The following is a 115,343-nucleotide window of genomic DNA, read 5'->3' on the forward strand; positions in this document are numbered from 1 at the left end:
CAGGAAGGTTCTGCTTATGATCTGAACATCAATATGTTCAACGTCCTGCAGCATACCATCACAGGATGGCCGGGCGGAAAACCCAATACAGACGATTCACATCGTCCCGAAAGAGCCAATCCTGCAAAAAAACGAGTGATCCTTTTTAGTCCGCATCCTGATGATGATGTGATTTCTATGGGAGGAACTTTTTCAAAATTGATAAAACAGGGCCATGATGTACACGTTGTATATCAAACCTCCGGAAATATAGCCGTTACAGACGACGAAGCCTTGAAATTTGCTGAGGTAGCCAAGGATTTTGTGGGCGATACGGCAACACAAATCAACTTTCAGTCGGTAATAGATTTTTTAAATAATAAATCAGAAAACCAGATTGATTCGCTGGAAGTGAGAAAACTAAAAGGACTTATCCGAAGAAGGGAATCTTATGCCGCGACAAGATACATTGGTTTAAAAGATGAGAATACCCACTTTTTGGATCTTCCGTTTTATGAAACCGGACAGGTTAAGAAAAACCCGTTAGGACCAGAAGATATTGCCATTGTAAAGGATATTATTGCCAAAATAAAACCACATCAGGTTTTTGCAGCGGGAGATTTGGCAGATCCGCACGGAACGCATGAAGTTTGTCTGAATGCTATTTTTGCTGCCATGAAACAATTAAAACCGGAGAAATACATGGATGATTGCTGGTTGTGGTTGTACAGAGGTGCGTGGCACGAATGGGACATTCACGAAATTGATATGGCCGTTCCGCTTTCGCCATCAGAAGTATTATTGAAACGTCACGCAATTTTGTACCACCAGTCCCAAAAAGACAGGGTTATGTTTCAGGGAAATGATTCCAGGGAGTTCTGGGTGAGAGCCGAAGACCGTAACAAAAACACCGCCATTTTATACGATGATTTAGGATTGGCAGAATATGAAGCAATCGAAGCCTTTAAACGTTTTGAATATTAGCAGATAAATATTTTTACAATAAAAAAATCTAAAAAAACTTACTTTTACAACAAATTAAAACAGCAAATTCTTGTCAATAAACTTGTTTTTAATAATGATATTGATAGTTTTGCGCTTTCACAAACAAACCCCAAATTTCACTTACAAACCTATGAAAAAAATCCTTTCTTATGTATTCCCTTTTGTTATTCTCGCCAGCGTAATTGTTGGCTGCAGTGATGACGACTCAAAAGGAGACGGTTACAAACCCAATTATCTGGCTATTATTGATGCTACGAATTTACCGGCAGAAAATAAACCAATGACGATGTTTCAGGACGATGAAAGTCCCTCAAGAATGTATGACAATAAAGATCGCTGGTTTCGCGTAAACCAACCCATGCAAATCCTTCAGAAAGGAAAAGATTCCGTACAGGTTTCTCTTTATTCGCCTGTTGGGCTAAGCGACGTAAAAGTCTATGCAAAATTAGCCAACTACGACAAGCGTTTTTTGATTTATGAGTTTTCTAAAGTTCCTGCTTTTCATCGTTCTTTTCATCAGCTTCCTTTAGTAGAAGGAAAACATGATTATATGCTAGAAAACGGAAAAACAGTTACTATCGATAAAATCGACGGTTTTTCAACCGGAGCGATTGAATTTTCTGTAGAATCAGCAGATCCTTTATTTGCTAAATTCAAAAAAATCAAATCGGCAAGATTGGTTCAGTTTAGCGATCAGTACCATAAAAACGAATATGGTAAATATTTGCCTATGAACCCTGTTTTGGCTAAAGAAGCGATTACCATGATTATCAATTTCTCTTATGCTATAAGTCATCCTATATATTATGATACTTTCATGAATTTTGACCTGTACAAACGAGAGCAGGCTGCGGCAGCAGGAACTGCAGTAAACGGTGCCTTAAACTGGCACGGGAACGCTGATGATAAAGACGGGGTTTATGATTATTTTACTAAAGTGCAAATCGATCAGGCTTATAATACTTATATCGACAGCCGAAATTTGAATATGGCAATGGTTGGCGGAGATTCTGCCTGGGGAGGCGGTCCGCTGGCATCTCAATGGGAATCCAGCTATGTAACCGCGCACTGGGTGGGAGAAATGTCGATTTGGTCACACGAATATTCACATCATAGTGGTTATAATCATAGCAGTAATTTAGCCAATAGCGGCGAAGGCGGTGGTCAGCAGGAAATGTTAACCAACTTTTATAAATACCTGATTCATTTAAATGATCTTCCTTTTACGGATCCTGATATATTAAAAGGATACTCAAAAACGGGATATTTAACAGGCACGTATAAAAAACCTGTATTTACGATCAACCCCAAAAATCCATTTTTAGTAAAATATAAAGAAGAAGGAAAATGGAAATAACCTACAAAACTATCATGAACAAAATACCGTTTTTATTACTATTACTTTGTCTGTTTACGAATTGCAGCAAAGACTCTTCGGATGGAAATCCTACAACTTACGATTATTTATATCCAACAGATGAAGCATCGATAACGGCTGCGCAAATTGGCAATGGAACCGGAACTTTAGATCCTAAGGGAATCACGATCGCGAACGAAAAATTATATGTGGCAAATGGCAATGTGCTGGAAGTTTTTAATGCTGTGACCCTGGCTCATATCAAAACAATTACCGAATATAAAAAAGGAACCACTACAATTGCTTTAAGCGAAATTACTTCGGTTGCTGTTGATAATGGCAGGATTTATATAGGAAGTCGTGAATCAAGACTTTTTGTGATAGACGAAAATACAAATGCGGGAATTAGTACGGTAGGTAACGGACAATGGTGGCAAACTTTTGTACACGTTTTTGGGGTTGTAGTTAAAGACGGATTGGTATTCGTGAAAGAAAAAGAAACGTCTATAAAAGTTTTTGAAACTTCTCAAATTACCGAAACCAGCGAATGGAATTTAAAACCTATTGCGAAACTAAATACTTTAAACGGTTTTGATCAGGTTTATGCCCTGGATGTAGAAGCCGGGAATCTGGTTGTTGCAGGACGTGATGCAAAAAGCTATTTGTATTATGATATTGCAGGTATTAAGGCAAATGCGGCAGCTTCTCTTACTGAACCATTAAAACCGGTTGTATCTGCTTTTGATGCAAAACCTATTGCGGTTTCTTTTAGTAAGGATTGGGCAGTTACGTCAGAAAATGTGGGAAATGTCAATTATTTACGCATATATCCTAAAGCTCAGTTTATGGCGCGCAACTTTACGGCAAGTTTAAATGTTTCTGACGTTTTGGGAGTAAATCCTTTTGGAAGCATTGTAAGTGTTGCACAACTTAACGACCGCTTATTTTTATCTGATAACACAAATAAAAAGATAAGGGTTCTTAAACTTAATAAAGCTACAATTGCTGAGCAGGATTAATCAAATTAATTCTGGTGATTCAATAATAAAGGGAATAGTCTAACAGCTATTCCCTTTATTATTTAAAGTCATTCCTATCTAATTCAGCTTATTATATTTTAAAACCTGAGTTATTTTAAATTCAGAATTTAAAATAAGTGGTAACTTTTCATGCTTTTTTCAGACCAATATCAAAAAAATCCATGACAACAGATATCATAGAGTTAAATGATTTTATTGTTTTAATCGAACAATCGAATACCTATAAAACATTTGTGCAGCAATGTGAAATCGATGGTGATGCAGTTGGATTTGCCTTTTATGGTTCCGGAAATGTCGAACTGGAAATCAAGCACAATCAGCAAACCAAGTATTTAGTAAATACGACAGGATTGGCGATTTGTTTCTTCGGAAATCAAAAAGTAGCATTCTCACATAAAATAGAACCGGACAAACCGTTGCAATCTATTAGTGTTTTTACGAAATTAAAATACCTCAACAATTTGCCCGAAGCTGAAAAAGAGATCTTCGAAAATTATCTTCCGGAGTTATTGAATCCTAAAGAACATTTTGTAAAAGGTCCTTCTTTTTATATGACTTTAGACATGCAATTAGCCGTTCAGAAAATCTTTAATACCACGTATACCGGCAATACGAGATTGTTGTTTTTAAAAAGTCAGGTCAACGAACTTCTGGCACATTTTTATGCACTTTTAGCAACTGGTTCCAAAATTGATTTTTCAGAAACAGATAAAAACAAATTGTATAAAGCGAAAGAAATTGTCACAAACAGTTATTCTAAACCGCCATCGATTACGCAATTATCTCAAATGGTTGGCTTAAACAGTAATAAACTAAAAAAGAATTTCAAGGAACTTTTTGGTATTCCGGTTTTTAAATATGTACAGGAAGAACGCTTGCACAAAGCATATGAATTACTGCGTGACAGGGAAAAAACCGTACAAGAGTCGGCATGGGAAGTTGGTTACGAAAGTTTGAGTTCTTTCTCGAATGCCTTTTATAAAAAATTCGGAATGCGCCCAAACGATGTTCGGCAACAATTCTTTTCAGACAAATCTTAATTCTTTTGCGACAAATGATTCTTTTTTAATCTAAACATCTTTGTATCAATAACCATTTAAAAAATATTGATATGAAAAAAACTAAAATTTTAGTCTTGGGTTCAAACGGTAAAACAGGACGCAGAGTTGTTGAAAGATTAGAAAAAACTGAAAATATTGAAATTCGTTTGGGTTCCCGAAACGAGAAAATTCCATTTGATTGGGAAAAACCCGAAACCTGGCAAAAAGTTTTGGAAGATATCGAAATGGTTTACATTACTTTTCAACCGGATCTCGCTATTCCTTCTGCAGCAGATTCTATCGAAAAATTCACCAAACTGGCTACAGAATCAGGAGTTCAAAAAATGGTTTTATTATCGGGAAGAGGCGAAAAAGAAGCGCAGATTTGTGAGGGAATTGTAAAGACAAATGCTAAAAACTGGACGATTGTACGAGCAAGCTGGTTCAATCAAAACTTTAGCGAAAGCATATTTTTAGATCCTGTTTTAGTCGGAATTGTTGCATTGCCAAGAGCCGAAGCACTTGAACCTTTTATAGATGCTGATGATATTGCTGAGGTGGTTACAGTTTCGCTTTTAGAAGAAAAACACAACAAACAAACGTATGAATTAACGGGTCCGAGATTATTATCTTTTGAACAAGCGGTAAACGAAATTGCCAATGCTTCTGGCAGAAATATCACTTTTCAGGGGTTATCCTTAGCAGAATATATTAAAATATTAAGAGAATATCAGGTTCCTGAAGACCAGATTTGGTTGGTGAATTATCTTTTTGAACAGGTATTAGATGGCAGAAATTCAAGTATAACATCTGATGTAGAAAAAGTGCTGGGCAGGAAAGCGAAAGATTTTTCTGCGTACGCGACAGAAACAGCCAAGACTGGAATCTGGAATGTTTGAGACTATTTGACGCTGATAATACGAATTCGCTAAAGCGAAAACGCAGATTTTTATTGAACGAAAAAACTAACATAAAAACCTTGGTATTCATTTTAAATTTCTAATTTTAGAAAGTATCTTTCAATACATTTTAGAAACCATATGCTAAAAAAATACAGCGCTTTAATTATTTTTACTGCAATTGAAATCGCAATCGCATTAGTCAGTTTTAATACTCATATCCAAAACAATTCGACTTTATTATCGGTCTTCACGGCTCTATTTTTGATTGTGACACCGGCATTATATTATCTCACAAACAAAAAACAAACTGAATTTACTTTTTGGTTTGTTTTTTATTCTGTTTTCAAGATTACGCCTTATATATTCGAAATGGAAAATAACTTGTTTCAGGTTGTTTTTCAATGGAAAATCTTTTTAAACATTGCGTTCCTGATTTTCTTAGTATGGAAAGCTTTTCAATTTATACGAAACTTTAGAAAAGCCGTAAAACAAAAAGATAATACGGAGCAGGATGACTATTCTATTATTTCAGATTCTTTAAAAAAATCTATTCCGTTTAAAAAACTGGGAAAAATGATCTCGTTTGAGGTTTGTTCTTTCTATTACTGTTTTATAAAATGGAAAGGGAATAAAAGCTCTGAAAATAATTTTTCAGGTTATCGCGAAAGTGGCGTTAGTGCGCTTTATATCGGTTTAATGTTAGCTTCGGTTTTTGAGGCGATTGCGTTGCATGCGTATCTAATTTCAAGAAACAAAATTGTTGCAATCGTTATTCTGGTGCTTCATGTTTATTTGCTCATTAATTTGATAGGGCATTTAAAAGCGATTTTTTTTAGAAGCCATCTTCTTTTGTCACAAAAAATTGTAATTCGTTATGGCCTTTTCGATACTCTCGAAATACCTCTTGATTCAATAAATACCATACAAAAGTTCGAAGGTGATTATGAAAAAAGCAATGAACTCGTAAAATTTGCCTTGCTGGGTAAATTAGAACCGCATAATATTTCGATTGAATTAAAAGAGAAGATTCAGCTTAGTTTACCTTTTGGTATTAAAAAGGAACCTAAACTAATATTACTTTACATAGATAATGCTGCTGATTTTCTTAAAACTGTTACTGGCAGAATCGAAGAATTACAAAACTTTGATCCTATATCCCCAGAACTAAATAAAAGTAATCCTGTTTTTGTTGTTTAAGAATTATAAATCTAGCCAAATAAACCGATAATCTTATTTTTTTGTCATATTATGAATAATTTATAATAACAAAAAAAGACTGCCTTTTCAGACAGTCTTTTATATTCTTAAAATAAGAATGTATTATAACTTTATTTCTTTTGCAGCAAGTTCTCTCTTTTTTGCCAACTGATTTACTCTCCATATCAAAAACACAGTAAAAGCCGTAATCACAGCAATTACATATCCTAGTATATCATAGTTTTCTAAAGGAGAAGATTTCGTTTTTTGGTGCACGATAAATCCGGCACAAACTGCTGCGATTCCGCCTGCAATTTGCTGTAAAGATGAAGATATCGACATATAAGCGCCACGATCTTCTAATCCTGGAATTGCTGTATTTAGCGTAGTTGCCGGAATCATACGACTCATGATTCCCATAAATAAAATCATATTGATGACTACGATTTCCCATAACGGAATAGGATTTAAGTTCGTATAAATTAAAATCATAATCACAGAAATTAAAGATCCTGCGGCAAACAATTTAAACTTACTGACTTTATCACTTAATTTCCCAATTAAAGGCATAATAAAAAGTACTGAAAGTCCGGTAAAGAAAAACACCATTGGTAATTCTAACTGGCTTATTTTAATATTATTGACTAAAAAAGCACTCCCAAAAGGCTGTAACATAAAACCTCCTACAGACAGAAATGCAATCGAAGCAAAACCTATCTGATATTGTTTGTTGCTTATGGTGTGCCAAAGATGCAAAAACGGACTTTTATCTGATTGTACTTCTAAATGTTTGGTAATAGGCTGCATTTGGGTGATGATCGCGATAAGAATTAATACTCCCAGAGCGGCAATCATGATAAAAGCGGAATGCCAGCCCCAGTGATTGGCAAAGTATAAACCAACGGGAATTCCTAAAATCTGACTTGTTGCAAAGGCCATTTGTATGAATCCCATCACGCGGCCTCTTTGATGAATGACAAATAAATCAGTCACGATTGCCAATGAAACAGAACCAATTACGCCACCAAAAAGTCCGGTAACGATTCTGGCAGTCAGCAACATAATATAACTGGATGAAAGTGCACAGAAAACTGTTCCTATAATAAATCCTGTATAAAAGAAGATGAGCAACTTTTTTCGGTCAAACCTGTCTGCAAAACCTGCTGCCAGCAATCCTGAAATTCCGGCACTAAAAGCATAAGCAGAAACAGCAAACCCAAAGTTTGACGTTGTCATGTCAAGTGTTTTCATTAAGATATCTCCTAACGGAGAAATTACCATAAAATCAAGTATTACTGTAAACTGTAAAAGTGCCAGGATGGCAATAATGATTTTTTGGTGAGATGTAAAAGCGGGGCTTTCCCCTATTGTTTTTTCCATATAAACTGGTTATTTTTTATTAATTTAATTCCTGGCATTCGTGACCAAATTCGTTGATCATACCAATAATTGTTTCGGGTTTCAAGACATCCGAAACGACACGAAGTACACAATCAACATCTTCATGATCGATACTCCAGTGTTTTATATCAGAATGGTCGTCCAGCGTTTTTCGCAATTCGCAAGCCGGATCAATATTCTTAATATTTGTTTTAAAAACGTGTATTGAGTTTAATTCTGTTTCCATAATTTTTCATGGTGTTAAAGCTTTTATGGTTCGGCTAAAAGCTTCTTTCATAATTTCTTTGGTAAGTTTAAATGGCTTCCCTCCCATACTCTTACCCTCAGTATGCAAGTTCAACAGCGTGTACAAAGGCCCGTAGGCAACAGCCCAAAAAGCTTCAAATGTCATAGGGACCAGTTCTTTATTACGCAGTCCGTTATCAATAAACTCCTTCATAATCTTTCTAAAATCTGCAAACTCCTGAATAGAATCAAGAATGATCTCTGAATGGGGCGAATGTTTGACGATTTCAAAAAAAGCAACTTCCTTCGGGTATTTCATGGTAAACGCCGCGCGGTTTTCCCATTGCTTCCATAATCCTTCTTCAAACGACATTTCGGGCGAAAAATCTTTTACTGTACCGGTAAAAAACTTAAGGGCAATCACTGCGCCTATTTTTTGTATTAAATCATCTTTGTCTTTGTAGTATATATATAATGTTCCAACAGAAATTGAGCAGGCTTTTGCCAGTTTGTTCATGCTGAAACCCTGAAATCCGTCGCGTACGATTTGATCAATTGCAGTGGTAATAACCAGCTTCTCTTTATCTACATCACGTATTCTCATGGTATTTTTTTTACAAAGATAAAATAATAAATGAATGAACATTCTTTTATTAATTATTTTTTTCAGATAAATAATCAATGAATTGGAGTTGGAATTATTTTGCCACTCCCGATAGCTATCGGGATAAAAGGATTAAAATGATTCTCGTTTTTGTGTGAATTATTCTATAGCGGCGTGAATTATTTTTCGCCACATAAATAGAAATCTTTTTAATCCTTTTAATCTGTGGCTATAAAACGCAAGAAATTTTATTCCATAAAAAAACTCCTGCTCAAAATGAACAGGAGTTTTAAAACAAATCTAATTTCTATTTCTAATCTACTTCTACTATTTAATTTATGCTAATCCGCGTGTCAACCAGCCTCTTTTGTTGGCAGTAACGATGGCATAAGGTGTAATCCAGAATAAGCTAAAGGTGTAAAAAACACTGTATGAATATGCCCAAAGCGAATCAGACAAATTATATCTTTTAGCGTAAAATAAAACCGGAAAACTGGATACGATTAAGATTCCTAAAAGTGTTGAACTTAAAAACAATAACGGATGCATGATGATAAAAAAGAACATAAAAAGCATGAACGGATACGCCATAACAATTTTTGTAGCCTGGTTTAACCATAAAAGTCGGGCACCAAATTTAGATTCTTTTCTAAAATCTGTAAAAACATATTTCGCCATTGCAATGTTTTCACGTACGTTACTTCTACTCCATCTTATAAACATTTTGTACAATCCGGTATATTCTTCCGGAACGTTTGTCAATACATAAGCATTTCTTTGAAACAATACATGCTGACCTTGTTTCAGGATCATATTCGTCATCGCACGATCTTCGCCAATATCTGACGGTTGTCCCATAAAAGTCTGGTTAATCCATTCGTCAAGACAAGCAAAAACGGCTGTTTTACGATATGCTGCTGCTGCTCCCGGAGTACATAGAACTGAACCTAATTTACTTTCTGCCGAACGCATGAATTCAAAACTCATTACAAAACTTACATTCAGCATTTTTGGCAAGATTGCTTTTTTACTGTTCAAAACATGAACGTTTCCTGCAACTGCTCCACATTTTTCGTCAACCACAAACGGACTCACTAAATTACGTAACGTATCTTTTTTGACGATCGAATCACTATCTACCGTTACAAAGATTTCTCCTTTTCCTAATTCGAATCCACGGTATAAAGCGTGACGTTTTCCTGCGTTTGCCGGTTGTTGAAAAATCGTTAAACGATCTCCTAATTTTATTTTGGCCTGTTGCATCCAGTACCAGGTATCATCTTTACTTCCGTCATCTACTGCTAATATTTCTAATTTATGTGCCGGGAAATCACTCTCGGCCAAACTCAATAAAGTATCCCAAACCAGTTTCCCTTCATTATACGCAGGAACTATTACGGTAACAGTTGGCAACATTTCATCAGAAACGGATTCGATTGGTTTGTATTTTATATATAAATAGGCATTATACAGGAAAACTCCTGTCTGGAAGAAAAACAAAATTCCTGCAACTATCAAAAACGGTAATCCCCATGAAGAGTTCATTCTGTCTATCTGAAACTGATCAAAATCGTCCTGTAAATAATATACAGAATAAGCACCAACAAACATTAAGATAAAAGTACTTACAAGTACAAATAATCCAAACTTACTTTTGGTTCGCTCGCTTACTTTTTTTGATGTTACATTGTCATTGCTAATACGAAAAATGGAACTGTTTAAGGCTTGTTCGTTACTAAGATCTGATTTCGACGTATAAAATTGTTCTGTTGTTAAGGTTTCACTTTTCATATGACACTACTTTTGATTGCTTTGTATGGCTTTTATTTAATTTGTTTCCCTCCCGATGCGTAATTTTCATTTATCTAAAAGGAATTTACATTATCCCATTTTGCAAGCGTTGTGCCATTATCAGTTTTTACTGGTTTTGAGTTGTTTAGGTATTTTAAGTGTTTTTAATGTGTGTAATTATTATACGTTTTTAGGATACAGTATACAGTTTTTGTTGGGGTTTTGGGAGTTTTTGGGTTGAGATTTGTTGTCTTTGAGTATGACGAAGTTTAGTAAAAACGGTTTTTGGAGTTTATTATTGTTATACTGAATAAAGTTGAAAAGATTTTGGGATTTTGGATTTCAGGATTGGAATTTCTTTTTATGTAGCTATTTCCCGCTGTCCTTTTCAATCTTTTATGCCGAACACTAGCACAAAAGGATTTCCACTTCCATCGGGAATAGGAAAAACTAAATTATTATCAGTTAAATATGAATCTATTTACATGCTTTATGGTTTTCCTTCCTCTTCTTAATTAAATATTCGATACTTTAGCAATCCGATTATTTTTTGTAGTAATTATATAAATCTTTTCATGGCTTTCAACGAAGATTCTCGTGTTAAAATACCTACCATTTTGCATTTAATGCGATTAGGTTATTCCTATTTATCATTATCAAATCAAAAATGGGACGAATCAACTAATATCTTCACTGATATCTTTAATAAAAACGTTAAAAGATTAAATCCTGAGTTATCATCAGGTGATATCGATCGAACTTATAGCGAAGTAGCTTTATGTTTGGAAAATGAAGATTTAGGAAAAGTTTTCTATGAAAAATTGGTAGATCAATCGAATGTAAGGTTAGTTGACTTTGAAAACTTCAATAATAACTCATTTCATGTAGTTACTGAGTTAACTTACAAAAAAGATGACGAAGAATTTAGACCTGACATTACTTTATTAATAAATGGTTTGCCTTTGGTTTTTATAGAAGTAAAAAAGCCAAACAATCAAGATGGTGTCATTGCTGAACATAAGCGTATACAAACTCGTTTTCAAAACAAAAAGTTTCGACAATTTGTCAACATTACGCAGCTAATGGTTTTCTCAAATAATATGGAATATGATGATAGCTCACCTTTAGCTCTTGAAGGTGCTTTTTATGCTACTCCATCCTATTACAAACCTATCTTCAACTATTTTAGAGAAGAAGACAAATTTGATTTTGATAATTTATTTAAAAATATAGATGAAGAAAATGAAAACTTTGTACTAAAAGACACCAACTTATTAAGTATCAAAAACTCACCCGAATTCCTTACCAATAAACATTATAATACTCCAACGAATCGAATTTGCACTTCTATATTCCAAAGAGACCGTCTTGCTTTTGTATTGCAATTTGGAATAGCTTATGTAAAAGAAAGTTCCGGCTTACAAAAACACATTATGCGTTACCCTCAGTTGTTTGCTACCAAAGCAATTGAACAAAAACTGGAAGAAGGAGGAAAAAAAGGTATCATTTGGCATACACAAGGAAGCGGAAAAACAGCTTTAACTTTTTATAATGTCAAGTATTTGACTCATTATTTTCAAAAGAAAAGTATTATTCCTAAATTCTATTTTATTGTTGATCGATTAGATTTATTGGTTCAGGCAGGAAAAGAATTTAAAAGTCGAGGATTAATTGTTCATAATATTAATTCCAGAGAAGAATTTTCCAGAGATATCAAATCTACTTCTGTAATTCATAATAATTTAGGTAAAGCCGAAATTACAGTTGTAAACATTCAAAAATTTCAGGATGATCCTGATGTAATTAGAAATACAGATTACAACCTAAACATACAACGAGTGTATTTCTTAGATGAAGTACATCGCAGTTATAACCCAAAAGGCAGCTTTTTAGCGAACTTAAATGAATCTGACAGTAATGCCATAAAAATTGGATTAACCGGAACACCTTTATTAGGAACTGACTATAATTCTAAAGCATTATTTGGAAGTTACATTCATAAATATTATTACAATTCTTCTATTGCAGATGGTTATACTTTGAGATTGATTCGAGAAGAAATTGAAACCAATTATAAACTTACTTTAAAACAAGCACTGGAAGAAATTGAAATTCTAAAAGGCAATACAGATAAAAAAGTGGTGTATGCGCACCCGACATTTGTAGAGCCAATGTTAGATTATATTGTTCAGGATTTCGAAAAAGCACGCATAGCATCAAATGACAATTCGATTGGAGGAATGGTTGTTTGTGATTCTTCAGAACAGGCAAAAATGTTATTCGAGATATTCGAATCTAAATATGCCACAGAAAAAACAGATTTGAACTTTTATCAAATGGTTGCTGAACCACGTGCAAGTTATGGTTCTCAAAAAAAGAACAAAAGTAAAGTTTCTACAGCCGCTATAATTCTACATGACGTTGGAACTAAAAAAGAAAGAGAGGCAAAAGTTGAGGAATTTAAGGATGGCAAAATAGATTTTCTCTTCGTTTATAATATGTTACTTACTGGTTTTGATGCACCACGATTAAAGAAATTATATATCGGACGTGTCATTAAAGCTCATAATCTGTTACAAACCCTTACCAGGGTTAATAGAACCTACAAAGATTTCAGATACGGATACGTAGTTGATTTTGCTGATATTCAAAAAGAGTTTTACAAAACCAACCAGGATTACTTTAACGAGCTACAGTCAGAGCTAGGAGATGAAATGGAACATTACTCTAACATCTTCAAATCAGCAGCAGAAATTAAGGAAGAAATCAATGAGATCAAGGAAATTTTATTCCCGTTTGATACTTTAAATGCTGAGATCTTTTCGCAGCAAATTTCGCAAATTCAGGATCGAAGCGAAATGCTGAAAATTAATAGAGTATTGAATAATGCAAAAAGCTTGTACAATCTTATTCGATTATCTGGAAATTATGAGTTATTAGAACGCCTTGATTTTCATAAATTAACAATATTATCCCGTGAAGCTAACAATCACTTGGCTTTAATAAATACTAAGGAAGCACTAGAAAAAAATGTTGATACTACCAATTTATTGAATATAGCTTTAGAAGATGTCATTTTTGCATTTGTAAAGATTGGAGAGGAGGAAATGGTTTTGGCAGATACTTTGAAAACAACTTTACAAAAAACCCGTGAAATACTCGGTGGTAATTTTGACCCCAAAGACCCTGTTTTTATATCTTTGCGAGAAGAATTGGAACGTTTATTTAAAAAGAAAAATTTAACTGAAGTTAACAAAGAAGAAATGGAAGACAACATTAAACAGTTGGAATACATTTATGGTAAAGCCAAAGAATTAGAAAGAAAAAACCAATTACTTAGAGCCAAATATGATAATGATGAGAAATACGCTCGTTTGCATAAAAGATTGATGGAAAAAGATCCGTTAACCGATAGTGAAAACAAACTTTTTGATGCTTTAAAAGGATTAAAAAAAGAAATTGATGATCAGCTTTTACAAAATTCAAAAGTGTTAGAAAACGAGAATTATGTTGAGAAAATGATCATGCGATTTGTAATTAATCAATTTAAGAATAAAAACGAAATTCCTTTAAATCCTGAAACTTCCAAGCGCATTAACAGTCTAGTGGTAAAAGAATATATGAATGAGTTTTATGGACGAACAGCTTAATATGAACAAAAATTATTGTCGTACTCATGAAAAATTACTTATCAAATGGCTTTAGACAAGTCTACAAAAGAATTTGAAAAATTTAAAGAAAGCAGAAAAACAATAGAGATCGAACAAAGCCTGAAAGAAATTGAAGCAGATATTAAAAAATTGAAAAAATAACATAAAAATACAATGATTACCACAATACAGTTTGAAAAACAAACCAAAGCACTTATAGACGATCTTAAAAGTGTTTGTGCCAACTATGGTTTGGGAAATGATGGAAATGAGTTTAAGATTATCACCCAAGTATTTTTATATAAATTCCTTAACGATAAATTCGTTCATGAAGTAAAACAACTCGATGAAAAAATAGCAGCATCAGATAATTGGGAAGAAACTTTAAGAAGTTATTCAACAGCTGATTATGAAATGTTGACGATGCAAATGAGCGAAAGTACCGCTAACATTCATCCAGATCAATTGATTTCAAGCTTATTTGAACGCCAAAACGAAAAAAAGTTTGCCGATATATTCGACAATACTTTACTAGATATTGCCAAAGAAAACAGTGCGATTTTTTCGGTTGTTACCGAAAGTGGAGAAAAAATAGTATTATTCGAAAATATAAGCAAATATGTCACTGACAAACGTGATGATTTTTGCAGAGCAATTATAAACAAACTAATCAATTTTAGTTTTGAGAATATCTTTCATGAAAAATTCGATTTCTACGCTACTATTTTCGAATATTTAATAAGCGATTATAATACCAATAGCGGAGGAAAATATGCCGAATATTTCACACCTCATGCTGTTGCTAAAATCATGGCGCGTTGTTTAGTAAATGAAACCGTAAGTAATGTAACCTGTTATGACCCGAGTGCGGGATCAGGAACGCTTTTGATGAATTTAGCACACCAGATTGGTGAAGAAAAATGTACGGTTTACTCTCAGGATATCTCCCAAAAATCATCTAATTTATTGCGTTTGAATTTAATTTTGAACGATTTGGTGCATTCGATTCCTAATATTGTAAAAGGAAATACTATTCTCGAACCGTATCATAAAGAACAAAACGGACGCTTGAAACAATTTGATTATATTGTTTCAAATCCTCCATTTAAATTAGATTTCTCTGATTATGTAAATGATTTAAATACAAAAGAAAACCACGAACGCTTTTTTGCAGGAATGCCTAATATTCCGAAAGCCAAAAAAGACAGTATGGCCATTTATCCTTTATTTGTACAGCACATTATGTATTCGCTTACCGCAAAAGGAAAAGCCGCAATTGTGGTACCAACAGGATTTATCACAGCACAAAGTGGCATCGAACGCAAAATACGCGAGCAAATGGTCGAACGTAAAATGTTGCGAGGTGTGGTTAGTATGCCCTCAAACATTTTTGCCACAACAGGAACCAACGTTTCTATTTTGTTTCTGGATAGAGAAAATACCAAAGGCGATATTGTTTTAATGGATGCTTCTAAACTGGGAACAACGGTAAAAGAAGGTAAAAACCAAAAAACACTTTTATCGCATCAGGAAGAAGATTATATCATTGATACTTTTAATAAACACGAAGCCAAAGAAGATTTCTCGGTAGTAGTTTCGTATGAAGATATAAAAGCTAAAAATTATTCATTAAGCGCCGGACAATATTTTGAAGTAAAAATTGAATATACTGATATTACACCTGAAGAGTTTGCAACTAAAATAAAAACTTTTGAAACTAATTTAAGTGAACTTTTTAGTAAAAGTAAAACTTTGGAATTAGAAATTCAGAATAATTTGAAAGGATTGAAATATGAGTAAACTAAAAACATATAAATTCAGTGATTTATATGAAATGAGTTCTGGTATTTCATCAAAACCTGAACAAGCTGGACATGGATCACAATTTGTTTCTTTCAAAACAGTTTTCAATAACTTTTTTTTACCCGATGCTCTATCGGAGTATATGGACATCTCTGAAAAAGAAAAAGAGATCTATTCGATAAAAAAAGGAGATATTTTTCTAACTAGAACTAGTGAAACATTAGATGAATTAGGAATGAGTTGTGTTGCTGTAAAAGATTATCCAGCATCATCTTTTAGCGGTTTTTTAAAAAGATTACGACCTACTCAAGATGACATAACTTACGATAAATTTATGGCATTTTATTTAAGAAGTGATTTGTTTAGAAAAACAATGACAAATAACTCTATAATGACTTTGAGAGCTAGTTTAAATGAACAAATTTTTTCATATTTAGAATTAATTCTACCTGATTTTAAGGAACAAAAAAAAGCAGGAGATTTTCTTTATTCTCTTAATGCTAAAATCGAACTCAACAATAAAATCAATACAGAGCTTGAAGCAATGGCAAAAACGCTTTATGATTATTGGTTTGTACAGTTTGACTTTCCAGATGCCAACGGAAAACCTTATAAATCTTCTGGTGGAAAAATGGTTTGGGATGAGAAATTGAAGAGGGAGATTCCTGAAAAATGGGAAGTAAAAAGAATTGATCAATATGCAGTAGTTCAAAAAGGTGATTTAATAACAGCAAAAAAATCAAAAGAAGGTAATATAAAAGTTATTTCAGCTGGCATAAGTTATGCATATACTCATTCTGTTTCAAATAGAGAGAAAAATACAATTACTATAAGTGGCTCAGGAGCAAATGCAGGTTATATTAATTTTTGGAGAGAACCGATTTTTGCATGTGACTGTATAACTGTAAGGGGGAAAAATGATACAATAACATTAATGATTCTATATCACTTAAAATTATTGCAAAATTATATTTTAAGTCAAGCCACCGGGTCTGCACAACCACATGTATATCCAAGTGATATTAAAATATTGAATTACATAGTACCTTCGAACGATTTAATTAAACTATTTGGTAAAATGGTTATCCAGTCAAATGAGAAAATAGCAAATAATTTAAAAGAAAATCAAGAACTCGCTTCACTTCGAGATTGGTTGTTACCTATGTTAATGAATGGGCAAATTACAGTTAGCGAAATTCAGAAAGAAATTATAGAACCGAAATAAATTATTTTATAAACTTTACTTAACATAGTAAGTAAATTATAATTATTGAAAAAGATATGGAAAAGTTAGAATTCAAAGGTGTTGAATGCCTTAAAATCAATATAGCCAAAATCCTGAAATTTATAAAGATGAAATTGACAAAGTGCCAGTTATACCAGGAGATTGTCTACGCAATAGTTATAAAATTGCAGAAAATATAACTGATATTACCATTGCCGAGGGATTTCTTATAACCTATTTTGAAGACGAAAGCGATATTGAAAGTGTAGGTCATGTTTGGAATGAATATAAAGGTGCCTATTTCGATAAAAGTATTGAGTTAATACAACACAATAGAAATATCAAAGAAAATAAGTATTTTTTAAGAAAAACATACGATGTTAGTGAGGCCTCAATAAAAAAAGGTTATTTTCCTACAACAAATATGTATGATTTACATCCAAAAGAAGACCCAACAAAATTTGAAATTTTTTTTTAAACAGACGTAAAAAAATTAGAAAAAGAATTAAAAGATTTTTTGAATAATAAAGAAGAAAAAGATATTTAAACTTATGTTGAAAGAAAGAATAGAGCTATATATAGAAAATGAATTTGCTCAACGTATCAGTAGTGAGCAGAATTTCTTTTATCAAAAAGGTCAGGATGCTTTGAATAAATGGATAAATATGGAACTAACCAGTGAACAAGCTGATTCCATAATTTCATTAAGTTTAGATTATAATGAATTTAAAAAAATAGATACTTCAAATCGAGAACTCTTTCCCATAACTCAATTACTTTTCGAGATAATTTCCTATTGCGATAATAAAGCAAATGGCAAAAAACATCATAATCAATATGACGATAGCAGAACTTTTGCAAATGCAGGTGTTCGTATGGGAGCGTGGATTAGGAATTTAGTAGAATATAAATTTAACTCTCAGAATGTAAGTGGTTCAATAAAAAATGCTTTCAATTATCTTCTTGACCCAACCAATAACACCACCATTTTAAGTGAAAACCATAGAAAATTTATTGTTGAGTACTTTTTAAAAAAAGATTACAATTCAGCTGACTTTACCGATGATTGTAAAAGTATATTTAAAAACTATAGCTTATCCGTTTTAAATGATGAAAATTATACTTTTTATATTTCTTCATTAATATACAGTGTTGCAAATGAATGGAAACCAAAAGTCAGCTTAAAATTTAAAGATTTAGTTAAAAAACTCGAAAGCCACTTCATTTCCGAAAAAATAGAGTTTTCGTTTGATAAGTTAACTTCTAGATCAAGGTTTATTTGGATCTCTGATGGATCGAAAATTATTGGAAATCATATTGCACATTATGAAATTGGTTTTAGGAGCATTTCAGCAAACAAAAATGAAATATATGTTGATATTCATTTTGAAGGCAATACAAAAACTGAAAAAGATATCTTCTACAATACAATAAAAAATTTACCCGAAAATCTAGAATGGTTTGATTGGCAGAATTCAAAAAGTATTGGTTTTAAGGAAGCATATAAATTAGATGATGAGGATATAATTGACAATATTACTTCTGCTCTTGAATATATTGAGGATAATATAGGAGATTCTATAAGAGAAATAATTAGTGAATTGTCAATAACAAACGCAAATATTATAGAAAATAAGCTTGAATCTATGAAACAACCTTTAAATCAAATTCTTTATGGTCCACCTGGAACAGGAAAAACATACAATAGTATTGATAGCGCTCTTAAAATAATAAATGAAGAGGAAGAGCAACAATTAAACTGGGATGACAGAAATGCTGTCAAGAATCTTTTTGACAAAAGGGTAACTGAAGGCAGAATTGTATTTACTACTTTTCATCAAAGTATGAATTATGAAGATTTTATTGAAGGAATAAAACCTGAAGAACCAGAAAAAGAAGGAGATCCTGTAATCTATAAAATTAAGTATGGGATTTTACGAAATCTATGTATTGAAGCTTCTTTCGAAATAGCCCAATTACGAGAAGATGATATCACTGACGAAGTGTTAGACTTCTCATTTCTCTATGATAGTTTAGTTGAAAATATAGAAGAAGAACTAATTGCAGGAAATTCAGTTGAGTTAGAAATTAAAACCGGTGCAAAAGTATTAGTGGATAGCATTTCTCAAAACGGGAACTTTATTATCAAACATATTAACGGAAAAAAAACATATACTGTTTCGAAAAACAGATTAACAAAATTAAATTCAGTAATTAAAGATCTTGACAAAGTTACTAATATTGCTGATGAATTTAAATCTGTCATTGGTGGTAGTAATTCTTCAGCCTACTGGTCTGTTCTCAATGCTATTCAAAAAGAAAAACATAATATTCCCAGAAATACGGAAAAAAGGAAATACACATTTGAAGAAAAAAAAGAAGTAGTATCTTCTCTTTCAAAAAAAGATTTTATCGGCAAAAAAGGAAAACCTTTTGTCTTAATTATTGATGAAATAAACCGAGGAAATGTTTCGCAAATCTTTGGTGAATTAATTACACTGATTGAAGAAGATAAACGTTTAGGAAAAAAAGAAGCGCTGGAAGTTACCTTACCCTACAGCAAAGATAAATTTGGAGTTCCTGCCAATCTCTATATGATTGGTACAATGAATACAGCCGACAGAAGCGTTGAAGCGTTGGACGCTGCTCTAAGAAGACGTTTTTGTTTTGAGGAAATGCCTCCATCATATGATTTAAAAGAATTGCAAAATGAAATTTTTGGACATAAAGCTTCTAAAGTACTTGAAAAAATCAATTTAAGGATTGAAAAATTGTTAGACAAAGATCATAAAATAGGTCACTCCTACTTACTAAACAAAAATGAAAATTCAATAATAGATTCTTTTTATAAAAATATTATCCCCTTGCTTCAAGAATATTTCTTTGGAGATTATAGTAAAATTGGTTTGGTATTAGGAAAAGGGTTTGTGCATTTGAAAGAATCGGAGGGATCGGATATTTTTGCCGAATTTTATGACGTTGCCGAAGATTTTGACAATAGAAATGTCTATGAAATTATTGATTACAGAAAAGATAAGCTTAACGGCAAAATTAATTTCGGCCAAGCTATTCAAGTTTTAATGAAAAAGTAATTTGAGTAAAATAAAAGAAAATATTGTTGCTTTTGAACATGAAATTCTTCGTTTTGATAGAGGTGAAAAGAAAATCACTAAAAATCAATTCGAAGCTTTAGAACGCTATTATGGTAACGGAAAACCTTTCTATAAATTAGTTTACAATGGAGTTCAATTTAACGAACATGTTGGTGTTATACAAGTTGGTAATACTTTAATCGAAGTATTACCAAAGGCAGATAAAGTTCCTCATTCGGCAGGAGAAGATCAAAAATGGCGTGACCTATTAATTGGAATGTTACGAGCTGTAGGAAGCTTTGATATAAAATCTACAAGCTCCAGTAATTTAAAAATAAAACCTAATACTATTCTTGATTTATATTTTGAGTTATTCATTAAAGAAATAGAATATTTACTTCATAATGGTTTAGTAAAAAAATATCGAAAAAAAGAAGGAAATGTTACTGCATTAAAAGGCAGTTTACAATTCAGTAAACATATCCAGCAAAATTTAATTCATCAGGAGCGATTTTATGTTCGACATTCTACTTATGATGTTGAACATACCTTGCATTTCATTCTTTATAAAGCTCTAAAATTATTAAAACAGATCAATACCAATAATGATTTGCATAGCCGAATTGGGACTTTGCTTTTGCATTTTCCTGAAATGCCAGAAATAAAAGTTTCAGATGCTACTTTTGAGAAATTGGTTTACAATAGAAAAAATCAACATTATCAAAAAGCTATAGAAATCGCTAAACTATTATTATTGAAATACCATCCTGATGTAAGCAAAGGAAGAAACCACGTTTTGGCTCTGATGTTTGATATGAATATGCTTTGGGAACAATTTATATTTGTGAGTTTAAAGAAAAATAAAACTGATTTCACTAAAATAAAAGCACAAACCTCTAAGTTTTTTTGGAAACCTGAAAACGGCAGAAGAACAGCAATGAAGCCCGATATTTATATTGAAACAAATAATGGCAACATCGTATTAGACACTAAATGGAAAAATCTAAACGGCTTTAATCCATCTCCAGATGATTTACGACAAATGTATGTATACCATGAATATTTTGACGCTACAAAAGTAGCGTTGGTTTATCCTGGAAACAATAAAGATAGTAAAGCAGGAATTTATTTAAAAAAGGATGGAAATCATCATGATGATAAAATATGTAGCGTTGTTTTAATCAATGTAGAAAATGAAATAAAAGAATGGCAAAAAACAATTGGAAAAGTTATTAATCGATTTATTGATAAAACATCCCTTCATACAAAAGGCTCCTGATTTTGGCTAGCAATTTCTCTTTCTAAACAGGTTTGCTAATTTCAAATATCAGAAAATCAATTAACAAATATCATGAGATTAGCCTAATTCTTAAGACCTCGGCTTAGCTAAATTCCTATCATACATAATAATAGTTCCTGCTACTGCCACATTTAAACTTTTTTCTGATTTAAATTTTACTAAATGATGGCATTTAGCCATTACTTTATGAGATAAGCCATGATCTTCTGCTCCCAAGAGATAAACACAACGTCTTGGATGTTCAAAAGTCTCTAAATCGACAGCTTTATCATCTAATTCAACCCCAACCAATCGCGCTCCTTTAGGCAGGTTTTCAAAAAAAGCTTCAAAAGTATCATAATGAAAATACGGAATTGCTTTTACCGCATCATGCGTATCACAGGCTTGTTTGGCATATCGATTGCCTATGGTAAAGATAAAAGTAGCACCTAAATTTTGAGCAGATCGCCACAAAACACCGAGATTTTCAGGTGTTTTACCATTTTGAATTCCTATTCCAAAATATTCATTTATAAAGTTATCATTCATACCGCAAAAGTACAAACTGTAAGTACATAAGTCAATTTTTTATTCCTCATACATCTCCATCCACAACCTGGTTTCTTCCAAATCCAGTTCTTTTTCAATCTTTCTGAAAATCTCTTCATTTACAGAACCTGATTTATGCATCGCTTCTACAACACTCGTTTGTAGGTTTGCGTTATTGCAGGCTAGTTTTCATTTTCAGGGTTATTGTTGAGGTCAAAAAATTCTTTTTCAATATCTTCAATACTAGGTAAACTCGATTTAAGATCGTCTGGCAGTAATTGTGTGAATTCGTATTCAGAAACACCAATGGGTTTGTTTAGGTCACGCAAAGCATATTCGGCAAAAATTTTGTCCTTGCCTTTGCATAATATCAGTCCTATAGTAGGTTTATCGGTTTCATGTTTTAATAAATCATCGACTGCCGAGCAATAAAAATTCATTTTGCCTGCATATTCAGGCATAAAATCGCCTTTTTTTAAATCGATAACAACGAAGCAACGCATTTTGAGATGGTAAAAAAGCAGGTCGAGTTGAAAATCTTTGTCGCTGATTTCTAATTTGTATTGTCGGCCTACAAAGGCAAAACCAGCACCCAATTCGAGCAGAAATTTTTCAACGTGTTTTACGAGTTCCAACTCTAATTCTCTTTCAGAAAACTCAGTTGCGAGCGTAATAAAATCAAAAATATAAGGATCTTTAAAGGTTTGCTTTGCCCAAAGTGAGTGAGAATTGGTAAGCGTAGTGTCGAAATTATGAACCAATGCACCTTGCCGTTCGTGAGCCTTGTTTTGGATTTGCGCGACCAAAGTATCACGGCTCCAGCCATGTTCTAAAATTTGTTGCATATACCAATAGCGTATGGGCAGGTCTTTTATTTTTTGTAAAAGAATAGTGTGTTGTGTCCAACCTATTAAAGCAATCAATTGAGCTTGATTTTTAGTATCTTCTAATTGCGCAACTGTCAGTTGCGTAATTACAGTATTTTCTAAATGCGCAACGGGTAGTGGCGTAATTGATTGACTGTCTAATTTAGGAACTGGTTGTTGCCCAATTGAAGTTAACATCGGATATTCATTAAAAAATTGAACCATCATCTGAAGATTTCTCACAGAAAATCCTTTTACTTCAGCAAGTTCATTCTTTAAATCATTCGCCAATTTTGGGATAACACCTTTTCCCCAACCTTTTTGTTGTTGCTGGTTGTGAATCATTCGACCAATATCCCAATAGGTGGCCAACATTTCGGCATTGGCCGCGAGATTGACTTTTAGTTGTCCCTGACGAACCCTATTTTTAATATTGGTTAGTAAACCTTTGTATATCTCTATTTCGGTATTCATTTCTGTACAGTTTATAATCTTGAATTAGCCCTTCTTGATCATTGTGATTTTTCAACAATAATTTTCAGTTTTCTAATCAAAATAATTTTTATTCATCATGGTTGTCACATTTCTTCCATAAAAAGAATTCTTTATTTATTTTAGAAGAATGTTTCTAATCTTAAAGATTTACGCCATATCGCAATATACGATATTAAACTACGACACTCTAATTTCCCTACTCCTCATACATCTCCATCCATAGCCTGGTTTCTTCCAAATCCAGTTCCTTCTCAATCTTCCTGAAAATCTCCTCATTTACAGAACCGGATTTATGCATCGATTCCAGCTTATTACGTTCTACATTCAAAAGATCAATTTGTATTTTAGTAAAATCGTTGAAGATTTCGCCCCCCATTAATTTCCCTTTTCCGAAGAAATTGGCTGGGAGTTCGGTTTTTTGAAGGCGGTTGAATTTTACTTCATATTTGCTTTTTATGTTGTGCAGCAAGTCATCGTTAAGTAATGAGAAATTATCTTCGATGTGTGTAATGGTTTGCGACACGATAATATTTCGGATCTCGTATTCTTCAGCAAGAATCGAATATTTTTCAATTTTTAGTTTTTTAATTAGCCACGGCAAAGTAAGTCCCTGAATCACCAAAGTGGAAAGTATCACACAAAATACCAGATAAATGATGAGGTTTCGGAGTGGAAATGCTTCCGTTTCGTTCATCATTAGCGGAAGCGCCAATGCGGCTGCCATCGAAACCACGCCACGCATTCCGGACCAACCGAAAACAATCATGTTCCGGAAATCAAACTCTTCCTGCAGTCGGATTTTTTTACTGATTACTCTTGGTAATAATGTCGCCGGAATCACCCATAAAAAGCGCACCAAAATCACAACCAGACTTACCGAAGCGCCCCAAATAAACAATGACCAACCGGAATAATCCCCTATTCCCAACATAATTTGGCGCAACTGCAATCCGATTAAGATAAAGATTAAGCCGTTTAGGATATTCGTTAAAACACTCCAAATTGTTCCTGTCATGATTCGGCTTTCGTGAGTGAAAATCGTTCCTGATCTTGCCGAAAGAAAAAGTCCCGTTGCCACTACCGCCAAAACTCCCGAAGATTCAAAATGCTCTGCAATTAAGTAAGAAGCAAAAGGTGTTAATAAAGTTAATGTCGCTTCGATAACTTCATCGCAAACAAACTTTTTATGAATAAAACTCATGATATAACCAACGCCCAATCCTATCGCTATTCCTAAAACCGACATAATAACAAAGTTCAGTCCGGCTTGCCACAGTACAAAATTCCCTGCCGTAATAGCGGTCAAAGCATATTTGTACGCTACCAGACCGCTGGCATCGTTTACCAGACTTTCGCCTTCGAGAATGGCAATTAATCGTGGGTGTAAACCTAAACCTTTTGTTATAGAAGTAGCTGAAACTGCATCAGGAGGCGAAACGATCGCACCCAATAAAAAAGCTAACGGCCAGGAGATATCATCTATCAGCATATGTGCTGCAAAAGCTACGGCAACAGTAGTAAAAAGTACTAAACCTACAGCCGCCAAAGTAATAGGACGAATAGTTTGCTTAAAATCAGACCAGCTTGTGTACCACGCAGCGTGATATAAAAGTGGCGGTAAAAACACAATAAAAACAACTTCAGGACTTAGGGCAATCACCGGAAGTCCCGGAATAATACTAATAACTACTCCGCAAAGCACCAGCACAATAGGGATTGGAAAATTGTATTTTTTACTGATAAGACTCAAAAATGCTACTCCAAACAGTAGCATGATAATAACGGTAATATTTTCCATTTTCTGATTATTTGGTAATTCTGGTATTAGTGTACGAATATAATATTTTTAAATCTTTGTTGTGACTTTGATTCTATGGGTTCTTTTTTTGCCATGCAATTACTCAAACGATCAAAATCTCTTTTAACCAAATTTTATCATACTTTCCATCATAAATATGCTAAAAAAAATTACATTTGAGCCTTAAATTTATGCCCCGTATTATGATTCAGAAAAGAAATTTTATTGGTTTACTTACTTTGTTGGCCGTCTTTTTTTACGCGCCGTTAACCTACTCTCAAACTTCAACGGAGAAAACAGAAGTTACTCCGGAAAAAACTGAAACTACACCTGCCAAAACCGAAAACAAATCAAAACTTTTTGAGGAAACTGTTACTGACAGTGATTATTTGATGGCAATCGAAAAAGCCGGAGAAGTTTTGGAATCTGCTCATAATGACACTGAGTTTGATGGAAACAGCCATCGTTTATTTGGAGAAATCAAAAGAACACAAGGCAAACTTGATCTTATTCTGGCGAGTTTAAAAGGAGCAAATCCTAATGTGCGCAACCAGCAAATGTACCGTATCGTTCTAAAAGAAATCGAACAGGAACTTAACGAACAAAATACAGCCATTAATTCCCGAAATCTTGCACTTGAAAAAATCAAAGGCCGTGTAATTGATTTACGCAAGGACAAAACCCTAATGGGACTTTTGAAAGATACTATTAAACGTAAGCAATTTAAAAAAGAATTTGCCAATCTTAAAAACCGATACCTGAGCACAGACAGTTTAATGACCAAAAATCAGAATATTTTAAACAAAAATAAAAGGCTGACTGTAGAAAGAAAAATAGCGGTATCGAATGCTTTAATTACTGTAGAAAGCAAACTTGAACAGTCCGGAATAAGCATGCTTAAAAAAGAATATCCAGTTTTATGGAGTACAAGCGATTCTACAGCTAAGAAAATAGTAGGCAAAAATATTAAAGCCAAAATCATTATCGAAGAAAACGTTGCTGCTTATTATTTAAGTTACAGGGCAGGCGGATTAATTTTTCTGACTTTATTAATGTGTTTATTGGGCTGGTATATTTCACGCAATTTAAAATACCTGAAAAATAACGGACATCAGGGTCACTTGTCTGATTTTAACTTTAAATATCTAAATCGTGGTGTAATTATTCCCGTTGCTGTCATTGGTCTTAATATTGCCGTAGTAAGCAATTTATATGCGCCGGCAATGTTTATAGAATTGATTCAGCTGGTTCTTTTGGGACTTATTACTTTTCTGTTTAAAGATAACTGGTCAAAAGTTGCGATGCGCAATTGGCTGCTTCTTTTAGTTTTATTTTTAATACTGTGTTTCCTTGACTTATTTATTGCAGTTGGATTTATACAACGCTGCGCTTTTATTGTAATCAATATTTTGGGTGTTCGTTATGGATTTGTTCAAATCAAAACACTAAAAGATCAGCTTTACTACAAAGGTTTTTTTAAATGGGCGACAATTATTTTTATAGGCCTGAATGTGCTGGCGATATTAAATAACATTTTCGGGAGAGTTTCTCTTGCCAATATGTTAAGCATAACTGCTTTTATATCGCTTACTCAAATTGTTGCCTTAAGCGTATTCTTGAAAATAATTTTAGAAATTATTCTTTTACAAATTTATACCACCAGAATTAAACGTGGAATCGAAAAGATTTTTGATTTCGAAAGTTTATCTGAAACACTCAAAAAACCATTTATCATCGTAATTAGTTATATGTGGATTGTGGTAATCGCCGCTAACCTGAATATTTGGGAATCTTTGCGCGCTGGTTTAACCTCACTGTTAATCCACCCAAATACCATTGGCAGCATCACTTTTACCTTAGGAAACATCGTATTGTTTTTTATCATTATCTGGGTTGCGCATTTATTACAGAATTATGTGGCGTACTTTTTTGGTGAAGTTGACGATGAAAACGAAGAAAATATCAACAAAAAACAACATTCTAAATTACTGATTACAAGACTTGTTGTTTTAATTTGTGGTTATCTTCTGGCTGTTGCCGCCTCAGGAATGCCATTAGACAAATTAAGTATTTTGTTGGGAGCGTTGGGTGTTGGTGTTGGACTTGGACTTCAGAGTGTGGTTAACAATTTTGTTTCGGGTATTATCCTGATTTTTGATAAACCAATACAAATTGGGGACGTTATCAATATAAGTTCAGAATCCGGCCGGGTAAAATCGATGGGATTGCGTACTACAAAAATCAACTCGGCAAACGGTGCCGAAATCATTATACCAAATGGTAATTTATTGTCGCAAAACATTACCAACTGGACGTATACAGACAATTTTAAACTGGTAGAAATCGCTGCAGAAGTCGATGGAGACATTATGCCCGAGGAAATTAATGCCTTAATATTAGAATCTCTTGAGAGCATGGATTTAGTCAATAATGCTAAACCACCACAGATTTATTATACTGCTATTGCCGACGGGAAATTCAAACTGCAAATAAAATTCTGGTGCAGTATTTACCGTACCGAAGAAACCATAAGCACTGCGCGTCAGGTACTTTTTAGTAATTTTAAAGCGAAAGGTTTAACCTTATCAACATAAAATCAAATTAGATTACATCTTAGAATCCGTTAAATTAAGTTTTAACGGATTTTTTTTTGAAATTCACTTCAGAAATAAACATCGCAGAAACAATCAGTATTATTTGAGACTCAGAGCAAAGGTTTTAATACATTAACAATTGTTCTATTTCCTTAAATGGATTTTTATTTTTTAAAATTCACTTAAAAACCACTTTAAAAAAACTCTTAACCTGCTAATTTTAAAAACAATACACAAAAAATAAAAAAATTTTTATTTACATCTAAAAGCGTAAAATTTATCGGTATATTACTGATTAATAGTAATTAAATTAGTCCTATCTTAGCAGAATTAAATCGATTTTGAATTAAACAGCCTCTATTCTGCAAAGAAAGAAATGTAAGAACAGATCGAATTACAGAATTAGAAAGCGAATTAATTTTCGGAAAAAATAAAAAATTTACAATACTACAAATGATTAAACAGAATTACAATTTATTGCTGGCAGATGATGATGAAGATGATTGCGCTTTTTTTAAAGAAGCACTGGATGAACTATCAATTCCTGTATCTCTTGTAACTGTTAATGATGGTGTACAACTTATGGATTTTCTAACGGATCATTCGTTAGAAAATTTGCCTGACCTGCTTTTTCTAGATCTTAATATGCCTCGAAAAAATGGCTCTGAATGTCTGAAAGAAATTAAGGAAAAAGAAGCCTTGAAAAATCTTCCTGTTATTATTTTTTCTACTTCGCTGGACAATAACATTGTAGATTTAATGTATGAAAAAGGGGCAACTTATTATATTCGTAAACCAGCCGAATTTTCTAAATTAAAAAAAGTAATCGAAAATGCTCTTACTACAGCATCCCAAAATAACTTTAAGCAACCTGTAAGAGAGCAATTTATCCTTCAACCTTAATTCGTTTCCAGAATGAGCTTAACAGATAATAAACATTATTTTCTATCCAATGGTGGCGAAATGGGTGATTTGATGCGCGCCAAAAACTGGAATGAAACCTCGTTAGGCGATCCTGAAAACTGGCCTCAAAGCCTTAAAACCATGGTTGCTGTAATGCTCAACAATCCTTTTGGAATGTATATTGTATGGGGTGACGATCTAACTCAATTATACAACGATACCTACAGCCAGATTCTGGGATCAAAACATCCTAAAGCTTTAGGAATTAGTTCGCACATTACATTTGCCGAAGTTTGGGATACTATATACCCAATGTTTAATGATGTAATGCAAGGAAAACCTGTTAGTTACTCTGATTTAAAACTGGTATTAAATAGAAATGGATTTGATGAAGAATGCTATTTTAATTTTTCATACAGCCCCATTAAAAAGGAAAATGGCGAAGTTGGCGGTATTTTGGTTACCGTTATCGAAACAACAGATAAAGTAAGAGCAACTGAAGCTCTTACAGAAAGCAATGCCAGATTTAGAAATAACATTATGCAAGCTCCTGTTGCTATGTGTGTTATGCGCGGTGAAAATCATGTTGTAGAAATTGCAAACGATAAAATGATTCAGTTATGGGGAGTAGAACCCAGTGAAATCCTCAATAAACCTGTTTTTGAAGCTTTGCCCGAAACAAGAAATCAATACCTTGAAGATGTACTCAATAATGTTTACAGAACGGGCGAAAAATTTATTGCCAATGAACAATTGGTTAAACTGCCTCGTGACGGTAAAATAGAAGATACTTATTTAAATTTTGTTTACGAAGCGCTGAAAGAAACTGACGGAACAATCTCTGGCGTTGTAGGAATTGCAATAGAAGTTACGCCACAAGTACTTTCGCGTTCAAAAATCGAAGAAAGTGAACAAAAAGTAAGAGAGTTGGTTGAAAACGCCCCTTTCCCGATTGCTTTATACGCAGGAAAAGATATGATGGTAGAATTGGCAAACGATTCTATTATAAAAATATGGGGAAAAGGAAATGACGTTATCGGAAAATCATTTAAAGATGTTGTTCCGGAACTCGATAATCAGTTGGTTTTTGAACAAATTAGTGAAGTCTTAACCAGCGGAAAATCTTTTCATACACAAAATACACCTCTTGATCTTACTGTTGATGGAAAATTAGGTACTTATTATTTCAATTACAGTTTAACGCCAATATATGACGTAAACGGTACTGTATATGGCGTAATGAATACTGGTGTCGATTTGACGGATTTGAATTTAGCCAAGAAAAAAATTGAAGAAAGCGAACAAAATTTGCGTAGTATGGTCTCGCAATCGCCAATTGGTATTTGCGTATTAGATGCAGAAACTTTGGTAAGCGAAATTGTAAACGACAGTTTTATTGAAGTCGCAGGAAAAAAATATGAAGAAATTGCGGGAAAACATTATTGGGAAGCTTTTGCTGAGGTAAAATCTGCTTATGAAACCGAGCTTCAAAAAGTAATTGATGAAGGGAATCCGTTTTATGCAAATGAGGTACAAATGAACCTGATCAGGCACGGAAAAGAAGAAACTATATATGTGACTTTTGTATATGCGCCACTAAAAAATATTGATGGCAAAGTAACCAAAATTGCTATTTGGGTACTCGATAATACCCCACAGGTTATCGCCAGACAAAAAATTGAAGAAGCTGATAAGCGTTTTAGAAATACTGTTAAACAGGCACCTGTAGGAATCACAATTTTACGCGGTCCGGAACATGTGGTAGAAATGGCCAATGAAGCTTACTTAAAGCTAGTAGACAGAGAAGAAAAAACTTTTATTGGCAGACCATTATTCGATTCCTTGCCGGAAGTAAAACAAGCCGTTAGTTCCCTACTTGATACTGTTTTGCAAACCGGAATTCCTTTTCATGGAAATGAATTACCAATTCCGTTAAACCGACATGGGAAACAGGAAATTTTTTATTTTGATTTTCTATATCATCCTTTAAAAGAACAAAATGGAGAAATTTCAGGTATCATCGTTACTGTAACTGAAGTTACTGAAAAAGTTGAATCCAGAAAAAAAACAGAAATAAACGAAGAAAGACTGAATATTATAGTCGAAGCCAGCGAATTAGGAACCTGGGAATTGTATGTAAAAACAAAATATCTTCAATACTCTAACCGCTATCTGGAAATCGTTACCGGTTACAAAGAAGAAGAATATTTAACTCACGCCCAACTCCTTAGCCATGTTCATCCGGATGATATGCACATACGCGAAAAAGCTTTTAAAGATGCCATTTCCTTAGGCAATATTCATTATGAAGCCAGAGTAATCTGGGACGATCAATCGATTCATTGGGTCGAAGCCAAAGGAAAAGTGTTTTATGACTCAGACAATAGTCCTGAAAAATTATTAGGCACTGTACGAGATATTACCGATGAAAAAAATCATCAGCAGGAACTTGAAGCCAGCGAAAAAAGATTCCGAAAACTAGTAATGGAATCTCCCGTACCAAAAGCAATCCTAAAAGGCCAGGACATGGTAATCGAAATGGCCAATGCGGCACTTTTGAAAACGATCTGGAGAAAAAAAGAAAGCGATGTTCAGGGTAAAAATATATTAGACGTTTTCCCGGAACTCAAAAAACAAAAATATGCCAAACTTTTAAATGAAGTTTACACAACCGGAAATGTACATTCAGAATCAGAATCATTGTTTTATGTAAATCATGATAACATAGAACATAAAATGTATATTGATTTTGAATATGCACCGCAACGAGAATTAGACGATACCATTTCAGGAATAAAAATAACATTGATTGATGTAACTGAAAAAGTAGAAGCACGAAAAAAAATCGAAGAAAGCGAAAAAAGATTCCGTTCACTAACAGAAAGTATCCCGCAGCTTATTTGGGAAACAGATGAAAAAGGAAATGCCTTGTTTACCTCAGGCAAATGGATGGATTATACCGGAATAATACCAAATGGAGAAGCAGAATGGAAAGCTATGATTCATCCGGCTGATTTTGAAGAAAATGCCAGAGTTTGGAAACACAGCCTGGAAACCGGAGAATTATATAAAACAGACGTTAGGGTCCTGAAAAAAGATGGCACTTATAGATGGCACACCGTTATTGGTGAACCGGTTTTAAATAAAGACAATAAAATTATTAAATGGGTTGGTGCATTTACTGATATCCAGACAGAAAAAGCATTTACGCAGGAACTGGAAAAGCAAGTTACCGAACGTACAAAAGAGCTCGAGCAAAAAAATGTAGAATTGGAGCAAATGAACAAAGAACTTCAGTCGTTTGCTTATATATCAAGTCACGATTTGCAGGAACCTTTGCGAAAAATTCAAACTTTTGCAACGCAAATTATCGAGAAAGAATCTGAGAATCTATCAGATTCAGGAAAAGATAAATTCCTGCGAATGCAAAATGCTGCACAGCGAATGCAAACTCTTATCAATGATTTACTCTCGTACTCGAGAACCAATATTCAGGAAAGAAAATACGAAAAAGTAAATCTTTCTGAAATTATCGATGCCGTAAAAGAAGACCTGAAAGAAGAACTGGAGCAAAAAGAAGCCATAATCGAAAGTAAGCAAACGTGCGAACTAAGTATAATTCCGTTTCAGTTCAGGCAATTATTGTATAATCTTGCCAGTAATTCGCTTAAGTTTTCGAATCCGGATATTCGTACCGTAATAAAAATAAATTGTGAATTTGCCAAAGGCGAAGATTTAAACCATGAACTTTTATCTAAAGAACTTGAATATTGCCATATTAGTATTGCAGATAACGGAATAGGTTTTGAACCACAATACAACAAAAAAATATTCGAAGTTTTTCAGCGTTTACACGGAAAACTAGAATATACCGGAACAGGAATTGGACTGGCAATCGTAAAAAAAATTGTAGAAAACCATAATGGAGTTATCACCGCAACGGGAGAAAAAAATAAAGGAGCTACATTCGACATTTATATTCCTGTAGTTCAAAATCTAAACTAAAAAAAAACGGAAATAACTTTAAAAAAGTCATTTCCGTTTTTATTTTTTTAATCCTCTCAAAGAATTAAGAAAATTTACTTTATAATTATCTTGTATAAACAGTAATTACTCCAGTAACTTTATCTTTAATCTTTAATTCTTTATTAGTAAGATTCATGATATCGCTTGTCGAACTTACAGCACCAACTGTAAGAGTTAAATCGTTGTGAGATCTTACATAAGTTCCGGTAGTTTCTGTCAATGCACAGTTTGTACCATCATAATCACCAATAACTGCAGCGTTGCTTAATCTTAGATCAAGATAATCTCTGTTACAACCACTTGCGTTTTGAGGAGCGTCGATTAGCACTTCTTGTCCGTTAATGATTGTTCCTGTTTGGCTTAAATTATATTTACCCTGGATTGGTACAATTGTTTCCCCGTCGTTGTCATCGTTACTACAAGATGTTGCAAATAAACCGATGCTTAATAATACTGCGAATAATATTCTTTTAGTTTTCATGTGATTTCTTTTAAAAATTATTGTTTGATTTTGTTTAAAATTATTTATGCTAAATTACTTTCAAAGTCGATGAATAATGTTCTATAATTTTCGATTTGATTTACATAATTTCACATAAGTTTAAAGAAATGCTTTACGAAATAACATTCCTGCAACAAATACAGTAGTATTTATCTCAGAAAAGCATAATATGCAATATTTTCACCTTTACCTATATATAGGTAACACTATTTTTTAGCTACTTCAACAAAATACAATAAACAAGACCGCTTTTATAGAAACATGTTGTTGCATATACTCATTACATCTGCAAAAAATTGTATTTTTACTTCATAAAGGCAGGCAAGTAATCTATTTAGACTATATCAAATTATTTTAACGGTATGGTACAATGCTAAATATGTTTTTTACACATCGCCAGATTACACTTAATTATTATCTTTGAATTATGAGCACACTTACAAAACCAAATCATATAGGCCGAAAAATCAGCCGTATTCGTGAACTTAGAGATATGAAGCAGGAAGCTTTGGCGCAAGCTTTAGGGATAAGTCAACAATCGATATCAGCTATCGAAAATAGCGAAACCATAGAAGAAGAAAGACTTATTGAAATAGCAAAAGTATTGGGAGTAAACGTCGAAGCTCTTAAAAACTTTTCGGACGAAGCTGCAATTAATTTTTTTAATACCGTCAGTGATAACGATATTAATGGTAATGTTTTTAATGCAAACGTAAATAGCTGTTCGTTCAATCCTTTAGATAAAATGATGGAAATTGTTGACGAAAACAGAAAACTTTACGAACGTTTATTACAGGCTGAAAAAGATAAACTGGAATATTTAGAGAAAATATTAAACGGAAAATAATCCGTAGTAACATATCAAAAAAAAGGGTGAGACTTTATATAAAGTCTCGCCCTTTTTTATTGCAATAAGAATTACTTAAATGTTTATTTTTTTACATACTTATTCAGGATATAATGCGTCACAGGTCTCAACGGACTATTATTTTCCGGATGTCTGCCGTGTATATTAAAAAAATCAATTCCGTTTGCTGTTTTAGCGTACCAAATAATCGCTACTCCGTTTTTATCAAAATAAGTTGTGGTATCGCAAACTTTTACTTTTTTGAGATTAACAAGAGTTGGATCTAAAATTTCGATATTATATGACTTACCAATACCTTCTATTTTCAATTCACAATCTACAATTTCATAATGATCTCCAGACCATTGCATGCATTCCTTATTTGGAAAAGCAAAATAGATTACTACAAATCCAACAAATAAAAAAACTGAGGCAAATACAATGGCGTGTTTCCAGTTTATTCCTGATTTTCCTGATTCCTCACGCTTCTCTACTTTCTCTGGATTCTTCTCTATACCTGCAAATGAATTTATTGTGGGCTGTCTTACTTCAATATCAGTTATTTTTTCTCTTGTTCTAAATCTTGGAGTTTCATCTTCAATTCCTTTTTCCCTTCCTTTTTCTTTTTCCTTTTCAACAAGAAATTTTTCCAGATCTCCAGAATTATCAATTTTATCCTTTTCTACTCTTTGTTCCATTTCTGGACTTGGCAATTCTAATTTATCTTCATTTTCAATTTGAATTTCATCTTCAAATAACTCCTGAATCCTGAATTTATTAAAAGGTCTTGCTTTAAAATCTACCAGAATTGCAGCCATATTTACTGCATCAACATTTGCGGGATCACTTTCTCCTTTAAAATAATTATCAATAGGTCTGAATTTATCTATTTGTTCATCAAACTTATTTCTTTTATTCACATCAAAAGCTAGTCCTAATAAGGAACTAAAAACATTTAAATCATCTTGATTTCTGTTTTGTTGCTGAAATAACTCCCAACACAAATTACGAAGTCTTGCTCTCGTGGGACTACTCAAATAAAAAGAATGATCGCCGTTTTTTTCAATCTCATACTTCTTTTTAACAGCTATTTTATAATCTTCAAAAGTATTGTTTGGCATACGCTTGCGGAATTTTAAGGATTTCTTATTTGGATTTTTAAGGACTTTTACGGAATTATCAGGACTTCAAAAAATACATCGGAATTCCTGGAATTCCCTATCAAAACAGGCTCATAAGCGTTGTTCCTTTGCTTCAGAATTAGTTCTTATTCGATATCGAATTAAAACAAAAATACAAAACTAGTTCAATTAAAAGTACGGAAAACCGTAAGACAAGATTTATCCGGGAAGTATAAATCAACCTCTTATAGTTCTACGCACTTCACTTCCCAAACACGAAATGATTATTGCTTTAACAAGATCCGGATGAACTCCGGACGGCAATACTCATGCTTACTTTTAAAATTATAAAAACATGAAAAAGTTATTTATATTGGGAGCGTTTGCGCTATTGAGTACAACTGTTGTTTCTTGCACAGCTGATGAATACGATGAGGTTAAAAAAGAAGTTAAACCTACAGTACCAACATATGCCGACGGTCCTGGCGATGCTACTATACCTGTGCCACCACCAAAAAAACCAGACTAAGAATCTGGATGATATAGAATAAATCAGTAATTTCGGGGAAAGTAACTTTTATGCTACGGTCCCCGTTTTTATGTTTTATTATTTTCTTACTTGTCCTTTCTTGTAAAGAAACAACAACACCATCAATACATAAAAAAAATGTCTCAGAGGAAGGCTATAGTTTAAGGGAAAAAGGAATCTCTACTCTTGAAAACAAAAACTTTAATAGTGCTTTTTACAACTTCAATAAATCAAAAATAGCATTCGAATTTACCAAAGACAGCAGTAATATTGTATACAACCTGATTCAAATGGCTACTATACAGCAAATAAACGGCGATTATTATGGTAGCAAAGAAACCCTGACCGAAGCATTACCCTATATTAAAAAGAAAGATGTTTACAGTGCTGCTATTAATAATTTGTTTGGCATTGCAGATAAAGAACTTTCTCTATACGATGATGCTATTTTTTATTATAAAGAAGCTTTAAAAGATTGTACAGATGAAATATCAAAGCAATATCCTTTAAACAATATTGCCGTTGTTTATATTCAGCAAAAAAAACACGATCAAGCAATTCAAATCTTAAGTTCTATATTAACTAAAAAATATATTGATAAAGATTCTATTCGTAAGTCGATATTTTTAGACAATTTAGGTTATGCTTATTTTAAGAAAGGATTACAACAAAAAGGACTCTTAATAATGCTGCAAAGTTTAGATTTGCGAAATAAGATAGATGACTCTTATGGAAGTATAGAAAGTAATTTGCATCTGGCCGAATTTTATGCGAAAACCAATCCTCAAAAATCAAATCAATATGCACAATCTGCATATAAAATTGCAACAAAATTTAATAGTGTCGATGAACGTTTAAAAGCTTTATCATTTTTAATTTCGAATACATCCAGCATTCATACTACAGAATATGCGCAAAAATATGTTTTCTTAAATGACAGCATTATTAAGATTAGAAATAACTTTAAAAATAAGTTTGCCAAAATAAAATACGATTCTAAAAAAGAAAAAGACGAAAACCAGAAACTGCGTTTAGAGAAAGTAGAGAATGAATTATCGCTTCAAGAAGCAAAATATCAACGAATATTTTTAATAATTGGCGTTGCTTCTCTTCTACTTTTATTATTATATCTCAGAAAATTTTACCAAAACCGAAACAGGATTGAGAAAATAAAAACTGCCTACGATACCGAAACCAGAATTGCTAAAGATATTCATGATGAACTGGCAAATGATGTTTTTAATGCCATGACTTTTACACAAACGCAATCTTTGACTAAAGAGGAAATAAAAGAAAACCTGCTACAAAAACTGAATCATATTTATACTCGCGTTCGCGGAATTTCGAGAGAAAATAATAGTATCGATACCGGAATAAATTATTCAGTTAATCTAAAAGAAATGCTTTCGACTTATAATAGCAGCAATACAAACGTGATTATTAATAATATCGAAAAAGTAAATTGGGAATTAGTCGACACCATTAAAAAGGTTACGATTCAGAGAATTTTACAAGAATTAATGGTCAATATGAAGAAACATAGTCAGGCTTCGATCGTTGTTGTAAAGTTTGAAAGTAACGGAAAAATAGTCTTTATTGATTATACAGATAACGGAAAAGGATGTGAAAAAGATCAAATTGTAAAAAATGGTTTGCAAAATATGGAAAACCGTATTTTATCCATAAAAGGAACTATTACTTTTGACACTGAACCAGAAAAAGGATTCAAAGTAAAAATAACACTGCCTAAATAAAAGCCTATGTTTAAAAAAGTAATAATAGCCGAAGATCTTGATGCTATCAGTTTAGGAATTGAGCAAGTTTTAAAAGATTTAAATATTGTTGAGTTTCAACATTCAAAGTATTGTGATGATGCGTTTTTGAAAATACGCGCAGCTATTAATAAAAATGAACCTTATGATTTATTGATTAGTGATCTTTCGTTCAAGACAGATCATCGAGAAGTAAAAATTGCCAATGGTGACGAACTGGTTCAAAAAGTTCGGGAATTACAACCTGATATTAAAATTATAGCTTATTCTGTAGAAGATAAAAGTTATCGGATTAAGTCACTTTTTGATAATGCAGATATTGATGGCTTCGTTCTAAAAGGTCTAACTAGTATTGAAGAACTAAAAAAAGCAATCAATCTCATTTCTACCTCTGAAGCAAAATATATTTCGCCAGAAGTTGCCTCTGCATTGCAGGAAAAAAGCAATTTCGAAATAGACGATCTCGATATTAAAATCTTAAAACATTTATCATCCGGAACGCCACAAGACGAAATCATACAAATATTTAAAGATTTGGGTGTAAAACCCAATAGCAAAAGTGCGATGGAAAAAAGACTTTCTAAATTGAAGGACTTCTTTAAAGCAAATAATACCGTTCATTTGGTTTCTATCGTAAAAGATATGGGGATTATTTAAAATCTCATTATCATAGAATTATAAATTTTAAAAGCTCCTTCGGGAGCTTTTTTTATTGCCTGAATTTAAAAAATTGCTGATTATGGATTTCCGTAAAATACTGGTTTTAAATAGGTCTAAGTTTGAATTGTTAAAAATTTTAATAATAATTTAAAAACCAAAAAACATGAAAAAGTATTATGTAAATAACACAGCACAATCAAATGGCGATCATGAAGTTCATACAGATGAATGTCAATATTTTAAAAGTATTGTAAGTAAAAAATACTTAGGAGAATTTTCTAGCTGTAAACCTGCAGTAGATGAAGCAAAAAAAACTTATTCTAAATCGAATGGTTGCAAAACTTGTTGCAACGCATGTCATACCACTTAAAAATCATGGGCTTTCGATTTCAAAAAAGGATAAAACTTGGAGGAGGACTTGGGTTTAATATAAGTAAATCCGGAATTTCTCCAAGTTTAAGAACAAAAATGGGAACATTTAGCAAAAGCGGTTATTCTACAAAAACCGGTATATCGGGATTAAGATATCAAAATAGCGGATGCATCGTATTAATTGCATTTACAGGAATCATAACATTTTTAATATATATCATATAACAATCATGGGATACAGAAAAGGATATTTCAAAAAAAACGGAACGTATGTTCAGCCACATTTTACTAACACAAGATCTAAATCTTATTCAGGAAAAAATAACGGATGCATGCTAATATTACTTATAGCAATGACATTTGGATTCGCAATTTCTTGTTCAGAATCATCAGACTCAAATTGCCCAACTAAAACATGTGAAGATTTTAAAAACCAACCTGATGCGCAAGCAGCTTTTGACAGTAACAGAAGCTGTTATAAAAACTTAGATGGTGACGGAAATGGACGCGCATGTGAAAGCTTGCCTAAAAAATAAAACAAAAAAACATGATAACACTAGAACTAAAAAGCCACTTTTTAAGATTATATCAAATGGCATTGTCTGATGATCAATTTGATGTTTTAGAACTTCAGATGCTATATCATTTTGCAGACGAACGCGGAATTCCGAGAGAAGAACTCGATAAACTTTTTCTGAATCCTATTAGTACAGAATTTATTGTACCGGAAAATTTAATTACCAAAATAGAATACTTGTATGATTTTACAAGAATCATTTGGGCAGATGGAAAGATTACTGACGATGAAGAAAATATGCTGAAAAAGTATTGCCGAAAATTTAATTTTTTAGATGAAAACATCAATGATCTATCGAGTTATCTTATTGATTGTGTCCAAAAAAATATTCAGAAAGAAGAAATTATTAGTCAATTAAATTCCTAAGTTATGAAACCACTATCACAACTATTCAGTTTAAAAAAAACAGAGGATTCTCAGATCAAAATTTTAGATGAAAATGAAGAAGACAGAGAACAAATCAGAATAACGTATTATCAAAGCGGATTTGCTGCATCGATAAAAGCAACCGGAAAACCAATTGTTCTAAAAGCGTGTCTGCAAAACTTATATATGAGTTTTGAAGATCAATGCCGAAAACAAAAACTGGAGCAAGACAGACTTAAACAACCGTACAAAGAAGAGCAGGAAAAAAACAGAACTGAACTTAAAAAATCTGAAGCCGCAATAGGTATCTACGAAAAGAAAGAACAGGATGTTACGGATGAAATCGACCAGATCAAGAATGAAATTATCGAGGTAAAACGCAATCCTGATAAATACGGAATCGAAGACGGAAAAGGCTTAAAAGCACAATTTTATATTGGTTTATTTTTATTGCTTCCTATAACGCTTTATGTATTAGTGTTTTATATTTCGGCATCATATTCTGCATTTTTCAAGGAATTTGCAAATGATAGTTTAACCGCCGCGATTTTTGATGCAAATGCGTTGACCAATTCTTTTAAGGCAAGCTGGCTCGAAGGTGTTTTGGTAATTACGATTCCGTTTGTATTTATGGGATTAGGTTATGTTATTCATATGGTGCAAAAAGGAAAAGGGATTAAAAACGTTTTCAGAATGATTGCGCTTTTTGTTACAACCTTTTTGTTTGATGCTCTTTTGGCGTATCAAATTGAAAAGAAAATATATGAATTTAATAAAACGACAGATTCTGCGCCTTATAATTTGAATATCGCATTGGGCGAAGCTGAGTTCTGGATGATCATATTTGCCGGTTTTGTAGTGTATATTATCTGGGGACTTGTTTTTGATTTTGTAATGAAAGAATTTGAAAACATTGATAAAATCAGGTCATTTATTAGAGGCAAAAAAGAAAATCTTCTTGATCTCGAAAAACTAAAAACAGATTATATCAATAAGGTAAATGATTTTAAACAGCAAATAGTAACCATAACCGGAAAAATATCTGAACTGCAATCTAAAATCGACGGTTTTGTGTTTCCTGTAAAAGAATATCTGCATTATCATCATCAATATAAAGAAGGATGGTTTCAGGCTATTAATACCGAAATTGCTTTGCCACACACCGAAAAAACAGAGTTATTACAAAATTGTGATCTTTCGTCAGAAGAACATTTAAGCAAATTAAACCTCGTCGATCCTGATTTTCAGCATTTGGTTTATTCTAAAAATTAATAGTTATGAAAAATATTTTACCCATAATGGCAATGTCCTTATTGCTTGTTTTTAGTGTTTCGTGCAAGCAGGAATCTGATAAGGAAGCAGAAAAAGAAAGTGAAACAAAAAGTCCGGTTTCAGAAAATTATAACATTAGTATTCTCCTTGATTTATCGGATAGAATTAGTCTGGAGAAAAATCCTAACCCAACGATGCAATATTATCAGAGAGATTTAGGATACATAAAATCTGTTTCTGAAGCTTTTACAGAACATTTAAAATCAAAAAGAATCAGACAGATTGATGATAAAATGCAATTGTTTTTTAATCCGGAACCTCTTGATCCTGCAATTAATACAATTGCCCAGGATTTGAGAATTTCTATTGATAAAAATAATGCTTCAAAAAAATTATTGAATTCAATCAATTCAGATTATGCATCAAAGACTTCAAAAATTTATGAATCGGCGATAAAAGATAATAAGTATGTAGGATCAGATATCTGGAGCTTTTTTGATAATAAAGTCAAAGATCAATGCATTGAAAATAAATATAGAAATATACTTGTAATATTGACTGACGGATATATGTTCGATGAAAGTACAGTAATGAAAGAAGGAAATCGAACAACATATATCACGCCGGAACTCATCAGAAAAAATGGACTAAACACGAAAGATTGGGATAAAAAATTACAAGATCAGGATTATGGATTTATCAAGGCAAATGATGACTTATCAAATCTGGAAGTTTTGGTGATTGGTATTAATCCCAATAAAAACAATCCGTACGAAGAAAAGGTGATCAGATCATATTGGACAAAGTGGTTTACTGAAATGAAAATACGTCATTTTGAAATTAAAAATGCTGATCTGCCATCAAATATGGAAAATATTATAAAGGATTTTGTTCTAAATAAAGAATAAGAATTACATCAATTTTATACATTTAAAAGAGGAAATTATTGTCCTCTTTTTTCCATTTAAAAACTCTCCAAAACTTTCCTGAAAATATTTTCCAATTACGGATTTCCATAAAACATTGACTTTTATTGGTTTTACATTTGAAAAAGAATTACTCGAAACTGTCGCGCCTTATGAAACTGGATAAAGGTTAAAATCAAGTATTAATACGCATTATAAAGAAAGTATTTCTAATTAGATTTAAAACCTGAAATCTTGTTATAATTATTTATTACAGATGCAAAAAACACCAATTATAGATGTAAAATTTTATCCAAAAGCCTATGCAAAAAAATTACTTTATCCTATTTATTTTACTTGTAACCCTTTCCTGCAAAAAAGCTTCTGCTCCTCCTCCACCAGAAATAAATTCGCTTTTCAAACAAGTAATTACACCTGATGATCGTAAAACCATTACAGCAGAAGAAGCAAAAACATATCATGTAAACAACACGTACCAATATGAGTACAGAACCGGAAATCCGGGACAATATGAATATAATTATGATGTAAAAGGAATCAACATAAAAGGCGATTCGGTTTATGGGAATATCAATGTCCAGGGAAAATATGGTGCCGGAATTTTAATTAATGACACTGTTGCTGATGTCGAAATTAATACTGAATGGATTTCGTATGGCAAGTTAAAAGCCTGCGATAAAAATGGAAATGAATACCAATTAATTGTCAAATAAAAAAAACGTTATGAAATATACATTACTAGTTCTCTTTGTTTTTCTAACCTCTTTTCGTCCGCCCGAAACCAAAGTTTATATCTGCGGCTCGACAGGTGCAAAAAAATACCATTTTAGTGAAACATGCCGCGGTTTATCGTCTTGTCATCACGGGGCAGTAAAAACATCGCTTAAACAGGCACAAGGTTTAGGTCTTACACTTTGCGGTTGGGAAGATTAAGGAATAAAAAAATACTTAACGTTTTAATAATCTTTACATTACGTTAAATTCATATCTGTTTTATTAATTTGAATAAAACTAAATGTTATGAAATTTTTCAACCTAAATTTTCTGGTTTCATTCAAAGAATGGCTTTTTTTAAGAGCTATGCAATCTTCTTTCCTTCATTAATAAATTATAATAGAAAAGGAAATAAAAACAGTTGAATGAATAAAATTGAGAACTCATTTTTGAACAAAGACCAATTTGGAGATGATTTCTTGTGGGGTGTTTCTACCGCCGCTTTCCAAATTGAAGGGGCTCATGATGCTGATGGAAAAGGTTCGTCTATTTGGGATGTTTTTACTTCTCAAAAAGGAAAAATAAAAAACGGACATCATGCCTTAACTGCTTGCGATTTCTATAACTCTTACCAAAATGATATTGACTTAATAAAGGAATTAAACATTCCTAATTTTAGGTTTTCTATCAGTTGGACCAGAATTATGCCTACAGGAACTGATTCTGTAAACCAAGCCGGTATAGATTATTACAACAAAATCATCAACTCTTTACTGGCATCAGGTATAGAACCCTGGATAACGCTTTATCATTGGGATCTGCCGTATGCGCTGGAAAAAAAAGGCGGCTGGACCAATAGAGAATCCGTTACATGGTTTTCAGAATATGTTGCTATATGTGCGCAACATTTTGGGGATCGCGTCAAAAACTGGATGGTTATCAATGAACCTTCGGTTTTTACAGGTGCAGGATATTTTCTGGGCATTCACGCTCCGGGAAAAAAAGGAATTACCAATTACCTTAAAGCCATGCATCACGTAACTCTGGCGACGGCAGCGGGGGCAAAAATAGTACGCAATCTGGTTCCGGATGCAAATATAGGAACTACTTTTTCTTGTACTCATATTGAACCGGCAACGCAAAGTGCAAAAGATGTTGAAGCCGCAAAACGTGTCGATACTTTACTAAACAGAACTTTTATAGAGCCTATTTTAGGATTGGGTTATCCACAAGCTGATTTGCCTGTGCTTAAAAAACTCAATAATTATATTTTAGAAGATGATCTCAACAATTTATCCTTCGATTTTGACTTTATAGGCCTGCAATGTTACACACGCGAAGTCGTAAAATCGGCAATGTTGATTCCGTATATTGGTGCCGAATTAATAAGTGCTGAAAAAAGAAACGTGATCTCAACCGATATGGGATGGGAAGTTTATCCTCCTGCCCTTTATTATGTCCTAAAGAAATTCAACGAATATAAAAACATTAAAAAAATCATTATAACCGAAAATGGTGCGGCTTTTCCGGATACACTTTCTAACGGAAAAGTTTACGATATCAAACGTACCCATTATATTCAGGATCATTTAGAACAAATTCTTAAAGCCAAAGAAGACGGATTAAATGTCGAAGGTTATTTTGTATGGAGCCTCACGGATAACTTTGAATGGGCAGAAGGCTATAATGCCAGATTTGGGTTAATACATGTTGATTTCGAAACGCAGCAAAGAACTATAAAGCATTCTGGATTGTGGTTTAAGGATTTTTTATCTTAACCCCTTATACTTAAAGACATAAAAAGCCTTTTGCAATTAAATTGTGAAAGGCTTTTTATGTTTGAAACAAAATCATTTATTAATGCAATCTAAAGTTATATTGCTGCTTTAAAATCCCGATATGAAGCTTGCCATTCGTTTTCAGGTAAGCTGTCACAAGAATGTATCTCTCTTCCGGATACTTTATTTCATAACTAAAGGTTGTATCTTTTACTTTAACCTGTAGCAGGTGTTTTCCATCATCTGATACTGGCAGTTCTGCCGTTTCATAACCAGGCATTGCATTTGTTGCTTTTAAGGTAATTTCCTGAACTTTCTTTTTATCCAGAAGTATTTCCAGTTTTAGGTTATCAAGTTTTATATTGGTTGGCTGCTCAAACGAAACAACATACTTTTTACAGCCAAAAGTGCATAAAACAATTAATAATATTAGAAGCTTTTTCATAAAAGATATTTTTAAAATGATAGTTACCAGCAATCAAAATCTACAATAATATTTTATAAATATAACTAATTTCACTACAATTTAAATACCCCAAAAGAACAAGTTTTATTGCAATAAAGATCAGTAATACACATGAAAAAAATTTGATAAAAATATGGGTTTAAAAGCAAAAAAAAACGATCATTTCCCTTGTTTTCAGTAGGTTTATTGATAAATTTTGCTTATCTTTATAGTGTAAATAAACGTAAATATATGCCGAAAAACAAACTTTTTAAACTTCTGGATTACTCTTCAAAAAATTATTTATTTTACTTCTTTAAGCATTTTATTTTTCAAAATGCTTTTCAATTTCTATTTGAAATTATTCTACCCAATCTTTTTTCTGTGCAAAGTATAAACACACAGATAGTCTCAAAGCGACAACTCCAATTTCTACCATAATTATTTTTCGTTGATATATTTTCTAAACTATTTTTTTAGAAAATACAACTTTAAAATCAAACAAAAGATTTCCCGTTTCAGGATTCTCTTTCGACTCTTCATTTTCATTTTTCAAAAACTAAACGTAATTCTATGATTTATTTCTCGTTTTTCAACTATTTGATTACTTCTACTATTAATCTCAATTTATTGATTCATTCAAATCTATATTTTAACTTTTTTTATAGTTCAATCCAACTTTTTTAGAACTTTTTGTATCTATTATAATAGAGATCAGATTCGTTTTCCATTTAAATAAAAGGTTCTAACAGACCTAAATTACTATGCATTGTATTTTGTTTTAGGGAATTTTCAGGAATCTTAGGAAAACGCAGGAATTCTGGGAATCCCTTATCTACAAAGGGCTCAAAGTGCCTTTACTTTGCCAAAGAAATTAGTTCAGGTTTTGTCTGCAGACTAAAACATAAATATAAACTAGTTCAAATTAAGAGTGTAAAAAACCGTAAGACCGAGTTTAATCGGGAAGTATAAACAACGTCTTACAGTTCTACACACTTTACTTCCCAAAAAAGCAATTTGGTATTGCCTCAATCAAGTTCTGGATAAAATCCGGACAGCAATACCTATGTCTAATTTCTAAATTAAATCAAAATGAAAAAACTAATACTATTTATCGCTTTTGCGTTATTGTTCACTATATTTTCTTGTACTCCGGATGAGTATGAAACTCAACCAAAACAAGAAACACAAAAAAATATTAATCCCATAAAAGCAACTTATGCTGATGGTCCTGGTGATGGTGGTACTAAGCCACCTCCACCTCCACTTTAATATAAAAATTTATTTTTAGTGTCTAATTTATTACTATTTTCGGGGAAAGTAAATTTATATGTTACGGTCCCCGTTTTTTTCTTTTATTATACTTCTTTTGCTTTTTTCCTGTAAAGAAAAAAAGAATGTTAACAGTAACAATGAATCGATACGAAAAGAAGCAATTACTCTACGAAATATAGCAAATGAAAATCACGATAAACAAAATTTCAATACCTCTTTTTATCAGTTTAATAAATCAAAAAAACTTTTTGAAACTATAAAAGATAGTGCCAATATTGGGTACACACTTACTATAATGGCCTTAATTCAGCAAGTGAATGGAGATTATTATGGGAGTAAGGAAACCGTAACTGAAGCATTACCTTATGTTAAGAAAAAGAGTGTATATACAGCTGCTATAAATAATATATTAGGCATTGCTGACAAAGAACTTTCTCTTTATGATGATGCCATTGTCTATTATAAAACAGCAGCAGATGATTTTAAAGATCCTATTGATAAGCGAGGTCCTTTAAGCAATATTGGAGCAGTTTATATCCAACAAAAAAAATACGACAAAGCAATTGCTCTTTTAGAATCTCTTTTAAGTAAAAATTTTTTAAAAGAAAAAGTTTCAATAACTGATGAGGTTAGAATTCTAGACAACCTCGGTTATGCTTATTTTAAGAAAGGAATGGATCAAAAAGGATTCTCTTTAATGAATGAAGCGCTCCAGACGAGAAACAAACTTAAGGATACTTATGGCAGTATTGAAAGTTATCTGCACCTTGCCGATTATTATGCTAAAAAAGACATTAAAAAATCAAATAAAAATGCCCTTACAGCTTACAATATTGCCACAAAATTAAATAGTGTTGACGAAAGATTAGAAGCGCTTCAAATTCTAATTTCAAATGATCACAGTGCTCAAAACGGTAAATATGTGCAAAAGTACTTTACACTAAACGATAGTATTATTAAGGTTCGAAATAACTTTAAAAATAAATTTGCTAAAATTAAGTACGATTCTAAAAAAGAAAAAGACGAAAACGCAAAACTTCGTTTAGAAAAAGCAGAAAACTTGTTATCCCTTCAAAAAGATAAATATCTCCGAATTGTTTTTGTAATTGTATTTGTTTTTTTAGTCATTTTAATAGCCATATTGATAAGATATTATAAAAATAAAAACAGAGCTATAGAATTCCAGACTTCATATAACACTGAAACCCGAATAGCTAAAAAAATCCACGATGAATTGGCAAACGACGTCTTTCAGGTCATTGCTTTCGCCGAATCTCAGCCGTTATCTACGGAAAGCACCAAAGAGAATCTACTTCAAAAATTAGATGACATTTACGGACGCGTAAGAGGTGTTTCAAGAGAAAACAATAAAATTGATACTGGCATAGATTTTACAAACAGAATAAAAGAAATGCTTTCAGCCTATAATACCTCCGAAAGAAATATTATTGCCACTAATCTGGAAAATATAAACTGGGAAATTATCGATGATATAAAAAAGATTACTATTAGTCGTATTTTACAGGAATTAATGGTGAATATGAAAAAACACAGTAATGCAAATTTAGTTCTTATAAAATTTGAAAGTGATCAAAAATCAATCTTAATAAACTATAATGATAATGGTAAGGGTTCTGAAAAAACGAAGCTTATAAAAAATGGCCTTCAAAACATGGAAAACCGTATGCAGGCTGTTAAAGGAACTATCGATTTTGACACAGAACCAGATAAAGGTTTTAGAGCAAAAATAGCTATGCCTAAGTAAATACAAATTAAAGTTCAATATGAACTTCTACAGTTTTATACTAAAATGTATATCCAACAACAAAAGTATTTACAGAACCATGATTATTTATTAAGAAACTTGGTTTCAAAGTTTGGGCTTTTATATTAACTCTACTTAATAATCCAAGTGTAATTTATTATTAAACGAATATTTGTTTCTTTTTGTTTTTTTTACTTTATAAACTATATCAACATTTTAACGAATTATTCAATTTTGCTTCTTTATTTTTGTTCTAGTACAATAAAAAGTTATACCCACCTTTTCAAAAATTGCCTTTAGAATAATAATCCTTTTCAAACTAATCTTTTACACCAAATTTAATTACTTTGCGGGCACGAAGTCAGATATTCGCGTAGTACTTATTAAGAACACTTCTTAGAGCGGGAGATACATTAAAAAGCATTATACTTCTTTAAGACCTCTTCTTTGAAATTTCCATTTTTAAGCATTTCAACAAATTCCAATTTTGAAAAAATATTTTTAACTTTAAAAGGATCATGTGCTAAAATATACACATTCCATAAAGTATCTAAAGCAATAACATCACCATCACTTAAATCATCAAAAAAATAAAATTTACCCTCTTTTAAATCTATTATATAAGTGTATCCAATATTTTTTTTGATTAAGTCTTTTTCATCATCTTTGAAATTTTTAATTAATCCATCCAAATCCTTGTTTTCAAAATGTTTTTCATTAATTTCAGAAATGTCAATTTTATTAAAATCAAAACTTGAAAAATCAATGCTCTCACAATTAAATCCTCCAAGAATTCCACTTAATATATTTAAATTAATAGTACAAAAATCATTCTTTTTAATATTCCAAACTTTTAATACTTTTTAAAATAAAAAATTTAGGAAGTTTTATATTTAAATATACTTTCTCGAGTTTAGCATTATAAATAATAACATAACTGTCTTTATAATTTAGACTATATTTTTCAAACCCTAAAAGAAAATTATCATTTATTTGAGAATACAGATATAAATATTTTTTTGGCAAAATATTTATAACATTTTTAAAGAACAATATTTCTTCTTCTTTCATAGGGAATATCTTCTTCTTTTTTTTAAATAAATTAAACATATTATTTCCAAATTAAATTATACTGTTCTTTTACCCATTGTGGCGCAAATCTAGCGCCATAAGGATCTACTTTGCATGATCAAGACCTTTTAATTCCTGAAAATTAAATCGATTATTTTAACAATTAGAGCCCAGTCCCAACTTGGACGTATAAAACGACGATGCAATTTCCATATGTGTTTTCCATTCCTGACTAGTTACTTCATTATTTAATATTTTTGCAGGTGGCTTCATCTTACCTACCTAATAAGCAAATATAATTATAACATCCATATGAACTTTACGAGAACCCGCAAGGGCATTGAATTTGAAATTATAAAAACACAATAAACAAAAAAGCCTTTCAAAATTTTACTCTTGAAAGGCTTTTTCTCTACAAATTAACAGGCAATATTATTTCCAACCGCCGCCCAGGTCTCTATAAACATGGACAGCAGCATTTAGTTGTTCTTTTTTAGTATCAACCAATTCTAATTTAGCTTCTAATGCATCACGTTGTGTCATTAAAACTTCGAAATAATCTACTCTGGCTGATTTAAACAAATCATTAGACACATCAATAGAAGTATTCAACGCATCTACTTGTTTCGATTTAAGATCGTAACCTTTTTGTAAATTCTCAATTTTAGAAAGCTGATTCGATACTTCTAAATAAGCATTCAAAACGGTACGATCGTAGTTATACAATGCCTGAAGCTGTCTTGCATTTGCACTGGCAAATTCTGCTTTAATAGCATTTCTGTTGATTAAAGGTGCAGCAAGATCTCCTGCTAATGAATACAATAATGACTCAGGAAATGTAAACAAATATGAAGGTTTGAAAGCATTTACTCCAACTGCAGCCGAAATATCCAATGAAGGATAAAACTCAGAACGCGCTACTTTTACATCTAATTTTGCAGCAACCAATTCTAATTCTGCTTGTTTTACGTCAGGACGATTTGCTAAAAGTTGTGACGGAATTCCTGAACTTACAGCCGCTGGCAATAAACTTAAGAAGTTAGTACTATCTGTTCTTTTAATTTCCTGCGGATATCTACCCAGTAAAAAGTTGATTTTATTTTCGGCTTCTTTTATCTTCTGAAGAATATCAAATTCAAGACTTTGTGAAGTTAAAACCTCAGCCTGAAATTTCTGAACTCCCAATTCTGTTGCTCTTGCAGCCTGTTTCTGAATCTTTACGATTTCTAAAGCATTAGTCTGCAATTTGATCGTTTGTTTTACAATATCTAACTGATTATCTAAAGCCAATAATTCATAATAAGAATCAGCAACTTCTGCAATAAGATTTGTAATTACAAAGTTTTTACCTTCAACAGTTGCTAAATATCTGTTTAATGCTGCTTTTTTAGAATTACGCAGTTTTTTCCAGATATCCACTTCCCAGTTTGCATATGCAGAAATAGTAAAATCACCTAACGGATCCGGAGTTTCTACACCTGGTTTAATCTCTGTTGTAGCATCACCGGCACCCTGACTTGTATATCGCCCTACTTTTTCTACCCCTGCTCCTGCGCGAACACCAACAGTTGGCAACAAAAGTCCTTTTCGAACTCGAATATCATTCTTTGCGATTTCAATTTCCTGCAAAGTAATATTCAATTCCTGATTGTTTTTTAAGGCAACATCAATCAAATCTACAAGGTTTTGATCTTTAAAGTAATCTTTCCATTGTAATGCTGAGGTGTTGTTTGAATCCTGGGTTTGAGCTGTTGCGCCAAACGACTCAGGAACTGGCGTGCTTGTCGTTACAGTCTCAGGTGCAGGGGCTTTACACCCTGCAACCGTAAGACATATACCTAATGCAATACCATATTGATATGATTTGATTTTATACATGATTGTTGTCAATTTCTTCTGTTAATGGATTCTCTTCTTCATGTTTCACCAATTTGTATTTCTCTGCAATTTTTGCAAAAATGTAATACAAACCAGGAATCACGAATACCCCACAAATAGTTCCTATAAGCATACCTCCGGCAGCAGCAGTACCAATGGTTCTGTTACCAATTTTACCTGGTCCTGAGGCAAACGCAAGCGGAAGCAAACCTGCAATAAAGGCAAATGAAGTCATCAAAATAGGACGGAACCTCGCTTTTGCTCCTTCCATTGCTGCTTCAAGAACTGATCTTCCTGCAGCGTGTCTTTGTATCGCAAACTCTACAATCAATACGGCATTTTTACCCAGTAAACCAATAAGCATTACCATCGCAACCTGAGCATAAATGTTGTTTTCTAATCCTGTTAATTTCAATAATAAGAAAGCTCCAAAAATACCAGCAGGTAAGGAAAGAATTACAGATAATGGCAAAATAAAACTTTCGTACTGAGCTGCTAGTACTAAGTATACAAATCCCAAACAAATCAGGAATACCCAAATCGCCTGATTACCCTGAGCAACCTCATCTGCTGAGATACCTGCCCAGTCAATATCATATCCTCTTGGTAATTTTTTAGCTGCAACTTCCTGAATAACTTTAATCGCCGTTCCAGAACTATATCCTGCAGCGGCAGAACCACTAATTTGTGTAGAAGTGTACATGTTATGTCTTGTAATCTCAGAAAGTCCGTATACTTTTTCTAATCTCATGAAAGCAGAAAAAGGCACCATTTCGTCACGATTGTTTTTCACATACAACTTTAAAATATCATCTGGCTGCGCACGGTATTCCGGAGAAGCCTGAACGATTACTTTATAGTTAATTCCGTATTTAATAAAACTAATTTCATAGTTACTACCCACAAGAGTTGACAAAGTATTCATGGCGTTTTCAATAGAAACTCCTTTTTGCTGTGCCATATCGTTGTCTACTTTCATCATGTATTGAGGGAAACTAGAGCTGTAAAAACTGAACACGTTAGATAATTCCGGATGAGTATTTAACTCCTTAACGAAATCATTATTTACCTGCTCCATTTTTTTATAATCATTAGAACCTGTTTTATCTAACAAACGAAGCTCAAATCCTCCGGCAGCACCATATCCGGGTACAGCAGGCGGTTGAAAAAATTCGATATTTGCACCTGCAATATCTTTGGATTTTTCTTCTAATTCAGCCATAATCTCAAGAACAGAATGTTTTCTGTCACTCCAGTCTTTAAGGTTGACCAAACAAGTTCCTGAGTTAGAACCTGTACCTTCAGACAGAATTTCATAACCGGCTAATGAAGAAACCGATTTTACTCCATCTATTTTTTCAGCGATTTTTTGCAGTTTTTCAGCAATATTATTGGTTCTTTCTAATGATGAACCTGGGGGTGTCTGAATAACGGCATAAAACATTCCCTGATCCTCATTTGGGATAAATCCTGAAGGAACAGAACTACTAATCAACCATGTTCCGGCACAAAAAACAAGAAGTGCAATAATAGTAACCGCTCTTCTGTTTACAATTTTAGCCAATAGGTTTTGATATTTGCCTTGTGCTAAATTGAACTTATTATTAAATCCATCTATAAATACATTTACAGGCGTTTTCTTTTTAACTTCTCCGTGATTATTTTTTAACATCATCGCACAAAGTGCCGGTGTCAAAGTCAAAGCCACAATACCCGAAAGGATAATCGCAGTTGCCATAGTAACAGAGAACTGTCTGTAAAATACCCCAACCGGACCGGACATAAAGGCAACCGGAATAAATACTGCCGCCATCAGGAATGTAATTGCAATAATAGCTCCTGCAATTTCGTGCATCGCTTTTTTAGTCGCTTTAAGTGGCGAGAGATGTTCTTCCTCCATCTTGGCGTGAACAGCCTCGATAACCACAATGGCATCATCGACGACGACTCCAATAGCCAGAACTAAAGCAAATAATGTAATTAAGTTCAATGAAATATCAAAGAATGTCATGAATACAAACGTACCAATCAAAGATACTGGAACCGCAATTGCCGGAATAACCGTAGAACGCCAGTCTCCTAAGAAAAGGAACACCACAATACCCACCAGAATAAAAGCTTCTACAAGGGTATGAATTACTTTTTCGATAGAAGCATCAAGGAATTTAGAAACGTCATACGAAATTTCATAATCCATTCCTTTAGGGAATCTTTGCTTGATTTTTTCTAATTTAGCTTTTACCTCTTCAATTACCTGATTGGCATTACTACCAAACGATTGTTTCAATACAATAGCTGCAGATGGTCTACCATTTAAGTTCGAGTAAATGTCATACATCGAGCTACCAAATTCTATTTTAGCAACATCTTTCAAACGTAAAAGTTCTCCGTTTGCGTTTGATTTTACAACAATATTCTCATATTGTTCTTTGGTTGTAAAACGCCCTGAATATTTTAATACATATTCAAATGCCTGAGAACGCTTACCAGAACTTTCTCCGGTTTTACCAGGAGAAGCCTCCAAACTCTGACTTGACAATGCTTCCATTATCTCATCAGCAGAAATTTTATAAGCTAACATACGATCAGGTTTTAACCAGATACGCATTGCATATTCACGTGTTCCTAATATATCTCCGGAACCAATACCATTTACCCTTTTCAATTCAGAAAGTACGTTGATATCAGCATAGTTATACAAGAACTTCATGTCGGTATTTTTGTCTGTACTGTAAAGATTCACATACATCAACATACTCGGCACTTCTCGGGTAATTTTAATACCTTCTCTAATAACTAACGGAGGTAATTTATTGGTAACCGAAGCTACACGGTTTTGAACGTTGATCGCAGCCTGATTAGGATCTGTTCCTAAATTAAAGACCACTTTTATCGTAGCTTCACCATCATTTCCGGCATCAGAAGCCATATATTTCATTCCGGGAACTCCATTTAAGGCTCTTTCCAGAGGAATTACAACCGCCTTGATCATTAATTCACCGTTAGATCCCGGATAATCTGCGGTAACATTCACCATTGGTGGTGAGATTGTAGGGAACTGTGTAATAGGCAAACTTAATACCGACAATACCCCTAAAAAGACAATGATCAGCGATATTACTATCGACAGTACAGGTCTTTGAATAAATTTATTAAACATTTTATATTTTTTTTAATGATTAAACCTATTCTGCTTTTAAGCGTAAATTGTTCATTACCGCTTTAGGAGATTGGAATTCAAATTTAATTTTGTCATTCTCTTTTACTTTCTGAACTCCTTCAAGTAAAATTTTATCATTTTCTGTAAGTCCGGTTTTAATCACATATAAATCAGGTATTTCGCCTGTAATAGTAATTTCTCTAGAATTTACTTTATTGTTTTTATCTACAACAAAAACATACTTTTTATCCTGGATTTCGTAAGTTGCTTTTTGCGGAATCACAATAGCATTTTTAAGCGGCACAAGCATTTGAACCTGCCCAGTTTCTCCGTTTCTAAGTAACTTGCCTGAATTAGGGAATCTTGCTCTAAAAGCAATGTTTCCTGTTTCGTTGTTAAATTCACTTTCGATAACTTCTACGTTTCCTTTTTCTTTGAAAGTATCACCATTTGCCAAAACCAAACTTACTTTATTGTCCGCACGGTCTTTTACATCTGTCTGATATTGTAAATACTCAGGTTCAGAAACGTTGAAGTAAGCAAACATCTGACTGTTGTCTGAAAGACTTGTCAATAGTTCCCCTTCATCAATCAAACTTCCTAATTTTAAAGGAATACGGTCAATTGTTCCGTCAAACGGAGCTCTGATTTCTGTAAATGATAAATGAAGTTTTGCTAATGCAACTTCGGCTTTTGCAGATTGCAATTTTGCCTGAGCCACACTCAATTCGTTTTTGGAAACGATATTTTTATCTGCCAGTAATTTGGCGTTTTGTAATTCGATTTCTACTGATTTTTGTTCCGCCTGAGCTTTAAGTAATTCTGCCTGGTACATGTTTGGCATAATTTTAAACAACAGCTGACCAGCTTTTACAAACTGACCTTCATCTACATAAATGTTTTGTAGAAACCCTTTTTCCTGAGCACGGATTTCGATATTACGCACAGATTTAATCTGCGAAACATACTCCTTTGTAAACGAAGTATCAATTCTAACGGGGTTAGTTACAGTAAACTTTTCCGCTTCTTCTTTTTCTTCTTTTTTAGTTGTACAACTGGTTAGGCACATCAGGGCAATTAAGCCTGAGAACAAGATAATTCTTTTCATGATTTTTATTGGAAATTAAGCGATGAATGCTTGGAATACAGAGATTCCCTTAGATGAAAAATGCATCGGGCAGCCTTTAGTTATAACTTAACTTTCATACAAGAAGAAGTAAAAAAATACATCAACAAGATATGCAGGATTACAACTTAGGTAACCGATGTATACTGTTGAATCAAATTCTTAAAACCTGTTGAGTAATGTAAATAGGATTTGACTGGCCATTAAATGGCGCGAAGATTTTGAAACGATTGTAATCATTTACAATAGTCTGACCTGAAAATGAAAGATACCAATTATCAAGTAAACTGTAGTTTGCTGCAAAAAATTTATTGCTAAGTGCATCTTTAAGATCATCACTTCCAAGATATTCCTCTTCAAGATCTACATCGGCATCTTCAATAATTGAACTCCCCTGATCCTGATTCGTAAATTTTACCCTGTGCTTTTTCTCAAGAGTATGTTGATGAAAGTTTTGTGGAGTACCAGCATTAAGATATTGCCCTCCGCCAAGCAGAAGCAAATTCATGAATACTAAAAATACTATTAACTTTCTCATTTGGGTGCGAAAGTAATCAAAGTATCGAAACAAAAAAAGATTTTTTTATAAGCTTTAACATTTAATAAAAACGAAAACGTTTTCATTATTTTATTAGCAGGAAATTATATTAAATTCTTAATCTTTTATGCGAAAAAATCATAAAAAAAAGGACTCGAATCATAATTATATTAAGAATGATTCTAAGAAGCCATCAAAACAATCAAAATCGTAAATATTTGATGCTCTATAAGTTATTCTATAAATATGATTATGGTTTCTATAGCGAAATTTCCATTATAATAAATTCCTGTCCTTCTTTGCTAAAAATTTTGCCCGTGTCAATCATCCCAAATTTTTCGTAGAATGTTTTTTTGCTGCTTCGGGCATTGCACCATACTTTTCTTAAATTCTTCTGTTTTGCAAGCTCCAAAATATAATTTATCAGTTTTGAAGCGATTCCTTTTCCCTGAAAATCTTCTAAAGTTGCCAGTTTTCGAAACTGCATTTCATCATTTGTTATAAAGCAGGAAATTATTGAAACCAATTTTTCATTTTCAAAAAAGCCAAAATGCAATCCTAAAGCATCTTCTTCTAACTGTACAAACTCAAAAGGCATATCTGGCCACATTACTTCATGCCTGATCTGCCAGGTTTTCGAAGCTTCAATCTCTCTAATTTTCATATCTCAATATTTTGAACAAGCATACAAATTTACAGGATTTTAAAATTACATCTTACAAATTACCCGAAATCACACTTCTTTCATTATCAAAAACATACATCAAATAAATAAGATAAATCATTCTTTTCTAATTAATAATATTTATTTTTATGTTATCTAAAAACAAATCCAGTTATGAAAAAATTCATCTTAGTAATATTATTATGTATCAGTGCCAATGGTTTTGCACAATTAATACAGTTTGGACCTCAGGTTTCTTATAATATAACCTCTCCGCTTTCAGATGACTTTAGTTCAAAAAGCTCAGGAACCGGTATGGGAGTTGCAGGATTTGCCAGAGTAAATTTGTTGCTTTTTTATGGTCAGGGAGAATTTGGGTATGCCAAATCCAAATTTAGTGTTGCTCAAACCGGAATTGCAGAAACTGAGTATGAGTTATCAGGAACTGATGCTACGTTACTTGTGGGTTTTAAAATAGTTCCCTTAGGAAAACTGGGCAATGTTCGCATCTTTGCAGGATATAACTGGAAAAGTTACTCCGATATTAAAGCAAATAATAATTTAAATTACATTGCTTTTGAGAAAAACAACAGTAGTATTCTTGGCGGAGTTGGCGTAGATTTATGGAAACTGACTTTAGATTACAGATATCTTGCCGGAGTTACAGATCTTGATCCTTCAGGAAGAAACCTGAAAACTGCCGTTTCTAATATATCCCTTGGATTTAAATTTTTATAAACTTAATTCAATCACATAAAAAAAGGGAATCAAATTATTTGATTCCCTTTTTTAGTTATTTTACTTTAACATAAAATCGTTCTATATTATTGCTGGTTATTTTCTCGACACCGTTTTCTCCTGTCTTACCTACATTAATAACATGTAACTCACTAGCACTATCATTTATGGCACAATTCCAAACAGTTCCATCTGATAAAATAATATCTGAATATCCTGCATCTGACTGTTCTTTATTGTAGTAAACTAATTTCTCAGATTTAACCAGTTTCTTAAACTGCGTTTTCTTATTTTTCTCAAAAAATAAAATTTCGTCTTGCTTAATTTCCACCAACTCATCAAAATCTTTTGCTGGAGCAGCATTTGCTTGATTGGCAGCCCAAATTGGTTTATCACCAATCATTTTCCAGGTACCCAAAGCCTGAGTCATTATGTTTTCTCTTAAAATCGTTTTTAGTGTATCTACTTTTTTAATAGATTCCTGCCCTATTTCACTGTCAGGTTTAATTTTTGAGGCAACATAAAACAAATCAATAGCTTTTTTAAAATCTGCTTTTTTATAATACGATACAGCCAATTCATATCTGCTTTTTTGGAAGGCAAGTTTTGAATTATTTTGTGCCACTGTTTTAAAAGCGATTAATAAAACAATAAAAAATAGTTTTCTTTTCATTAACAATGTTGGTTTATTTTTTGCAAACCTAGTTTTTTATTCTGAATATTGCTTACGTTTTCCCACATTTGTTTTATTTAAATAAAAACCATCTTAGCATCATAAAAAAAAGGAATCTATGATATTAGATCCCTTTTTTTACGATATTCATTTTTTTAAAGATTTACAAACTACATTGAGTTTGAGAATAAACCCAGGATTTGCATGGCTTGAACTGCATCTTTTTTATTCACAAAAATGTGATCGTGATAAAAAGCCGCCACAACATTACAGCTAATTTCTTTGTCTGAAAGTGCTTTCGAAAATGCTGCCGTCAACCCCACAGCTTCTAATGAAGAGTGCACCGTAAGGGTTATCCAGGACATTACGACCGAATAATCCAGCCTTAATATATCTGCGGTTTCTTTTTTAAGAATTAATGTAATTGCTTCTTTTTCTTTAAAAAACATTTCAATCCCGTTAAGACTTATTCCTTCTAAATTTTCGACTTTACAAAAAACGTAATCACCGGGATTGTGCTCCGGTTTCATCGTTTTAAGCAATTGCTGCAAATCTTTTTCTCCTGACATTTTTATGCGTTTATTATTTAAATCTATTTTACTGCCAAAGTATTGTTCTCTGGTGTAGCATCCATAAAAATGCCACCATCAATTGTTATCAGCTCAATACGTTTGTTGTTTTTGATTGCAATAGAAACCAGTTTTTGATTGGTTTGCCAAACTGCAGGAGTTTGATGAATTATTTCTTTTGTTTTATCTGAATAGGTAACAACAACATCAAACGGAATCGCAAAACCCCCTACATTCTCTACGGAAACAACATTTTTAGTTACACTTTTAACCGAAAGATCAATATAGTTATTGGTAAAAAACCAGTTATTAAAGAACCAATTCAGATTTTTTCCTGAAGCTGTATTTATCGAATTAAAATAATCCCAAGGAATAGGATGTTTACCATTCCAGTTATCCATGTAAGCATGCAATGATTTTTTGAATAAGTCATCGCCAAGCAAATCTTTTAAGGCAAGATATGACAAAGAGGCTTTTCCGTATGAATTGTTTCCGTAACCGACATCAGAAACCTGAGATGACATCGAAATTATGGGTTGATCTTCTTCAGTCGATTTATCTTTGATATAATTTTCTACCCTAAATTGTTTGTAGAATTTATCAGCAGCTTCTTTACCATGTTCTGCAATCCCTATTAAATATTCGAAAGTAGTTGCCCAACCTTCATCCATAAAGGCATAACGGGTTTCGTTGATTCCCATATAAAAAGGAAAATAAGTATGTGCCACTTCGTGATCCTGAACCAATTGTGCAAAAACAGGATCTCCCATTTGCGAATCATTACACATCATAGGATATTCCATGTCTGCAAATCCCTGAAAAGCGGTCATTTTAGAAAACGGATATGGAACTCCCGGCCAACTATTCGAAAAGAAACTTAAAGCATATTGATTGTTTTTTACCGAGTCTGTAAAATCAGTTCCTTTTATATCATAAGCCGCCTGAACACTTGCACGACGATTTGTTTTTTTATCGACGATAACGCTGCTTGCATCCCATAAATAATGGTCGCTTAAACCAAAACATACATCTGAGATATTTTTAGCTTCAAATTTCCAGACATTCCAATCATTTTGTTTCGTTACAACACCAGTTTTTAATTCCTGCTCGTTTGCAATGTGCAAAATTTCATCTGTACCATACGATTTTTTTAAACGGGCAGAAAACCCCGGCTGTAAAACCTCATCAGGATTCAGAAAATCTCCCGTTGCATAAACCACATAATTTTTAGGCGCTTTTACGGAGAAAGTATAGTCATTAAAATCATTATAAAATTCCTGACGATCTGTATGAGGCAATCTGTCCCAACCATTATAATCATCAAAAACACTAACACGAGGATAACTGTAGGCAACAAAAAAAGTAGTTTCGTCTATTTGGCCTTCTCTTCCGCTTTCTTTAGACAAAGGATAATTCCATTCGATATTGATTGTTACCTTAGAATTTGGCGGTACAGGTTTTTTCATCTTTATATTTCCTACTGTTCCCCATTTTCTTCCATCTTCTTTATAAACTTCGTCAGCAATTTTCAATGAAGTAATCGTTAATCCATCACTTAAAAAATCATTGCTTACACTACCGCTTCTTGGAGACGAAGGTTTATGCAGGTTATTTACAAACCGAATAGGCAAATTCCTTAAAGTATCCTTGCTGTTGTTTTCATAAACAATAGTTTCTGTTCCTGAAACAATTTTAGTTTTAGGATCTACAGCTATTTCCATAGTATATTTTGCATGATTCTGCCAGTAGTTTTTTCCTGGTTTTCCGTCAAGAGAACGCGTACCTTTTGCATAAGCATTTTTTATATTTCTGGGCATATAAAGTTCCTGTGCAAAAGTATTTTGTGCCAAAAATAAAAAGGCAACAAGTAATAATTGAAATGGTGTTTTTTTCATAAGTGGTTTCAGAATTTTGATAATTAAATATTGGCTATACTACTTAGAGGCTTTTTTTGATCGAAAGTTACATTTATTTGTAAAAATTAATTTCGAAAAGTCGCAAAAGCGCAAAATTTTGTATTAATCTGTTAAGTTTGGCACTGCAACTCAGAACCTCAGAACGTTCAAAAATAAAAACCGTCTAATTCTAAGAAGAAAAAGACGGTATCTACAATTAATATATAACCTTGATCACTACAAAATATAATCGGTATTAATAAAATTCGATTCCTTGCTGTTTAGCAATTCCTGTAAAATTTCATTATTATAATCGATATCTTTTGAAGCAACAAACGTACGAATGGAGAAGGAACGCAAAGCATCCGGAATACTCAAAGTACCCACTGCAGAATCTTTACGACCTGTAAACGGGAAAGCGTCCGGACCTCTCTGGCAAGAACTGTTGAGGTTTACCCTGCATACTAAATTTACAAGAGCATCGATAAGCGGTGCCAAGGTTTTGATGTCTTTACCAAACAAACTTACTTGTTGTCCGTAATTTGATTCGGCCATATCTTCAAGAGGTTCATTGATATCTTTAAAAGAAATAACCGGTACAACTGGTCCAAATTGTTCTTCGTGATATACACGCATATTTTTGTCTACAGGATATAAAACTGCCGGAAAAATATAATTCTCTGTATGTTTTCCTCCTTTTTCGTTCAGGATTTTTGCGCCTTTGCTTGTAGCATCGTCGATCAATCCCTGAATGTAAGCTGGTTTTTCAGTCTCAGGAAGTGGTGTTAATGAAACTCCTTTTTCCCAAGGATTTCCAAATTGCAGACTATCCACTTTTTCAGAGAATCGTTTATTAAATTCATCAGCAATAGATTCATGCACATAAAGCACTTTTAAGGCTGTACAACGTTGCCCGTTGAATGATAAAGTTCCCGCAATACATTCCTGAATTGCTAAATCTAAATCGGCATCCGGTAAAATAATCGCCGGATTTTTAGCTTCTAAACCAAGAATCAAACGCAAACGGTTTTTATTTGGATGCTGATCCTGTAATGCAATCGCAGATTTACTATTCCCTATTAATGCCAAAACATCAATTTTTCCTGATTTCATGATTGGCGACGCCACCTCACGGCCTCTGCCATAAACGATATTGATAACTCCTTTAGGAAAACTGCTTCTAAACGCTTCTAACAAAGGCGTGATACATAAAACACCATGTTTTGCAGGTTTAAAAATTACTGTATTCCCCATAATTAAAGCCGGAATCAGCAAAGCAAAAGTTTCGTTTAAAGGATAATTGTATGGCCCAAGACATAAAACAACGCCTAGAGGTCCACGACGAATCATAGCATTCACGCCTTGTACTTTTGAGAAGTAAGAACTACGGCTGTTTAATTCTTTATAACTATCAATTGTATCGTGAATATATTCTACAGTCCTGTCAAATTCTTTTTGCGAATCGCCAAGGTTTTTTCCAATTTCCCACATCAAAAGTTTAACCACTTCTTCGCGGGTTTCCTTCATTTGTTTTACGAAATTTTCCATGCATTTGATACGATCAACCACTTTCATGGTTGGCCATAAACCCTGACCTTTATTATAAGCCGCATTTGCAGCTTCTACCACTTCTGCAGCTTCTTTCTCTGCCATAAACGGAATCGATCCTAATAATGTTGGCGTATATTTTTCTGTAGATGAAATGGTCGAAAACACAGGAGTAGTTTGCCCTGTCCATTGTTTTAATTCGCCATTTACAAGATAAGTATCTTGATTTATAAGGGTTTTAATCTGATATTCTTCGGGTATTAAACTCATAGTCTGGTAATTTATGTTTGGTTATTAATAGCGTATTAAAAGAAAAAAGAGGCTATTTGTGCCTCTTGATTTGTTTTATGGATTTATGGTTTCACCTTCCCAATCCAGGATTCCACCAAGCAAGTTATAGGCATTATTAATACCTAACTCATTCATAACCTGACATGCTTTAGCGCTTCTGGCTCCAGAACGGCAATACACATAATAATTTTTATTTTTATCAAGTTCTTCGATTTCATAAATAAAACCCTGACCTTTATTAATGTCAATGTTTACGGCATTCTCGATATAACCGTCATTAAATTCGTCTTCAGTTCTTACGTCCAGTATAACTGCATTCTCGTCAGCAGCAAGCTGATTAACCCAATCTTCTTGTGATAAATTCATAGTATCTGTTTTTTGTAAAATTACGACGTTTCTATTAATTAAAAACGTGCCAAATGCGATTTCGATTATTATTCTCAGAAAACGTTTTAGAGAAAGTATTATAATCAGTGAAACACAAATTTACTTACTATTTTTAAAAATACAGTCTATAAAATCGATAGAAAATAGGATTTTTTCATTTTCATAAAATGCATCTTAAAATGATTTTCTCATAATTAATACCATTTCAATCTGCTATCTTTGTATAAAATTGTGCACTTTAATTTTAATTTGATAAAAAATTTAGCCCCGAATTTCACAAATTTTTACAAATTAATTAGTAGCAATTATGAAAATTGATAAAAAAAATAAAAATCAAACACATAGAAACATAGGTTTTATTTTTGCGGTTTAGAAAAAAATAAATAACACATTATTTACACATAGCTATGTGTATTAATGCAAAGTGAAACGCCTTTTTTAAGAATCCAAAAGCTATGTTTTTATGTGTTAAAACATTTTAATATTTGATTTAAAAAATTTTATCTGTGCAAACCAGTTTAACCCGTAAAAATCTGTGGGCTATAATACCAAATTCATTTATGCGAAACTCACTTAAAAATATATTTCCTAATTTCTCTACAGAACTTATTTCGACGATTGAAGAAAACGGAAGCCTGCAGGATTTTGAAGCCGGAACTATTTTAATGCGAACCGGACAATACATAAAAAACACCGTTTTGATTACCAAAGGCAAAATCAAAATCTATCGTGAAGGCGAAGATGGCGGCGAATTTTTAATGTATTATTTACAACCCGGACAAGCCTGTGCTATTTCTATGATTTGTACTGCCAAAAGTGAGAAAAGCCAGATTATGGCAAAAGTTGTCGAAGATGTTTCGGTTATGATGATACCGTTGCAAATGATGGACAAGTGGATGATGGAACACAGATCCTGGTACGAATTTGTAATCGAAACTTATAGAAGCAGATTCGAAGAAGTTCTGGAAGTTGTTGATAATATCGCTTTTAGATCTATGGATGAGCGTTTGGAATTTTACTTAAAAAGACATTCTGACGCCTGCGGCTGTACCGAAGTAAAATTATCACATCAGGAAATCGCAACCGAATTAAACACCTCAAGAGAAGTCGTTTCGAGATTACTCAAAAAAATGGAACAACGAGGTTTGGTAAAACTAAATCGCAACCAAATTGAATTATTGAAGTAAAAGTTATTTGCCCACGGATTTTACGGATGAAACGGGTTTTCGCGGGTTTTCTCTTTTTTGGTTTGTCACATTGAGCGGAGTCGAAATGCTTTGCGGGTTCTCTCCGAATTCTCGGGACGCTCGAACTGACAAAAAAAATAATCAGTGAAAACCAGCTTAACCTGTAAAATCCGTGGGCAAAAAATCTGCTATCAAAAATATCCTTATGTGATAAATGTTACTGTAGATTTATTTTTATCCAAGCATCTTTGTATAAAAACAAATACAATGGAATATTTAGGTTATTTTACTTCGATCATAATCGGGATTTCGCTTGGCTTAATTGGTGGCGGCGGATCAATTTTAACCATTCCTATTTTAGTCTATTTGTTCAAAGTAAATCCGGAACAAGCCACATCATATTCTTTATTTATTGTGGGATTAACTGCCATGTTTGGGAGTTATAGCCATTATAAAATGGGAAATTTAAAACTCAAATCGGCATTGTATTTTGCGATTCCTTCGGTAATTTCTATCTTGATTATACGCGAAGTTATCTTTCCTCAAATTGCTTCTACCCTATTTTCTATTGCTTCCTATTCTGTTTCAAAAGATTTTTTGATTATGATAATCTTCTCCGTATTGATGATTACGGCAGCAATCTCGATGATTAGAAAAAACAAACCCGAAATAAAAGCAACCGAAACCAATTATATTCAATTAAGCATAATAGGTTTTATAGTAGGGATTATAACCGGATTTCTGGGCGCTGGCGGAGGATTTCTTATCATTCCTGCCTTGCTTTTTTTTGCGAATTTACCCATGAAACAAGCCGTAGGAACATCGTTATTGATTATTACCATCAATTCATCTATAGGTTTTGGCGGCGATTTATATATTGGCACACCCATAAATTATTCATTTTTATTAGGCGTTTCGGCAATGGCACTTTTTGGGATGATTATTGGGAGTCAGCTTTCTAAAAAAATAGACGGTACAAAATTAAAACCCATTTTTGGCTGGTTTGTTTTGGTGATGGGATTTTATATTATTACTAAGGAGGTTTTATTTTAAGTTTTTCTCTCGCAGATTTAGCAGATTCGGCAGATTTTTTAAAACCATTTTCTACAAAATAGCCACAATAATTATCATTTCTACTAAGATTTCTTGTTCCTTGTAATGACAAAAATGTGAGTATCAAAGATGAAAAACTAAAAAATCCGTTTATTCCTGAGAGTAAACGGATTTGTATATTTTGGGCGTTCCCTTCGGTCGGGCTATCCGCTATATTCCAGATTAACAAAAACTACGGCTAAAAAGCCTTGTTTTTCTAAATCGGGAGATACCGCTTCTATCCCTAACGCAAATTTTCGTATATCTATTTATTCAAGAGCTTTTCAAGATATGCTACCTTTTCTTTTTCAGCCTGAACTAATTCTTTTTCGGCAAGAACCAAACGTTCGTAAAGTTCAACCATTTTATCTAAAGGATTAAAAGTAAAAACAGGTCCAGATGCACCTTGACCATTACTTGCGCTATTGTCATAAAAATTATTAAAAAAATTAAAAACTGATTGTTCCGAAAAATTTTCAATTGCTTCTACTGTAACTCCAAGCGCTTTTGCGATTTCTAAAAGTCTTTTAGCATCAACTTCTTCACTTCCTTCAATGCTGGAAACAGTTTGCTGACTTATACCAATAGCTTCTGCAAGAATTTCTTGTTTCATTCCTTTAAGCTCTCTGATTCGGCTTATGTTGCGTCCTATATGTTTTGGTTTAGTTGCTGTGCTCATAGTTCAAAGATATTTAAAATTCTTTAGAAAAATATAAATGTGGTAAAATACAGGTTTATTTTATAAGATACGTTTTACATATTTAAAAGGAGGTAAAAATGTAGTTTCACGACAGGTTTCTATTTATGAATCTAAAATGACAATTATGCAATTAATAACAAAGCTTTATTTCTTCAGAAATACCTGCTATTTAAGATTATAAATTTTAAAAATGTTTAAAAATGGGCTGAAAGCACAAAATCAATAGCGTAGTGCATCGCACTACGAACTAAATTAACGATTAATATCACCCTGAAAGGGTTAAAGTAAATATAATTAAGAACTAATCTTTAACGGTCTTATAATCAAAATTTAATCTATAACAAACGTTTTCCTTTACACTTAGGCTTTCGCCCTTTCAGGGCTTAAACTAACAATCTTTTTTATTCATAGTGCTTCGCACCATGCTATTGCTTAGGCTCTTTCAGAGCTAGTTTTAACAATTATGATTTTCAATTTATTCCTACAAATTACTTACGATAAAAAAATCAAATAATTTTTAATGGGCGAATATTTAAAATGATGCCCTCGTAATTAAGGTAATAAATATTAGTAAAACATTTTTTCATGCTTTTATATCAAATTTTTAAAACTTCAAACTTATTATTTATTAATTCAAATATTTTATCCGAAACTACATGATCTCCTGTCTCATTTATATTCTTTACCGAATCATAAAGACGATGCAAATTCACAGAATCTGTACTGCCAGTTATCAACAATACATCTCTTGAAGGAATTCCAGCAACAATATTACCATCTACCAAAAAATTCTCATGATGCCAAATGTCTAATAAAATTAAACTTGATTCATAATTTCCACCAACCGTCAACATAAAATATCCATTTTCGCCATGACGTTTAATTTCAAAATTATTTGAAAGATTTTCAAGTGCTTTTTCTTTTAATTTTTCAAGTGATAAATTTATCTCTTCTATATCATCTTTGGAGATATAATGAATTGAAGTTTCTCTATCTTCAACGTAGAAAATAATTAATTCCTCATTATAAAACTCATAAATATGATTCTCTTCGAAATTAGCATTTATCTCTTCTAAACTTTTTATAAATCTTCTGTCTTTAATAACAGGAAGAATTCTTTCTTCATCTAAAAGTTCTTTTGGCAAAAACATTGCAGATGTCCCATTAACATATTTTTCGATAATCTCTTTAATAAATTTTGGATCATTTATATATTCAGAATAAGCATTATTTAAAAAATGTTGGTGTTTACCTTCATTAAATTCACTTTTAATATCAAGTTCATTTATTGAAGTAATTTTTAAACCCTTGACTTTTTTGATTAATTGCTTAGCAAATTTTTGCGAAAACTCAGTTTCATTAAGCCGTTTCTTTTTGAAAAACATAATTTATATCATACTTTAGTTTGTCTTATTTATTTAAATAGCCGTTGGTTTTAACCAACGGGATATCAAAAGCTTTTTCTCGGCTTTAGCCAAATATATAAAACATTTTGGCTAAAGCCATTCCACAACAAAATAAAAACCGTTGGTTAAAACCAACGGCTATTCATATAATTAATTTGCGCAATTCGTGGCTAAAAAAACTTAATGCTCCCCATACCCAACATCATCCATTTTTCCGCTAAAAACTCTGTACTGAATAATAAAATAAACAATTACCAGAAACAAAGCAATAAAAAACCAGCTCATTCCGGCGTTTAATCCGTATTCTCCTGCGGCTGTATTATAAATCGTCAAGGACGGATTCACCTTATTCGTAGAAGGCAAAACATTTGGGAAAATCGAAACGGCTGTCGAAGCAAATCCTCCCACTAAAAATAATGATGAAAACAAGAAACCATAACCGTCTTTTTGCCAGGAACGAACTTTAAACAAGCCCAAAATTCCAACAAACGTCATTAGAGGAAAAAACCAAAGAATAGGATTTTCGACAAAATTATGAAATGGTTTTGGTTCTATAAAATGCCAAATTTGCAACGAAATACAAACTAAAACCAGCAAAACGATATTCAGTTTAAAAACTATATTTTTAAGTTGCGGGTTCAAAGCCGAATTAGTTTTGAAAATTATCCAGTTTGCGCCGTGAATCGTTAATGCTACGACACTCACAATACCCAAGAAAAGCGTAAACCAATCTATAATCCCTAATTCATTTGCTTGCGGACTAAAAGTAGGATTCCATAAAGGCAAAAAGAAATAATGCGCTTCTTGTGTCGAAACGCCATTGGTTACCATTCCTAAGTTTACACCACGAACGATATTACCTAGAGCAATTCCAAAAAACAAAGCCAGGAGCAAACTTGCAATTCCAAAGGCTTTATCCCAAATGGCTTCCCACATTGGGTGATGTACTTGCCCTCGCATTTCTAAACCTATTGCACGGAAAATTAAAAGCCATAAAATCATGATTAGAGGCAAATAAAATCCGCTAAAAGAAGAAGCATATAAAGTTGGGAAAGCAAAAAACAAAACACCTCCGGCAGCAATTATCCAAACCTCATTTGCATCCCAAAACGGACCAATTGCGCTTGTAATTGCTTTTTTATCTTTCTCGTTTTTCGCAAAAAATAAATGAATAATTCCTGCTCCAAAATCATAACCGTCTAATACAATATATACGGCCAGGATTCCCATTAAAACTACGTACCAAAAAAATTCCATATTTATATTTTTTCTGTTGAAAGTTCCACATGACGCGGTCCTTTATTGATAATTTTTCCAACCAAAAGAAGAAACAACATTCCAAGCAAAAGATACAATCCTATAAAACCCAATAAAGTAAACAAGGTATTTCCGGATGAAACGGTTGGCGAAGCACCTTCGGCAGTTCGTAATAAATTATAAACCAGCCAGGGTTGTCTTCCTAATTCGGCCGTGTACCAACCTGTAGTATTAGCAATATAAGGAAATGGCATCATGAACATTAAGGACCATAAAACCCATTTGGTTTCGAATAATTTTTTTCTGATTAACTGAAAAATTGCAAAAGCCATCAAACCTATAAATATGGTTCCAAGTCCTACCATTATATGATAAGCGTAATACAATCCTGAAATATTGGTTGGGTGAAGATCTTCTTCAAACTGATCCAGTCCTTTTATTTCCTCATGCCAACTTCCGTAAGTCAGGAAACTCAGAATATTAGGAACAGCGATTTTATTGTCTAGTTTTTTGTCTTTTACATCAGGTTGCCCAATTAAAACAATTTCAGAACCTTTCTTTTCAGTATGAAAAATTCCTTCCATTGCGGCAAAAGTTACAGGTTGGTATTTCACGACATTTTTTGCCAGCAAATCTCCCGTAGGAACTGCAACGATAATACTCGAAATCAACCCGAAGATTACACCCGTTTTAACGAACATTTTACCAAAAGCAACATTTTTTTGGCTTAAAATATAAAAAGCACCAATTCCTGCCACAACAAATGAACTTGTAACCAGAGAAGCTGCCTGATTGTGTAGATAGGAAGGCCACAACCAAGGATTCAGGAATAAGGCTTTAAAATTCGTGAGTACAAATTTTCCGTTTTCGAGAATTTCATAACCAACCGGGTTTTGCATCCACGAATGTGTGGCTATAATAAGATACCCGCTTGCCCAGGAACCAATCATAATCAATAATCCGGTTACAAAATGCCATTTGTGTCCTATTATTTTTTCTCCAAACAAAAAAATTCCCAGAAACGAGGATTCTAAGAAAAAGGAAAACATTCCTTCCATTGCAAGGGTTTGACCAATGATTCCGCCTGTTAGTTCAGAGAATTTTGCCCAATTGGTCCCAAACTGAAACTCCATTGGGATTCCGGTTACAACGCCCATCGCAAAATTGAGAGCGAAGATTTTCATCCAGAAATGAGTGGCGTGATTGTATTGATCGTCTTTTGTTCGCAGATATTTCCATTTAAAATAAACAATGATCAGCGAAAGACCCATTGTAAGTTGCGGAAAAAGATAGTGAAAAGTAATTGTGAAGGCGAATTGCATTCGGTCATAAAAAAGCATTTCTTCCATAGTGGTATTTTATTTATGAAGTCCCACAAATTTACCCATTAAAACCCGAATTTCCTGCCTTTAAAAAAAGTTTATCGCCTGATATTTGTTAAACTTTTTAGTGTTTCTAGAACATTTATTTTTTTTCAGCATATAAGTGATATAAGTTCACTTTAGCTTTACGCAAAAGAAAATTACACTTAAATTTACTTATATCACTTATATGGTGAAAATCATTTTTTTAAAATTCCTTTTTCTACGCTTTCGTTTATTAATCCTTCAGCATAATTCCATAAAGTTTTAGAACCTTCTTTTATAAAGCTCTTTTTCTCATAGACTTTATTATAAGGTACGTCAAACTCTTTCCAGGTTCCTCCGTTATTCGATGTATTTTGCAATAAAGGTTCTAATCTGTCCATCGATCTTGCAAACTTCGCTTCGTTGGATTCTCCGGCTTCAAATTCTTCCCAAATGGCAATAAAATCCTGAGCTTGTTTTTCCGGAAGCAAACCAAAAATACGATTTGCTGCCAATCGTTCTTCATCTGTATTATCGTGACTTTTTTGTGTATCGTATATAAAAACATCTCCGGCGTCGATTTCTACAATATCATGTATCAGAACCATTTTCACGACTTTTAAAACATCGATAGGTTCATTTGAATGTTCAGCCAAAACAATTGCCATCAAAGCCAAATGCCAACTATGTTCTGCATCATTTTCGTTTCGGTCACTATTGAATAGCTTCGTTTTTCGCTGAATGTATTTTACTTTATCAATTTCTTTTATAAAAGCAATTTGGTTTAATAAATCTTCTGTGTTCATAGCCATGATTTTCGTCAGTTGTAAAATTACATAGATTTTTTTTCTCACCATATAAGAGATATTGCAAAACCAACTATCTTTTTTAAACCATATAAGTTATATAAATTCATTTTAGCCTTAAGCATATTAAACCAAATCTTAAATTTTCTTATATGACTTATATATTGAAACCGTCAAAATTTTAAACCATATAAGTTATATAAGTTCATTTTAGCAAAACGTAAAAAGCAAAGTCTTAAATTTTCTTATATCACTTATATGGTGAAACCCTTTGATCTTGTTTGAATTTATATACGAGTTTTTGAATTTCCTATGGGCTTTATATGGTAAAACCAATCAAAGTTTTTTTACACAAAAATCAAATTTGTGTAACATTAGTCACCTATTTTAATCAAAAAGTAGGTTACCTTTGTATTCCCATATTTTTAGAATACTTATCATGAAAATAGAACAAATTTACACCGGATGCCTTGCGCAAGGTGCTTATTATATTACTTCAAATGGTGAAGCGGCAATTATTGATCCGCTTCGTGAAATCCAGCCTTATCTCGATCGTTTAGAGCGCGATGCCGTAAAACTGAAATACATTTTTGAAACACATTTTCACGCTGATTTTGTTTCCGGACATATCGATTTAAGCAAAGAAACTCAGGCGCCAATTGTTTACGGACCTAATGCAGCTTGCGAATTTGATTGCATTTCTGCCAAAGACGGACAAGAATTCAAAATTGGTAATATCACAATTAAAGCGTTACATACTCCGGGTCACACCATGGAAAGTACAACGTATTTACTGGTTGACGAAAACGGAAAAGATCACGCTATTTTCTCTGGAGATACCTTATTTATTGGCGATGTTGGTCGTCCGGACTTAGCTCAAAAAGCAGCCGGAATGACGCAAGATCAATTGGCGGGAATTCTATATCATTCATTAAGAGATAAAATCATGACTCTGGCTGATGACGTTATCGTTTATCCTGCGCATGGTGCAGGAAGCGCTTGCGGAAAAAACATGAGTAAAGAAACGGTTTCGACAATTGGCAATCAAAAAGCAACCAATTATGCTTTACGCGCCAATATGACCGAAGCTGAATTTATCACTGAAGTGACCGACGGATTATTGCCTCCGCCAGCTTATTTCAGTATGAATGTAGCCATGAATAAAGGCGGTTACGAAAGCTTTGAATCGGTTTTGAATAACGGAATGAAAGCAATAGATGTAAAAGAATTTGAGGCTGTTGCCGAAGAAACCGGAGCGTTGATTTTAGACACCAGAAAAAGTGCCGATTTTTATAAAGGATTTATTCCGCAATCTATAAATATTGGAATCAACGGTGATTTTGCACCGTGGGTTGGAACTTTGATTGCAGATGTGAAACAGCCTATCATATTAGTTACCGAAACTGGTCTTGAAGAAGAAACTGTAACGCGTTTAAGCCGTGTAGGTTTCGATTCGATTATTGGGCATCTTGAAGGAGGTTTTGAAGCTTGGCAAAAAGCAGGTTTTGAAGTGGATACTGTGAACAGAATCTCGGCTGAACAATTTGCAAATCAATTCAAAATTGAAGAGGACAAAATAATCGATGTTCGTAAAGAAACCGAATATGAAGCTGAACATATCGAAGATGCTTACAGCAAACCTCTTGCTTACATTAATGACTGGGTAAAAGATATTAACCCAAACGAGCATTTTTACCTGCATTGCGCCGGAGGATATCGCAGTATGATCGCCGCTTCGATTTTACAAGCTCGCGGTTTTAGAAATTTTACCGAAATTGACGGTGGTTTTGGAGGAATCGCAAAAACGAATATCCCAAAATCAGATTTCGTTTGTCAAAGTAAGATTCTGAAAGCATAAACATTAAACATAAATTTTCACCATATAAGTGATATAAGTTCATTTTAGTTTGGGATCATTTTAAGTCTACATCTTATATTTTAACTTTTCAAAGTAATGTAAGAAGCTCCAACTTATAATTTCTTATATCACTTATATAGTAAAAAATAAAAATCTAATTTTTAAAGTAAAACATGAGTCTAATCGAAATCATCAAAGAACCTTGGCCTTGGTATGTTGCAGGTCCGTTAATTGGATTAACAGTTCCTATTTTATTAATTATCGGAAACAAATCTTTCGGGATTAGTTCTTCGCTTCGTCATATTTGCGCGGCTTGTATTCCGGCGAATATTTCGTTTTTTAAATACGATTGGAAAAAAGAAAGCTGGAATTTATTCTTCGTTTTCGGGATTTTCCTTGGCGGAATTATTGCAGCTTACTTTCTTGCAAATCCAAATCCGGTTGAAATTACGCCGCAGCTTTCAGAACAATTAGCGACTTACGGAATCACGGATCATTCGGGATTATTGCCAAAAGAGCTTTTTTCGTGGGAAAGCTTATTCACCCTTCGTGGCTTTATCATGATTGTTGTTGGAGGATTTTTAGTAGGTTTTGGAACGCGTTATGCCGGCGGATGCACGAGCGGTCATGCCATTATGGGAATTTCAAATTTACAATGGCCTTCATTAGTAGCTACAATCTGTTTTATGATTGGCGGTTTTATCATGGCAAATTTGATTTTACCTTATATTCTTTCACTTTAAAATTTCAAAAATGAATAATTTAGAAAATAAAAATACAGACACTGAAGGAATCAACGGAAGTCAAATTAAAGATTCAGGTTTCTCAAACTTAAAATATCTTGTAGTTGGAATCTTTTTCGGGATTGTATTTGTAAAAGCCGAAATTGTAAGTTGGTTTCGTATTCAGGAAATGTTTCAATTACAATCTTTCTTTATGTATGGCGTAATTGGTAGTGCAGTTGTGGTTGGAGTTATATCGGTTCAAATAATTAAAAAATTCAACATTAAAACCATTCAAGGCGAAAAAATTGAAATTCAGCCTAAAGTATTCAGCAAAGGGCAAATATATGGCGGATTATTATTCGGTTTCGGCTGGGCAATCACCGGAGCTTGTCCTGGACCGCTTTTTGCTCAAATTGGCACTGGAGTTACTGTAATTGTGGTTACTTTAATAAGTGCTATTTTAGGAACTTGGTTTTACGGTTTAATTAAAGACAAACTACCTCATTAAGATTTAAAATATAAAAAATGAGCAACACAACAGAACAACTACTATTAAGAAAAGCAACCATTACAGACTTGCCAGCTATCTGGACCATCATACAAGATGCCATCGAACAAAGACGTCAGGAAGGAAGTTCGCAATGGCAAGACGGTTATCCTAACGAACTTAGCATTACCAATGATATAAATAACGGTTACGGATATGTACTTACAGAAAACGAAACAATTTTATCTTATTCTGCTATTATATTCGACAAAGAACCAGCTTACGAAGACATAGAAGGCGAATGGCTAACCAACGGAGATTATGGCGTTGTACATCGTGTAGCGGTATCAAAATTGGCAAAAGGAAAAGGTATCGCAACCAAATTCTTTAAAAACATCGAAGGTCTATGCCTCGAAAAAAATATACATAGCATAAAAGTAGACACGAACTTTGATAATGTACCGATGCTCAAAATTCTGGACAAATTAGGTTATACCTATTGTGGCGAAGTATATTTTAGAGGATCAGCAAGAAAAGCATTCGAAAAAAAGTTAATCTAAAAAGTATATAATTTCAGGATTATAAAGCAAACCCGACAGGATTTAAAAATCTGTCGGGTTTGTTTTTTTAACTTCGGGCTGTCGCACTGATTTGACAGATAGCCACTATCTTTCATACAAGCAAACTAAATGCAAATTTAAAAGAAAATACAGTTTCGTTTTTTCCTAATCTTTATAAAAATACTATTTTGATGCAATAATAACCTCTACGCCTATTTCTTCTAGTTTCGTTTTGGTTTCGTTATCGATTCCGTCATCAGTAATCAAAACATCAATCTTATCTAAATTGCATATTTTACCAAAGCCTCTGACATTCATTTTTGTAGAATCTACCAGTACAATAACCTTTTCTGCAACTGAAATCATGACTTGATTAAGATGCGCTTCTAAAGCATTCGAGGTACTTAAACCAAAATCTAAATGAAGTCCATCTGCTCCTAAAAACAATTTATTACAGGAAAACTGATTCAATATTGCTTCAGAAATTGGTCCAATAACCGAATTTGAACTTTTCCTGACATCCCCTCCCAACTGTATTGTATCTACATTTGTCTCATTACTCAGTTCTAACGAAACCTTTAAAGAAGGTGTCAACACTGTTAATTTTTGGAATCCGGAAATAATTTGCGCCAGGTATTGAATATTAGATCCTGAACCTAATATGATGTAATCAAAATTATTAATATACTTTAAAGCTTCTTTCGCAATCTGCTTTTTTTGCTCTACCTGCAATCCTTCTTTATCACTTAAATCCCTTTCGAAAGCATAAATAGGCTGTTTACTTGCACCACCATGTGTACGGTGTAACAAGTTTTCATTTTCTAAAAAGTTCAAATCCTTTCTTATTGTTACGGTTGAAACATTAAGAATTTCGCACAAATCAGCCACATTTACATGTCCGTTTTTATCCAGTTCTTTAAGTATTTCTTCTTGTCTTTTGTTTATAATAACCATAATAGCCCGATAATATTAAGATTTTTGAAGGTATAAATGTACGATAAAAAAATAATTCAAAAAAAACCTTATTTTATTACTTTAGTTTCGTTTAGTTTCGTTAATTTTGTTTTAAAGAAATAAAAAACAACAAAAGAAACAAAAACAAACACTATATGAAACGTTCAGAACAGTTATCGAAACTAAAAAACACTGAAAAGTGGGATGTAATTGTAATAGGTGGTGGAGCAAGCGGTCTTGGAACTGCTCTTGATGCAGCAAGCAGAGGTTACAAAACCATTTTAGTAGAAGCGATAGATTTCGCAAAAGGTACTTCAAGCAGAAGTACAAAATTAGTTCATGGCGGCGTACGTTACTTAGAACAAGGAGATGTACACTTAGTAAAAGAAGCTCTTAAAGAAAGAGGTTTAATGGCGCAAAATGCCGGACACTTAGTTAAAAACCAATCTTTTGTAATTCCTAATTACAATTGGTGGGGCGGTTATTTTTACACCATTGGTTTAACCATTTATGATTTACTGGCCGGACGTTTGAGTTTAGGCCGTTCAAAATATATTTCGAAAAGAAAAACAATCGAAATGCTTCCTAATGTAGAAGAAAAAGGTTTAACAAGCGGTGTTATTTATCACGACGGACAATTTGATGATTCACGTCTTGCTATAAATATTGCTCAAACCGCTGCCGAACAAGGTGCCTGTATTTTAAATTACTGCAAAGTGGTAAACTTATTAAAAGACGACAACAATCAAGTTATTGGTGTTCAGGTATTAGATCAGGAAACAGGAGATAAATATGACTTAAAAGGATCTGCCATTATTAATGCAACAGGAGTTTTCACCAATGCAATAATGAAACTAAACGATACTGTTTATAAAAAATACATTGTTCCAAGTCAGGGAATTCACCTGGTTTTTGATAAATCGTTTTTACCTGGCGACCATGCTTTAATGATTCCTAAAACAAGTGACGGAAGAGTTTTATTTGCTGTGCCGTGGCATAATCGAATTGTAGTAGGAACAACAGATACGTTAATTAAAAAACAAAGCTTGGAACCTATTGCTTTAGAAAGTGAAATTGAATTCGTACTCGAAACAGCACAACGCTTTTTAGCAAAAAAACCAACCAGAGCCGATGTTTTATCTGTTTATGCAGGTTTACGTCCTTTGGCAGCACCAAAAGAAGAAGGAAAAAGCACCAAAGAAGTTTCAAGAAGTCATAAAATCATCGTTTCTGAAACTGGTTTAATCACCATTACAGGGGGAAAATGGACTACTTACAGAAAAATTGCCGAAGACATCATAGACAAAGCAATTAAAACACGTAAAATACCTGCAAAAGGATGTAATACAGAACATCTTCCTATTCATGGAAATCAGCCTACTACAACTTTAGACAGAGAAAACCATTTATATATTTATGGTTCAGATATTCCTAAAATACGCCAATTGCAAGAGAATGAACCAGAATTAAAAGAAAAAATACATCCTGATCATGAGTTTACAATGGCAGAAGCTGCCTGGGCAATTCGATACGAAATGGCGAGAACTGTAGATGATATCTTAGCAAGACGTGTTCGTTTATTATTCTTAGACGCCAGAGCTGCAGTTCAGTCTTCTGAAAAAATAGCACGATTACTGGCCAAAGAACTAGGACATGATGAAGCCTGGATAACTCAGGAGATTGCAAACTTCAAAGATATTTCAAAAGGATTTTTTCTGTCAGAATTTCGATAGAAAATCTGAATTCAATAGAACTTTATTAACTTAATTATATATTATAAACCATGCAAAACAAACTAATTTTAGCTCTAGATCAAGGAACAACTTCCTCCAGAGCTATTCTATTTAATCATGGAGGAGAAATCGTAAGTCTTTCTCAAAAACCATTTGAACAAATTTTTCCAAAACCAGGATGGGTAGAACATGATCCTAACGAAATCTGGTCTTCACAAATAAGTACTGCCGCCGAAGTAATTGCAAAAGTAGGGATTTCAGGCAGAGAAGTTGCCGCGATTGGAATCACCAATCAGCGTGAAACTACTATTGTCTGGGACAGAGAAACCAGCGAACCTATTTATAATGCTATCGTTTGGCAAGATCGCAGAACAGCAAAATTTTGTGACGAATTAAAAGCACAAGGTCATGCTGATATGATTCAGAAAAAAACGGGTTTAATTCTGGATGCTTATTTTTCCGGAACAAAAGTAAAATGGATTTTAGATAATGTTCCCGGAGCTCGTAAAAAAGCAGAAGAAGGAAAACTTTGTTTTGGAACTGTTGATACATGGTTAATATGGAAATTAACCCGCAGCAAATTATTCATGACCGATGTTTCTAATGCCAGCAGAACTTTATTATTCAACATTCATACTTTAGAATGGGACAATGAATTATTAGAATTATTCGATATCCCAAGAGCAATGTTGCCAGAAGTAAAAGAAAGCAGTGAAATTTACGGAGAAACCTGCACTACTCTTTTTGCAACAAAAATTCCTATTGCAGGAGTTGCAGGAGATCAGCAAGCAGCTCTTTTTGGTCAACTTTGTACCAGTTCAGGAATGGTAAAAAACACCTATGGAACAGGTTGTTTCATGCTAATGAATACAGGCGAAAAACCTATTCTTTCCAGAAACAACTTATTGACAACAGTAGCCTGGAAAATTAACGGAAAAACAACCTATGCTTTAGAAGGAAGTGTTTTCGTAGGAGGTGCAGCGGTACAATGGTTACGAGATGGAGCAAAAATGATAAACTCATCAGAAGAAATTGAATCTCTGGCATCAACTGTACCGGACAACGGCGGAGTTTATTTCGTTCCTGCCTTAACCGGTTTAGGTGCTCCATATTGGGATCAATATGCAAGAGGTGCAATGTTTGGAATAACCAGAGGAACAACAAATGCTCATATTGCCAGAGCAACTTTAGAAGGAATTGCGTATCAGGTAAATGATTTAGTTAAAGCCATGGAAGCTGATTTTGGTGACAAAGGAAAAGAACTAAGAGTTGACGGAGGAGCTGCAACCAATAATTTATTGATGCAATTTCAATCCGACATCTTTGGATCTACGGTTACCCGACCAAAAACACTTGAAACAACAGCTCTTGGCGCTGCTTATCTCGCCGGACTTGCTGTAGGATATTGGGCAAGCTTAGATGATTTGAAAGAACAATGGTCAATAGACAAAGTATTTTCGCCGGAAATGGAAGAAAAACAAGTACATACACTTGTAAAAAACTGGGATAAGGCTGTTGGACGTGCATCAAACTGGATTGAAGAATAACTAAAAACTAACGATATGACCCCTTTTATAGCAGAAATTTTAGGTACAATGGTAATGATATTATTAGGAAATGGCGTTGTTGCAAACGTCAATCTTAAAGGTACGATTGGTAATAACTCAGGTTGGATTGTCGTTACCACCGCATGGGCATTTGCCGTGTTTGTAGGCGTAACTATTGCGGGCCCCGTTAGCGGTGCACATTTGAATCCTGTAGTTACTCTTGGTTTAGCACTTATAGGAAAATTTAGCTGGAGTTTAGTTCCTACCTATATATTAGGTGAAATGATTGGAGCAATGTTGGGCGCATTTTTAGTATGGTTATCGCATAAAGACCATTTTGCTGCAACAGAAGATGAAGGCGCAAAACTTGCTTGTTTCTCTACAGGACCAGCCATCAAGAATAATTTTTCTAATTTGATAAGTGAAGCAATTGCAACTTTTGTTTTGATATTTTCTATTTTCTATATCGCCGGACCAAGTTTACAAATTGCAGCTGATACTAATGCAACAATTGGTTTAGGAACCATAGGCGCACTGCCTGTTGCAATAGTGGTATGGGCCATTGGCCTTTCGTTAGGAGGTACGACCGGATATGCTATAAATCCCGCAAGAGATTTAGGACCAAGAATTATGCATGCTATTTTACCAATAAAAGGAAGCAGCAACTGGGGATACGCCTGGATCCCGATTGTAGGCCCTATAATTGGAGCTTCATTAGCCGCTGCATTGTACCTAACTCTTAATTAATAACATCTTCTTTTAATCCATAAATTTTTATGAAAAATCTTTTTCTTTCTATGATAATCTTCATAGGACTAGCTGGCTATGCTCAGGAAACAACGCCGGAAATTGCGGCTAGTAAAGAACCAAGCCGATTAAATTTTAATGTTACACTTGCAACCAGTCACCTTTGGAGAGGATTAATCATTAGCCCAAGCATGACAGCTATGGGAGATATTCATTATACTTTCGATAAAAAACGAAATTTTTCGGTTGGTGTTTGGGGCGGTAACAGTTTTGATGGTAAATATACTGAGGTAGATTATTACATTCAGTACAAACATAAAGGACTTACAATTGGTCTGTGGGATTTATTCAACACTACAAATGTGGAACATCCGGAAGTTTTTAATTATGATAAAAACACTACAACTCACCTTATTGATTTAAGAACTTCGTATCGCTTTTCTCAGGAATTCCCGTTGCGAATAGAAGCTGACATCATTCTTTATGGCAATGATAAAGAACTAAAATCTGATCTTGATTATAAAAACAGATATTCAACTTACGTAGAATTAGGATATCCGATCATAAAAAACGACGAAATAACATTAGATGCTTATGTAGGAGCAGGATTTTCGCTTGACGGAAAAACAAATCTATATATAAAGGATCCGGATAATAATTTTGGCATCGTAAATACAGGACTTAAAGCCTCTAAGGATATTTCGATATTCCAATATAAACTTCCGGTTTTTGCTGGTATTATGTGGAATCCGGCTGAAAAATACACTCGTATGCAACTTGGAGTTTCATTATTTTAAACCGAAACAGAATTATTTTTTCACTAAACCCGGCAGTTCTTAAAAACTTGTCGGGTTTATTTTTTTGTTTTATATCAATCTGCTACAAAAGAAAAACTCAAAAAATACTGTATTTTAAACTATCGTTAAATATCAATTAATCAATAATTTAAATTAAAAAATATAGTATTTTTATTGCAGTTTTTAAAGCAACCAAATTACCTGCAATTTTACGTTATTTCAATTAACAAAAAATTAACATGACATTTGTATATACAACTATTAAAAGATATACATTTGTATATACAAATTATACACTTACGACTATGACAATTGAAGAGGTTATAAAAAGTACAGTTAAGATGGATAATGCGAAAAAAGTTATTCTGAATATCATGTACACGCAAAACGTGATTCAGGATCATTTCAACGAGTTGATAAAACCGTATGATTTATCCGGAGAACAATATAATGTGTTACGTATATTAAGAGGACAAAAAGGAAATCCTGCTAATATGTGTGTAATACAGGAACGTATGCTGGCTAAAACAAGTAATACAACCCGATTGGTAGACAAATTATTACTAAAGGATTTTGTTACAAGAAATGTTTGCCCTGGCAATAGACGTAAAATTGAAGTTCTGATCACCCAAAAGGGATTAGATGTATTAAAAGAATTAGACCCGAAGGTAGATGAACATGAGCGTTTGTTTGCTGAGAATATAAGTCCTGAAGAATTAGAATTATTAAATCAATTATTAGAAAAATACCGAACCCAACAAAATTAATATTTATGAGCACATTATTAGACAATCTAAACTGGAGATATGCAACTAAAAAATTTGATGCAACCAAAAAAATATCTACTGAAGATTTAAATACATTAAAAGAAGCTGTTAGATTAGCTGCTTCTTCATACGGATTACAGCCTTACAAAGTAATTATCGTAGAAAATCCGGAAATTAGAGAGCAATTAAAAGCTGCTGCTTACGGACAAACTCAAATTACAGATGCTTCGCAACTATTTGTTTTTGCAAACGACTTAAATGCAGGAGCAGAATCTGTAGATGCCTACATCAAGAATATCAGCGAAACAAGAGGTGTTCCTGTTGATGCTTTGGCTGGATTTGCTGATATGATGAAAGGTACAATTGCAAACTTATCTCAAGATGCTAAAAATATCTGGACAGCAAAACAAACTTATATCGCTTTAGGAACTTTATTAAGTGCTGCATCTGAATTAAAAATTGATGCAACACCAATGGAAGGATTTAATCCTGCTGCATTCAATGAAATCTTAGGTTTAGATAAATTAGGTTTAAACGCCTCAGTAATTGCTACTGTAGGATACAGACATGATGAGGACGACGCTCAACATTACAAAAAAGTTAGAAAATCTCACGAGGAATTATTTATCACTATATAATTATTATTAATCCAAAATCAATTTTAACAACATGAAAAATTTAAAAACAATTGCAATAGCATTATTCGTAGCAGCGGCTAGTATTTCAGTAAATGCTCAAACTAAAAAAATCGACGTAAAAGCATCTACTATCAAATGGGTAGGTAAAAAAGTAACTGGAGAGCACTCTGGAACTGTAAACTTTAAAGATGGAGCTGTAGTTTTTAAAGGAAAAAAATTAACTGGTGGTTCATTCACTGTTGATATGACTTCTTTAACTTCAACTGACTTAACTGGTGAATACCAAGGAAAATTGAATGGTCACTTAAAAGCTGACGATTTCTTTGGAACTGACAAATTCCCAACTGCAAAATTAGTTTTCAAAACTATCGGAGCTAAAACAACTGACGTTTATACAGTAACTGCTGATTTAACTATCAAAGGAATTACTAAACCAGTAACTTTTGACATCGCTGTAAACGGAAATACTGCTACAACAGCTTTCAAAGTTGACAGAACTAAATACGATATCAAATACAACTCTGGTAACTTCTTCGAAAACTTAGGAGACAAAACTATCAATGATGATTTTGAATTAACAGTAGCTTTAAAATTCTAATTTTAAGACTTACTAATTCTTATAATAACACCCCAATAGCTAATAACTATTGGGGTTTGTTTTTTTTATTTATTTTCAAAAACATAACCTGCTTAACAATCACGTAACACTTTCGTAACAACATACAGGGGTTTGATTAACATTTGGCTTCTAATTTTGGGCTAATTAAAAAACAAAACTAGAAATTCAAAATCATAGTTATGAAAACAAAAACATGTATTGTAATTATTACTCTTCTAAGCACTTTATTTATACAAGCCCAACAACCTAAAGGAATTATTGGCAACACTAACTGGATGAATAACTGGACCAATTTTAAACCAGCTAACACTGAATATAGCGAAGCTACAAACATTATCGCAGGAACTATTGATAAAGACACCAAACTAACCAAACGTAATACCTATCAGTTGGTTGGAGTTGTTTACGTAACCAAAAATGCAGTTTTAACTATAGAGCCCGGAACAGTTATTCGTGGTGACGACAAAACTTGTGGAACACTTGTTATTACCAATGGTTCAAAAATCATCGCTGAAGGCCTGGAAACTGATCCTATTGTTTTTACTTCAAACAAAGAAATTGCAGATAGAAAACCCGGAGATTGGGGTGGAATCATTATACTTGGAAAAGCACCAATAAACACGATTGGTGGTATACATACATTACCTTTTGATTTAGAACCAATGTTAAATCATTACGGAGGACAGGATGCTGAAGATAATTCAGGAATTTTAAAATATGTTCGTATTGAATATTCCGGAAGAAAATTAAGCGCTGCAAAGGAACTTAACGGACTTTCATTAGCGGGTGTTGGAAGAAAAACAGTTTTAAGTAATATTCAGATTAGCTTTTCTAACGATGATTCTTTCGAATGTTATGGTGGAGATTTAAATATGAACAACCTTGTTTCATACAGAACCACAGATGATGATTTCGATTTTACACAAGGAGCTCAGATTAATATCAATAATAGTATTGCTATTCGCCATCCATTTTCATCTGATGTTTCAGGATCGAGATGTTTTGAAGTAGATTCGTACGACAAAATAGCAAACACTGATATGACTAAAAAAATGACCAAAATAAATGCCAGCAACATTACTTTGGTGAATTTAGAAGAAAACAACCAAGGTCTTGTCAGAGAATCTGTTTATGTAAGAGAAGATACTTTTTTTACTTTATCTAATAGCATTATTTCAGGCTTCTCTCCTTTTGCGTTATTGGAAGGAAATATTGGAAATGGAGAAGTTAATTTAGCTAAAATTGCTTTCAAAAACTTAATCGTTAATAATTGCAATGGCGGAATTACAAGCGAAGCCGGAGGTGCAAATGCAACAATTCAGAAATATTATAATAATCCTGATTTTGAGATTAATTTTACAAGAATAAAGAATGTTGAATTGTTTACATTGCCTAATATAAAAGGTAATCCTGACTTTAGAATGAACCAAAATAATACGATCGCAATTGGAAATTAAGTCTTTAAAAGAATAAATTTTGATAGAATTTAACAATTTCATGAATTATCAAAAGATTTTTTTAAAAATTTATATACCGTAATTCAAATTACATTTATATATTTGTGACATCAAAATAAGATATGAAAACAATAATGAACAATACTTGGTGGTGGAAGAATTTACGTCAAACGTCGTGAACAAAGCTTCCTATGGTATTGTAAAACTATAAATATAAAAGGCTTGTCATCACGACAAGCCTTTTTTTTTGGTAAAAACTCAAGCAAAATTATTAAACTAAAAAACAACATACTTTGAAACCATTTATACTCAACACACATTACAAACAAATTCTGGCAGATACGATTACGCCGGTAAGTATTTATTTTAAAATCAGGGACAAATTTCCTAATAGTTTATTATTAGAAAGTAGTGATTATCACGGAAATGACAATAGTTTCTCATACATATGCTGTAATCCTATTGCGACTATTAAAATTGAAAATGAAATCATTTCAAAAACTTTTCCTGACGGAACAACTGAACAAATTTCTATTGACGCTTCGACCAATATTCCGGAAGTAATTCAGGAATTTTCGAGCCAGTTTAAATCCGAGAAAAACGATTTTAAATTCATCAATAATGGTTTATTTGGATATATTTCTTACGATGCCGTTCGCTATTTCGAGAAAGTTTCTATCGCTAAAAAAGATAGTGCAACTTTAATTCCGGATGTGTTTTATGCAGTTTATCAAAACATCATCGCCATAAATCACTTTAAAAATGAAGCTTATATTTTTTGTCACAGTGTTGATGGAAGAAATAACATTTCGGAAATCGAGCAATTATTACAATCCAGAAATATTGCATCATATAAATTCTCTAAAGAAGGCGAAGGTTTCTCTAATTTAACTGACGACGAATTCAAACACAATGTGGCTTTAGCCAAAAAACACTGTTTCCGCGGAGACGTTTTTCAATTGGTATTATCACGTCGTTTTACTCAAGGTTTTAAAGGGGACGAATTTAACGTTTACCGCGCTTTAAGAAGTATCAATCCATCTCCTTATTTATTCTTTTTTGATTATGGAGATTTCAAAATATTTGGTTCTTCGCCCGAAGCACAAATTATCGTAAAAAACAGAAAAGCCGAAATTCATCCAATCGCCGGCACTTTTAAAAGAACCGGAAATGATGAGCGTGATGCAGTTTTAGCCAAGCAACTTTCTGAGGATAAAAAAGAAAACAGCGAACACGTAATGTTGGTCGATTTGGCGAGAAATGATTTAAGCAGAAACGGACATGATGTAAATGTAGAGAAATACAGAGAAGTTCAGTTTTTCTCACATGTTATTCACTTAGTGTCTAAAGTTACAGGACATTTACACGAAAAAGCAACTACGATGCAAGTTGTAGCAGATACTTTTCCTGCAGGAACTTTAAGCGGCGCACCAAAACACAGAGCCATGCAATTAATAGAAGATTACGAAAAAACAAATCGTAATTTTTACGGAGGCGCAATTGGTTTCATGGATTTTGAAGGAAATTTTAATCACGCAATTATGATTAGAACTTTCCTGAGCAAAAACCACCAATTACATTGTCAGGCCGGAGCTGGAATCGTAGCAAGTTCTGACGAAGAAAGCGAAATGCAGGAAGTATATAATAAATTAAGAGCCTTGAATACAGCGCTGGAAATGGCGGAGAAAATTTAGTTTTAAGTCGCAGTTTTAAGTCACAGTTGCAAACCTGAAACTTGAAACAAAACAAACAATAAACCATAAAACCTATGAAAAATTTAATTGCCATTGCTTTTGCTTTCGTTCTTTTAGTATCATGTGAATCTAAGAAAGAAACAACAGTAATTCCGTTAGTTGGAACCTGGCGTCTGATATCAGCAGAAACCACTGAAAAAGATTCAACGTTCTCGACTTTCAATGCAAAAACGAAGATGATAAAAATTATAAATGATAGTCATTTTGCATTTTTCAATCATGATTTGAATAATGGTAAAGATTCAACAAATGCAGTATTCTTTGGCGGAGGCGGAAAATATACTTTAAAAGATAGTATTTATACTGAGAATTTAGAGTTCTTCAATAACAGACAATGGGAAAATGGAAAATTTGAGTTTGTGGTGAAAATTAAAAATGACACCTTAACTCAAAAAGGAATTGAAAAAGTAGAGAAATTAGGAATTGATCGCATTATTACAGAAAAATACGTTCGAGAAAAATAAAAAATTAGTTTCAAGTTTCAGGTTTCAAGTTTCAAGTTATTGGAACGTGAAACAAACAAAACTTGAAACCTGAAACAAAAATAAAATCATGAAAAAAATATTAGTTATAGACAATTACGATAGTTTCACTTATAATTTAGTGCACTATTTAGAAGATTTAGATTGCGAAGTTACAGTTTATAGAAACGACGAATTCGAAATTGACGAAATCGCCACTTTCGATAAAATATTACTTTCTCCAGGTCCAGGAATTCCGGATGAAGCCGGTTTATTAAAAGCAGTAATCGCAAAATATGCACCAACAAAAAGCATCTTAGGAGTTTGTTTAGGACAACAAGCCATTGGAGAAGTTTTTGGAGGAACGCTTTCTAATCTTGATAAAGTATATCATGGTGTTGCAACAAACGTAAAAACAGTAGTTTCAGATGAAATTTTGTTCGAAGGTTTAGGAAACGAATTCGAAGTAGGACGTTACCATTCATGGGTTGTTGATGCAAATCTGCCAGATGTTCTTGAAGCAACTTCAATAGATGAAAACGGACAAATTATGTCGCTAAGACACAAAACATTTGATGTAAGAGGCGTTCAGTTTCATCCGGAAAGTGTTTTGACTCCGAAGGGGAAATTAATTTTAGAAAATTGGATTAATAGCTAGTTTACAGTTTCAGTCACAGTATGTAGTCTCAGAAAAAAAGCTTAGTAACTCAGAACCTTAAAAAATGATAACTATTTCAGAAACTAAAGAAGTCAACATCGAAGATATTCTGATTTTATACAAAGCAAATGAATGGAGTTCGGCTAATAAACCAAATGAATTATACAATGCACTTATAAATTCAGAAACCTTAATTACGGCTTGGGAAGAAAAAAAATTAGTCGGACTTGAGAATGCAATTTCTGATGGATTCTTAACCGTTATTATCCACATTTATTAGTGCTTCCAGATTATCATGGAAAAGGAATTGGAAAAATGATTATGGACAAAATGCAGGAAAAGTACAGTCACTTTCATATGCAAATGTTAACCGCTGACGGAAGATCTGTTAATTTCTACAAAAAAAATGGATTTGAACGCGCAGTAAAAACACAACCCATGTGGATTTATCAGGGAGATGAACACTAAAATTTTAACTTTAAATAATAAACAAAAAAAAATGAAAAAAACTTTACTACTCTTATTGATTTTAATCTCGTCAAAAATTTTCGCTACAGATGTTAGTGGCAATGTCTTTTTAGATAATTTAACCGATTTTTCAAATTGCTTAATTACGTTTACTCCAGTTTCGCCAAGTGCTGTACAGGCGCAAACCACATCACAATCAAACGGTAATTTTATTGCAAATTTGGCAAATGGAGTTTACAATATTAAATATGAAAAATCAGGTTACCAAACCTATGAATTATTAAACGTTTTTGTTAGTACCGCTTTAGTATTAAATAATGTAACACTGTCTTCTAATAACTTAATTCTTGTAAGTGGTAATGTAAGTGGGGCATGGACCAAAGGAAATACTTATAAAGTAACAGGAGATATTATTGTCCCGTTTGGTCAAACATTAACTATCGAGAAAGGTGTTGAAATAAAATTTGATGGTTATTACTCCCTAACTGTGAATGGGACTATACTTGCAAATGGTTCTAAAGACAATTATATTAAATTCACATCTGCTAAAGCTATTCCAACAAATCAAGATTGGAACCAGATAACAATCAATAGTACAACAACATCAATAATGGACTATTGCATTATAGAATATGGTAAAATCTATGATATTAATAATAACTACGAATCCTTTATAAATATAAATGGCAACTTTAACTTGACTAATTCTATTATTAGGAATTCAAATAAGGAAGCGATAAGAACTCGTAGTTCTTCTAATGGGAATGTTAATATAATTAACAATAAAATTTACAATTGTTCTTACGGAATTTTATCTGGAGGAACTGGCAAAATAATAATTCGCAATAATGAAGTACATGATAATACATTATTCGGTATTTATATTGGGATGGATTCCAATTCTATAATTGTAGAAGGAAATACAGTTTATAATTGTAATTATATGGGAATATTAGTTTCATCTAATATAAGAGTAGAACGAAATATTGTATTTAATAATAAGTATTATGGAATATTTACTGAATATAGCAAACCAACTATTGTTAACAATACAGTAATGTTTAACCAAAATGGTATTGGGCTATATGATAATGAGACATTCAAGATAACAAATCCAATTATCAATTCCAACATTATAACTAATAACTTGTACTATGGAATTCATTCTCAAGGAGTAAACAAACCAGATTCAGTTTCCTATAATTTAATATATAATAATGGTTCGGGAGTTGGAAATCTTTTACCAGTTGGTGTTGGTTCGGTAATTACAGTAAATAAAAATAACATCCCATCTGATGCTTATTATAACATATTTGTTGACCCAGAATTTGAATCTACTATTCAAACAGAAAGCACTTTTTGCTCTTTAAGAAGTGATTCACCAGCGGTCAATGCCGGGGATCCTTCAATAATTGTATGGAATGGCACAATCGTAGATATTGGCGCAAAAGAATTGGGAGGAAATTTATCTACAGGAGTAATTACAAAACCTAAAGTGACAAGTGTAAAAGTTTTCCCTAATCCAACTACCAATTATTTATCTTTTGAAACTAATGAAAATTCGGCATTTGATTCAATCAAATTTTTCGATATCAATGGTAAAAATATAGATGAAATTAAGTTAAACGAATCAACATCATCTTATCAATGGAAAACACCTGCTAATCTTAATAAAGGAGCTTACTTGTACATTATTATGAATGGTAAATCAGTTATAGATTCTGGAAAATTTATTAAAATCTAATTTGTATAACTAAATCTGATAATTAATATTTCTAATCGAATTGAAGATGATTACAGACCGAAATTATTAATAAAAAGAAAAAAAATGAAAACTATATTAAACAAATTAATCAACCACGAAGTTCTTACTAAAGAAGAAGCAAAAAACGTGTTGATTAATATTTCGAGCGGTCAATATAATCCAAGTCAGATTTCGGCATTTTTGACTGTTTTTATGATGCGAAGCATTACAATTGATGAACTTTCGGGTTTTCGTGAAGCTTTATTAGAATTATGCGTTCGTGTTGATTTATCAGCTTACAATACAATCGATTTATGCGGAACTGGTGGTGACGGAAAAGATACGTTCAACATCTCAACTTTGGCATCTTTTATTTCAGCCGGAGCAGGAATAAAAGTCGCAAAACACGGAAATTATGGCGTTTCATCGATTTCAGGATCGAGTAATGTCATGGAAAAAATGGGAATCAAATTCAGCAACGATGCTGCGTTTTTAGAAAATTGTATGGACAAAGCGGGAATTTGTGTTTTACATGCTCCCCTATTTCACCCGGCGATGAAAAATGTTGGACCAATTAGAAAAGAATTGGCAGTAAAAACATTCTTTAATATGTTGGGACCAATGGTAAATCCATCATTTCCACAAAATCAATTGGTTGGAGTTTTTAATTTGGAACTGGCTAGAATGTATGCTTATTTATATCAAAATACGGATATCAATTTCACGATTTTACATTCGCTTGACGGATATGATGAAATCTCCTTAACAGGTCCAACCAAAACGATCACATCAAATATGGAAGGAATGTTAAATCCTTCAGATTTTGGCGTTAAACTTTTATCACAAAACGAAATCGAAGGCGGAAAAACCATCGAACAATCCGCTGATATGTTCATTAATATTCTATCCGGAAAAGGAACTGAGGCACAGAACAATGTAGTTTGTGCAAATGCCGCAATGGCAATTGCTACCGTTACAAAATGCTCTCCACTAGAAGGATTTGAATTGGCAAAAGAAAGTCTCTTCTCCGGAAGAGGATTGAAAGCGTTAAATAAATTGAAAGAATTAAATAAGTAAATTTAGTTTCAAGTTTTCTTTGTTTCAGGTTTCAAGTTATTGGAACGCAGCCTGAAACTTGAAACCTGAAACCTGAAACAAAAAAATCATGAATATTTTAGATAAAATAATATTTGATAAACAACGAGAAGTTGTTCTTAAAAAATCGATCATTCCGGTTTCGCAATTGGAAAGTTCTGTTTTTTTTGAAAGAGAAACCATTTCTTTAAGTCAAAAACTAAGAACAAGTTCAACAGGAATTATTGCAGAACACAAACGTCGTTCTCCATCAAAATCAGTAATCAATCATAGTTTTACGGTTGAAGAAGTAGTTAAAGGTTACGAAAATGCAGGTGCTTGCGGAATTTCGGTTTTAACGGACGGAAAATATTTTGGAGGTTCTCTTGATGATTTACTTTTAGCAAGGGCGAGCGTAAATATTCCGCTATTGCGAAAAGAATTTATTGTCGATGAATACCAAATTCTGGAAGCTAAAGCATTTGGTGCCGATTTAATTTTATTGATTGCAGCAGTTCTAACACGCGAAGAAATCAAATCATTATCAGAATTTGCAAAGAAATTAGGATTAGAAGTTCTATTGGAAGTTCACAATCAGGAAGAACTGGAAAAATCTATTATGCCAACTCTTGATATGATTGGTGTAAACAACAGAAACTTAAAAACTTTTGAAGTAAGCCTTGATTTCAGTAAACAACTGGCATCGCAAATTCCGGATGATTTTGTAAAAGTATCCGAAAGTGGAATCTCATCCATCGAAGCCATTCATGAACTAAGACCTTACGGTTATAAAGGTTTCTTAATTGGAGAAAACTTCATGAAAACCGACAATGCCGGGAAAGCAGCTATTGACTTTATTAGTCAGCTGTAGGCTTTAAGCTTCAAGCAATAAGCCTTCTTAAAATTACTAATTTAGCCTAAAGCCTACAGCTTAAAGCTTAAAGCATCAAAACAATGAAACTCAAAATATGCGGCATGAAATATCCTGAGAATATTCTCGAAGTAGGCGCACTCCTACCCGATTATATGGGATTTATATTCTATGAGAAATCTGCTCGATATTTTACAGGAACAATTCCAGAACTTATAAAAACTATCAAAAAAACAGGTGTTTTTGTACATGAATCTATTGAGAATATTATAATCAAAATAAAAGAACACAATTTACAAGCGGTTCAGTTACACGGAGATGAATCTGTTGAATATTGTGAGGAATTAAAAAATAAAATCAATAAGGAAATCGAAATCATAAAAGTGTTTTCAGTTGGAGACAATTTTGATTTTGAAGTTTTAAAACCTTTCGAAAATGTGTGTGATTATTTTCTGTTTGATACTAAAGGAAAATTACCGGGAGGAAACGGAACGACTTTCGATTGGAAAATATTAAAAAATTATAAATCTGATAAGCCCTTTTTCTTAAGCGGCGGTATTGGAATAGAAGAAATAGCAGCGATTAAAAATCTAAAATTACCGGTTTACGCTATTGATGTAAACAGTAGATTTGAAATCGAACCTGGATTAAAAAACAAAAACTTATTAACCAATTTCAAAAGAAAACTTGAAATTGTCAACCTTTAAAATTTCAAAAAATGAATTTTAACGTCAATGAAAAAGGATATTATGGAGAATTTGGAGGGGCTTACATTCCTGAAATGCTCTATCCAAATGTAGAAGAATTACGCCAGAATTATTTAAAAATAACAAGCGAGCCAGACTTTAAAGCCGAGTTTGACCAATTGCTAAAAGATTATGTAGGACGTCCAAGTCCGCTTTATTTTGCAAAACGTTTATCTGAAAAATACAACACCAAAGTTTACTTAAAAAGAGAAGACTTAAACCATACCGGAGCGCATAAAGTAAACAATACAATTGGGCAAATATTAGTTGCAAAACGTTTGGGTAAAAAGAGAATTATTGCCGAAACAGGAGCTGGTCAACACGGCGTAGCAACTGCAACGGTTTGTGCTCTTATGGGAATGGAATGTATCGTTTATATGGGCGAAATCGACATTGCACGCCAGGCACCAAACGTGGCACGTATGAAAATGTTAGGCGCTGAGGTTCGCCCGGCACTATCAGGTTCAAGAACTTTGAAAGATGCTACGAATGAAGCTATTCGCGATTGGATCAATAATCCGGTTGACACACATTATATTATTGGTTCTGCAATTGGGCCGCATCCTTATCCGGATATGGTGACGCGTTTTCAGAGTGTAATTTCCGAAGAAATAAAATGGCAGTTAAAAGAAAAAGAAGGACGCGAAAATCCTGATTATGTAGTTGCTTGTATTGGTGGCGGAAGTAATGCAGCAGGAACTTATTATCACTTTTTACACGAGCCTGAAGTGGGAATTATTGCCGTTGAAGCTGCCGGAAAAGGCGTTGATAGCGGTCATAGTGCCGCAACAAGTAAATTAGGAAAAGTTGGTGTTATTCACGGTTGTAAAACATTGTTAATGCAAACTCCAGACGGACAAATTACGGAACCCTATTCTATTTCTGCAGGTTTGGATTATCCCGGAGTTGGACCAATGCACGCACATTTGGCACAAACCGGTCGTGGCGAATTTTTCTCTGTTACTGATGATGATGCTATGAATGCAGGTTTGCAATTGACTAAATTAGAAGGAATTATTCCGGCGATAGAAAGTGCACATGCTTTTGCCGTTTTAGATCAAAAGAAATTTAAACCAACAGATATTGTAGTCATCAGTCTTTCAGGTCGTGGAGATAAAGATTTAGATAATTATATTGATTATTTTAAATTGTAATATAAATCGTAATTTGGGCGTTCCCGCCGAAAAAGGCGGGCGGGCTATCCGCTATATTCCCGATCAACAAAAACTACAGCTAAAAAGCCTTGTTTTTCTAAATCGGGAGATACCGCCTCAAACGAAGTTCACTGAACTCCATTAAAAAATAAAGTGAAGTGAAGTAATCCCTAACGCAAAAAACAAACAAAGAGAAAAATAGTAATTTATGGAAAAGTTATTCTCATACGGAACATTAAGATCGAAACAAATTCAAATGCAGCTTTTTAATAAAGTCCTGACTGGAACTCCTGACCAGCTGCTGGGTTATAAACTAAAAAGTCTGCAAATTGAAGAAGAATTTGGAATGGCAGACTATGTTGTAGCTGTACCCAGCACAGATTCTTCAGATCCTATACATGGTGTTGCTTTTAATATTTTGGCTTCGGATTTAGCTAAAGTAGATATATTCGAATCAAATTCATACAAAAGAGTTCAGGTTAAATTGAAGTCCGGGACTGTTGCGTGGGTTTATATAGAAAATAAATAATCGAAGTAAAAATGATTCTAGCCGCTGCACAAACAAAACCAAAACGAGGAGATATTGAAGCTAATTTATTAGATCATTATCGTCTTATAGAATTGGCTGTGCAAAATAAAGCACAATTAATCGCATTTCCTGAAATGTCTCTTACAGGTTATGAAAGAGAAAATGCGCAACAATTGATTTTTAAAAAAGAAGATTCAAGATTAGATCATTTAAAAAAATTGGCTGTCGAAAATAATATTGTAATTATTGCCGGAGCTCCAATTCAAATTGATTCGGAAATGTTTATTGGTGAATTTGTAATTTCTCCTGACAATTCAGTTGAAATCTATACGAAGCAGTTTTTACATGAAGGAGAAGATGATTTTTTTCAATCTTCATTCAATTATAATCCAATGATTACGATTGAAAACCAAAAGATTTCATTTGCTATTTGCGCTGATATTGATAATCCGTTACATCCGGAAAATGCCTGCAAAAGAGAAACAGATATTTATATCGCCAGTATTTTCTTTTCACCAAACGGAATTCCGAATGCGTATCGTGATTTACAAAATTATGCAAGGAAACATGAAATGAATGTTTTGATGTCGAATTTCAGTGGTGAATCCTGGGGATCTCCTTCGGCAGGACAAAGTGCTTTTTGGAATAACAAAGGCGAATTAATTGGTCAAATGAACGATTCAGATTCCGGATTATTATTGATCGAAAATCAAAATGATAATTGGACAAGTAAAATTGTAAAAAAATAAAAAATAATGCCACAGATTTCACAGATTAAAACAGATTTTTTATTTCACGCAGATTCTGCAGATTACAGCAGATTTAATTAAAATTATTAAAAAAAAATCTGCGCGAATTAGCTTAAATCAATTTAAATCTGCGTGAAATAAATTTATAGCTAATCAGTGAAAATCATTTAATCAGTGGCAAAACTTAATAACATACCTAACAGATTTTGGAAACCTGTTAGAAAATAAACGATATTAAAATGAACAGAATAACTCAAAAATTACAAGAAGATAAAAAGATACTTTCTATTTATTTTTCTGCAGGATATCCTAATTTGAATGATACCGTTCAAATCATTCAGGATTTAGAAAAAAATGGTGTTGATTTAATCGAAATTGGTTTGCCTTTTAGTGATCCATTGGCAGATGGACCAACAATTCAGGCGAGTTCTACACAAGCACTTCATAACGGAATGACCACTCAAATTCTTTTTGATCAGCTGAAAGATATCCGTAAAAGTGTAAAAATTCCATTGATTATTATGGGATATTTCAATCCGATGTTACAATACGGAGTGGAAGCATTCTGTAAAAAATGTGCCGAAATTGGTATCGATGGTTTAATTATTCCTGATCTGCCGGTTGATGTTTATGCGGATGAATACAAAGCAATTTTCGAAAAATACGGATTAATAAATGTGCTCCTGGTTACACCGCAAACATCTGATGAACGTATTCGTTTTATCGATAGCGTTTCGAACGGATTTATTTATATGGTAAGTTCTGCAAGTGTTACAGGTTCTCAATCAGGTTTTGGGAACATTCAGGAAGATTATTTCGAAAGAATCTCAAATATGAACCTTAAAAACCCACAAATTATTGGTTTCGGAATTTCAAATAAAGAAACTTTTAATCAGGCTACTAAATTTGCAAAAGGAGCTATAATTGGTAGTGCTTTTATCAAACATTTGAGCGAAAGCGGTTCTGGAAAAATTGAGCAGTTTGTTGGTGAGATTCGATAATTGATTTTCTTTTAAATATATAATGAGATCTAGTTTGTAATTTCGACGAAGGAGAAATCTTCGCAAGTAACTCCGCAACGAGAATCTAATCTTTGTCGAGCTTCTCGTGGAGATTTCTCCTTCGTCGAAATTACAAGATTGGGTTCTGATGGCGAATGATGGATTAAAATCCATCCCTACAATATATTTTGTTCCTATGGAACTATTTTGTAAAATTGCGTTGAAATCATCTATTCGTAGCAACGGATTTTAATACGTTGAATAAAGCAAAAAATAATTTTTATCGCAGAAATCGAAATGACAAAATTGCGTTAATTAGAAAGCTGAAATAATATAACTTATAATATTATTTCAGCTTTTTCGCTATAAACATTAGCCTTAAAGCGCATTTTACTCCAAAAACCACTACATGGTTTTCTGTTAAAATTTTGTTAAAATAAAATTAAACAACTGTTTAAATTAAACGCTTGTTTAATTTTGTACACAATTAGAAACAATACCATGTCAAACTTCGAATTTAACGATAAAAAAATTCAGATTCTTGAGGTTGCTGAAAAGCTATTTTCTGAAAAAGGATTTGAAGGTACATCTATACGGGATATCTCCAAACATGCAAAAATAAATATTGCAATGGTTTCGTATTATTTTGGTTCTAAAGAAAGATTGCTAGAGGCTTTAATTATCTACAAAACATCAGATTTAAAACTGCAACTGGAAAATTTATTACAGGAAAATCTCGAACCTATTGAAAAAGTCAATAAATTAATCGAAATTTACATTAACAGAATTAGCTGTAACAAAGGAATTTTCAGGGTTTTACATTTTGAACTGAACTCAAAAAACAGAGAAAAAAGCATGGCAGCTTTTACAGAATTAAAAAAAGGAAATTTAAAATCTGTTGAAAGTATTATTACACAAGGTCAGTCAAAAGGTGTTTTCAGGAAAGATGTTATCATTCCGCTTATTACTCCTACTATCATTGGAACCTTTTTTCACTTTCATATGAATAAACCTTTCTTCGAAGAATTATTGAATCTAAAAACAGACGCATTGTACAATGATTATATTAAAACCAGTCTTACAAAGCACATTCAACAAACTATAAAAGCGCTACTTGTTTATGAAAATTAGTCAATTAATGCTCTTTGGAGTTTTCTTTATCGGAATATCTTCAGTAGAAGCACAAGAAAAAACAAGTTTAACCTTGGACGAAGCCGTTAAATTGGCCTGGGAAAAAAGTAACGAAGTTACGCTTGCCAGTACTAAGGTAAACACAAAAAAGTACGAATTACAAGAGGTTAAAAACAATCAGTATCCGGATATTAAAGTTTCCGGACAATACCAACGTCTTACAAAGGCGTCGATTGATATGCCTAATCAGGGCGAAAGTTCTTCTTTAGCTTCTCCTGACAGAGCAATGATTGGAATGGCAAATTTAAGCTTACCTCTTTTTGCAGGATTTAAAATTCAAAATAGCATTAATGCATATGATAACTTATATGAAGCTGAAAATGCAAATGCTTCTAAAACAAGAGAAGATGTTGCTTTAAGAGTTATTACGTATTATACTGCTTTGTATAAGGCTCAAAAAACCCTTGATGTTTTAAATGAAAATCAAAAAAGCGCCAAACAGCGTGTTACTGATTTTATTGAATTAGAGAAAAACGGAATCATCCCAAGAAATGATTTATTGAAGTCACAATTATTAGTTTCAAAAACACAATTATCTATTGATGAAGCTACTAATAACCTTAATAACATCAACTTTTATCTAACTACTTTACTTAAGCTGGATCCAAGTACAAAACTTCAGGTTAATGAAGAGGATTTCTTTAATTTAAAAACGAGTAATGCTCCAACATCTGATGCTTTAGCTTTACAAAACAGAAAAGATTTAGAAGCTATTCGTTTTCAACAAAAAGCTTCTGAAGCTAACATTAAAGTAGCAAGAGCAGCATACTATCCTACATTAGCATTACTTGGTGGTTATACTGCATTAGATCTTAAAGATATTATCACTGTAAAATATGCGATGAACTTTGGTCTGGGTTTAACGTATGATATCTCCGGAATTTACAAAAATAGTGCTCACGTAAGAGAAGCTGAAAGCAGAGCGCTTGAAGTTAAAAATACAGAAGCTGTAATGACAGATCGTATTAAAGTTGAGGTTCAGAAATCTATTGAAGATTATGACCTGGCTATTAATCAAAGTGTTGTTTATGACGAAGCGCTTCAACAGGCATCTGAAAATTACAGACTTGTAAAAGATAAGTTCGACAATGGTTTAGCTGACACCAATGATTTGGTTGAGGCCGATGTTGAGCAACTAAGCGCAAAAATCAATACTGCTGTATCTAAAGCAACTATTATTCAAAAATATTACGAATTACTTTCAGTATCAGGACAATTATCACAATCATTCAATCTTTCTAAAATATAATCGATAGCTCTCATGGAAAAGAAAAAAACAAATACTAAATTCATCATCATACTAACCGTATTGATTTTAGTGGGCGGAACTTACGGAATAACAAAATACATGCACTCATTGGCTCATGAAGAAACAGATGATGCCCAAATCGAGAAAAAAATGAATCCAATTATTCCAAGAGTATCTGGATATATTAGCAAAGTGTATGTAAAAGATAATGACTTTGTAAAAAAAGGAGATACTTTATTTACTATCGATAAAAGAGATTACCAATTAAAGATTGATGAAGCTAACGCTGCATTACTAGGTGCTGAAGGTCAATATGAAGCTGCAAAGGCTGATATTGGAAGTGCAAATGCAAACATCTCAGTTTCTGATGCTCAAATGAGATCTGCAAGTGGTTCTATCGAAAGTGCTAAGATTAGATTGAGACAAATTACAAACGATTATAACCGTTACAGTAATTTGTATAAAACACATACGATTACAAAACAACAATATGAGCAGGCATTATCTGCAAAAGATGAAGCTGAAAATCAAGTACGTGTTTTAGAACAACAACAAAGAGCCAGTTCTTATCAAAAATCAGTGATTCAGTCAAAATCTAAAGTTTCAGACAAACAAACTGAAGTTGCTGCTGCAAATATTAAAAGAGCAAAAACAATGTTGGATGTTGCACATTTAAACTTAACGTATACTGTTGTAACTGCAGCAATTGATGGTCAGGTTTCTAAAGTAGACATTCAGCCGGGACAATTAGTTCAGCCAGGACAATCTTTATTTTATATCATCAATAATAATGAAGCCTGGGTTGTTGCAAACTTTAAAGAAACGCAATTAAACAAAATGGTTGTGGGACAAAAAGTAAGCTTAAAAGTTGATGCTTATCCTAAGTACGAATTCAAAGGTACATTAACTTCATTTTCTCCTGCTACGGGATCACGTTTTTCATTATTACCTCCTGATAACGCAACGGGTAACTTCGTAAAAACAATTCAGAGATTACCGGTAAAAATTAGTTTAGATGAATCAAACGATCCTGAAAAAGTAAAATTACTAAGACCAGGAATGAATGTTGACGTAGACGTACATTTAAAATAAAATAATGACAGCAGTACAAGGAGACGACGATTTAGTAGAATACGGATATAGACGTGTGATCATTACGATTACCGCAGTACTTTGTGCACTGCTGGAAATTGTAGACACAACGATTGTAAACGTAGCACTAACAGACATGCGAGGTAGCCTTGGTGCTACTTTGACTGATGTGGCTTGGGTAATTACAGCGTACGCAATTGCGAATGTAATTGTAATTCCGATGACGAGTTGGCTTTCGCAGCAATTTGGGAGACGTAACTATTTTGTGGCTTCTATCATAATATTTACAGTCTGCTCCTTTTTGTGTGGTAACGCCAGTAATATTTGGGAACTGGTCGCTTTTAGGTTTGTGCAAGGTATGGGTGGTGGTGCCCTGCTTGTAACAGCCCAAACGATTATTACCGAAAGTTATCCTGTGGCAAAACGTGGTATGGCGCAAGCAATTTACGGAATGGGTGTAATTGTTGGCCCAACCTTAGGTCCGCCTTTGGGAGGATATTTAGTAGATAACTATTCCTGGCCATATATATTTTACATCAATATTCCGTTAGGAATTATCGCTACTATTCTGGCGCTTACTTTCGTAAGAAGTCCGAAATACGGAGAAAAACTAAAAGCAAATCAGGTTGACTGGTGGGGAATTATATTATTAGCCGCATTTATTGGATCGTTACAATTCGTTCTGGAACACGGACAACAAGATGATTGGTTTAATGATTCGCTTATTGTAACCTTAAGTGTAGTTACCGTTCTTGGATTGATTTTATTTGTTTGGAGAGAGCTTACTTATAAACATCCAATTGTAAACTTAAGTGTTTTAAAAGATGGTAACTTAAGAATTGGAACCGTAATGTGTTTTATTCTTGGTTTTGGTTTATACGGATCGACTTTGATTATCCCAATTTACACGCAGTCTATTTTAGGATGGACAGCCACTGATGCCGGATTATTATTGATTCCGGGATCGATTACAACCGCGATAATGATGCCATTTGTGGGTAATATGATTCAAAAAGGGGTTCCGCAAGGATATATGGTTGGAATAGGATTTTTAATCTTCTTCTTCTTTACCTTTATGATGAGAAACCGTCTTACACCTGATACTGGAGTAGAACATATGTATTGGCCTTTGATTTTAAGAGGAATTGGTTTAGGATTACTTTTTGTGCCTATTACAACACTTTCGCTTTCTACATTAAAAGGAAAACATATTGGTGAAGGAGCTGCTTTTACGGGAATGATGAGACAATTAGGAGGATCATTTGGTATTGCAATCATTACCACTTTTATTACTCGTTTGAGCCAGGAACACAGAGTTAATTTATTAACGAATTTAGATCCTGCAAATTATCAGGTTCAACAACGCATTATTGGAATGCAAAAAGCTTTTGAAGCGAAAGGCTATAGCGCTGATGTTGCCCTTAAAAAAGCCTACCAGGCAATAGATTACGCAGTCTTAAAACAAAGTACAGTGATGTCGTACATGGATATATTCATGTATTTGGGAATCATGTTCTTATTCTGTATACCAATTATTCTTTTCATTAAAAAAGGAAAAAACAAAATTGATCCTGCTGATGCAATGCATTAATAATAATTGATTTATAATACGAAAAAGCCGGACTAAATAAATAGTCCGGCTTTTTTATTTTTATATAATGATATTCTGGAAGAGATTGAAATTGTTTCCTACAATATTTTTTGAATTTGAAGGATTGAAATCCTTCTCTACAATATGATCCGAGTCTCCGACTCTCTAATAAAAAACTTAGAACCTTAGCAAATCAGCCTCTTAGCAACTTCCTAAAAAATCTATCTCGTAAAAACTAAATGATTTCCTTCAGAAAGATTGGCATCAAAATGATATCCTTCATAATTAAAACCTTTTAGGTCATCAATTGTTTCAGCATTCGTATCAATAATATAACGAACCATCATTCCTCTCGCCTTTTTAGCAAAGAAGCTGATGATTTTTAATTTTCCGTCTTTATAATCTTTAAAATCCGGAGTAATAACAGGAACTTTTAAAGCCTTAACATCAACTGCCGAAAAATATTCGTTACTAGCCAAATTCACGAATAACTCTCCTTTTTCTAATTCTTTGTTTAAAGCTTTAGTAACGGTTGGTTTCCAGAATTCGTGCAGATTTTTATATTCACCAATTGGCAATTTCGTTCCCATTTCTAGACGATATGCCTGCATTAGATCCAATGGTTTTAAAACACCATAAAGACCGGATAGAATTCTAAGTTTGTTTTGTAAAACTTCAACCTTTTCAAGCGGAATTGTATACGCATCCAATCCTGTATAAACATCTCCGTCAAAAGTATAAATTGCCGGACGTGCATTTTCAGGCGTAAAAGGTGTTTTCCAATCCTGATTTCTTTTCCAATTTAAATCTGATAATTTATCTGATATTGACATTAATTCAGATAATTCAGCTGGCTTTTTTTCTTTTAAAACTTTATGAACCTGGCGCGCTTCTTTTAAAAAAGCCGGTTCTGTATATTGAGGAGTTGGTAATTCTTTTTCGAAATTTAATGACTTCGCGGGCGATATAACAATTTTCATGTGTGCGTTTTTATAGAACTCAAAAATACAAATTGAATTTCTAAAAAAATATTATTGCAATTGATTTGTTTGATAGTAGTATAAATGTTTTTTGCTACTTTTTTACGCCACGAATTCACGAATTTCTCTTTTTAAATTGACTATGATTCGTGAAATTCCACGCTATCTTATTTTGTTTTAATAAAATTTGATACCTGAAACTGTGAATTTGTTCAAAAAAGTCAACAATACATTATTATAGGCATTTTCTATGTTGTAAATTTGCAGCTATAAAATTCCAAATAACATTCAATATAAAATTGAAAGTTGTATTCTAAGTATTAGCCACGAATTCACGAATTAACTTTTTTTAAATTAATTATAAAAAATTCGTGAATTCGTGGCGGAAAAATTTAGATCATGACAAAAATATTATATCAACTGGAAAGTTATCAAATAATGGGAATTTTATTTGATGTTCATAGAAATTTAGGTGGAGGTTTTTCTGAAATCGTTTACAAAGACGCTTTAGAATATGAATTTAGAAAAGCAAATATTCCATTTGAAAGAGAAAAAGAATATTTAGTAAATTATAAAGACATAATATTGAATCACAGATTTTATGCTGATTTTGTTTTGTTTGATAAAATAATACTTGAAATAAAATCAAGTGATTTTCTACATCCCAAACACATTTCACAATGTCTAAATTATCTAAAAGTTTCTAAAAGCAATTTGACAATTTTAGCAAACTTTAATTCTATCTCACTTGAATACAAACGTATTATTTTATAAAAATTAGTGAATTCGTGGCTATACAAACAAACTATAAAACAGCATTAGAACATAAAATCTTCGGAATAATTTCGAAAGCATCTCAGGAACTCAACGTTGACAGTTATGTTATTGGGGGTTTTGTCCGGGATTTGCTTTTAAACCGTGGTTCAAAAAAAGACATTGATGTTGTTGCTGTTGGTAGCGGGATCGAACTGGCTTTGAAAGTTTCTGAATTACTTCCTAAAAAACCAAAAGTACAAGTTTTTAAAACATACGGAACTGCCATGTTGCGTTTTGAAGATACTGACATTGAATTTGTTGGTGCCCGAAAAGAGTCTTATAATTTTGACAGCAGAAATCCTATTGTCGAAAACGGAACTCTCGAAGACGATCAAAATCGTCGTGATTTTACCATCAATGCTTTGGCTTTATCACTAAACGAAAAAACATTTGGAGATCTTTCTGATCCATTTAATGGTTTGGCAGATTTAGAGAATAAAACGATTAAAACGCCTTTAAATCCAGATATTACGTATTCTGATGATCCGTTGCGAATGCTTCGTGCGATTCGTTTTGCAACACAATTGAATTTCGAAATCGAAAAAAACTCTCTTGACGCAATCACTAAAAATGCAGATCGTATTAAAATTATCTCTGGCGAAAGAATTGTAGACGAATTAAACAAAATTTTATCTACGCCTAAACCTTCAACAGGATTTTTACTTTTATATAAAACCGGACTTTTAGACATCATTTTACCTGAGCTAACGGCTTTGAATCAGGTAGAAGAAATTGAAGGTCATACACATAAAAACAATTTTTATCATACACTTGAAGTTGTAGATAATATTTGCCCAAATACAGATGATGTTTGGTTGCGTTGGTCCGCTTTGCTGCATGATATTGGAAAAGCACCAACAAAACGTTTCACTAAAAAACAAGGATGGACTTTTCACGGACATGAATTTTTAGGCGGAAAAATGGCTAAAAGAATATTCGAACGTTTGCATATGCCATTAAACCACAAAATGAAATTTGTTCAAAAAATGGTTATTATGAGTTCGCGCCCAATTGTTCTGGCTCAGGATATTGTGACTGACAGTGCGGTTCGCCGTTTGGTTTTTGATGCCGGTGAAGATGTCGAAGATTTAATGACATTATGTGAAGCTGATATTACTACCAAGAATCCGTCGAAATTCAAGAAATATCATAAAAACTTTGAAATCGTTCGCAAGAAAATTGTTGAAGTCGAAGAACGAGATCATGTTCGTAATTTTCAACCGCCAATTTCCGGCGAAGAAATTATGGAAATATTTGATTTAAAACCTTCGCGCGAAATTGGAATTTTGAAAGAAGCCGTTAAGGAAGCTATTTTAGAAGGTGATATCCCAAATGAATATCAGGCTGCTTATGATTTTATAATTAAAAGAGCAGAAAAATTAAAATTAACGCCTAAAAAATAATGGATCTATTAGGGACTATTTTTTGTATTATTTTAATATTAGTAGTCTTAGTAACTAATATTATTTTTATTAGAAAAATTAATAGAACGAACGATAGTCACTATAAATATAAAATCTTATTTTTTTTAATGAGTATTGCTTCGATATCTGCTATAATGATTACAGGTGCGATATTTCAAAATGTAGTTTTAATTGATTATTTTAAAATAACAATAAATATTGAAAGCTATCAATATAGAATAATAGTTATGACAGTGATATTAATTATCAATATTATAGCAAACTTTACTTTATTAAAGCTTTATTTAAAAAGAAGAGAAAGAAAAAGCAAAAACAAAATTAACGAGATTGAATTAATTGGAAAAGAATGAAAAAAGAGAATAAATCAGTAATCATTTGGTTACTATCAGGTTGTGTTTTATTGTTTTTAATGGTTGTTGTTGGCGGAATTACCCGTTTAACTAATTCAGGTTTATCAATGACAGACTGGCATTTGGTAACGGATACTTTTCCACCTTTGACGGATGCAAAATGGAATGAAGCTTTTGAGCAATACAAGAAATTTCCTGAGTATCAAAAAATCAACATTCACAACGATTTTCAATTAGCCGATTATAAGTTTATTTACTTCTGGGAATGGTTTCACCGTTTTATCGGAAGAATTATTGGATTGGTTTTCTTTGTACCATTTGTTTATTTCTTAATCAGAAAAAAACTGGATCGTGACACTATCAAAAAATGTGTTGTTCTTCTGGCAATGGGAGGTTTTCAAGGTTTTCTTGGATGGTTTATGGTTCGTAGTGGATTAATTGACAATCCTGATGTTAGTCATTTCAGATTATCACTACATTTAACTTTTGCTTTTATCACTTTTGCATATACTTTGTGGGTTGCACTTGATTTAATTTATCCGGAAAGAACAATTACTAAAGTGATTCCGCTTCGAAATATCGCCCGATTTGCGTTGGTTGCTTTACTAATTCAAATCATTTATGGTGGTTTTGTAGCAGGTTTAAATGCCGGATTAATACACAATCACTGGCCTTTAATGAGTGACGGACAATTTATACATGATTCTGTTTTTATAGAACAATCTAGTTTGGTCAAAAATTTAATCGAAGGTAAAAGTGGTGTTCAGTTTGTACACAGAACTTTTGCTTATGTTGTTGTGGCTTTTATTCTGTTTTTATATTACAAAAGCACAAAATTTGCGCTTACCAGAACGCAGTCAAACGGAATTAAAACTTTAGTTATTTTTGTATTTATACAGTTTGCATTGGGTGTTTTTACACTTTTATATAGTGTTCCGCTGGCTTTAGGTTTAATTCACCAAATTATGGCTTTCTTCCTTTTAAGCGCCATGACTTTTACTTTGCACAGATTGAGTAAATAAATAAATAAATAACTGTAAATAAAAAAATCCTTCAGCCGAAGGATTTTTTTGTAATTGATGCTAAATATTTGCCTAATCTTTGTGTTAACCGGATTGAAATCCGGCTCTACAAAATAATTCGAGCCTACGGCTCTTTCATGTTAGATCAAATTCCGTAGGAATGGCTAATATTGTAGAGCCGGATTTCAATCCGGTTTACCCATAGAGCAATTAATCTGCTAGATATTTTATTCGTAATGAGACATTTTATTGTTCAACCGGATTAAACAAGATTTATCCAAGCCAATTTTTAAAATCCTGTACTTTCTCGCGGCTTACAATTACCTCATCTTCTTTATAAGTTGGCAAAATCACTTTTAAGCGGGAGTTTGTATATACCTGAATTTCTTTTATTGCTGTAAGCGGAACAATAAATTTACGGCTAACACGAAAAAAATCTTTCATGTCCAGTTCCTGCTCCAGAACTTCTAAAGTCGAATCGATTAAATAGTTTCTATTGTCGAAAGTATGAATATAAGTTCCTTTGTTTTCACTAAAAAAACATTCGATTTCGTCAGCAGTAATTACTTTTAAATGCTGACCAATTTTCACAGTAAATCTCTTTTTATAATTTTTCTCGAAAGGATTTGACAACATTTGGCGTATTTGCTCAAAGTCAAGCTGCAGGTTTTGATTTCCTGAATCTGTTTTAGGAATTCGGGATTTAAATTTCGTAACGGCAATTTCTAAATCATCTTCGTCAATTGGTTTTAAAAGATAATCAATACTATTTAGTTTGAACGCCTTTAAAGCATATTCATCATAAGCAGTTGTAAAAATAATGGCACTTTGAATGTTTATTTTTTCGAAAATCTCAAACGACAAACCGTCTGACAACTGAATATCCAGAAAAATCAAATCAGGATGTTCATTATTGGTAAACCAATGAATTGATTCTTCTACAGAGTGCAGCATGGTTTCTACAGCAATATCTAACTTTTCGAGTTTACGCTGCAACAATCTCGCTGCCGGTTTTTCGTCTTCTATAATTAATGTGGTCATTTAATACAATGCAAAAATTGAAAATTCAGTCTAAAATTACTCCCATTTATTTTTATTCTCAGCATCTTTATCCATATATTTTTGGATTTTCTTTTGCTCCCAATTGTCACTAAAGAAAATATTTGGTCCAAACACTGCAAATGCGTGTATCAGCAACGCTATTCCCCAATAAAAAGCTGTCGAATAAATCTCCCAATCTCTAAAACCTCTTACTTCAATATGATTTCCTGCATAAAAATGACTTCCAAGATAAGTTCTATTCAAACTTGAAACAATGATAATAATATTTACTAAAATATAAACTTTCAAATGCGAATAAAATCCTTTAATCTTCTTTACTTTTTTGTACGCAACATTATAACTTTCATCTGTACTAAATTCGTGTCTGTAATCTTCATACATACGCTGTCTAAATCTTCCCATTTTATCTTGAATTAAATTATTGCCATTTATTTTTATTCTGTCTTTCTTTTTCCATCAATTCCTGGATTTTTCTTTCTTCCCATCCTTTTCCAAGAACCGGGAATACTTCAAAAACCTTTAATCCATGAAAAACAACTCCAAATCCCCACCACATCAAAGGCCAGTAAAACCACAAATGATTAGGTGATGTATATAAATTGATAAAAATTAAAATTGCGTTTACTAATAAAAAAGAAGTCAGATTTCCGTAAAATCCCTTAATATTTTCGACTTTCTTTTTTGCAATATAATATTTGTCCTCTTCGTTTAAATTTACTTCCATGATTACTCCCATTTTTGTTTTTTTACTTTTTTCTCTAAAATACTTTTCATTTTACGTTCCTCCCATTCTTCATTAAAGATTTTATAAGAGGCAAACAAATCAATAGCCGAAACTAAAAATACACTCGTCCAGATTATCATGACTACATTATTTAAATATTTTATTGGAAAAAAATTCAGAGGCACTCCGTAATATTCTTTTAGAACAAAAGCAATTAATCCAATAGTATAAATAAAAGCATGAATATAAAAGGACTTAAGCTTAATGACCTTTTTGCTGAAAAATTCTTCAAATTCAAAGTTTTCATGGTCTTTGTTGCAATTTGGTTCCATGACTATTTCCAGCTTTGCTTGTTATTTTCTTTCTCTAAAATCTCTCTGATTTTTCGTTCTTCCCAATCTGAGCTGTAACCAAAAACCTTAAAAGCATGCATCGTAATCCCAAATCCCCAGCCTAAAGCCGAAAACCAAAACCATTGAAATCCGGGAGAGAATCTTAAATTTATAAATATCAAAAACGGAATTACACAACAATAGGATATGATATTTGCATAGAATCCTTTTAACTCTTCTACTCTTTTTTTAGCTCTGAAATAGGCTTTATTTTCATCGCTGTATTCTGCACTTGTTTCCATAACTGTAACTTGTTTGGTTAAAATTGGAATTTTGACTGTGAAATTTTTCTCGTTTTGTTCAATCAATACTTTTCTGTTGGTTATAATTCCGTATCGATTTACAATATTCTGTAAACCAACTCCTTGCCTGTCTTGTAGAACTTCTTTCTTTTGAAAATCATTTTGAATCGCCAGATAGTCTCCATCAATAAAAATCCTGATATGCAATGGTTTTTGCTCGCTTACAACATTGTGTTTTACTGTATTCTCTAATAAAAGCTGCAACGATAATGGAACCACTTTTGCATCCGGATTTATATTTGTTGTTGGCAATTCGTAAAACAAACTATTCTCGAAACGCATTTTCAACAAATTCATGTAGGTTTTTGCAAATGATAATTCATCTTCTACAGATACCAGTTCTTTATCTTTTTGCTCTAAAACGTAGCGATAAATTTTAGATAAAGAAGTTGTAAATCGCTGCGCATTATCCGGATTTTCTTCAATTAAAGAACTTAAAACGTTTAAACTATTAAACAGAAAATGCGGATCGATTTGATTTTTTAAACTTTCGAATTTAGCATTTGCCGTTCCTGCAATGATCTTTTGTTGTGTTATTTCAAATTTTGATGCCTGTTTCCATTTTACCATAAAACTTCTGGCTTGCAAAAAAGTAGAAACTCCTAAAGATAAAATGATATAAAAAAGGTGTACCCAGATCATTCTTTCATTAAAAAACCTTTCGAGAGGTAAATGCTGAATTACAACAAAAATGATATAATTGATTCCTAAAACCGCCGGAACGGTGTAGAGAACCGTAACCAGAATTCCGTAATAAACCCTGAGATTTGTTTGTTCGAGCCAATCCCACTTTTTATCTAAAAGAACATTTAAAAATCCATTTCCAAAACCAAGTCCAAATGAATACAAACAACTTAAAAAGAACGTAATTGCTACATTTTTTACATTAAAATCAGCTCCTAAAAAAGCAGAGAATATTACTGTAAAGACCATAGAAATCCTGAAACATATTATTGTTCCACTTTTTAAACTAGAAAATGAGTTTCTATGATCTTTCATTATAATTTGCTTTTATTTAATTTTATTTTTTACAGTTTTTCTGAGTTTCCAAAGCTCTGTCTAATCCCCATTTTGGCGAAAAAGGAGTTGCCGGTTTAAAAGTAGCAAAAAGTTCAACAGCTTTATCAACTTGCGCACAAAGTGGTTTTGTGTCAACACCTGTCCATTTTGCACCGCCTAATGCGTAATCAGCTTCTCCAAAAACAATTCTTGGGTTATTTGGATCGATCGCTTTTCCTTTTGCATAAGCTTCCATCACTTTAGCCGAATATTTCATTCCGTTAGTCATTGGATCTGCAACTACATAACCTGTGTAAATCAAAGCCTGCAGGGCGTATAACTCAGCATTATTTTGATCTTTAATCAATTCAATATCTAGTGCGTCTTGTGCTTTTGTCAATAACAAATCGATTTTTGTTTTATCTTTTTCGCTAAAAGCTGATGTAGTGTTGATTAAAGCTACATAATAATTGGGCAAATAACTTGTTTTTTCTGCGGCAGCAATTCTTTCAAATAATGCTGACGCTTCTGTATTTTTCCCTTCTTTCCAAAGCCCGAAAGCTTTTCCCATTCCTTGTTCAAACTGTGTTTGTGCAGAACTTACTACGACTACAAATAATGCTACTAAAGTGATGATTTTTTTCATTTTATAAATAATTAAAATGGTTGTTTTTAAGTTGTTTTTGTTCGTTATTTTATAATGTAATTTCAATTTTTGAATCTTTCGAAATGTCAAATTTAGCGTCTTTATATGCCGGCGGCCCCATAAATCCTTTTGCATTATTTGAAGCGGCATAATCTTCAGAAGGAATTCCCATCATATTTTTATCGAGTTTTCCGTTATTGTTTTCATCGTGATACGTTGAAATTGCATATTCTCCAGCCGGAAGATTGTCGAATGTTACCACTGCTTTGTTGTTTTTAATTTCAGATCCAAGACTTTTGTAAGTCGATTTAAGAAATGTACCGTCTGAGTTATATAAACCCACTTTAACAGTTCCTGCATTGTTTTTTAAACCAGAAACAGAAACGGTTAGTTTTACATTTTGAGCAGATATCAGACTGCAGATAAATAATGTGATTATTGTAATAATTTTGGTCATGGTTTCTTTTTTTGATAGTGTTAATATTTGTTTCAAGTTTAAAGTTTCAAGTTTTTTGATTGATGAAATGAAACTCTGTTTATTAATTTATACTTCAAAAGTATGTTGGTTTTTACTGTTTTAAAATTAAATCATACTGAGTTGTTGATTTTTGCTACTGAATTGTTTTTTTTTAAGGAACAAAGGTTCAGAGTGGCAAAGGTTCAAAGGTTTTCTTTTAAATTCTTTAAATCTCAATAAGTTAAAAACTTTGTACCTCTGAACCTTTGCCACTTTGTCCCTCCTTTTATAAATTTTTCAATTGATTCTCATTCTTGTTATCGCTGATTGTCCAGAAGAAACCTATGAAAAAGAATCTGTCTGCGTTTGGTACAACTGCTTGTCTCTGATACACTCCGTTTGGATCCGGTAATTTTGCGTAATCGTAACCAAAAACATTTTGAGTTCCTAATACATTCGAAACCGAGAAATACAGGATTTTTTGTGTAGTTAGTAAATATGCCCAGTTAAAACTCAAACTATTGTATGATTTAGTTTTTCCGTTCATGAACTGTGTTTGGTTTGGATCATTGTATGGTCTGCCTGAACTATAACTGTTGGTGAAACCTATTTGCGATTTCCAATCGGTAATAAAATATTTGGTAACAATTGATAAAGTATGATTGGCTACGAAACTTGGAGTTGCCATGTTTGGAAAATTCTTGTATTGTCTTTCAGAATCAATGTAAGAATACGATATCCAATATTCCAGGTTTTTATATAAGTTGCTGTCTCTCCAGAACAAATCCAATCCTTTTGCATACCCGGAACCGTTATTATTAAAAACAGAATTATACTGAATATCTCTGGTATCGTATTGAACTAAATTGCTGTAATCTTTATAATAAGCTTCTGCCCTAAAAGTCTGACCTGGTTTGGTAAACTGATAATTCAGGATATAATGTTTTGCCTTTTCACTTTCGAACTGATGATATTTAGAATATTTGATATAATCAACCACGGGAGTTTGAGAAAAATTTCCGTAAGCAAAAGAAAACTGACTGCTTTTAGATACCTTATAAGCAATTGAAGCTCTTGGTGCAATATTAGTTTCGTCGAGCAAATTATTATTCGAAAGTCTAAATCCTACTTTTGCAGCCAGTTTTTTAGAGAATAAAATATCTCCTTCTGTATAAAAAGCGGCAATATTTGAATCGTAACCGTTTGCTGTTTTTATAGAAACATTATCATTAAAATTTTCATTGTATTTGGTAATAAAATAGTCCGCTCCAAAAGACAATTTAAAATAGTTAGAAATGTTTTTTCTCAATTTCAATTTTAACTGTGCTGCATTTTCATTGCTATCAACATCATTGATATCATATTTGACTTTGTTATTGCTGTAACCGTAGCTAATTCCAGAGGTAAGCTGCCATCCTGTTCCAAAATCTCCTTTATAGGAAGCATTTAAATAAAAATTATTATTGTTTAAATCTGTTCTGATTGGATTGGTAAAATTTACATTTTTCTGATTCAAATCGAATTTTTCAGCATCAAAAGCAGCATAGAATTTAAAAATCCCTCTTTCAAAATGATATCTGTAAACTGCTTCTCCGCCCAAAGACTGATACGGATTATTCCAGTCTACATTTTGAGGAATTGCAGCCTGATAAGGCGCAAGATTAATATAATTGGTATTAATACTAAACGAACTTTTTTTCCATTTTTGCGTATTTCCAATTCCTAAACCCACAGTCATTAAAGCAATATCGGTTTTATTCTGATCTGGCTCATCTTGTGTGTTCAACAATAAAACACTTGATAAAGCCTCTCCATATTCAGCTGAATAACCACCGGTAGAAAAAGCGATTCCGCTAAACAAAAAAGGCGAAAATCTGCTTCTGGTTGGTAAATTATTAGTTGTTGCACCATATGGCTGTGCTACACGAAGCCCGTCTACAAAGGTTTGCGTTTCGCTGGCTTCACCTCCACGAACAAATAAACGCCCATCTTCACCAACAGTTTGTGTTCCCGGTAAAGTTTGCAAAGCCGCAATTATATTTCCGGCAGAACCTGCTGTTGTAACAATATCTAAAGGTTTTAAAACAGAAACCCTTGCTTTGTCTCCGGATTCTAAAGTTCCGGCGGTAATTACAACTGCATCAAGCGCATTTACATTTTCTCGAAGCTTTACGGTTTGATCCTTGAAATTTGTAACATCAATTTCTTTTTTGAAAGTTTCATAAAGTAAAAAACTAACCACTAAAGTCTGATTTCCTGTCGAGGTGGTTTCAAAAGAAAAATCTCCTGTTTCAGAACTTGTTGCACCATCATAAGTTCCGTCTATATAAATATTTGCACCCGGAACCGGTTTGCCTTTTTGATCTACTACTTTACCAGAAATAGTATTCTGAGCATAAATGAAAGAAGCAAGTAATAATAAAATTAAAGTAAAATTGGTTTTCATATCATTGGTTTTGATGAGGCAAATATATTTTAACAGTTTTAGTTAAAAAATATTAAATAACCCAATTGTAGAATTTCAGGGATGAGTTGTAAAATACTTATTTGTATCTTAGCTTTTAAGTTTTAAAAACGAACTATTATGTCAGAAAGTAAAAGAGTTTCGAATTTATATCAATCCATTTATAATGGAAATCCCTGGCTGGAGGTCACTTTGGCACATACTTTAGAAAATGTAACTGCTGAGCAGGCTTACAGAAAAATAAATCCAAAATTAAATACGATTTGGGAAATCGTAAACCATCTTATCCAATGGAGAAGAAACATTTTGAGGCGTGTTCAGGGAGAAACAGTTATCACTCCTGATCATAATTATTTTGTACCTATTCTGGATTCATCTGAGGCAGCCTGGGAACAGTCGTTACAAAGTCTTGGAAAATCACAAGAATTATGGGATGCCTTTTTTGAAGATTTTGATGATAGCGATTTCGAAAAAATATACCCTCATAATAATCATACTTATTATGAGCATATACACGGAATTATCCAGCATGATGTTTATCATTTAGGACAAATTGTTATTTTGAAAAAATTACTTTAATAAAGTCTTGAAAGGTCAAATAAAAAACATTTAAATGAGTAATGATCAATTAGACTATCGATTGCTGAAGATTAAGAATGGAAAACCATTTTTTGCTATAATAAATCTTGAAATTAGTCTAAATGACAATCAAAATGAGATTATAGAAGAATATATCGGTCGAGGTTGGATAAGAATAGGCGATATTGAAAGTGTTCCAACAAAAGATATAAAAAACACAGTAGATTATGATGACTGGAGGAAAGCAGTAATAAAGGGAATAGAATTTGTTTTTTCTAAAACTACCCAAAAATGGACTGTGAAAGTAAAAAAAGTCGAGGGCAGAATTGCTACAGACACTAATCCGACTATTATTGGTTATGCTACAATTTTAGCTTTTTGTAAACAAACTAATTTACAACTAGACTTTGATTTGAATAACCAAATTGAAGATTTTGCGTTTAAAAGTTGGGAAAATGATAATTATAAAAAAATTCCAAACTTTATAAATTTAAAATATGAGATCTAAAATCCTTTTGTTGTTCTGAATCAACATTAGCTTTATAATCTTGAACTTCTAGGAAGCATAAAAGCTTACCGAAAAAGATATAATATTATTTTATGAATACTGAAAAAGAAAAAATGATTTCTGGAGAATATTACCTTGCAGGTGATCCTGTTTTAGTAAAAGAACGTCGAAAAGCAAAAAACTTATTGCATCGTTTAAATGTAATCGAATATCGTTTAACAAAAAAAGCGAAAGAAATTTTAGCCGAGTTAATCCCCAATACTGGAAAGAGTTTCTATATCGAACCTCCTTTTCATTGTGATTATGGTTACAATATTTTTTGTGGGGACAACGTTTATTTTAATGTCAATTGTGTTGTGTTAGATTGTGCTCCTGTAAATATTGGATCGAATGTTTTTTTCGCTCCCAATGTTCAAATTTACACTGCAACTCATCCACTTGACGCCGAATTAAGAAAAACAATGGAAAATGCTTTGCCAGTTTCTATTGGTGACGATTGCTGGATTGGCGGAAATTCTGTTATTTGTCCGGGTGTTACTATCGGTAAAGGATGTGTTATTGGCGCAGGGTCTGTTGTAACAAAAGACATTCCGGACAATTCATTAGCTGTTGGAAATCCGGCAAAAGTAATTCGAAAATTAAATCAGGAACCAGAAACAAACATCTAATGCTTACCTTAAATAAAGTTCATCATATTGCCATTTTATGCTCTGATTATCAAAAATCCAAAACTTTTTATACTGAAATTTTAGGATTAACAATTATTAGAGAAATTTACCGTGAAGAACGTCAATCCTATAAACTCGATTTAGCGTTGAATGGCTCTTATGTTGTCGAACTGTTTTCTTTTCCAAATCCACCACAACGTCCTTCAAGACCTGAAGCTGTTGGTTTGCGGCATTTGGCTTTTGAAGTAATTAACCTGGAAGAAACAATCGCTTTTTTAAATACTAAAAACATCGAATCAGAACCTATCAGAATTGATGAGATAACCGACAAGCGATTTACTTTTATCGCTGATCCTGATTTTTTGCCTATTGAGTTTTATGAAAGATAAGTTTAAAATAATCTCGCAAAGGCGCGAAGGCGCAAAGTTTTTAAGTTTTTAAGTTTTCTTCGCAACTCTGCGACTTTGCGAGAGTTATCTACCAATTTTTACTTATCAGTTGATTAAAAAAACTTAGAGTCTTTGTGCCTTTGTCGCCAATCACGTAACTGAAAGAATTTTCCGTAATTAGTAACTTTAACACAATATACTGAGTGTTTTTCATTAAAAAACGAATATGATTCTTTAATTTTGTGAAATCGCAAATATAATCCTGCGGTCTACAAATCAACATCTGATGAACAAAACGGCGAAAATCAAAAAAAATCATCAATTCATTGTCCTTCAAAAATTAATTATTGTTTCTGTTTTAATTGGCTTTCTTTCTGCCTTTTTAGGAATTTCACTAAAAAAAATAACGGAGTATTACGAAGAAATCTTCTTTCACGAAGTATCTGTAAATCCTATATTTTATGTCATCTTTCCAGCTTTCGGATTATCTGTAATTTATTTTCTAAGACAATATTTATTTAAGAAAAAAGAAAACAAAGGAATCAAAGAAGTTTTTGAAAGTACAAAGTCAACTTCAAAAAATTTGCCTTCATACAAAATTCCATCGCACTTTATAAACGGATTGCTAACGGTTGTTTTTGGAGGTTCAACCGGAATCGAAGTGTCGACTGTAGTTGCCACCGCTACAATTGGATCTGTTGCTCAACAAAAAGAAAATGTATTTCGTAAGTATAAAACAGAGCTTATTTGTGCCGGAGTTGCAGCCGGAGTTACGGCTTTATTCAGCAGTCCAATTGCAGGAATTTTATTTGCACTCGAAGTTATCTCCAGAAAAGTGACCCGCGCTTTTATTATTTCAAACATAATTGCAGTTTCAGTCGCTTTTGGATTACTTACTATATTAAAGGAAGAACCTTTATTTGCTGTTTCGATTACAACCTGGCATTTAAAAGCTATTCCGTATTTTATTCTTTTAGGAATTTTAGCCGGATTAAATTCTGTTTATCTAACACGTTGTGTTTTATTCTTTAAATCTCAATTTGGTAAAATCGATACACATTATTATAAAATCTTAATAGGTTCAGTAGTTTTAAGTGTTTCATTATTTATTTTTCCTCAATTATATGGTGAAGGATATCATGCGATAAAAGGAATCTTCAGCAATACAGCCGAAATTCCGTTAACATTAACTTTAGCCTTTACTTTTGTTGGCGTTTTACTTCTTAAACCTATTGTAACTTCTATTACACTTGCTTCTGGCGGTGACGGAGGAGTTTTTGCTCCAAGTCTTTTTATTGGTGCATTTTTAGGTTTATTACTGGCATCAGTTTTAAACACATTTTTTCAGGTTCATGTACTTCCGGTTAACTTTATGATTATTGGTATGGCAGCTGTTTTAAGCGCCAGTATTCACGCTCCATTTACCGCAATTTTCTTAGTTTGCGGACTAACAAATGACTATACTTTATTTTTACCGATTTTAGCAGTTTGTCTAATTTCAAAATATACAGCAAAAATGATTTACCCTTATACGGTATATAGTTATGCCCCAAGCCTGACTAAATAATTTTTTACCACGAATTCACGAATTCATGGCTCATAATACCACAAAAAAATATTAAGCATCTATGCCAACTCCAAAAATAAAAAGAGGGTATCGTAAAACACGTTATATACTTTACAAAGAAACTTTAATAGATTATAAAGAGCATTTCTGGTCATTTATAGGATCATTTGTTGGTATTGGAATTCTCTCTTATCTTGAATCTATCCGTTTTTCAGGCAGCGATATTGTTTTTCTAATTGGTTCTTTTGGAGCATCCAGCGTACTAGTTTACGGAATCATCCAAAGTCCATTCTCGCAACCCCGAAATTTAATTGGCGGTCATGTCATTTCAGCCGTTATTGGGGTTACAATAAATAAATTGGTTCCGGATATTATTTGGCTTTCCGCACCTTTGGCGGTTTCTCTTTCAATTATCTTTATGCAAATTACCAAAACGCTTCATCCTCCCGGAGGTGCAACTGCGCTTATTGCGGTTACAGGTTCTGCCCAGATAAAAGATTTAGGTTATATGTATGTACTTTCTCCGGTTTTAGACGGCGTACTTATTCTGTTTATAACAGCATTAATTTTCAATAATATGACTTCTACAAGAAGTTATCCAAGTCATAGTACTTATCATAAACATTATCACAAGATCAGGAAAAGATTGGTTGGGAGGTAATTTTGACTTGTCATTGCGAGGAACGAAACCAATCTCAC

109 protein-coding genes are annotated in these 115,343 nt (G+C 32.9%); 72 read left to right on the forward strand and 37 right to left on the reverse strand.

The window, feature by feature from the left end; all coding sequences use genetic code 11:
• From BXU01_RS10115 to BXU01_RS10140, 6 genes are all read left to right on the forward strand, one after another.
• A partial coding sequence (locus tag BXU01_RS10115) for a PIG-L family deacetylase (RefSeq protein ID WP_206196614.1) occupies window positions 1-963 on the forward strand: 963 nt, incomplete at its 5' end.
• A gap of 151 nt (window positions 964-1,114) precedes the next feature.
• Window positions 1,115-2,341, forward strand: coding sequence for a hypothetical protein (locus tag BXU01_RS10120; RefSeq protein WP_083693101.1), 1,227 nt, complete (start codon window positions 1,115-1,117; stop codon window positions 2,339-2,341).
• Entirely contained in the window at window positions 2,332-3,360 is a 1,029-nt protein-coding gene (locus BXU01_RS10125) for a hypothetical protein (RefSeq protein WP_083693102.1), read from the forward strand. Before BXU01_RS10120 ends, BXU01_RS10125 begins: the two co-directional genes overlap by 10 nt.
• Before the next feature lie 182 nt (window positions 3,361-3,542).
• Window positions 3,543-4,421 (forward strand): AraC family transcriptional regulator, encoded by an 879-nt coding sequence (locus BXU01_RS10130; protein WP_083693103.1) that lies wholly within the window; start codon window positions 3,543-3,545, stop codon window positions 4,419-4,421.
• Window positions 4,422-4,492: 71 nt separating this feature from the next.
• Window positions 4,493-5,320, forward strand: a complete 828-nt coding sequence (locus BXU01_RS10135) for an NmrA family transcriptional regulator (protein ID WP_083693104.1) — start codon at window positions 4,493-4,495, stop codon at window positions 5,318-5,320.
• 141 nt (window positions 5,321-5,461) lie between these two features.
• Complete coding sequence (locus BXU01_RS10140; protein WP_083693105.1) at window positions 5,462-6,520, forward strand: hypothetical protein; 1,059 nt, start codon at window positions 5,462-5,464, stop codon at window positions 6,518-6,520.
• A 123-nt stretch (window positions 6,521-6,643) separates the two neighbouring features.
• Here the strand turns inward: BXU01_RS10140 and BXU01_RS10145 are convergent, their stop codons facing one another.
• The 4 genes from BXU01_RS10145 to BXU01_RS10160 form a co-directional block, all read right to left on the reverse strand.
• The gene (locus tag BXU01_RS10145) at window positions 6,644-7,900 is read right to left on the reverse strand and encodes an MFS transporter (RefSeq protein ID WP_083693106.1); all 1,257 of its coding nucleotides are present in this window, start codon (window positions 7,898-7,900) and stop codon (window positions 6,644-6,646) included.
• Window positions 7,901-7,919: 19 nt separating this feature from the next.
• On the reverse strand, window positions 7,920-8,147 hold the full coding sequence (locus BXU01_RS10150; protein ID WP_083693107.1) for a hypothetical protein: 228 nt from the start codon (window positions 8,145-8,147) through the stop codon (window positions 7,920-7,922).
• Between the two features lie 6 nt (window positions 8,148-8,153).
• Window positions 8,154-8,750 carry a TetR/AcrR family transcriptional regulator gene (locus tag BXU01_RS10155; RefSeq protein ID WP_083693108.1) on the reverse strand — a complete coding sequence of 199 codons (597 nt, stop codon included), beginning with the start codon at window positions 8,748-8,750 and terminating at the stop codon, window positions 8,154-8,156.
• A 336-nt stretch (window positions 8,751-9,086) separates the two neighbouring features.
• Window positions 9,087-10,541 (reverse strand): glycosyltransferase, encoded by a 1,455-nt coding sequence (locus BXU01_RS10160; RefSeq protein ID WP_083693109.1) that lies wholly within the window; start codon window positions 10,539-10,541, stop codon window positions 9,087-9,089.
• Between the two features lie 575 nt (window positions 10,542-11,116).
• On the opposite strand from BXU01_RS10160, the gene BXU01_RS10170 reads away from it, so the two are divergent.
• From BXU01_RS10170 to BXU01_RS10195, 6 genes are all read left to right on the forward strand, one after another.
• Window positions 11,117-14,191 (forward strand): type I restriction endonuclease subunit R, encoded by a 3,075-nt coding sequence (locus BXU01_RS10170; protein ID WP_083693111.1) that lies wholly within the window; start codon window positions 11,117-11,119, stop codon window positions 14,189-14,191.
• 174 nt (window positions 14,192-14,365) lie between these two features.
• Window positions 14,366-15,991, forward strand: coding sequence for a class I SAM-dependent DNA methyltransferase (locus tag BXU01_RS10175; protein WP_083693112.1), 1,626 nt, complete (start codon window positions 14,366-14,368; stop codon window positions 15,989-15,991).
• Window positions 15,984-17,219: a restriction endonuclease subunit S gene (locus tag BXU01_RS10180; RefSeq protein ID WP_083693113.1), complete on the forward strand. Its 1,236-nt coding sequence runs from the start codon at window positions 15,984-15,986 to the stop codon at window positions 17,217-17,219. The genes BXU01_RS10175 and BXU01_RS10180 overlap by 8 nt, the downstream gene beginning before the upstream one ends.
• Before the next feature lie 142 nt (window positions 17,220-17,361).
• Window positions 17,362-17,697: a hypothetical protein gene (locus BXU01_RS10185; RefSeq protein ID WP_083693114.1), complete on the forward strand. Its 336-nt coding sequence runs from the start codon at window positions 17,362-17,364 to the stop codon at window positions 17,695-17,697.
• Window positions 17,698-17,770: 73 nt separating this feature from the next.
• Window positions 17,771-20,311, forward strand: a complete 2,541-nt coding sequence (locus BXU01_RS10190; RefSeq protein WP_083693115.1) for an McrB family protein — start codon at window positions 17,771-17,773, stop codon at window positions 20,309-20,311.
• A gap of 1 nt (window position 20,312) precedes the next feature.
• The gene (locus tag BXU01_RS10195; RefSeq protein ID WP_083693116.1) at window positions 20,313-21,590 is read left to right on the forward strand and encodes an McrC family protein; all 1,278 of its coding nucleotides are present in this window, start codon (window positions 20,313-20,315) and stop codon (window positions 21,588-21,590) included.
• Window positions 21,591-21,680: 90 nt separating this feature from the next.
• Here the strand turns inward: BXU01_RS10195 and BXU01_RS10200 are convergent, their stop codons facing one another.
• The 3 genes from BXU01_RS10200 to BXU01_RS10210 all read right to left on the reverse strand — a co-directional run bounded on the left by BXU01_RS10200 (window position 21,681) and on the right by BXU01_RS10210 (window position 25,298).
• Window positions 21,681-22,139 carry an RNA methyltransferase gene (locus BXU01_RS10200; RefSeq protein ID WP_083693117.1) on the reverse strand — a complete coding sequence of 153 codons (459 nt, stop codon included), beginning with the start codon at window positions 22,137-22,139 and terminating at the stop codon, window positions 21,681-21,683.
• Between the two features lie 182 nt (window positions 22,140-22,321).
• Entirely contained in the window at window positions 22,322-23,479 is a 1,158-nt protein-coding gene (locus BXU01_RS10205; RefSeq protein WP_083693118.1) for a YhcG family protein, read from the reverse strand.
• 217 nt (window positions 23,480-23,696) lie between these two features.
• The gene (locus BXU01_RS10210) at window positions 23,697-25,298 is read right to left on the reverse strand and encodes a Na+/H+ antiporter (RefSeq protein WP_083693119.1); all 1,602 of its coding nucleotides are present in this window, start codon (window positions 25,296-25,298) and stop codon (window positions 23,697-23,699) included.
• 203 nt (window positions 25,299-25,501) lie between these two features.
• Between BXU01_RS10210 and BXU01_RS10215 the strand changes: the two genes are divergently transcribed.
• From BXU01_RS10215 to BXU01_RS10225, 3 genes are all read left to right on the forward strand, one after another.
• On the forward strand, window positions 25,502-27,892 hold the full coding sequence (locus BXU01_RS10215; protein WP_083693120.1) for a mechanosensitive ion channel family protein: 2,391 nt from the start codon (window positions 25,502-25,504) through the stop codon (window positions 27,890-27,892).
• Between the two features lie 453 nt (window positions 27,893-28,345).
• On the forward strand, window positions 28,346-28,795 hold the full coding sequence (locus BXU01_RS10220; protein WP_083693121.1) for a response regulator: 450 nt from the start codon (window positions 28,346-28,348) through the stop codon (window positions 28,793-28,795).
• A 12-nt stretch (window positions 28,796-28,807) separates the two neighbouring features.
• Window positions 28,808-32,800 carry a PAS domain S-box protein gene (locus BXU01_RS10225; RefSeq protein ID WP_083693122.1) on the forward strand — a complete coding sequence of 1,331 codons (3,993 nt, stop codon included), beginning with the start codon at window positions 28,808-28,810 and terminating at the stop codon, window positions 32,798-32,800.
• Window positions 32,801-32,885: 85 nt separating this feature from the next.
• On the opposite strand, the gene BXU01_RS10230 is transcribed toward BXU01_RS10225, so the two are convergent.
• Complete coding sequence (locus BXU01_RS10230; protein WP_056252731.1) at window positions 32,886-33,302, reverse strand: lipocalin family protein; 417 nt, start codon at window positions 33,300-33,302, stop codon at window positions 32,886-32,888.
• 448 nt (window positions 33,303-33,750) lie between these two features.
• Here BXU01_RS10230 and BXU01_RS10235 point away from each other — a divergent pair, with 448 nt between their 5' ends.
• The gene (locus BXU01_RS10235; RefSeq protein ID WP_083693123.1) at window positions 33,751-34,170 is read left to right on the forward strand and encodes a helix-turn-helix domain-containing protein; all 420 of its coding nucleotides are present in this window, start codon (window positions 33,751-33,753) and stop codon (window positions 34,168-34,170) included.
• Between the two features lie 83 nt (window positions 34,171-34,253).
• On the opposite strand, the gene BXU01_RS23750 is transcribed toward BXU01_RS10235, so the two are convergent.
• Window positions 34,254-35,291, reverse strand: a complete 1,038-nt coding sequence (locus BXU01_RS23750) for a hypothetical protein (RefSeq protein ID WP_206196615.1) — start codon at window positions 35,289-35,291, stop codon at window positions 34,254-34,256.
• A 355-nt stretch (window positions 35,292-35,646) separates the two neighbouring features.
• Here BXU01_RS23750 and BXU01_RS23660 point away from each other — a divergent pair, with 355 nt between their 5' ends.
• From BXU01_RS23660 to BXU01_RS10295, 12 genes are all read left to right on the forward strand, one after another.
• On the forward strand, window positions 35,647-35,820 hold the full coding sequence (locus BXU01_RS23660) for a hypothetical protein (RefSeq protein ID WP_165689775.1): 174 nt from the start codon (window positions 35,647-35,649) through the stop codon (window positions 35,818-35,820).
• Window positions 35,821-35,870: 50 nt separating this feature from the next.
• On the forward strand, window positions 35,871-37,574 hold the full coding sequence (locus BXU01_RS10245) for a tetratricopeptide repeat-containing sensor histidine kinase (protein ID WP_083693124.1): 1,704 nt from the start codon (window positions 35,871-35,873) through the stop codon (window positions 37,572-37,574).
• Window positions 37,575-37,580: 6 nt separating this feature from the next.
• Window positions 37,581-38,249 (forward strand): response regulator, encoded by a 669-nt coding sequence (locus BXU01_RS10250; protein WP_083693125.1) that lies wholly within the window; start codon window positions 37,581-37,583, stop codon window positions 38,247-38,249.
• Window positions 38,250-38,415: 166 nt separating this feature from the next.
• Entirely contained in the window at window positions 38,416-38,622 is a 207-nt protein-coding gene (locus BXU01_RS10255) for a hypothetical protein (RefSeq protein ID WP_083693126.1), read from the forward strand.
• Window positions 38,607-38,849, forward strand: a complete 243-nt coding sequence (locus BXU01_RS10260; protein ID WP_083693127.1) for a DUF4236 domain-containing protein — start codon at window positions 38,607-38,609, stop codon at window positions 38,847-38,849. Before BXU01_RS10255 ends, BXU01_RS10260 begins: the two co-directional genes overlap by 16 nt.
• A gap of 5 nt (window positions 38,850-38,854) precedes the next feature.
• On the forward strand, window positions 38,855-39,160 hold the full coding sequence (locus tag BXU01_RS10265) for a hypothetical protein (protein WP_255373735.1): 306 nt from the start codon (window positions 38,855-38,857) through the stop codon (window positions 39,158-39,160).
• Between the two features lie 11 nt (window positions 39,161-39,171).
• Complete coding sequence (locus BXU01_RS10270; RefSeq protein ID WP_083693128.1) at window positions 39,172-39,567, forward strand: hypothetical protein; 396 nt, start codon at window positions 39,172-39,174, stop codon at window positions 39,565-39,567.
• A gap of 3 nt (window positions 39,568-39,570) precedes the next feature.
• Window positions 39,571-40,839, forward strand: coding sequence for an ABC transporter permease (locus BXU01_RS10275; RefSeq protein WP_083693129.1), 1,269 nt, complete (start codon window positions 39,571-39,573; stop codon window positions 40,837-40,839).
• Between the two features lie 5 nt (window positions 40,840-40,844).
• Window positions 40,845-41,747, forward strand: a complete 903-nt coding sequence (locus BXU01_RS10280) for a hypothetical protein (protein WP_083693130.1) — start codon at window positions 40,845-40,847, stop codon at window positions 41,745-41,747.
• 320 nt (window positions 41,748-42,067) lie between these two features.
• Complete coding sequence (locus BXU01_RS10285) at window positions 42,068-42,478, forward strand: hypothetical protein (protein ID WP_083693131.1); 411 nt, start codon at window positions 42,068-42,070, stop codon at window positions 42,476-42,478.
• 10 nt (window positions 42,479-42,488) lie between these two features.
• Window positions 42,489-42,698, forward strand: coding sequence for a hypothetical protein (locus tag BXU01_RS10290; RefSeq protein ID WP_083693294.1), 210 nt, complete (start codon window positions 42,489-42,491; stop codon window positions 42,696-42,698).
• Between the two features lie 206 nt (window positions 42,699-42,904).
• A complete protein-coding gene (locus BXU01_RS10295) occupies window positions 42,905-44,257 on the forward strand; it encodes a GH1 family beta-glucosidase (protein ID WP_083693132.1) in 1,353 nt (450 codons plus the stop codon).
• 79 nt (window positions 44,258-44,336) lie between these two features.
• Here the strand turns inward: BXU01_RS10295 and BXU01_RS10300 are convergent, their stop codons facing one another.
• The gene (locus tag BXU01_RS10300; RefSeq protein ID WP_083693133.1) at window positions 44,337-44,702 is read right to left on the reverse strand and encodes a hypothetical protein; all 366 of its coding nucleotides are present in this window, start codon (window positions 44,700-44,702) and stop codon (window positions 44,337-44,339) included.
• Between the two features lie 1,092 nt (window positions 44,703-45,794).
• On the opposite strand from BXU01_RS10300, the gene BXU01_RS10310 reads away from it, so the two are divergent.
• Together BXU01_RS10310 and BXU01_RS10315 are read left to right on the forward strand one after the other, a co-directional pair.
• Window positions 45,795-45,974, forward strand: coding sequence for a hypothetical protein (locus BXU01_RS10310; RefSeq protein ID WP_083693135.1), 180 nt, complete (start codon window positions 45,795-45,797; stop codon window positions 45,972-45,974).
• Window positions 45,975-46,071: 97 nt separating this feature from the next.
• Window positions 46,072-47,742, forward strand: coding sequence for an ATP-binding protein (locus tag BXU01_RS10315; RefSeq protein WP_369819544.1), 1,671 nt, complete (start codon window positions 46,072-46,074; stop codon window positions 47,740-47,742).
• Window positions 47,743-48,155: 413 nt separating this feature from the next.
• Here the strand turns inward: BXU01_RS10315 and BXU01_RS10320 are convergent, their stop codons facing one another.
• The 7 genes from BXU01_RS10320 to BXU01_RS10350 all read right to left on the reverse strand — a co-directional run bounded on the left by BXU01_RS10320 (window position 48,156) and on the right by BXU01_RS10350 (window position 56,179).
• Window positions 48,156-48,434 (reverse strand): hypothetical protein, encoded by a 279-nt coding sequence (locus BXU01_RS10320; protein ID WP_083693137.1) that lies wholly within the window; start codon window positions 48,432-48,434, stop codon window positions 48,156-48,158.
• Window positions 48,435-48,579: 145 nt separating this feature from the next.
• On the reverse strand, window positions 48,580-48,813 hold the full coding sequence (locus tag BXU01_RS10325; protein WP_083693138.1) for a hypothetical protein: 234 nt from the start codon (window positions 48,811-48,813) through the stop codon (window positions 48,580-48,582).
• Between the two features lie 432 nt (window positions 48,814-49,245).
• Entirely contained in the window at window positions 49,246-50,691 is a 1,446-nt protein-coding gene (locus BXU01_RS10330) for a TolC family protein (RefSeq protein WP_083693139.1), read from the reverse strand.
• Window positions 50,684-53,851 carry an efflux RND transporter permease subunit gene (locus tag BXU01_RS10335; RefSeq protein ID WP_083693140.1) on the reverse strand — a complete coding sequence of 1,056 codons (3,168 nt, stop codon included), beginning with the start codon at window positions 53,849-53,851 and terminating at the stop codon, window positions 50,684-50,686. The genes BXU01_RS10330 and BXU01_RS10335 overlap by 8 nt, the downstream gene beginning before the upstream one ends.
• Window positions 53,852-53,876: 25 nt before the next feature.
• A complete protein-coding gene (locus tag BXU01_RS10340) occupies window positions 53,877-54,959 on the reverse strand; it encodes an efflux RND transporter periplasmic adaptor subunit (RefSeq protein ID WP_055095787.1) in 1,083 nt (360 codons plus the stop codon).
• Window positions 54,960-55,131: 172 nt separating this feature from the next.
• Window positions 55,132-55,515 (reverse strand): hypothetical protein, encoded by a 384-nt coding sequence (locus BXU01_RS10345; protein WP_055095785.1) that lies wholly within the window; start codon window positions 55,513-55,515, stop codon window positions 55,132-55,134.
• 259 nt (window positions 55,516-55,774) lie between these two features.
• Window positions 55,775-56,179 carry a GNAT family N-acetyltransferase gene (locus BXU01_RS10350; RefSeq protein WP_083693141.1) on the reverse strand — a complete coding sequence of 135 codons (405 nt, stop codon included), beginning with the start codon at window positions 56,177-56,179 and terminating at the stop codon, window positions 55,775-55,777.
• Between the two features lie 174 nt (window positions 56,180-56,353).
• Between BXU01_RS10350 and BXU01_RS10355 the strand changes: the two genes are divergently transcribed.
• Window positions 56,354-56,917 carry a porin family protein gene (locus BXU01_RS10355; protein WP_083693142.1) on the forward strand — a complete coding sequence of 188 codons (564 nt, stop codon included), beginning with the start codon at window positions 56,354-56,356 and terminating at the stop codon, window positions 56,915-56,917.
• Window positions 56,918-56,972: 55 nt separating this feature from the next.
• On the opposite strand, the gene BXU01_RS10360 is transcribed toward BXU01_RS10355, so the two are convergent.
• From BXU01_RS10360 to BXU01_RS10380, 5 genes are all read right to left on the reverse strand, one after another.
• Complete coding sequence (locus tag BXU01_RS10360) at window positions 56,973-57,590, reverse strand: tol-pal system YbgF family protein (protein ID WP_083693143.1); 618 nt, start codon at window positions 57,588-57,590, stop codon at window positions 56,973-56,975.
• Window positions 57,591-57,760: 170 nt separating this feature from the next.
• On the reverse strand, window positions 57,761-58,159 hold the full coding sequence (locus BXU01_RS10365; protein ID WP_083693144.1) for an ACT domain-containing protein: 399 nt from the start codon (window positions 58,157-58,159) through the stop codon (window positions 57,761-57,763).
• Between the two features lie 23 nt (window positions 58,160-58,182).
• A complete protein-coding gene (locus tag BXU01_RS10370; protein WP_083693145.1) occupies window positions 58,183-60,054 on the reverse strand; it encodes a M1 family metallopeptidase in 1,872 nt (623 codons plus the stop codon).
• A 237-nt stretch (window positions 60,055-60,291) separates the two neighbouring features.
• Window positions 60,292-61,872, reverse strand: coding sequence for an NADP-dependent glyceraldehyde-3-phosphate dehydrogenase (locus BXU01_RS10375; RefSeq protein WP_083693146.1), 1,581 nt, complete (start codon window positions 61,870-61,872; stop codon window positions 60,292-60,294).
• 75 nt (window positions 61,873-61,947) lie between these two features.
• A complete protein-coding gene (locus tag BXU01_RS10380) occupies window positions 61,948-62,259 on the reverse strand; it encodes a rhodanese-like domain-containing protein (protein WP_055095772.1) in 312 nt (103 codons plus the stop codon).
• A gap of 581 nt (window positions 62,260-62,840) precedes the next feature.
• Here BXU01_RS10380 and BXU01_RS10385 point away from each other — a divergent pair.
• Both BXU01_RS10385 and BXU01_RS10390 read left to right on the forward strand, forming a co-directional pair.
• The gene (locus tag BXU01_RS10385; RefSeq protein ID WP_083693147.1) at window positions 62,841-63,467 is read left to right on the forward strand and encodes a Crp/Fnr family transcriptional regulator; all 627 of its coding nucleotides are present in this window, start codon (window positions 62,841-62,843) and stop codon (window positions 63,465-63,467) included.
• A 267-nt stretch (window positions 63,468-63,734) separates the two neighbouring features.
• The gene (locus BXU01_RS10390; protein WP_083693148.1) at window positions 63,735-64,520 is read left to right on the forward strand and encodes a sulfite exporter TauE/SafE family protein; all 786 of its coding nucleotides are present in this window, start codon (window positions 63,735-63,737) and stop codon (window positions 64,518-64,520) included.
• 304 nt (window positions 64,521-64,824) lie between these two features.
• On the opposite strand, the gene BXU01_RS10400 is transcribed toward BXU01_RS10390, so the two are convergent.
• From BXU01_RS10400 to BXU01_RS10420, 5 genes are all read right to left on the reverse strand, one after another.
• Window positions 64,825-65,238: a helix-turn-helix domain-containing protein gene (locus tag BXU01_RS10400; RefSeq protein ID WP_083693150.1), complete on the reverse strand. Its 414-nt coding sequence runs from the start codon at window positions 65,236-65,238 to the stop codon at window positions 64,825-64,827.
• A gap of 617 nt (window positions 65,239-65,855) precedes the next feature.
• The gene (locus BXU01_RS10405; RefSeq protein WP_083693151.1) at window positions 65,856-66,644 is read right to left on the reverse strand and encodes a DUF1444 family protein; all 789 of its coding nucleotides are present in this window, start codon (window positions 66,642-66,644) and stop codon (window positions 65,856-65,858) included.
• A 201-nt stretch (window positions 66,645-66,845) separates the two neighbouring features.
• The gene (gene cydB, locus BXU01_RS10410) at window positions 66,846-67,922 is read right to left on the reverse strand and encodes a cytochrome d ubiquinol oxidase subunit II (RefSeq protein WP_083693152.1); all 1,077 of its coding nucleotides are present in this window, start codon (window positions 67,920-67,922) and stop codon (window positions 66,846-66,848) included.
• A gap of 2 nt (window positions 67,923-67,924) precedes the next feature.
• Window positions 67,925-69,271 carry a cytochrome ubiquinol oxidase subunit I gene (locus tag BXU01_RS10415; RefSeq protein WP_083693153.1) on the reverse strand — a complete coding sequence of 449 codons (1,347 nt, stop codon included), beginning with the start codon at window positions 69,269-69,271 and terminating at the stop codon, window positions 67,925-67,927.
• Between the two features lie 212 nt (window positions 69,272-69,483).
• Window positions 69,484-70,074, reverse strand: a complete 591-nt coding sequence (locus BXU01_RS10420) for an HD family hydrolase (protein WP_083693295.1) — start codon at window positions 70,072-70,074, stop codon at window positions 69,484-69,486.
• A gap of 439 nt (window positions 70,075-70,513) precedes the next feature.
• Here BXU01_RS10420 and BXU01_RS10425 point away from each other — a divergent pair, with 439 nt between their 5' ends.
• From BXU01_RS10425 to BXU01_RS10440, 4 genes are all read left to right on the forward strand, one after another.
• Entirely contained in the window at window positions 70,514-71,932 is a 1,419-nt protein-coding gene (locus BXU01_RS10425) for a rhodanese-like domain-containing protein (protein WP_083693154.1), read from the forward strand.
• Window positions 71,933-72,105: 173 nt separating this feature from the next.
• Window positions 72,106-72,675 (forward strand): YeeE/YedE family protein, encoded by a 570-nt coding sequence (locus BXU01_RS10430; RefSeq protein WP_083693155.1) that lies wholly within the window; start codon window positions 72,106-72,108, stop codon window positions 72,673-72,675.
• A gap of 10 nt (window positions 72,676-72,685) precedes the next feature.
• The gene (locus tag BXU01_RS10435; protein ID WP_083693156.1) at window positions 72,686-73,165 is read left to right on the forward strand and encodes a DUF6691 family protein; all 480 of its coding nucleotides are present in this window, start codon (window positions 72,686-72,688) and stop codon (window positions 73,163-73,165) included.
• A 17-nt stretch (window positions 73,166-73,182) separates the two neighbouring features.
• Complete coding sequence (locus BXU01_RS10440; protein ID WP_083693157.1) at window positions 73,183-73,704, forward strand: GNAT family N-acetyltransferase; 522 nt, start codon at window positions 73,183-73,185, stop codon at window positions 73,702-73,704.
• 183 nt (window positions 73,705-73,887) lie between these two features.
• Here the strand turns inward: BXU01_RS10440 and BXU01_RS10445 are convergent, their stop codons facing one another.
• Entirely contained in the window at window positions 73,888-74,658 is a 771-nt protein-coding gene (locus BXU01_RS10445; protein ID WP_055095747.1) for a DeoR/GlpR family DNA-binding transcription regulator, read from the reverse strand.
• A 155-nt stretch (window positions 74,659-74,813) separates the two neighbouring features.
• Here BXU01_RS10445 and BXU01_RS10450 point away from each other — a divergent pair, with 155 nt between their 5' ends.
• From BXU01_RS10450 to BXU01_RS10565, 25 genes are all read left to right on the forward strand, one after another.
• On the forward strand, window positions 74,814-76,391 hold the full coding sequence (locus BXU01_RS10450) for a glycerol-3-phosphate dehydrogenase/oxidase (RefSeq protein WP_083693158.1): 1,578 nt from the start codon (window positions 74,814-74,816) through the stop codon (window positions 76,389-76,391).
• 50 nt (window positions 76,392-76,441) lie between these two features.
• Window positions 76,442-77,938 carry a glycerol kinase GlpK gene (gene glpK, locus BXU01_RS10455; RefSeq protein ID WP_083693159.1) on the forward strand — a complete coding sequence of 499 codons (1,497 nt, stop codon included), beginning with the start codon at window positions 76,442-76,444 and terminating at the stop codon, window positions 77,936-77,938.
• A 15-nt stretch (window positions 77,939-77,953) separates the two neighbouring features.
• Window positions 77,954-78,685, forward strand: a complete 732-nt coding sequence (locus tag BXU01_RS10460; RefSeq protein ID WP_083693160.1) for an MIP/aquaporin family protein — start codon at window positions 77,954-77,956, stop codon at window positions 78,683-78,685.
• Window positions 78,686-78,735: 50 nt separating this feature from the next.
• Entirely contained in the window at window positions 78,736-79,482 is a 747-nt protein-coding gene (locus tag BXU01_RS10465) for a hypothetical protein (protein ID WP_255373736.1), read from the forward strand.
• Between the two features lie 305 nt (window positions 79,483-79,787).
• Window positions 79,788-80,249, forward strand: a complete 462-nt coding sequence (locus tag BXU01_RS10470) for a MarR family winged helix-turn-helix transcriptional regulator (RefSeq protein ID WP_056252588.1) — start codon at window positions 79,788-79,790, stop codon at window positions 80,247-80,249.
• A 5-nt stretch (window positions 80,250-80,254) separates the two neighbouring features.
• Entirely contained in the window at window positions 80,255-80,887 is a 633-nt protein-coding gene (locus BXU01_RS10475; protein WP_083693162.1) for an NAD(P)H-dependent oxidoreductase, read from the forward strand.
• 31 nt (window positions 80,888-80,918) lie between these two features.
• Window positions 80,919-81,485 carry a YceI family protein gene (locus BXU01_RS10480; protein WP_083693163.1) on the forward strand — a complete coding sequence of 189 codons (567 nt, stop codon included), beginning with the start codon at window positions 80,919-80,921 and terminating at the stop codon, window positions 81,483-81,485.
• Window positions 81,486-81,685: 200 nt separating this feature from the next.
• Entirely contained in the window at window positions 81,686-82,963 is a 1,278-nt protein-coding gene (locus BXU01_RS10485) for a hypothetical protein (protein WP_083693164.1), read from the forward strand.
• 293 nt (window positions 82,964-83,256) lie between these two features.
• Window positions 83,257-84,657 carry an anthranilate synthase component I family protein gene (locus tag BXU01_RS10490; RefSeq protein ID WP_083693165.1) on the forward strand — a complete coding sequence of 467 codons (1,401 nt, stop codon included), beginning with the start codon at window positions 83,257-83,259 and terminating at the stop codon, window positions 84,655-84,657.
• 74 nt (window positions 84,658-84,731) lie between these two features.
• A complete protein-coding gene (locus BXU01_RS10495) occupies window positions 84,732-85,181 on the forward strand; it encodes a hypothetical protein (RefSeq protein ID WP_083693166.1) in 450 nt (149 codons plus the stop codon).
• 88 nt (window positions 85,182-85,269) lie between these two features.
• Window positions 85,270-85,836 carry an aminodeoxychorismate/anthranilate synthase component II gene (locus BXU01_RS10500; RefSeq protein WP_083693167.1) on the forward strand — a complete coding sequence of 189 codons (567 nt, stop codon included), beginning with the start codon at window positions 85,270-85,272 and terminating at the stop codon, window positions 85,834-85,836.
• Between the two features lie 64 nt (window positions 85,837-85,900).
• Entirely contained in the window at window positions 85,901-86,116 is a 216-nt protein-coding gene (locus BXU01_RS23870; RefSeq protein ID WP_255373737.1) for a hypothetical protein, read from the forward strand.
• Window positions 86,117-86,151: 35 nt separating this feature from the next.
• Window positions 86,152-86,304 carry a U32 family peptidase gene (locus tag BXU01_RS23875; RefSeq protein ID WP_255373738.1) on the forward strand — a complete coding sequence of 51 codons (153 nt, stop codon included), beginning with the start codon at window positions 86,152-86,154 and terminating at the stop codon, window positions 86,302-86,304.
• A 31-nt stretch (window positions 86,305-86,335) separates the two neighbouring features.
• Window positions 86,336-88,048, forward strand: a complete 1,713-nt coding sequence (locus tag BXU01_RS10510; protein ID WP_165689776.1) for a right-handed parallel beta-helix repeat-containing protein — start codon at window positions 86,336-86,338, stop codon at window positions 88,046-88,048.
• Window positions 88,049-88,132: 84 nt separating this feature from the next.
• Entirely contained in the window at window positions 88,133-89,125 is a 993-nt protein-coding gene (gene trpD, locus BXU01_RS10515) for an anthranilate phosphoribosyltransferase (RefSeq protein WP_083693169.1), read from the forward strand.
• Between the two features lie 88 nt (window positions 89,126-89,213).
• The gene (trpC, locus tag BXU01_RS10520; protein ID WP_083693170.1) at window positions 89,214-89,993 is read left to right on the forward strand and encodes an indole-3-glycerol phosphate synthase TrpC; all 780 of its coding nucleotides are present in this window, start codon (window positions 89,214-89,216) and stop codon (window positions 89,991-89,993) included.
• An 83-nt stretch (window positions 89,994-90,076) separates the two neighbouring features.
• The gene (locus BXU01_RS10525; RefSeq protein ID WP_083693171.1) at window positions 90,077-90,700 is read left to right on the forward strand and encodes a phosphoribosylanthranilate isomerase; all 624 of its coding nucleotides are present in this window, start codon (window positions 90,077-90,079) and stop codon (window positions 90,698-90,700) included.
• An 11-nt stretch (window positions 90,701-90,711) separates the two neighbouring features.
• Window positions 90,712-91,893: a tryptophan synthase subunit beta gene (gene trpB / locus BXU01_RS10530; RefSeq protein WP_055095721.1), complete on the forward strand. Its 1,182-nt coding sequence runs from the start codon at window positions 90,712-90,714 to the stop codon at window positions 91,891-91,893.
• A 208-nt stretch (window positions 91,894-92,101) separates the two neighbouring features.
• Complete coding sequence (locus BXU01_RS10535; protein WP_083693172.1) at window positions 92,102-92,422, forward strand: gamma-glutamylcyclotransferase family protein; 321 nt, start codon at window positions 92,102-92,104, stop codon at window positions 92,420-92,422.
• A gap of 11 nt (window positions 92,423-92,433) precedes the next feature.
• Window positions 92,434-93,171 carry a carbon-nitrogen hydrolase family protein gene (locus tag BXU01_RS10540; protein WP_083693173.1) on the forward strand — a complete coding sequence of 246 codons (738 nt, stop codon included), beginning with the start codon at window positions 92,434-92,436 and terminating at the stop codon, window positions 93,169-93,171.
• A 239-nt stretch (window positions 93,172-93,410) separates the two neighbouring features.
• Window positions 93,411-94,172, forward strand: coding sequence for a tryptophan synthase subunit alpha (trpA, locus tag BXU01_RS10545; RefSeq protein ID WP_083693174.1), 762 nt, complete (start codon window positions 93,411-93,413; stop codon window positions 94,170-94,172).
• Window positions 94,173-94,673: 501 nt separating this feature from the next.
• On the forward strand, window positions 94,674-95,303 hold the full coding sequence (locus BXU01_RS10550) for a TetR/AcrR family transcriptional regulator (protein ID WP_055095710.1): 630 nt from the start codon (window positions 94,674-94,676) through the stop codon (window positions 95,301-95,303).
• On the forward strand, window positions 95,293-96,612 hold the full coding sequence (locus tag BXU01_RS10555; protein ID WP_083693175.1) for a TolC family protein: 1,320 nt from the start codon (window positions 95,293-95,295) through the stop codon (window positions 96,610-96,612). Before BXU01_RS10550 ends, BXU01_RS10555 begins: the two co-directional genes overlap by 11 nt.
• Before the next feature lie 12 nt (window positions 96,613-96,624).
• The gene (locus tag BXU01_RS10560) at window positions 96,625-97,704 is read left to right on the forward strand and encodes an HlyD family secretion protein (RefSeq protein WP_055095702.1); all 1,080 of its coding nucleotides are present in this window, start codon (window positions 96,625-96,627) and stop codon (window positions 97,702-97,704) included.
• Window positions 97,705-97,708: 4 nt separating this feature from the next.
• Complete coding sequence (locus tag BXU01_RS10565) at window positions 97,709-99,295, forward strand: DHA2 family efflux MFS transporter permease subunit (RefSeq protein ID WP_083693176.1); 1,587 nt, start codon at window positions 97,709-97,711, stop codon at window positions 99,293-99,295.
• A 221-nt stretch (window positions 99,296-99,516) separates the two neighbouring features.
• On the opposite strand, the gene yaaA is transcribed toward BXU01_RS10565, so the two are convergent.
• Window positions 99,517-100,275, reverse strand: coding sequence for a peroxide stress protein YaaA (gene yaaA / locus BXU01_RS10570; protein ID WP_083693177.1), 759 nt, complete (start codon window positions 100,273-100,275; stop codon window positions 99,517-99,519).
• Window positions 100,276-100,674: 399 nt separating this feature from the next.
• Here yaaA and BXU01_RS10575 point away from each other — a divergent pair, with 399 nt between their 5' ends.
• The 4 genes from BXU01_RS10575 to BXU01_RS10590 all read left to right on the forward strand — a co-directional run bounded on the left by BXU01_RS10575 (window position 100,675) and on the right by BXU01_RS10590 (window position 103,887).
• On the forward strand, window positions 100,675-101,049 hold the full coding sequence (locus BXU01_RS10575) for a GxxExxY protein (RefSeq protein WP_083693178.1): 375 nt from the start codon (window positions 100,675-100,677) through the stop codon (window positions 101,047-101,049).
• A gap of 14 nt (window positions 101,050-101,063) precedes the next feature.
• Window positions 101,064-102,494: a CCA tRNA nucleotidyltransferase gene (locus BXU01_RS10580; RefSeq protein WP_083693179.1), complete on the forward strand. Its 1,431-nt coding sequence runs from the start codon at window positions 101,064-101,066 to the stop codon at window positions 102,492-102,494.
• 128 nt (window positions 102,495-102,622) lie between these two features.
• Window positions 102,623-102,865 carry a hypothetical protein gene (locus BXU01_RS10585; protein WP_123774013.1) on the forward strand — a complete coding sequence of 81 codons (243 nt, stop codon included), beginning with the start codon at window positions 102,623-102,625 and terminating at the stop codon, window positions 102,863-102,865.
• A complete protein-coding gene (locus tag BXU01_RS10590) occupies window positions 102,862-103,887 on the forward strand; it encodes a COX15/CtaA family protein (protein ID WP_083693181.1) in 1,026 nt (341 codons plus the stop codon). Before BXU01_RS10585 ends, BXU01_RS10590 begins: the two co-directional genes overlap by 4 nt.
• A 273-nt stretch (window positions 103,888-104,160) precedes the next feature.
• On the opposite strand, the gene BXU01_RS10595 is transcribed toward BXU01_RS10590, so the two are convergent.
• The 8 genes from BXU01_RS10595 to BXU01_RS10630 form a co-directional block, all read right to left on the reverse strand.
• Window positions 104,161-104,928, reverse strand: coding sequence for a LytTR family DNA-binding domain-containing protein (locus BXU01_RS10595; protein ID WP_083693182.1), 768 nt, complete (start codon window positions 104,926-104,928; stop codon window positions 104,161-104,163).
• Between the two features lie 36 nt (window positions 104,929-104,964).
• Window positions 104,965-105,351, reverse strand: coding sequence for a 2TM domain-containing protein (locus BXU01_RS10600; protein ID WP_083693183.1), 387 nt, complete (start codon window positions 105,349-105,351; stop codon window positions 104,965-104,967).
• A gap of 16 nt (window positions 105,352-105,367) precedes the next feature.
• Complete coding sequence (locus BXU01_RS10605) at window positions 105,368-105,673, reverse strand: 2TM domain-containing protein (RefSeq protein ID WP_241774986.1); 306 nt, start codon at window positions 105,671-105,673, stop codon at window positions 105,368-105,370.
• Between the two features lie 2 nt (window positions 105,674-105,675).
• Window positions 105,676-106,005, reverse strand: coding sequence for a 2TM domain-containing protein (locus BXU01_RS10610; RefSeq protein ID WP_083693184.1), 330 nt, complete (start codon window positions 106,003-106,005; stop codon window positions 105,676-105,678).
• A gap of 2 nt (window positions 106,006-106,007) precedes the next feature.
• Window positions 106,008-107,366 (reverse strand): histidine kinase, encoded by a 1,359-nt coding sequence (locus BXU01_RS10615; protein ID WP_083693185.1) that lies wholly within the window; start codon window positions 107,364-107,366, stop codon window positions 106,008-106,010.
• 22 nt (window positions 107,367-107,388) lie between these two features.
• Window positions 107,389-108,012 (reverse strand): hypothetical protein, encoded by a 624-nt coding sequence (locus tag BXU01_RS10620; protein WP_083693296.1) that lies wholly within the window; start codon window positions 108,010-108,012, stop codon window positions 107,389-107,391.
• A gap of 49 nt (window positions 108,013-108,061) precedes the next feature.
• Complete coding sequence (locus BXU01_RS10625) at window positions 108,062-108,469, reverse strand: DUF2141 domain-containing protein (RefSeq protein ID WP_083693186.1); 408 nt, start codon at window positions 108,467-108,469, stop codon at window positions 108,062-108,064.
• Window positions 108,470-108,755: 286 nt separating this feature from the next.
• Window positions 108,756-110,915, reverse strand: a complete 2,160-nt coding sequence (locus BXU01_RS10630; RefSeq protein WP_083693187.1) for a TonB-dependent receptor — start codon at window positions 110,913-110,915, stop codon at window positions 108,756-108,758.
• 138 nt (window positions 110,916-111,053) lie between these two features.
• On the opposite strand from BXU01_RS10630, the gene BXU01_RS10635 reads away from it, so the two are divergent.
• The 6 genes from BXU01_RS10635 (at window position 111,054) to BXU01_RS10665 (ending at window position 115,305) form a co-directional block, all read left to right on the forward strand.
• On the forward strand, window positions 111,054-111,512 hold the full coding sequence (locus tag BXU01_RS10635) for a DinB family protein (RefSeq protein WP_083693188.1): 459 nt from the start codon (window positions 111,054-111,056) through the stop codon (window positions 111,510-111,512).
• Between the two features lie 34 nt (window positions 111,513-111,546).
• The gene (locus BXU01_RS10640; RefSeq protein WP_083693189.1) at window positions 111,547-112,020 is read left to right on the forward strand and encodes a hypothetical protein; all 474 of its coding nucleotides are present in this window, start codon (window positions 111,547-111,549) and stop codon (window positions 112,018-112,020) included.
• Between the two features lie 92 nt (window positions 112,021-112,112).
• A complete protein-coding gene (locus tag BXU01_RS10645) occupies window positions 112,113-112,688 on the forward strand; it encodes a sugar O-acetyltransferase (protein WP_083693190.1) in 576 nt (191 codons plus the stop codon).
• Window positions 112,688-113,077 carry a VOC family protein gene (locus BXU01_RS10650; protein ID WP_083693191.1) on the forward strand — a complete coding sequence of 130 codons (390 nt, stop codon included), beginning with the start codon at window positions 112,688-112,690 and terminating at the stop codon, window positions 113,075-113,077. The genes BXU01_RS10645 and BXU01_RS10650 overlap by 1 nt, the downstream gene beginning before the upstream one ends.
• A gap of 286 nt (window positions 113,078-113,363) precedes the next feature.
• The gene (locus BXU01_RS10660) at window positions 113,364-114,644 is read left to right on the forward strand and encodes a chloride channel protein (RefSeq protein WP_083693193.1); all 1,281 of its coding nucleotides are present in this window, start codon (window positions 113,364-113,366) and stop codon (window positions 114,642-114,644) included.
• A gap of 61 nt (window positions 114,645-114,705) precedes the next feature.
• Complete coding sequence (locus tag BXU01_RS10665; protein ID WP_083693194.1) at window positions 114,706-115,305, forward strand: HPP family protein; 600 nt, start codon at window positions 114,706-114,708, stop codon at window positions 115,303-115,305.
• Window positions 115,306-115,343: the final 38 nt, after the last annotated feature.

Origin of the sequence: [Flexibacter] sp. ATCC 35103, assembly GCF_001975985.1 — a bacterium.
Classification (GTDB): Bacteria; Bacteroidota; Bacteroidia; order Flavobacteriales; family Flavobacteriaceae; genus Flavobacterium.

Excerpts from the sequence above, each read along its gene's own strand:
- BXU01_RS10640 (WP_083693189.1), top strand. The coding sequence starts at position 111,547 with ATGAGTAATGATCAATTAGACTATCGATTGCTGAAGATTAAGAATGGA.
- BXU01_RS10370 (WP_083693145.1), bottom strand. The coding sequence starts at position 60,054 with ATGAAAAAAACACCATTTCAATTATTACTTGTTGCCTTTTTATTTTTG.
- BXU01_RS10535 (WP_083693172.1), top strand. The coding sequence starts at position 92,102 with ATGGAAAAGTTATTCTCATACGGAACATTAAGATCGAAACAAATTCAA.
- BXU01_RS10420 (WP_083693295.1), bottom strand. The coding sequence starts at position 70,074 with ATGAACACAGAAGATTTATTAAACCAAATTGCTTTTATAAAAGAAATT.
- BXU01_RS10480 (WP_083693163.1), top strand. The coding sequence starts at position 80,919 with ATGAAAAATTTAAAAACAATTGCAATAGCATTATTCGTAGCAGCGGCT.
- BXU01_RS10270 (WP_083693128.1), top strand. The coding sequence starts at position 39,172 with ATGATAACACTAGAACTAAAAAGCCACTTTTTAAGATTATATCAAATG.
- BXU01_RS10140 (WP_083693105.1), top strand. The coding sequence starts at position 5,462 with ATGCTAAAAAAATACAGCGCTTTAATTATTTTTACTGCAATTGAAATC.
- BXU01_RS10665 (WP_083693194.1), top strand. The coding sequence starts at position 114,706 with ATGCCAACTCCAAAAATAAAAAGAGGGTATCGTAAAACACGTTATATA.
- BXU01_RS10525 (WP_083693171.1), top strand. The coding sequence starts at position 90,077 with ATGAAACTCAAAATATGCGGCATGAAATATCCTGAGAATATTCTCGAA.
- BXU01_RS10610 (WP_083693184.1), bottom strand. The coding sequence starts at position 106,005 with ATGGAACCAAATTGCAACAAAGACCATGAAAACTTTGAATTTGAAGAA.
- BXU01_RS10340 (WP_055095787.1), bottom strand. The coding sequence starts at position 54,959 with ATGAAAAGAATTATCTTGTTCTCAGGCTTAATTGCCCTGATGTGCCTA.
- BXU01_RS10645 (WP_083693190.1), top strand. The coding sequence starts at position 112,113 with ATGAATACTGAAAAAGAAAAAATGATTTCTGGAGAATATTACCTTGCA.
- BXU01_RS23750 (WP_206196615.1), bottom strand. The coding sequence starts at position 35,291 with ATGCCAAACAATACTTTTGAAGATTATAAAATAGCTGTTAAAAAGAAG.
- BXU01_RS23660 (WP_165689775.1), top strand. The coding sequence starts at position 35,647 with ATGAAAAAGTTATTTATATTGGGAGCGTTTGCGCTATTGAGTACAACT.
- BXU01_RS10660 (WP_083693193.1), top strand. The coding sequence starts at position 113,364 with ATGAACAAAACGGCGAAAATCAAAAAAAATCATCAATTCATTGTCCTT.
- BXU01_RS10130 (WP_083693103.1), top strand. The coding sequence starts at position 3,543 with ATGACAACAGATATCATAGAGTTAAATGATTTTATTGTTTTAATCGAA.
- BXU01_RS10590 (WP_083693181.1), top strand. The coding sequence starts at position 102,862 with ATGAAAAAAGAGAATAAATCAGTAATCATTTGGTTACTATCAGGTTGT.
- BXU01_RS10205 (WP_083693118.1), bottom strand. The coding sequence starts at position 23,479 with ATGAATACCGAAATAGAGATATACAAAGGTTTACTAACCAATATTAAA.
- BXU01_RS10290 (WP_083693294.1), top strand. The coding sequence starts at position 42,489 with ATGAAATATACATTACTAGTTCTCTTTGTTTTTCTAACCTCTTTTCGT.
- cydB (WP_083693152.1), bottom strand. The coding sequence starts at position 67,922 with ATGGAATTTTTTTGGTACGTAGTTTTAATGGGAATCCTGGCCGTATAT.
- BXU01_RS10375 (WP_083693146.1), bottom strand. The coding sequence starts at position 61,872 with ATGAGTTTAATACCCGAAGAATATCAGATTAAAACCCTTATAAATCAA.
- BXU01_RS10245 (WP_083693124.1), top strand. The coding sequence starts at position 35,871 with ATGCTACGGTCCCCGTTTTTATGTTTTATTATTTTCTTACTTGTCCTT.
- BXU01_RS10460 (WP_083693160.1), top strand. The coding sequence starts at position 77,954 with ATGACCCCTTTTATAGCAGAAATTTTAGGTACAATGGTAATGATATTA.
- trpB (WP_055095721.1), top strand. The coding sequence starts at position 90,712 with ATGAATTTTAACGTCAATGAAAAAGGATATTATGGAGAATTTGGAGGG.
- yaaA (WP_083693177.1), bottom strand. The coding sequence starts at position 100,275 with ATGAAAATTGTTATATCGCCCGCGAAGTCATTAAATTTCGAAAAAGAA.
- BXU01_RS10175 (WP_083693112.1), top strand. The coding sequence starts at position 14,366 with ATGATTACCACAATACAGTTTGAAAAACAAACCAAAGCACTTATAGAC.
- BXU01_RS10415 (WP_083693153.1), bottom strand. The coding sequence starts at position 69,271 with ATGGAAGAAATGCTTTTTTATGACCGAATGCAATTCGCCTTCACAATT.
- BXU01_RS10150 (WP_083693107.1), bottom strand. The coding sequence starts at position 8,147 with ATGGAAACAGAATTAAACTCAATACACGTTTTTAAAACAAATATTAAG.
- BXU01_RS10275 (WP_083693129.1), top strand. The coding sequence starts at position 39,571 with ATGAAACCACTATCACAACTATTCAGTTTAAAAAAAACAGAGGATTCT.
- BXU01_RS23875 (WP_255373738.1), top strand. The coding sequence starts at position 86,152 with ATGATTATGGACAAAATGCAGGAAAAGTACAGTCACTTTCATATGCAA.
- BXU01_RS10325 (WP_083693138.1), bottom strand. The coding sequence starts at position 48,813 with ATGAAAGAAGAAGAAATATTGTTCTTTAAAAATGTTATAAATATTTTG.
- BXU01_RS10400 (WP_083693150.1), bottom strand. The coding sequence starts at position 65,238 with ATGAGCACAGCAACTAAACCAAAACATATAGGACGCAACATAAGCCGA.
- BXU01_RS10155 (WP_083693108.1), bottom strand. The coding sequence starts at position 8,750 with ATGAGAATACGTGATGTAGATAAAGAGAAGCTGGTTATTACCACTGCA.
- BXU01_RS10495 (WP_083693166.1), top strand. The coding sequence starts at position 84,732 with ATGAAAAATTTAATTGCCATTGCTTTTGCTTTCGTTCTTTTAGTATCA.
- BXU01_RS10255 (WP_083693126.1), top strand. The coding sequence starts at position 38,416 with ATGAAAAAGTATTATGTAAATAACACAGCACAATCAAATGGCGATCAT.
- BXU01_RS23870 (WP_255373737.1), top strand. The coding sequence starts at position 85,901 with ATGATAACTATTTCAGAAACTAAAGAAGTCAACATCGAAGATATTCTG.
- BXU01_RS10575 (WP_083693178.1), top strand. The coding sequence starts at position 100,675 with ATGACAAAAATATTATATCAACTGGAAAGTTATCAAATAATGGGAATT.
- BXU01_RS10635 (WP_083693188.1), top strand. The coding sequence starts at position 111,054 with ATGTCAGAAAGTAAAAGAGTTTCGAATTTATATCAATCCATTTATAAT.
- BXU01_RS10510 (WP_165689776.1), top strand. The coding sequence starts at position 86,336 with ATGAAAAAAACTTTACTACTCTTATTGATTTTAATCTCGTCAAAAATT.
- BXU01_RS10605 (WP_241774986.1), bottom strand. The coding sequence starts at position 105,673 with ATGGAAGTAAATTTAAACGAAGAGGACAAATATTATATTGCAAAAAAG.
- BXU01_RS10280 (WP_083693130.1), top strand. The coding sequence starts at position 40,845 with ATGAAAAATATTTTACCCATAATGGCAATGTCCTTATTGCTTGTTTTT.
- BXU01_RS10210 (WP_083693119.1), bottom strand. The coding sequence starts at position 25,298 with ATGGAAAATATTACCGTTATTATCATGCTACTGTTTGGAGTAGCATTT.
- BXU01_RS10220 (WP_083693121.1), top strand. The coding sequence starts at position 28,346 with ATGATTAAACAGAATTACAATTTATTGCTGGCAGATGATGATGAAGAT.
- BXU01_RS10430 (WP_083693155.1), top strand. The coding sequence starts at position 72,106 with ATGAGTCTAATCGAAATCATCAAAGAACCTTGGCCTTGGTATGTTGCA.
- BXU01_RS10560 (WP_055095702.1), top strand. The coding sequence starts at position 96,625 with ATGGAAAAGAAAAAAACAAATACTAAATTCATCATCATACTAACCGTA.
- BXU01_RS10600 (WP_083693183.1), bottom strand. The coding sequence starts at position 105,351 with ATGGGAAGATTTAGACAGCGTATGTATGAAGATTACAGACACGAATTT.
- BXU01_RS10380 (WP_055095772.1), bottom strand. The coding sequence starts at position 62,259 with ATGAATTTATCACAAGAAGATTGGGTTAATCAGCTTGCTGCTGACGAG.
- BXU01_RS10500 (WP_083693167.1), top strand. The coding sequence starts at position 85,270 with ATGAAAAAAATATTAGTTATAGACAATTACGATAGTTTCACTTATAAT.
- BXU01_RS10630 (WP_083693187.1), bottom strand. The coding sequence starts at position 110,915 with ATGAAAACCAATTTTACTTTAATTTTATTATTACTTGCTTCTTTCATT.
- BXU01_RS10595 (WP_083693182.1), bottom strand. The coding sequence starts at position 104,928 with ATGACCACATTAATTATAGAAGACGAAAAACCGGCAGCGAGATTGTTG.
- BXU01_RS10585 (WP_123774013.1), top strand. The coding sequence starts at position 102,623 with ATGAGTATTGCTTCGATATCTGCTATAATGATTACAGGTGCGATATTT.
- trpD (WP_083693169.1), top strand. The coding sequence starts at position 88,133 with ATGAAAACTATATTAAACAAATTAATCAACCACGAAGTTCTTACTAAA.
- BXU01_RS10620 (WP_083693296.1), bottom strand. The coding sequence starts at position 108,012 with ATGAAAAAAATCATCACTTTAGTAGCATTATTTGTAGTCGTAGTAAGT.
- BXU01_RS10445 (WP_055095747.1), bottom strand. The coding sequence starts at position 74,658 with ATGGTTATTATAAACAAAAGACAAGAAGAAATACTTAAAGAACTGGAT.
- BXU01_RS10145 (WP_083693106.1), bottom strand. The coding sequence starts at position 7,900 with ATGGAAAAAACAATAGGGGAAAGCCCCGCTTTTACATCTCACCAAAAA.
- BXU01_RS10120 (WP_083693101.1), top strand. The coding sequence starts at position 1,115 with ATGAAAAAAATCCTTTCTTATGTATTCCCTTTTGTTATTCTCGCCAGC.
- BXU01_RS10235 (WP_083693123.1), top strand. The coding sequence starts at position 33,751 with ATGAGCACACTTACAAAACCAAATCATATAGGCCGAAAAATCAGCCGT.
- BXU01_RS10215 (WP_083693120.1), top strand. The coding sequence starts at position 25,502 with ATGATTCAGAAAAGAAATTTTATTGGTTTACTTACTTTGTTGGCCGTC.
- trpC (WP_083693170.1), top strand. The coding sequence starts at position 89,214 with ATGAATATTTTAGATAAAATAATATTTGATAAACAACGAGAAGTTGTT.
- BXU01_RS10350 (WP_083693141.1), bottom strand. The coding sequence starts at position 56,179 with ATGAAAATTAGAGAGATTGAAGCTTCGAAAACCTGGCAGATCAGGCAT.
- BXU01_RS10285 (WP_083693131.1), top strand. The coding sequence starts at position 42,068 with ATGCAAAAAAATTACTTTATCCTATTTATTTTACTTGTAACCCTTTCC.
- BXU01_RS10160 (WP_083693109.1), bottom strand. The coding sequence starts at position 10,541 with ATGAAAAGTGAAACCTTAACAACAGAACAATTTTATACGTCGAAATCA.
- BXU01_RS10470 (WP_056252588.1), top strand. The coding sequence starts at position 79,788 with ATGACAATTGAAGAGGTTATAAAAAGTACAGTTAAGATGGATAATGCG.
- BXU01_RS10355 (WP_083693142.1), top strand. The coding sequence starts at position 56,354 with ATGAAAAAATTCATCTTAGTAATATTATTATGTATCAGTGCCAATGGT.
- BXU01_RS10385 (WP_083693147.1), top strand. The coding sequence starts at position 62,841 with ATGCGAAACTCACTTAAAAATATATTTCCTAATTTCTCTACAGAACTT.
- BXU01_RS10225 (WP_083693122.1), top strand. The coding sequence starts at position 28,808 with ATGAGCTTAACAGATAATAAACATTATTTTCTATCCAATGGTGGCGAA.
- BXU01_RS10405 (WP_083693151.1), bottom strand. The coding sequence starts at position 66,644 with ATGTTTTTCAAAAAGAAACGGCTTAATGAAACTGAGTTTTCGCAAAAA.
- BXU01_RS10295 (WP_083693132.1), top strand. The coding sequence starts at position 42,905 with ATGAATAAAATTGAGAACTCATTTTTGAACAAAGACCAATTTGGAGAT.
- BXU01_RS10450 (WP_083693158.1), top strand. The coding sequence starts at position 74,814 with ATGAAACGTTCAGAACAGTTATCGAAACTAAAAAACACTGAAAAGTGG.
- BXU01_RS10540 (WP_083693173.1), top strand. The coding sequence starts at position 92,434 with ATGATTCTAGCCGCTGCACAAACAAAACCAAAACGAGGAGATATTGAA.
- BXU01_RS10265 (WP_255373735.1), top strand. The coding sequence starts at position 38,855 with ATGGGATACAGAAAAGGATATTTCAAAAAAAACGGAACGTATGTTCAG.
- BXU01_RS10250 (WP_083693125.1), top strand. The coding sequence starts at position 37,581 with ATGTTTAAAAAAGTAATAATAGCCGAAGATCTTGATGCTATCAGTTTA.
- BXU01_RS10200 (WP_083693117.1), bottom strand. The coding sequence starts at position 22,139 with ATGAATGATAACTTTATAAATGAATATTTTGGAATAGGAATTCAAAAT.
- BXU01_RS10260 (WP_083693127.1), top strand. The coding sequence starts at position 38,607 with ATGTCATACCACTTAAAAATCATGGGCTTTCGATTTCAAAAAAGGATA.
- BXU01_RS10230 (WP_056252731.1), bottom strand. The coding sequence starts at position 33,302 with ATGAAAACTAAAAGAATATTATTCGCAGTATTATTAAGCATCGGTTTA.
- BXU01_RS10390 (WP_083693148.1), top strand. The coding sequence starts at position 63,735 with ATGGAATATTTAGGTTATTTTACTTCGATCATAATCGGGATTTCGCTT.
- BXU01_RS10555 (WP_083693175.1), top strand. The coding sequence starts at position 95,293 with ATGAAAATTAGTCAATTAATGCTCTTTGGAGTTTTCTTTATCGGAATA.
- BXU01_RS10440 (WP_083693157.1), top strand. The coding sequence starts at position 73,183 with ATGAGCAACACAACAGAACAACTACTATTAAGAAAAGCAACCATTACA.
- BXU01_RS10625 (WP_083693186.1), bottom strand. The coding sequence starts at position 108,469 with ATGACCAAAATTATTACAATAATCACATTATTTATCTGCAGTCTGATA.
- BXU01_RS10485 (WP_083693164.1), top strand. The coding sequence starts at position 81,686 with ATGAAAACAAAAACATGTATTGTAATTATTACTCTTCTAAGCACTTTA.
- BXU01_RS10180 (WP_083693113.1), top strand. The coding sequence starts at position 15,984 with ATGAGTAAACTAAAAACATATAAATTCAGTGATTTATATGAAATGAGT.
- BXU01_RS10125 (WP_083693102.1), top strand. The coding sequence starts at position 2,332 with ATGGAAATAACCTACAAAACTATCATGAACAAAATACCGTTTTTATTA.
- BXU01_RS10170 (WP_083693111.1), top strand. The coding sequence starts at position 11,117 with ATGGCTTTCAACGAAGATTCTCGTGTTAAAATACCTACCATTTTGCAT.
- BXU01_RS10365 (WP_083693144.1), bottom strand. The coding sequence starts at position 58,159 with ATGTCAGGAGAAAAAGATTTGCAGCAATTGCTTAAAACGATGAAACCG.
- BXU01_RS10550 (WP_055095710.1), top strand. The coding sequence starts at position 94,674 with ATGTCAAACTTCGAATTTAACGATAAAAAAATTCAGATTCTTGAGGTT.
- BXU01_RS10300 (WP_083693133.1), bottom strand. The coding sequence starts at position 44,702 with ATGAAAAAGCTTCTAATATTATTAATTGTTTTATGCACTTTTGGCTGT.
- BXU01_RS10475 (WP_083693162.1), top strand. The coding sequence starts at position 80,255 with ATGAGCACATTATTAGACAATCTAAACTGGAGATATGCAACTAAAAAA.
- BXU01_RS10565 (WP_083693176.1), top strand. The coding sequence starts at position 97,709 with ATGACAGCAGTACAAGGAGACGACGATTTAGTAGAATACGGATATAGA.
- BXU01_RS10345 (WP_055095785.1), bottom strand. The coding sequence starts at position 55,515 with ATGAGAAAGTTAATAGTATTTTTAGTATTCATGAATTTGCTTCTGCTT.
- BXU01_RS10310 (WP_083693135.1), top strand. The coding sequence starts at position 45,795 with ATGAAAAAACTAATACTATTTATCGCTTTTGCGTTATTGTTCACTATA.
- glpK (WP_083693159.1), top strand. The coding sequence starts at position 76,442 with ATGCAAAACAAACTAATTTTAGCTCTAGATCAAGGAACAACTTCCTCC.
- BXU01_RS10650 (WP_083693191.1), top strand. The coding sequence starts at position 112,688 with ATGCTTACCTTAAATAAAGTTCATCATATTGCCATTTTATGCTCTGAT.
- BXU01_RS10425 (WP_083693154.1), top strand. The coding sequence starts at position 70,514 with ATGAAAATAGAACAAATTTACACCGGATGCCTTGCGCAAGGTGCTTAT.
- BXU01_RS10435 (WP_083693156.1), top strand. The coding sequence starts at position 72,686 with ATGAATAATTTAGAAAATAAAAATACAGACACTGAAGGAATCAACGGA.
- BXU01_RS10330 (WP_083693139.1), bottom strand. The coding sequence starts at position 50,691 with ATGTATAAAATCAAATCATATCAATATGGTATTGCATTAGGTATATGT.
- BXU01_RS10615 (WP_083693185.1), bottom strand. The coding sequence starts at position 107,366 with ATGAAAGATCATAGAAACTCATTTTCTAGTTTAAAAAGTGGAACAATA.
- BXU01_RS10465 (WP_255373736.1), top strand. The coding sequence starts at position 78,736 with ATGATAATCTTCATAGGACTAGCTGGCTATGCTCAGGAAACAACGCCG.
- BXU01_RS10360 (WP_083693143.1), bottom strand. The coding sequence starts at position 57,590 with ATGAAAAGAAAACTATTTTTTATTGTTTTATTAATCGCTTTTAAAACA.
- BXU01_RS10135 (WP_083693104.1), top strand. The coding sequence starts at position 4,493 with ATGAAAAAAACTAAAATTTTAGTCTTGGGTTCAAACGGTAAAACAGGA.
- BXU01_RS10190 (WP_083693115.1), top strand. The coding sequence starts at position 17,771 with ATGTTGAAAGAAAGAATAGAGCTATATATAGAAAATGAATTTGCTCAA.
- BXU01_RS10335 (WP_083693140.1), bottom strand. The coding sequence starts at position 53,851 with ATGTTTAATAAATTTATTCAAAGACCTGTACTGTCGATAGTAATATCG.
- trpA (WP_083693174.1), top strand. The coding sequence starts at position 93,411 with ATGAACAGAATAACTCAAAAATTACAAGAAGATAAAAAGATACTTTCT.